Source organism: Curtobacterium sp. MCPF17_011, assembly GCF_003234145.1.
In the GTDB taxonomy this organism is placed as follows: Bacteria; Actinomycetota; Actinomycetes; order Actinomycetales; family Microbacteriaceae; genus Curtobacterium.
The window spans coordinates 447,762-558,670 of the sequence record NZ_QKSK01000001.1; the positions used below are offsets into that span (position 1 = coordinate 447,762).

Annotated in this window: 112 protein-coding genes and 3 tRNA genes (1 of these 115 only partly in view); 54 read left to right on the top strand and 61 right to left on the bottom strand. The window is 70.8% G+C overall.

Going from position 1 to position 110,909, the window contains the following annotated elements:
* From DEJ25_RS02170 to rpmH, 8 genes are all read right to left on the bottom strand, one after another.
* Positions 1 to 419, bottom strand: the 5' end (the start) of a protein-coding gene (locus DEJ25_RS02170) for a ParB/RepB/Spo0J family partition protein (RefSeq protein ID WP_111043626.1). Its footprint begins 571 nt before the window's first position; the window shows 419 of its 990 coding nt (coding positions 1-419); its start codon is at positions 417 to 419; its stop codon lies beyond the left edge, outside the window.
* Positions 419 to 1,351, bottom strand: a complete 933-nt coding sequence (locus DEJ25_RS02175) for a ParA family protein (protein ID WP_111043627.1) — start codon at positions 1,349 to 1,351, stop codon at positions 419 to 421. Before DEJ25_RS02175 ends, DEJ25_RS02170 begins: the two co-directional genes overlap by 1 nt.
* A gap of 96 nt (positions 1,352 to 1,447) precedes the next feature.
* A complete protein-coding gene (gene rsmG, locus DEJ25_RS02180; protein WP_111043628.1) occupies positions 1,448 to 2,110 on the bottom strand; it encodes a 16S rRNA (guanine(527)-N(7))-methyltransferase RsmG in 663 nt (220 codons plus the stop codon).
* Positions 2,107 to 2,583 (bottom strand): R3H domain-containing nucleic acid-binding protein, encoded by a 477-nt coding sequence (locus DEJ25_RS02185; RefSeq protein ID WP_110903006.1) that lies wholly within the window; start codon positions 2,581 to 2,583, stop codon positions 2,107 to 2,109. The genes rsmG and DEJ25_RS02185 overlap by 4 nt, the downstream gene beginning before the upstream one ends.
* Before the next feature lie 92 nt (positions 2,584 to 2,675).
* Complete coding sequence (gene yidC, locus DEJ25_RS02190; RefSeq protein ID WP_111043629.1) at positions 2,676 to 3,650, bottom strand: membrane protein insertase YidC; 975 nt, start codon at positions 3,648 to 3,650, stop codon at positions 2,676 to 2,678.
* 8 nt (positions 3,651 to 3,658) lie between these two features.
* A complete protein-coding gene (yidD, locus tag DEJ25_RS02195; protein WP_110902900.1) occupies positions 3,659 to 4,024 on the bottom strand; it encodes a membrane protein insertion efficiency factor YidD in 366 nt (121 codons plus the stop codon).
* A complete protein-coding gene (rnpA, locus tag DEJ25_RS02200; protein ID WP_110902901.1) occupies positions 4,021 to 4,371 on the bottom strand; it encodes a ribonuclease P protein component in 351 nt (116 codons plus the stop codon). The genes yidD and rnpA overlap by 4 nt, the downstream gene beginning before the upstream one ends.
* 18 nt (positions 4,372 to 4,389) lie before the next feature.
* The gene (rpmH, locus tag DEJ25_RS02205) at positions 4,390 to 4,527 is read right to left on the bottom strand and encodes a 50S ribosomal protein L34 (protein ID WP_043595303.1); all 138 of its coding nucleotides are present in this window, start codon (positions 4,525 to 4,527) and stop codon (positions 4,390 to 4,392) included.
* Positions 4,528 to 5,046: 519 nt separating this feature from the next.
* Here rpmH and dnaA point away from each other — a divergent pair.
* The 10 genes from dnaA to DEJ25_RS02255 all read left to right on the top strand — a co-directional run bounded on the left by dnaA (position 5,047) and on the right by DEJ25_RS02255 (position 16,466).
* Positions 5,047 to 6,504, top strand: a complete 1,458-nt coding sequence (dnaA, locus tag DEJ25_RS02210) for a chromosomal replication initiator protein DnaA (protein ID WP_110902902.1) — start codon at positions 5,047 to 5,049, stop codon at positions 6,502 to 6,504.
* Positions 6,505 to 6,959: 455 nt separating this feature from the next.
* Positions 6,960 to 8,120 (top strand): DNA polymerase III subunit beta, encoded by a 1,161-nt coding sequence (gene dnaN / locus DEJ25_RS02215; protein WP_110902903.1) that lies wholly within the window; start codon positions 6,960 to 6,962, stop codon positions 8,118 to 8,120.
* A 70-nt stretch (positions 8,121 to 8,190) separates the two neighbouring features.
* On the top strand, positions 8,191 to 9,075 hold the full coding sequence (gene gnd / locus DEJ25_RS02220) for a phosphogluconate dehydrogenase (NAD(+)-dependent, decarboxylating) (protein ID WP_110902904.1): 885 nt from the start codon (positions 8,191 to 8,193) through the stop codon (positions 9,073 to 9,075).
* Between the two features lie 37 nt (positions 9,076 to 9,112).
* A complete protein-coding gene (gene recF / locus DEJ25_RS02225) occupies positions 9,113 to 10,342 on the top strand; it encodes a DNA replication/repair protein RecF (protein ID WP_110902905.1) in 1,230 nt (409 codons plus the stop codon).
* Complete coding sequence (locus DEJ25_RS02230; RefSeq protein ID WP_110902906.1) at positions 10,342 to 10,842, top strand: DUF721 domain-containing protein; 501 nt, start codon at positions 10,342 to 10,344, stop codon at positions 10,840 to 10,842. The genes recF and DEJ25_RS02230 overlap by 1 nt, the downstream gene beginning before the upstream one ends.
* Positions 10,843 to 10,975: 133 nt before the next feature.
* Complete coding sequence (gyrB, locus tag DEJ25_RS02235) at positions 10,976 to 12,994, top strand: DNA topoisomerase (ATP-hydrolyzing) subunit B (protein ID WP_111043630.1); 2,019 nt, start codon at positions 10,976 to 10,978, stop codon at positions 12,992 to 12,994.
* Positions 12,995 to 13,106: 112 nt separating this feature from the next.
* The gene (gene gyrA / locus DEJ25_RS02240; RefSeq protein WP_181421500.1) at positions 13,107 to 15,791 is read left to right on the top strand and encodes a DNA gyrase subunit A; all 2,685 of its coding nucleotides are present in this window, start codon (positions 13,107 to 13,109) and stop codon (positions 15,789 to 15,791) included.
* Positions 15,784 to 16,191, top strand: coding sequence for a DUF3566 domain-containing protein (locus tag DEJ25_RS02245; RefSeq protein WP_110902908.1), 408 nt, complete (start codon positions 15,784 to 15,786; stop codon positions 16,189 to 16,191). The genes gyrA and DEJ25_RS02245 overlap by 8 nt, the downstream gene beginning before the upstream one ends.
* Before the next feature lie 72 nt (positions 16,192 to 16,263).
* Positions 16,264 to 16,340: transfer RNA gene (locus DEJ25_RS02250), tRNA-Ile, on the top strand.
* 53 nt (positions 16,341 to 16,393) lie between these two features.
* A tRNA-Ala gene (locus tag DEJ25_RS02255) sits at positions 16,394 to 16,466 on the top strand.
* 506 nt (positions 16,467 to 16,972) lie between these two features.
* Here DEJ25_RS02255 and DEJ25_RS02260 read toward each other — a convergent pair.
* Entirely contained in the window at positions 16,973 to 17,533 is a 561-nt protein-coding gene (locus DEJ25_RS02260) for a hypothetical protein (protein WP_110902910.1), read from the bottom strand.
* Positions 17,534 to 17,647: 114 nt separating this feature from the next.
* Between DEJ25_RS02260 and DEJ25_RS02265 the strand changes: the two genes are divergently transcribed.
* Positions 17,648 to 18,187 (top strand): peptidylprolyl isomerase, encoded by a 540-nt coding sequence (locus DEJ25_RS02265; RefSeq protein ID WP_111043631.1) that lies wholly within the window; start codon positions 17,648 to 17,650, stop codon positions 18,185 to 18,187.
* 5 nt (positions 18,188 to 18,192) lie between these two features.
* Positions 18,193 to 19,044, top strand: a complete 852-nt coding sequence (locus DEJ25_RS02270; protein ID WP_111043632.1) for a rhomboid family intramembrane serine protease — start codon at positions 18,193 to 18,195, stop codon at positions 19,042 to 19,044.
* Between the two features lie 384 nt (positions 19,045 to 19,428).
* On the opposite strand, the gene DEJ25_RS02275 is transcribed toward DEJ25_RS02270, so the two are convergent.
* A complete protein-coding gene (locus DEJ25_RS02275; protein WP_111043633.1) occupies positions 19,429 to 19,683 on the bottom strand; it encodes a cell division protein CrgA in 255 nt (84 codons plus the stop codon).
* Between the two features lie 83 nt (positions 19,684 to 19,766).
* Here DEJ25_RS02275 and DEJ25_RS02280 point away from each other — a divergent pair, with 83 nt between their 5' ends.
* Positions 19,767 to 20,405, top strand: coding sequence for an aminodeoxychorismate/anthranilate synthase component II (locus DEJ25_RS02280; RefSeq protein ID WP_110902914.1), 639 nt, complete (start codon positions 19,767 to 19,769; stop codon positions 20,403 to 20,405).
* Between the two features lie 71 nt (positions 20,406 to 20,476).
* Here the strand turns inward: DEJ25_RS02280 and pknB are convergent, their stop codons facing one another.
* The 7 genes from pknB to DEJ25_RS02315 all read right to left on the bottom strand — a co-directional run bounded on the left by pknB (position 20,477) and on the right by DEJ25_RS02315 (position 29,728).
* Positions 20,477 to 22,309: a Stk1 family PASTA domain-containing Ser/Thr kinase gene (gene pknB, locus DEJ25_RS02285; protein ID WP_258366390.1), complete on the bottom strand. Its 1,833-nt coding sequence runs from the start codon at positions 22,307 to 22,309 to the stop codon at positions 20,477 to 20,479.
* 186 nt (positions 22,310 to 22,495) lie between these two features.
* On the bottom strand, positions 22,496 to 24,223 hold the full coding sequence (locus DEJ25_RS02290) for a serine/threonine-protein kinase (RefSeq protein ID WP_110902916.1): 1,728 nt from the start codon (positions 24,221 to 24,223) through the stop codon (positions 22,496 to 22,498).
* A complete protein-coding gene (locus DEJ25_RS02295; protein WP_111043635.1) occupies positions 24,220 to 25,674 on the bottom strand; it encodes a penicillin-binding protein 2 in 1,455 nt (484 codons plus the stop codon). Before DEJ25_RS02295 ends, DEJ25_RS02290 begins: the two co-directional genes overlap by 4 nt.
* Entirely contained in the window at positions 25,671 to 27,110 is a 1,440-nt protein-coding gene (locus DEJ25_RS02300; protein WP_110902918.1) for an FtsW/RodA/SpoVE family cell cycle protein, read from the bottom strand. Before DEJ25_RS02300 ends, DEJ25_RS02295 begins: the two co-directional genes overlap by 4 nt.
* Positions 27,107 to 28,477, bottom strand: a complete 1,371-nt coding sequence (locus DEJ25_RS02305; RefSeq protein ID WP_110902919.1) for a Stp1/IreP family PP2C-type Ser/Thr phosphatase — start codon at positions 28,475 to 28,477, stop codon at positions 27,107 to 27,109. The genes DEJ25_RS02300 and DEJ25_RS02305 overlap by 4 nt, the downstream gene beginning before the upstream one ends.
* Before the next feature lie 7 nt (positions 28,478 to 28,484).
* Positions 28,485 to 29,051: an FHA domain-containing protein gene (locus DEJ25_RS02310; protein WP_110902920.1), complete on the bottom strand. Its 567-nt coding sequence runs from the start codon at positions 29,049 to 29,051 to the stop codon at positions 28,485 to 28,487.
* Positions 29,048 to 29,728, bottom strand: coding sequence for a DUF3662 and FHA domain-containing protein (locus tag DEJ25_RS02315; RefSeq protein ID WP_110902921.1), 681 nt, complete (start codon positions 29,726 to 29,728; stop codon positions 29,048 to 29,050). Before DEJ25_RS02315 ends, DEJ25_RS02310 begins: the two co-directional genes overlap by 4 nt.
* 85 nt (positions 29,729 to 29,813) lie before the next feature.
* On the opposite strand from DEJ25_RS02315, the gene DEJ25_RS02320 reads away from it, so the two are divergent.
* Positions 29,814 to 29,900: transfer RNA gene (locus tag DEJ25_RS02320), tRNA-Leu, on the top strand.
* A gap of 148 nt (positions 29,901 to 30,048) precedes the next feature.
* Here the strand turns inward: DEJ25_RS02320 and DEJ25_RS16935 are convergent.
* From DEJ25_RS16935 to DEJ25_RS02335, 4 genes are all read right to left on the bottom strand, one after another.
* The gene (locus tag DEJ25_RS16935) at positions 30,049 to 30,366 is read right to left on the bottom strand and encodes an alpha/beta fold hydrolase (protein WP_258366391.1); all 318 of its coding nucleotides are present in this window, start codon (positions 30,364 to 30,366) and stop codon (positions 30,049 to 30,051) included.
* A 36-nt stretch (positions 30,367 to 30,402) separates the two neighbouring features.
* Positions 30,403 to 30,834, bottom strand: coding sequence for an alpha/beta fold hydrolase (locus tag DEJ25_RS16940; protein ID WP_258366392.1), 432 nt, complete (start codon positions 30,832 to 30,834; stop codon positions 30,403 to 30,405).
* Between the two features lie 51 nt (positions 30,835 to 30,885).
* The gene (locus DEJ25_RS02330) at positions 30,886 to 31,569 is read right to left on the bottom strand and encodes an SDR family NAD(P)-dependent oxidoreductase (protein ID WP_111043636.1); all 684 of its coding nucleotides are present in this window, start codon (positions 31,567 to 31,569) and stop codon (positions 30,886 to 30,888) included.
* A gap of 91 nt (positions 31,570 to 31,660) precedes the next feature.
* A complete protein-coding gene (locus DEJ25_RS02335; protein WP_111043637.1) occupies positions 31,661 to 32,518 on the bottom strand; it encodes an NmrA family NAD(P)-binding protein in 858 nt (285 codons plus the stop codon).
* Positions 32,519 to 32,617: 99 nt separating this feature from the next.
* On the opposite strand from DEJ25_RS02335, the gene DEJ25_RS02340 reads away from it, so the two are divergent.
* The 6 genes from DEJ25_RS02340 to DEJ25_RS02365 all read left to right on the top strand — a co-directional run bounded on the left by DEJ25_RS02340 (position 32,618) and on the right by DEJ25_RS02365 (position 36,874).
* The gene (locus DEJ25_RS02340) at positions 32,618 to 33,340 is read left to right on the top strand and encodes a TetR/AcrR family transcriptional regulator (protein WP_111043638.1); all 723 of its coding nucleotides are present in this window, start codon (positions 32,618 to 32,620) and stop codon (positions 33,338 to 33,340) included.
* Between the two features lie 109 nt (positions 33,341 to 33,449).
* The gene (locus DEJ25_RS02345; RefSeq protein ID WP_111043639.1) at positions 33,450 to 34,286 is read left to right on the top strand and encodes an SDR family oxidoreductase; all 837 of its coding nucleotides are present in this window, start codon (positions 33,450 to 33,452) and stop codon (positions 34,284 to 34,286) included.
* Positions 34,287 to 34,323: 37 nt separating this feature from the next.
* On the top strand, positions 34,324 to 35,205 hold the full coding sequence (locus tag DEJ25_RS02350) for a manganese catalase family protein (RefSeq protein ID WP_110902927.1): 882 nt from the start codon (positions 34,324 to 34,326) through the stop codon (positions 35,203 to 35,205).
* 189 nt (positions 35,206 to 35,394) lie between these two features.
* Positions 35,395 to 35,577: a hypothetical protein gene (locus tag DEJ25_RS02355; protein ID WP_110902928.1), complete on the top strand. Its 183-nt coding sequence runs from the start codon at positions 35,395 to 35,397 to the stop codon at positions 35,575 to 35,577.
* A 3-nt stretch (positions 35,578 to 35,580) separates the two neighbouring features.
* The gene (locus DEJ25_RS02360; RefSeq protein WP_110902929.1) at positions 35,581 to 36,147 is read left to right on the top strand and encodes a MarR family winged helix-turn-helix transcriptional regulator; all 567 of its coding nucleotides are present in this window, start codon (positions 35,581 to 35,583) and stop codon (positions 36,145 to 36,147) included.
* Between the two features lie 91 nt (positions 36,148 to 36,238).
* Positions 36,239 to 36,874, top strand: coding sequence for a TetR/AcrR family transcriptional regulator (locus DEJ25_RS02365; RefSeq protein WP_258366227.1), 636 nt, complete (start codon positions 36,239 to 36,241; stop codon positions 36,872 to 36,874).
* A 12-nt stretch (positions 36,875 to 36,886) separates the two neighbouring features.
* Here the strand turns inward: DEJ25_RS02365 and ctaD are convergent, their stop codons facing one another.
* From ctaD to DEJ25_RS02385, 4 genes are all read right to left on the bottom strand, one after another.
* Entirely contained in the window at positions 36,887 to 38,650 is a 1,764-nt protein-coding gene (gene ctaD / locus DEJ25_RS02370; protein WP_110902931.1) for a cytochrome c oxidase subunit I, read from the bottom strand.
* Positions 38,647 to 39,813, bottom strand: a complete 1,167-nt coding sequence (locus DEJ25_RS02375; RefSeq protein ID WP_110902932.1) for a glutamate--cysteine ligase — start codon at positions 39,811 to 39,813, stop codon at positions 38,647 to 38,649. Before DEJ25_RS02375 ends, ctaD begins: the two co-directional genes overlap by 4 nt.
* Before the next feature lie 200 nt (positions 39,814 to 40,013).
* Positions 40,014 to 40,247: a hypothetical protein gene (locus tag DEJ25_RS16350; RefSeq protein ID WP_146240598.1), complete on the bottom strand. Its 234-nt coding sequence runs from the start codon at positions 40,245 to 40,247 to the stop codon at positions 40,014 to 40,016.
* Between the two features lie 425 nt (positions 40,248 to 40,672).
* A complete protein-coding gene (locus DEJ25_RS02385; protein WP_110902934.1) occupies positions 40,673 to 41,575 on the bottom strand; it encodes an alpha/beta hydrolase in 903 nt (300 codons plus the stop codon).
* 58 nt (positions 41,576 to 41,633) lie between these two features.
* Between DEJ25_RS02385 and DEJ25_RS02390 the strand changes: the two genes are divergently transcribed.
* Positions 41,634 to 42,104, top strand: coding sequence for a MarR family winged helix-turn-helix transcriptional regulator (locus DEJ25_RS02390; protein WP_110902935.1), 471 nt, complete (start codon positions 41,634 to 41,636; stop codon positions 42,102 to 42,104).
* Positions 42,105 to 42,279: 175 nt separating this feature from the next.
* Here the strand turns inward: DEJ25_RS02390 and DEJ25_RS02395 are convergent, their stop codons facing one another.
* The 5 genes from DEJ25_RS02395 to DEJ25_RS02415 all read right to left on the bottom strand — a co-directional run bounded on the left by DEJ25_RS02395 (position 42,280) and on the right by DEJ25_RS02415 (position 47,548).
* Complete coding sequence (locus DEJ25_RS02395; RefSeq protein WP_111043641.1) at positions 42,280 to 42,759, bottom strand: GNAT family N-acetyltransferase; 480 nt, start codon at positions 42,757 to 42,759, stop codon at positions 42,280 to 42,282.
* An 813-nt stretch (positions 42,760 to 43,572) separates the two neighbouring features.
* Complete coding sequence (locus DEJ25_RS02400) at positions 43,573 to 44,757, bottom strand: phosphotransferase (protein WP_111043642.1); 1,185 nt, start codon at positions 44,755 to 44,757, stop codon at positions 43,573 to 43,575.
* Between the two features lie 110 nt (positions 44,758 to 44,867).
* Complete coding sequence (locus DEJ25_RS02405) at positions 44,868 to 45,557, bottom strand: hypothetical protein (RefSeq protein WP_111043643.1); 690 nt, start codon at positions 45,555 to 45,557, stop codon at positions 44,868 to 44,870.
* Between the two features lie 84 nt (positions 45,558 to 45,641).
* Complete coding sequence (locus DEJ25_RS02410; RefSeq protein ID WP_111043644.1) at positions 45,642 to 46,751, bottom strand: Gfo/Idh/MocA family protein; 1,110 nt, start codon at positions 46,749 to 46,751, stop codon at positions 45,642 to 45,644.
* Positions 46,748 to 47,548 carry a sugar phosphate isomerase/epimerase gene (locus DEJ25_RS02415; RefSeq protein ID WP_181427324.1) on the bottom strand — a complete coding sequence of 267 codons (801 nt, stop codon included), beginning with the start codon at positions 47,546 to 47,548 and terminating at the stop codon, positions 46,748 to 46,750. The genes DEJ25_RS02410 and DEJ25_RS02415 overlap by 4 nt, the downstream gene beginning before the upstream one ends.
* Positions 47,549 to 47,703: 155 nt before the next feature.
* On the opposite strand from DEJ25_RS02415, the gene DEJ25_RS02420 reads away from it, so the two are divergent.
* The 4 genes from DEJ25_RS02420 (at position 47,704) to DEJ25_RS02435 (ending at position 51,051) form a co-directional block, all read left to right on the top strand.
* Positions 47,704 to 49,023 carry a carboxylesterase family protein gene (locus tag DEJ25_RS02420; RefSeq protein ID WP_111043645.1) on the top strand — a complete coding sequence of 440 codons (1,320 nt, stop codon included), beginning with the start codon at positions 47,704 to 47,706 and terminating at the stop codon, positions 49,021 to 49,023.
* A gap of 68 nt (positions 49,024 to 49,091) precedes the next feature.
* Positions 49,092 to 49,679 carry a TetR/AcrR family transcriptional regulator gene (locus tag DEJ25_RS02425; RefSeq protein ID WP_146240599.1) on the top strand — a complete coding sequence of 196 codons (588 nt, stop codon included), beginning with the start codon at positions 49,092 to 49,094 and terminating at the stop codon, positions 49,677 to 49,679.
* Between the two features lie 54 nt (positions 49,680 to 49,733).
* Positions 49,734 to 50,069: a hypothetical protein gene (locus DEJ25_RS16545; RefSeq protein ID WP_181427325.1), complete on the top strand. Its 336-nt coding sequence runs from the start codon at positions 49,734 to 49,736 to the stop codon at positions 50,067 to 50,069.
* A gap of 145 nt (positions 50,070 to 50,214) precedes the next feature.
* Positions 50,215 to 51,051 carry an alpha/beta fold hydrolase gene (locus DEJ25_RS02435; RefSeq protein ID WP_110902943.1) on the top strand — a complete coding sequence of 279 codons (837 nt, stop codon included), beginning with the start codon at positions 50,215 to 50,217 and terminating at the stop codon, positions 51,049 to 51,051.
* 102 nt (positions 51,052 to 51,153) lie between these two features.
* Here the strand turns inward: DEJ25_RS02435 and DEJ25_RS02440 are convergent, their stop codons facing one another.
* The 3 genes from DEJ25_RS02440 to DEJ25_RS02450 all read right to left on the bottom strand — a co-directional run bounded on the left by DEJ25_RS02440 (position 51,154) and on the right by DEJ25_RS02450 (position 54,727).
* Positions 51,154 to 51,996 carry an SDR family NAD(P)-dependent oxidoreductase gene (locus DEJ25_RS02440; RefSeq protein ID WP_111043647.1) on the bottom strand — a complete coding sequence of 281 codons (843 nt, stop codon included), beginning with the start codon at positions 51,994 to 51,996 and terminating at the stop codon, positions 51,154 to 51,156.
* A gap of 94 nt (positions 51,997 to 52,090) precedes the next feature.
* The gene (locus DEJ25_RS02445; protein WP_111043648.1) at positions 52,091 to 53,953 is read right to left on the bottom strand and encodes an FtsX-like permease family protein; all 1,863 of its coding nucleotides are present in this window, start codon (positions 53,951 to 53,953) and stop codon (positions 52,091 to 52,093) included.
* Between the two features lie 3 nt (positions 53,954 to 53,956).
* A complete protein-coding gene (locus tag DEJ25_RS02450) occupies positions 53,957 to 54,727 on the bottom strand; it encodes an ABC transporter ATP-binding protein (protein ID WP_258366226.1) in 771 nt (256 codons plus the stop codon).
* 234 nt (positions 54,728 to 54,961) lie between these two features.
* On the opposite strand from DEJ25_RS02450, the gene DEJ25_RS02455 reads away from it, so the two are divergent.
* Complete coding sequence (locus DEJ25_RS02455) at positions 54,962 to 55,402, top strand: NUDIX hydrolase (RefSeq protein WP_110902946.1); 441 nt, start codon at positions 54,962 to 54,964, stop codon at positions 55,400 to 55,402.
* 22 nt (positions 55,403 to 55,424) lie between these two features.
* On the opposite strand, the gene DEJ25_RS02460 is transcribed toward DEJ25_RS02455, so the two are convergent.
* Entirely contained in the window at positions 55,425 to 56,216 is a 792-nt protein-coding gene (locus DEJ25_RS02460; RefSeq protein ID WP_110902947.1) for an alpha/beta fold hydrolase, read from the bottom strand.
* A gap of 54 nt (positions 56,217 to 56,270) precedes the next feature.
* On the opposite strand from DEJ25_RS02460, the gene DEJ25_RS02465 reads away from it, so the two are divergent.
* A complete protein-coding gene (locus tag DEJ25_RS02465; RefSeq protein ID WP_110902948.1) occupies positions 56,271 to 56,684 on the top strand; it encodes a MarR family winged helix-turn-helix transcriptional regulator in 414 nt (137 codons plus the stop codon).
* On the opposite strand, the gene DEJ25_RS02470 is transcribed toward DEJ25_RS02465, so the two are convergent.
* Positions 56,668 to 57,996: a PP2C family protein-serine/threonine phosphatase gene (locus DEJ25_RS02470; protein WP_110902949.1), complete on the bottom strand. Its 1,329-nt coding sequence runs from the start codon at positions 57,994 to 57,996 to the stop codon at positions 56,668 to 56,670. The genes DEJ25_RS02465 and DEJ25_RS02470 overlap by 17 nt on opposite strands.
* A gap of 118 nt (positions 57,997 to 58,114) precedes the next feature.
* Here DEJ25_RS02470 and DEJ25_RS02475 point away from each other — a divergent pair, with 118 nt between their 5' ends.
* The gene (locus tag DEJ25_RS02475) at positions 58,115 to 58,789 is read left to right on the top strand and encodes a nucleoside/nucleotide kinase family protein (protein ID WP_258366393.1); all 675 of its coding nucleotides are present in this window, start codon (positions 58,115 to 58,117) and stop codon (positions 58,787 to 58,789) included.
* Positions 58,790 to 58,844: 55 nt separating this feature from the next.
* On the top strand, positions 58,845 to 59,684 hold the full coding sequence (locus DEJ25_RS02480) for an NmrA family NAD(P)-binding protein (protein ID WP_111043650.1): 840 nt from the start codon (positions 58,845 to 58,847) through the stop codon (positions 59,682 to 59,684).
* Between the two features lie 79 nt (positions 59,685 to 59,763).
* On the opposite strand, the gene DEJ25_RS02485 is transcribed toward DEJ25_RS02480, so the two are convergent.
* The 4 genes from DEJ25_RS02485 to DEJ25_RS02500 form a co-directional block, all read right to left on the bottom strand.
* Entirely contained in the window at positions 59,764 to 61,062 is a 1,299-nt protein-coding gene (locus tag DEJ25_RS02485) for a CynX/NimT family MFS transporter (RefSeq protein ID WP_111043651.1), read from the bottom strand.
* Positions 61,059 to 61,733 (bottom strand): HAD hydrolase-like protein, encoded by a 675-nt coding sequence (locus tag DEJ25_RS02490; RefSeq protein WP_111043652.1) that lies wholly within the window; start codon positions 61,731 to 61,733, stop codon positions 61,059 to 61,061. Before DEJ25_RS02490 ends, DEJ25_RS02485 begins: the two co-directional genes overlap by 4 nt.
* A 62-nt stretch (positions 61,734 to 61,795) precedes the next feature.
* The gene (gene nucS / locus DEJ25_RS02495; RefSeq protein WP_111043653.1) at positions 61,796 to 62,491 is read right to left on the bottom strand and encodes an endonuclease NucS; all 696 of its coding nucleotides are present in this window, start codon (positions 62,489 to 62,491) and stop codon (positions 61,796 to 61,798) included.
* A gap of 44 nt (positions 62,492 to 62,535) precedes the next feature.
* A complete protein-coding gene (locus tag DEJ25_RS02500) occupies positions 62,536 to 63,855 on the bottom strand; it encodes an MFS transporter (protein ID WP_111043654.1) in 1,320 nt (439 codons plus the stop codon).
* A 54-nt stretch (positions 63,856 to 63,909) separates the two neighbouring features.
* Here DEJ25_RS02500 and DEJ25_RS02505 point away from each other — a divergent pair, with 54 nt between their 5' ends.
* A complete protein-coding gene (locus DEJ25_RS02505; protein ID WP_111043655.1) occupies positions 63,910 to 65,085 on the top strand; it encodes a LacI family DNA-binding transcriptional regulator in 1,176 nt (391 codons plus the stop codon).
* 265 nt (positions 65,086 to 65,350) lie between these two features.
* Positions 65,351 to 65,992, top strand: a complete 642-nt coding sequence (locus DEJ25_RS02510) for a hypothetical protein (RefSeq protein WP_110902957.1) — start codon at positions 65,351 to 65,353, stop codon at positions 65,990 to 65,992.
* A gap of 17 nt (positions 65,993 to 66,009) precedes the next feature.
* Here DEJ25_RS02510 and DEJ25_RS02515 read toward each other — a convergent pair whose 3' ends face one another.
* Entirely contained in the window at positions 66,010 to 67,344 is a 1,335-nt protein-coding gene (locus DEJ25_RS02515; RefSeq protein ID WP_220033151.1) for an MATE family efflux transporter, read from the bottom strand.
* 32 nt (positions 67,345 to 67,376) lie between these two features.
* Between DEJ25_RS02515 and DEJ25_RS02520 the strand changes: the two genes are divergently transcribed.
* The gene (locus tag DEJ25_RS02520) at positions 67,377 to 68,042 is read left to right on the top strand and encodes a GAP family protein (protein WP_111043656.1); all 666 of its coding nucleotides are present in this window, start codon (positions 67,377 to 67,379) and stop codon (positions 68,040 to 68,042) included.
* Positions 68,043 to 68,100: 58 nt separating this feature from the next.
* Here DEJ25_RS02520 and DEJ25_RS02525 read toward each other — a convergent pair whose 3' ends face one another.
* Positions 68,101 to 69,453: a uracil-xanthine permease family protein gene (locus DEJ25_RS02525; RefSeq protein ID WP_111043657.1), complete on the bottom strand. Its 1,353-nt coding sequence runs from the start codon at positions 69,451 to 69,453 to the stop codon at positions 68,101 to 68,103.
* 114 nt (positions 69,454 to 69,567) lie between these two features.
* On the opposite strand from DEJ25_RS02525, the gene DEJ25_RS02530 reads away from it, so the two are divergent.
* The 3 genes from DEJ25_RS02530 (at position 69,568) to DEJ25_RS02540 (ending at position 74,081) form a co-directional block, all read left to right on the top strand.
* Complete coding sequence (locus DEJ25_RS02530; RefSeq protein ID WP_146240600.1) at positions 69,568 to 71,058, top strand: hypothetical protein; 1,491 nt, start codon at positions 69,568 to 69,570, stop codon at positions 71,056 to 71,058.
* 75 nt (positions 71,059 to 71,133) lie between these two features.
* Positions 71,134 to 73,098: a M13 family metallopeptidase gene (locus tag DEJ25_RS02535; protein ID WP_110903011.1), complete on the top strand. Its 1,965-nt coding sequence runs from the start codon at positions 71,134 to 71,136 to the stop codon at positions 73,096 to 73,098.
* Complete coding sequence (locus DEJ25_RS02540; protein ID WP_111043659.1) at positions 73,098 to 74,081, top strand: serine hydrolase; 984 nt, start codon at positions 73,098 to 73,100, stop codon at positions 74,079 to 74,081. The genes DEJ25_RS02535 and DEJ25_RS02540 overlap by 1 nt, the downstream gene beginning before the upstream one ends.
* Before the next feature lie 33 nt (positions 74,082 to 74,114).
* On the opposite strand, the gene DEJ25_RS02545 is transcribed toward DEJ25_RS02540, so the two are convergent.
* Positions 74,115 to 74,618 carry a hypothetical protein gene (locus DEJ25_RS02545; protein ID WP_110902962.1) on the bottom strand — a complete coding sequence of 168 codons (504 nt, stop codon included), beginning with the start codon at positions 74,616 to 74,618 and terminating at the stop codon, positions 74,115 to 74,117.
* Positions 74,619 to 74,645: 27 nt separating this feature from the next.
* The gene (locus DEJ25_RS02550; protein ID WP_146240601.1) at positions 74,646 to 75,389 is read right to left on the bottom strand and encodes a DUF4232 domain-containing protein; all 744 of its coding nucleotides are present in this window, start codon (positions 75,387 to 75,389) and stop codon (positions 74,646 to 74,648) included.
* Positions 75,390 to 75,523: 134 nt separating this feature from the next.
* Here DEJ25_RS02550 and DEJ25_RS02555 point away from each other — a divergent pair, with 134 nt between their 5' ends.
* Positions 75,524 to 75,799, top strand: coding sequence for a hypothetical protein (locus tag DEJ25_RS02555; RefSeq protein WP_146240602.1), 276 nt, complete (start codon positions 75,524 to 75,526; stop codon positions 75,797 to 75,799).
* 19 nt (positions 75,800 to 75,818) lie between these two features.
* On the opposite strand, the gene DEJ25_RS02560 is transcribed toward DEJ25_RS02555, so the two are convergent.
* The gene (locus DEJ25_RS02560; protein ID WP_258366394.1) at positions 75,819 to 76,226 is read right to left on the bottom strand and encodes an NUDIX domain-containing protein; all 408 of its coding nucleotides are present in this window, start codon (positions 76,224 to 76,226) and stop codon (positions 75,819 to 75,821) included.
* Between the two features lie 35 nt (positions 76,227 to 76,261).
* Positions 76,262 to 77,557, bottom strand: a complete 1,296-nt coding sequence (locus tag DEJ25_RS02565) for a glutamyl-tRNA reductase (protein ID WP_111043662.1) — start codon at positions 77,555 to 77,557, stop codon at positions 76,262 to 76,264.
* 74 nt (positions 77,558 to 77,631) lie between these two features.
* Here DEJ25_RS02565 and hemE point away from each other — a divergent pair, with 74 nt between their 5' ends.
* From hemE to hemL, 11 genes are all read left to right on the top strand, one after another.
* Complete coding sequence (gene hemE, locus DEJ25_RS02570; RefSeq protein ID WP_111043663.1) at positions 77,632 to 78,753, top strand: uroporphyrinogen decarboxylase; 1,122 nt, start codon at positions 77,632 to 77,634, stop codon at positions 78,751 to 78,753.
* The gene (locus DEJ25_RS02575) at positions 78,750 to 80,102 is read left to right on the top strand and encodes an NAD(P)/FAD-dependent oxidoreductase (RefSeq protein WP_111043664.1); all 1,353 of its coding nucleotides are present in this window, start codon (positions 78,750 to 78,752) and stop codon (positions 80,100 to 80,102) included. The genes hemE and DEJ25_RS02575 overlap by 4 nt, the downstream gene beginning before the upstream one ends.
* Positions 80,103 to 80,236: 134 nt before the next feature.
* On the top strand, positions 80,237 to 80,503 hold the full coding sequence (locus DEJ25_RS02580) for a hypothetical protein (protein ID WP_111043665.1): 267 nt from the start codon (positions 80,237 to 80,239) through the stop codon (positions 80,501 to 80,503).
* Entirely contained in the window at positions 80,500 to 80,958 is a 459-nt protein-coding gene (locus DEJ25_RS02585) for a phage holin family protein (protein WP_110902969.1), read from the top strand. Before DEJ25_RS02580 ends, DEJ25_RS02585 begins: the two co-directional genes overlap by 4 nt.
* A gap of 53 nt (positions 80,959 to 81,011) precedes the next feature.
* Positions 81,012 to 81,251 (top strand): DUF3618 domain-containing protein, encoded by a 240-nt coding sequence (locus DEJ25_RS02590; RefSeq protein WP_239539903.1) that lies wholly within the window; start codon positions 81,012 to 81,014, stop codon positions 81,249 to 81,251.
* Between the two features lie 141 nt (positions 81,252 to 81,392).
* On the top strand, positions 81,393 to 82,130 hold the full coding sequence (gene hemQ / locus DEJ25_RS02595; protein ID WP_110903014.1) for a hydrogen peroxide-dependent heme synthase: 738 nt from the start codon (positions 81,393 to 81,395) through the stop codon (positions 82,128 to 82,130).
* A complete protein-coding gene (locus tag DEJ25_RS02600) occupies positions 82,127 to 83,362 on the top strand; it encodes a ferrochelatase (protein ID WP_181421503.1) in 1,236 nt (411 codons plus the stop codon). The genes hemQ and DEJ25_RS02600 overlap by 4 nt, the downstream gene beginning before the upstream one ends.
* A gap of 29 nt (positions 83,363 to 83,391) precedes the next feature.
* Positions 83,392 to 84,474 (top strand): hydroxymethylbilane synthase, encoded by a 1,083-nt coding sequence (gene hemC / locus DEJ25_RS02605; RefSeq protein WP_110902970.1) that lies wholly within the window; start codon positions 83,392 to 83,394, stop codon positions 84,472 to 84,474.
* A 52-nt stretch (positions 84,475 to 84,526) separates the two neighbouring features.
* A complete protein-coding gene (locus DEJ25_RS02610; RefSeq protein ID WP_111043666.1) occupies positions 84,527 to 85,423 on the top strand; it encodes a uroporphyrinogen-III synthase in 897 nt (298 codons plus the stop codon).
* Entirely contained in the window at positions 85,420 to 86,475 is a 1,056-nt protein-coding gene (gene hemB / locus DEJ25_RS02615) for a porphobilinogen synthase (protein WP_111043667.1), read from the top strand. Before DEJ25_RS02610 ends, hemB begins: the two co-directional genes overlap by 4 nt.
* Complete coding sequence (gene hemL, locus DEJ25_RS02620; protein ID WP_111043668.1) at positions 86,472 to 87,815, top strand: glutamate-1-semialdehyde 2,1-aminomutase; 1,344 nt, start codon at positions 86,472 to 86,474, stop codon at positions 87,813 to 87,815. The genes hemB and hemL overlap by 4 nt, the downstream gene beginning before the upstream one ends.
* Positions 87,816 to 87,993: 178 nt before the next feature.
* Here hemL and DEJ25_RS02625 read toward each other — a convergent pair whose 3' ends face one another.
* From DEJ25_RS02625 to DEJ25_RS02640, 4 genes are all read right to left on the bottom strand, one after another.
* Positions 87,994 to 88,779: an ABC transporter ATP-binding protein gene (locus DEJ25_RS02625; protein WP_111043669.1), complete on the bottom strand. Its 786-nt coding sequence runs from the start codon at positions 88,777 to 88,779 to the stop codon at positions 87,994 to 87,996.
* Between the two features lie 38 nt (positions 88,780 to 88,817).
* Positions 88,818 to 89,486, bottom strand: coding sequence for a GntR family transcriptional regulator (locus DEJ25_RS02630; RefSeq protein WP_111043670.1), 669 nt, complete (start codon positions 89,484 to 89,486; stop codon positions 88,818 to 88,820).
* Between the two features lie 86 nt (positions 89,487 to 89,572).
* Positions 89,573 to 90,550, bottom strand: coding sequence for an MDR family oxidoreductase (locus DEJ25_RS02635; RefSeq protein WP_111043671.1), 978 nt, complete (start codon positions 90,548 to 90,550; stop codon positions 89,573 to 89,575).
* Between the two features lie 69 nt (positions 90,551 to 90,619).
* Positions 90,620 to 91,648 carry a 6-phosphofructokinase gene (locus DEJ25_RS02640; protein ID WP_111043672.1) on the bottom strand — a complete coding sequence of 343 codons (1,029 nt, stop codon included), beginning with the start codon at positions 91,646 to 91,648 and terminating at the stop codon, positions 90,620 to 90,622.
* 153 nt (positions 91,649 to 91,801) lie between these two features.
* On the opposite strand from DEJ25_RS02640, the gene DEJ25_RS02645 reads away from it, so the two are divergent.
* Positions 91,802 to 92,785, top strand: coding sequence for a DNA-3-methyladenine glycosylase (locus DEJ25_RS02645; protein WP_181427326.1), 984 nt, complete (start codon positions 91,802 to 91,804; stop codon positions 92,783 to 92,785).
* A 32-nt stretch (positions 92,786 to 92,817) separates the two neighbouring features.
* On the opposite strand, the gene DEJ25_RS02650 is transcribed toward DEJ25_RS02645, so the two are convergent.
* On the bottom strand, positions 92,818 to 93,681 hold the full coding sequence (locus DEJ25_RS02650; RefSeq protein WP_111043725.1) for an NAD-dependent epimerase/dehydratase family protein: 864 nt from the start codon (positions 93,679 to 93,681) through the stop codon (positions 92,818 to 92,820).
* 129 nt (positions 93,682 to 93,810) lie between these two features.
* Between DEJ25_RS02650 and DEJ25_RS02655 the strand changes: the two genes are divergently transcribed.
* Positions 93,811 to 94,026 (top strand): hypothetical protein, encoded by a 216-nt coding sequence (locus tag DEJ25_RS02655; RefSeq protein ID WP_146240603.1) that lies wholly within the window; start codon positions 93,811 to 93,813, stop codon positions 94,024 to 94,026.
* A gap of 1 nt (position 94,027) precedes the next feature.
* Here DEJ25_RS02655 and DEJ25_RS02660 read toward each other — a convergent pair whose 3' ends face one another.
* From DEJ25_RS02660 to DEJ25_RS02685, 6 genes are all read right to left on the bottom strand, one after another.
* Positions 94,028 to 94,810, bottom strand: coding sequence for a DeoR/GlpR family DNA-binding transcription regulator (locus DEJ25_RS02660; RefSeq protein WP_111121580.1), 783 nt, complete (start codon positions 94,808 to 94,810; stop codon positions 94,028 to 94,030).
* 1 nt (position 94,811) lies between these two features.
* The gene (pdxA, locus tag DEJ25_RS02665; RefSeq protein ID WP_110902983.1) at positions 94,812 to 95,807 is read right to left on the bottom strand and encodes a 4-hydroxythreonine-4-phosphate dehydrogenase PdxA; all 996 of its coding nucleotides are present in this window, start codon (positions 95,805 to 95,807) and stop codon (positions 94,812 to 94,814) included.
* Between the two features lie 9 nt (positions 95,808 to 95,816).
* Positions 95,817 to 97,001: a four-carbon acid sugar kinase family protein gene (locus DEJ25_RS16550; protein ID WP_181427327.1), complete on the bottom strand. Its 1,185-nt coding sequence runs from the start codon at positions 96,999 to 97,001 to the stop codon at positions 95,817 to 95,819.
* Positions 96,998 to 98,008, bottom strand: coding sequence for a 2-keto-3-deoxygluconate permease (locus DEJ25_RS02675; protein ID WP_110902985.1), 1,011 nt, complete (start codon positions 98,006 to 98,008; stop codon positions 96,998 to 97,000). The genes DEJ25_RS16550 and DEJ25_RS02675 overlap by 4 nt, the downstream gene beginning before the upstream one ends.
* Before the next feature lie 193 nt (positions 98,009 to 98,201).
* On the bottom strand, positions 98,202 to 98,615 hold the full coding sequence (locus DEJ25_RS02680) for a DUF2382 domain-containing protein (protein WP_111043674.1): 414 nt from the start codon (positions 98,613 to 98,615) through the stop codon (positions 98,202 to 98,204).
* Between the two features lie 143 nt (positions 98,616 to 98,758).
* Positions 98,759 to 99,580, bottom strand: coding sequence for a DUF2382 domain-containing protein (locus DEJ25_RS02685; protein ID WP_110902987.1), 822 nt, complete (start codon positions 99,578 to 99,580; stop codon positions 98,759 to 98,761).
* A 208-nt stretch (positions 99,581 to 99,788) separates the two neighbouring features.
* Here DEJ25_RS02685 and DEJ25_RS02690 point away from each other — a divergent pair, with 208 nt between their 5' ends.
* A complete protein-coding gene (locus DEJ25_RS02690) occupies positions 99,789 to 100,490 on the top strand; it encodes a TetR/AcrR family transcriptional regulator C-terminal domain-containing protein (protein ID WP_110902988.1) in 702 nt (233 codons plus the stop codon).
* A gap of 90 nt (positions 100,491 to 100,580) precedes the next feature.
* Entirely contained in the window at positions 100,581 to 100,844 is a 264-nt protein-coding gene (locus tag DEJ25_RS02695; protein WP_110902989.1) for a zinc-ribbon domain-containing protein, read from the top strand.
* A gap of 286 nt (positions 100,845 to 101,130) precedes the next feature.
* On the opposite strand, the gene DEJ25_RS02700 is transcribed toward DEJ25_RS02695, so the two are convergent.
* The 4 genes from DEJ25_RS02700 to DEJ25_RS02715 form a co-directional block, all read right to left on the bottom strand.
* Complete coding sequence (locus DEJ25_RS02700) at positions 101,131 to 102,288, bottom strand: protein kinase (RefSeq protein ID WP_111043675.1); 1,158 nt, start codon at positions 102,286 to 102,288, stop codon at positions 101,131 to 101,133.
* Positions 102,288 to 103,484 carry a PP2C family serine/threonine-protein phosphatase gene (locus DEJ25_RS02705; RefSeq protein WP_110902991.1) on the bottom strand — a complete coding sequence of 399 codons (1,197 nt, stop codon included), beginning with the start codon at positions 103,482 to 103,484 and terminating at the stop codon, positions 102,288 to 102,290. The genes DEJ25_RS02700 and DEJ25_RS02705 overlap by 1 nt, the downstream gene beginning before the upstream one ends.
* Complete coding sequence (locus DEJ25_RS02710) at positions 103,481 to 104,371, bottom strand: vWA domain-containing protein (protein WP_111043676.1); 891 nt, start codon at positions 104,369 to 104,371, stop codon at positions 103,481 to 103,483. The genes DEJ25_RS02705 and DEJ25_RS02710 overlap by 4 nt, the downstream gene beginning before the upstream one ends.
* A gap of 176 nt (positions 104,372 to 104,547) precedes the next feature.
* The gene (locus DEJ25_RS02715; protein ID WP_111043677.1) at positions 104,548 to 106,425 is read right to left on the bottom strand and encodes an adenylyl cyclase; all 1,878 of its coding nucleotides are present in this window, start codon (positions 106,423 to 106,425) and stop codon (positions 104,548 to 104,550) included.
* A 204-nt stretch (positions 106,426 to 106,629) separates the two neighbouring features.
* On the opposite strand from DEJ25_RS02715, the gene DEJ25_RS02720 reads away from it, so the two are divergent.
* The 3 genes from DEJ25_RS02720 to DEJ25_RS02730 all read left to right on the top strand — a co-directional run bounded on the left by DEJ25_RS02720 (position 106,630) and on the right by DEJ25_RS02730 (position 109,355).
* Positions 106,630 to 107,568 (top strand): helix-turn-helix domain-containing protein, encoded by a 939-nt coding sequence (locus tag DEJ25_RS02720; protein WP_181427328.1) that lies wholly within the window; start codon positions 106,630 to 106,632, stop codon positions 107,566 to 107,568.
* Between the two features lie 362 nt (positions 107,569 to 107,930).
* Entirely contained in the window at positions 107,931 to 108,413 is a 483-nt protein-coding gene (locus DEJ25_RS02725) for a hypothetical protein (RefSeq protein ID WP_111043679.1), read from the top strand.
* A gap of 327 nt (positions 108,414 to 108,740) precedes the next feature.
* A complete protein-coding gene (locus tag DEJ25_RS02730; protein ID WP_375334527.1) occupies positions 108,741 to 109,355 on the top strand; it encodes a lytic transglycosylase domain-containing protein in 615 nt (204 codons plus the stop codon).
* Between the two features lie 64 nt (positions 109,356 to 109,419).
* On the opposite strand, the gene DEJ25_RS02735 is transcribed toward DEJ25_RS02730, so the two are convergent.
* Complete coding sequence (locus tag DEJ25_RS02735) at positions 109,420 to 110,367, bottom strand: alpha/beta hydrolase (protein ID WP_181427329.1); 948 nt, start codon at positions 110,365 to 110,367, stop codon at positions 109,420 to 109,422.
* Between the last annotated feature and the right edge of the window lie 542 nt (positions 110,368 to 110,909).

Consider the following 110,909-nt stretch of genomic DNA (forward strand, 5'->3'; position numbering starts at 1 on the left):
ATGGCCGGGATCGTCGCGAGGCCGAGCTCCTTCGTTGCGCGGAGACGGCGCTCACCCATGATGAGCTCGTACTGCGGCGCGGTTCCGGTAGCACCCGGGATGGGTCGCACGACGATCGGCTGCAGCAACCCGATCTCGCGGATGGAGTGCACGAGCTCCTGGAGCTCTTCCTCGCGGAACTCCTTCCGCGGCTGCTGGGCGTTCGGCACGATGTCGAGCGGGTTGAGGTTTGCCAGGCGAGCCCCTGGGACAGCGAGGAGCTCCTCCGCGGTACCCGCGCCGGAACCACCGTTGGTCGTGTCCGCCGCCGAAGTACCGCCGGACGGGAAGAACACGTCGACGGGCCGCTCCTGCTGCTCGTTCGTCGTGGGGATGAGCGCGCCGATGCCGCGCCCGAGTCCGGTCCGCTTGGGTGCCATCAGGCCTTTGCTCCTCGTTCTGCGATCTCGGCTGCGGCCTCCAGGTAGGAGAGCGAGCCGGTGGAGTTGACGTCGTACGAAACCACGCTCTGCCCGTAGCTCGGCGCCTCGCTGACGCGGACTGAGCGGGGGATCATGGCCTGCAACACCTGGTCACCGAAGTGGGTCCGCACCTCGTTGGCGACCTGGTTCGCCAGGTTGGTCCGACCGTCGTACATGGTCAGCAGGATGGTCGACACGGCGAGGTGCGGGTTCAGGTGGCGTTCGATCAGTTCGATGTTCCGCAGCAGCTGGCTCAGACCCTCGAGCGCGTAGTACTCGCACTGGATCGGGATGAGCACTTCTTTGGCCGCGACGAAGGCGTTGATCGTCAGCAGGCCGAGCGACGGCGGGCAGTCGATGAAGACGTAATGGAACGGCTCGTCGACCGACGCCAGGTACTCGTCGAGCGCGGTCCGCAACCGCTGCTCGCGGGCGACGAGCGAGACGAGTTCGATCTCGGCACCCGCCAGGTGGATCGTTGCCGGCACGCACCACAGCGTCTCCGATTCGGGGGAGCGCTGGACCGTGTCCGCCATCGGAGCCTCGTCCACGATGACGTCGTAGATGCTCGCAACCTCCGCCTGGTGGTCGATCCCGAGCGCAGTCGACGCATTGCCCTGCGGGTCGAGGTCGATCACGAGGACGCGGGCTCCGCCGTGCGCCAACGCCGCCGCGAGGTTCACGGTGGTGGTCGTCTTGCCGACGCCACCCTTTTGGTTCGACACGGTGAAGACTCGCGTCTTCTCCGGCAGCGGGAACTGCTGGGTCGCGATGGCACGTCGGCGCCGGTTGAGATCAGCGATCTCGCGCGCGAGGGGCGTCGACGCGTCGTAGTCAGTGGACGAACTCAACGAGTGCCTCTTCCCCGGTCTGTGTTTCACGTGGAACATCGGGGCGCGTTGCGGTGCGGTCGCCCCTCGACGCATCAGCCCGCGCAGCGGCGGACCCGTGCAGCAGCTGAGCCCAGTCAGACCGGACCGGTGGCGTCAGTCAACTGTAGCCCGGAAGACACGCGTGGTCTCGTCGACCACACCCACCCCGAGCTCCAAGACCTCGACGTCTTCAAGTCGGCTGCGCAAGATCACCTTGCGAGCGGCCGTGACCTCGTCATCGACGCGCACGCCCTTCATGAGGATGAGTTGCCCGCCGGACCGGACGAGCGGGACCGTCAACGGGATGAGCTTCGAGAGCGCACTCACAGCGCGCGCAGTGACCTGGTCGAGCACGAGTTCATCGGCAACGTCTTCGGCGCGCGCCCGGACCACCGTGACGTTCTCGAGTCCCAGGCGGTCCGCTTCACCACGGAGCCAGTCCGTCCGCCGCTCCATCGGCTCGATGAGCGTCATCGACACGTCCGGACGAGCGATGGCCAGCACGAGCCCGGGCAGACCGGCGCCCGATCCGACGTCGCCGACGGATGCACCCTCATGGAGGAGCGGGGCCACCAGGGCAGAGTTGAGGATGTGTCGAGTCCAGAGTCGGGGGAGTTCGAGGGGACCGATCAAGCCCAGCTCTTCACCACGGCGGGCGAGCTCGTTCGCGAACGACCGTGCGCCGTCGATCTGTTCCCCGAAGAGGCTCGCGGCAACGGCCGGCTCGACCTCCAGGACAGGAGGCTCCGAACCGGCCGTGACGTCGACATCCGTCATCGCGTGATGACCGTGTGGCGGTCCCGGCCCTCGCCCTCGGACTCCGAGTGGAAGCCCTTCTCGGCGACCAGGTCGTGGACCAGCTTGCGCTCGTAGGACGACATCGGGGGGAGCGCCGCGGTGGTCGAACCGGCCTCGATGCGCTCGACAGCGGTGTCCACCAGACGCTGCAGCTCCGTGGCACGGGCGTCCCGCGATCCACCGATGTCCAGGATCAGGCGGCTGAACTCGCCCGTCTCGGCCTGCACGGCGATCCGGGTGAGCTCCTGCAGTGCCGTGACCGTGTCCGGCTTGGCGAGGACACGCAAGGCCGCCCCGTCGTCCGTGACGGACAGGTAGACGCGACCGCCACGCTCCTCGATCTCGATGTCGCCGTCGAGGTCGCAGATGTCGAGCAGCTCTTCGATGTAGTCGGCAGCGATGTCCGCTTCGTCGCGGGGCTCGTCGTCGCTCTCCACCTCATCGCTGTCCACGTCGTCGAGGTCCGCGTCGACCGTCGCGTCGGTGGGGTCGAGGTGCTGGTCGTCATCCGTGGTGTCGACGACCGCAGCAGTGTCCTGCTCGCTCACTTGGTCTTCCCGTTCTTCTTGGCGCGCGACTTGCCGACCGGCTGCTGGCGCTGGTTGTTCACGCGGGCTTCGACCTCGGCCAGGGACGCCCCGGCACCGGCTTCGGTGAGGACACCGGTGGCCGCGGAGGAACCACTGCGCTGGGCCTTCTTCGCGAGACGGGCCTCACGAGCGAGCGCGGCCTCGGAACCGGGCGTCGGCATGCTGCGGATGACGAAGTACTGCTGCGCCATCGTCCAGATGTTCGAGGCCAGCCAGTAGAACATGACACCGAGGGGGAACGACAGACCCGAGATCACGAAGACCAGCGGGAGCACGTACAGCATCATCTTCTGCTGGCGGTACATCGGAGACTCCTTGGTCTCCGGCGACATGTTCTTGGCGACGAGCTGCAGCTGCGTGATGAACTGCGAGGCCGTCATCACGACGATCATGAAGCCCGCGATCACCCGGACTTCCCAACCCGAGGCGTTCGTGAACGTCTCGTGCAGGGGTGCGCCGAAGAGCGAGGCGTTGCCGAACGACTTCGCGAGGTCGCTCGAGAGCAGGCCGATGCCCGTCTTGTTGATCTGGGCTTCGTGCAGCACGGAGTACAGCGAGAAGAAGATCGGCATCTGGATCAGGAGCGGCAGGCAGGAGCTCAGCGGGTTTGTCCCGGTCTCCTTGTACAGCGCCATCGTCTCGCGGGACATGGCCTCGCGCGAGAACTGGTCTTTCTTGCCCTTGTACTTGTCCTGGATCTTCTTCAGCTGCGGGGCGACCTCCAGCATCCGTCGCTGCGACTTGATCTGTCGAACGAAGATGGGGATCAGCGCGCCGCGCACCACGAAGGTCAGGAAGATGATCGACAGCACCCACGTGATGCCCGCGGAGGGGTCCATCCCGAGGTTCTCGAAGACCCAGTGGAAACCGACCAGGATCGCGGACACCACCCATTTGAGTGGCCAGAGGATCGTACCGATGAGGTCCATGGGGACGGTCACGCCTTTCGAGTGCGCTGGGGGAGCAGCACCGGACGGACCGTGCCGGCCGAGGTCTGCTGTTGCTGCGGGATCGGCGCGAGGACGAACCCGAACCGACTGACGGTGAAGGGGCGGCGACGTTCCCTGACGTCGTCGATCCCGCCGGCTGCCCACGGGTTGCACCGGGCGATGCGCCAAGCGCCCATCGCCGATCCGCGGACCACGCCGTACTGCTGGATCGCCTCGAGCGCGTACCGCGAGCACGAGGGGTGGTACCGACAGACGTTGCCGTAGAGCGGTGAGATCACCGCTCGGTAGGCCCGGAGCACCACGACGCACGCGTTGCGTGGGAGCAACGCGAGGACCCAGAGGAACCGGTTCATGCTGCCTTCTCCACACCGCGCGCGAAGGAGCGCGTGATGTCTTCGAGCAGGGTAGGCCATGGGGCCTGCGCGGCGGCTGGCAGTGCACGCACCACCACGTCGTACCCGAGCGGTGCGCTCGGGAGGACCCCGTGCGCGATCGCCTTCAGACGGCGTCGCACGAGGTTGCGGGTCACGGCGTTCCCGACGGTCTTCGCCACGATGAACCCGAACCTGGTGGGACCTCGATCGTCATCGAGGCGACGGACCACCGACACGACGGCGTGCGCCGTGGCGCTCCTGCGGCCACGGCGCACGACCATCCGGTAGTCGTCGCCTCGGACGATGCGGTTGGCTCGGGCCAACACGACGAGGACCCCCGCGGATCAGGCGGAGAGCTCGGTGCGCCCCTTGCCGCGACGTGCGGCGAGGATGGCGCGGCCCGCACGGGTGCGCATGCGGGCGCGGAAGCCGTGCTTCTTGGCGCGGCGGCGGTTGTTCGGCTGGAAGGTGCGCTTGCTCATGATGATCTCCACACGGCTGCTCGCGGCGAGCCGTCACGTATGCGTTGGTTGACGCGGAAGGCGCGACCGAACGGCCGCAGTCAACTGGACAACGGTACGTGACGAGGGCTGCGAGGTCAAATACCCGTGGGCCCGTGGCCACCCGCAGCATGGCGTCCTCCGGATTCTCCACACTGGGGACAACTTCCGTTGGGTACGACGCGCCCCGGTCCTTTACAGTTGTGTCACCGCACCGCCGGAAGCCCGGTAGTCCGGGGGAGTACCCCCTCGACCTCGGTCCGTGCGGCCGTGGAGCAGACTGTGGACAACCCTGTGGGAAGCTCGACGGGGAAACGGCGCCAGAAGACCGCGCCGATCGCCTCCGGCAGTCCAGGAGGCGCGGGCCGGCCCGGCGTGGCTCGCTCGCCGGTCGACGCCCGGCCTTGTGCCGGACGGACCGGATCCGGACGGGACGGACCCGGACCGACCACGCCCGCAGAGCGACGCACCCGAGCAGTGAGACCAGGAGACGAGCACGCCATGACGATGCCGGCCGACCCCGTCGAGGACCTCTGGTCGTCGGTCCTCGGGATCCTCTCCGACGACGACCGGATCACGCCGCAGCTGCACGGGTTCCTCAACCTCGTCGAACCGAAGGGCGTCCTCGCCGGGACCCTCTACCTCGAGGTCCCGAACGACCTGACCCGCGGCATGCTCGAGCAGCGCATCCGGGTGCCCATCACCGAGGCGGTCTCGCGGATCGGTGACGACTCGGTCGCCAACTTCGCGATCACCGTCAACCCGGACATGGCCTCCGAGCCGCGGGTCGACGCCGTCGCGGTGCCCTCCTACGCCGAGCCGGTGCAGGAACACGTCCCGCAGACCGCTGCACCGCGCCAGTACATCGAGGCGCCGTTCATCCCGAGCCCGGTGGACTCACCCGGGACCGGCGGCCGCCCGGAGTCCCGGCTCAACCCGAAGTACAACTTCGACAACTTCGTCATCGGTGCCTCGAACCGGTTCGCCCACGCCGCGGCGGTCGCGGTGGCCGAGGCGCCGGCGAAGGCCTACAACCCGCTGTTCATCTACGGCGACTCGGGTCTCGGCAAGACCCACCTACTGCACGCGATCGGGCACTACGCCGAGAGCCTCTACCCGGGCATCCGCGTCCGCTACGTGTCGAGCGAGGAGTTCACGAACGACTTCATCAACTCGATCGCCAACAACCGCTCGAACCAGTTCCAGCAGCGCTACCGCGACATCGACATCCTGTTGATCGACGACATCCAGTTCCTGCAGGGCAAGGACTCCACGCAGGAGGCTTTCTTCCACACCTTCAACACGCTGCACGACCACAACAAGCAGGTCGTCATCACGTCGGACGTCGCGCCGAAGCACCTGACCGGGTTCGAGGACCGGATGCGCAGCCGCTTCGAGTGGGGCCTGATCACGGACGTGCAGGCGCCCGACCTCGAGACGCGCATCGCGATCCTCCGCAAGAAGGCGCAGTCGGACCACCTGCAGGTGCCGGACGACATCATGGAGTTCATCGCCTCGAAGGTGTCGAGCAACATCCGTGAGCTCGAGGGCACCCTGATCCGGGTGACCGCGTTCGCGAGCCTCAACCGGACGGCCGTCGACATGGCGCTGGTGCAGACGGTCCTGAAGGACCTGATCACCCTGGACGAGGACAACGTCATCGCGCCGACGGACATCATCAACCACACCGCGGACTACTTCAAGCTCTCGGTCGACGACCTCTACGGCTCGTCCCGGTCGCAGGCGATCGCCACGGCACGCCAGATCGCGATGTACCTGTGCCGTGAGCTCACGAGCCTGTCGCTGCCGAAGATCGGCCAGCTGTTCGGCAACCGTGACCACACGACCGTCATGTACGCCAACAAGAAGATCGCCGAGCTCATGAAGGAGCGCCGCTCGATCTACAACCAGGTCACCGAACTGACCAGTCGGATCAAGCAGGACCGCCGGTACCGGTAACGCGCACCACCGCGCCACCCCCCGTCCAGGAGGCCCGTCCCAGACCCGGGATCGGCCTCCTTCTGCGTGCGTCCACCATCTGAGACGGTTCCATGCGGCGGATTCCCCACAGTGTGGAAAGCCTGTGGATAACTGTGGAGGACACGCCGCCCGCTTGTACACAGCCAGAGGGGCGCCTGTGGAAACTGGGGAGAGAAGTGGATAGATGACTTTTGCTCATCCAGAGGTCGCTCACACGCCACCAACAAGTCACACGGTTGTAGTTCCCAGTCGGGGAGCGGCATCCCCAGAGTTGTCCACAGTGTGCACAGGCGTTAAGACCATTACTCCTCTCTTCTCTCTCCATCTCCCTGGGCCAACCTCTGGGGACGGCGAATGACACGGATCGGCGGTCTGCCGACGCTGTGCCACAATGGGGCGGCCGGGCAGTCAACCGATCGACAGGGGTCCACGCCGTGAAGTTCGAGGTCAACCGGGACGTCTTCTCCGAAGCCGTCTCCTTCGCGGTGAAACTCCTCCCACAGCGCACGACCCTCCCGATCCTGTCCGGTGTGCTGATCCACGCCGACGGTGATCGTCTGACGCTGTCGTCGTTCGACTACGAGGTCTCGGCGCAGACGTCGATCGCCGCGCAGATCGACGACCCGGGCACGGTGCTCGTCTCCGGCCGACTGCTGAACGACATCGCGAGCCGACTGCCGAACGCCCCGGTCAGCTTCTCGACCGAGGACTCCCGGATCACGGTCACCTGCGGCTCGGCGCACTTCACGCTGCTGTCGATGCCCGTCGAGGAGTACCCGACGCTCCCCGAGATCGGTCCGCAGACCGGTGTCATCCCCGGCGACTCCTTCTCCGAAGCCGTCTCGCAGGTGGCCGTCGCCGCCAGCCGTGACGACGTCACCCCGGTCATCACCGGTGTCCAGCTCGAGGTCGGCGAACACGACGTCTCGCTCATCGCGACGGATCGCTACCGCGTCGCGGTCCGCACCATCCAGTGGGACTCGGGCCGCGCCGGCAACGACGGCGACCCAGCCACGACCCTCCACGCCCTCGTCCCGGCCCGGACGCTGCAGGAGGTCGGTCGCACCTTCGGTTCGGCCACGACGGTGTCGGTCTCCATCAGCGGTGGCTCCGACCGCGAACTCATCGCGTTCCACGCCGACGACAAGACGGTGACCTCCCTGCTCATCAAGGGCAACTACCCGCCGGTCCGCCGGCTGTTCCCCGAGACGGTCCAGGACCACGCGGTGATCAACACCGCGGAACTGGTCGAAGCCGTCCGACGGGTCTCCCTCGTCCTGGAGCGCGAAGCCGCGCTCCGGTTCTCCTTCACGGTCGACGGGCTCACGCTCGAGGCGATCGGTTCCGAACAAGCGCAGGCGTCAGAGTCGATCGATGCGTTGCTGACCGGTGAGGAAACGGTTGTCTCCCTGAAACCGGCCTTCCTCCTCGACGGGTTGAATGCAGTGCACTCCGAGTTCGTCCGGATCTCCTTCACCAAGACGGAGAACCCGAACAAGCCGGGACCGGTGTTGATCACCGGTCAGTCCTCGCGAGAGGAACCGGCCACGGACGGATACCGGTACCTGCTCCAGCCCAACCTCCTGCTGCGTTAGTCGCAACGGGGATCCTGCGCTGACGCGCCACCACCTGCATCAGCGCGACATCGACGAAGAAGAGGAAATCATGCAGATCGGTCTTGTCGGCCTCGGGAAGATGGGCAACAACATGCGTGCGCGTCTGCGCAACGCAGGGATCGACGTCGTCGGGTACGACGCGAACCCCGCCGTGTCGGACGTCGCCGACCTCGGCGCATTGGCAGCGGCACTCACCGGGCCGCGCCTGGTCTGGGTGATGGTCCCCCACGGGAAGATCACCGACGACGTCATCACCGACCTCGCCGAGGTCCTCGAGCCGGGTGACCTGGTCATCGACGGCGGCAACTCGAAGTGGCTCGACGACGAGGTGCACGCGAAGCAGCTCGACGCCAAGGGCATCCGCTACATGGACGTCGGCGTCTCGGGCGGCATCTGGGGCAAGGACAACGGGTACGGCATGATGGCCGGCGGTGACGTCGCCGACGTCGAGCGTGCCATGCCCGTCTTCGATGCGCTGCGCCCGGAGGGCCCGCGCGAAGAGGGCTTCTCGCACGCCGGCGGCATCGGCGCGGGGCACTACGCGAAGATGGTCCACAACGGCATCGAGTACGCGATCATGCAGGCGTACGGCGAGGGCTACGAGCTCCTCGAGGCGAAGGACATCATCACCGACGTCCCCGCCGTCTTCGCCGGTTGGCAGCGCGGCACCGTCGTGCGCTCCTGGCTGCTCGACCTCATGGTCCTCGCGATCAACGAGGACCCGAAGCTCGACGCCATCGAGGGCTACGTCGACGACTCCGGCGAGGGTCGTTGGACCCTGGAAGAGGGCATCGAGCTCGCGGTGCCGATGCCGGCGCTCTCCGCGGCCATGTTCGCCCGCTTCGTCTCGCGTCAGGGCAGTGCGTCCCCGACGATGAAGGCCGTCGCGGCCCTGCGCAACCAGTTCGGCGGCCACGCCGTCAAGAAGGCGTAGTCGGTCGGGGTAACCCCCTCGACCCGTCTCGGCCCGCGTGCACGTCGACCATCTCCAGCTCTCCGACTTCCGGAACTACCGGGAGGCGGACGTCGACTTCGCACGCGGGCCGAACCTGTTCGTCGGCCGCAACGGTCAGGGCAAGACCAACCTCGTCGAGTCGATCGGGTACCTCTCGACCCTCGGCTCGCACCGGGTCCCGACCGACGCCGCGCTCGTCCGGCAGGGCTGTGACTCCGCGATCGTGCGGGCGCGGCTCGCGCACGAGGACCGGAGCATCCTCGCCGAGGTGCAGATCAACCGCACCGGGTCGAACCGGGCGCAGGTGAACCGGTCGGCGATCAAGCCACGTGAACTGCCGCGGTACTGCACGAGCGTGCTCTTCGCGCCGGAGGACCTGGCGCTCGTCCGCGGCGAACCGTCCGGGCGCCGTCGGATGATCGACGAGCTCCTCGTCCAGATCGCCCCGCGCATGCAGGGCGTCCTCGCCGACTACGACCGGACGCTCCGCCAGCGGAACACCCTGCTGAAGTCGGCGCGGGCGACCGGGGCGAAGGCCACCGCGCTCTCGACGCTCGACGTCTGGGACGACCGACTCGTCGAGTTCGGCGCCGAGATCATCGCGGCGCGCGACCACCTCACGCGGCGGCTGGCCCCGTTCGTGACGGAGTCGTACGCGACGGTCGCCGGCGAGCGACACCAGGCGTCGATAGCCGGTGTGCTCAGTGTCCGCGGTGCCGACCCGGAGGACGCGGCTGCGACCGACCCGGTGCTCGGGACCCCGGAGGAGCCGGTCACCATCGCCTCCGCTGCCGAGGCCTTCCGAGCCGCCCTCGAGCGGCGGCGGCGGGACGAGCTGGACCGGGGGCTGACCCTCACCGGTCCGCACCGGGACGACGTGCTCTTCGAGCTGAACGGGTTACCGGCCCGCGGGTACGCCAGTCATGGGGAGTCCTGGTCGTTCGCACTCGCCGTGCAGCTCGCTTCGGCGACCATCCTCCGCGCCGAGTCCTCGCTCGGAGACCCGATCATCATCCTCGACGACGTGTTCGCCGAACTCGACGAATCGCGGCGTGAGCGGTTGGCCGGAGCGGTCGCCGACTACGAGCAGGTGCTCATCACTGCGGCTGTGCACGGCGACGTCCCCGGCCAGCTCACCGCCCACACAGTGCGGATCGAGGCTGGCGCCATCGTGACCGACGAGGCGGACGTGGACCGTGCCTCCCGGCCCGATGTCGCCCATGAACCGGACCCGGCGGCGTCCTGATGCCCACCCCCCGGAAGCCCGCCGAACCCTCCCGCGTCTACCAGCACTTCAAAGCCGTCTTCGGTGACCCGTCGAAGCGCGGCCTCGATGCCCGACGCCGCCGAGCCGCCGGACAGGACCCGGACTCCGTGCCGTACGGCAAGGGACGGGAGCCCGCGGGCCTCGGCGACGTGATGGGCGCCCTCACCGCTGAGCTCGGTTGGACGGAGCCGTTGGCGCGTTCCGAACTGTTCGTGGACTGGCCGAGCGTGGTCGGTGACGAACTCGCGAAGCACTCCACACCGGTGACGATCGAGGACGGCGCGCTGGTCATCCGGTGCGACTCGACGGCCTGGGCGACGCAGCTCCGACTGATGCGCGGGACGGTCACGACGACCATCGCGCAGCGGTACCCGGCGGCAGGGGTCGAGTCGATCCGGGTTTCGGGGCCGGACGCCCCCACGTGGAAACGCGGCCTCAGGTCGGTCCAGGGGCGCGGCCCTCGCGATACCTACGGTTGACCAGACGAAATCATCCATCGGTATGGGATTCGTCGCTCTGTGAGGCGTACGGCCCCCGGACGGAGCCCTCCCTGCGGTAGACTGGGAAGTGCAGTGTGCGGGCGTTCCGCGCGCAGGCAGGAGCACTCCCGACATGACATCTGAATCTGACGACCAGCGAGACCCGCAGAACGACGAGGCCCAGCCGCAGGAGCAGGCCCCGAAGAGCGAACCATCGTACGGCGCAGACCAGATCCAGGTGCTCGAGGGGCTCGAAGCCGTCCGGAAGCGCCCCGGCATGTACATCGGGTCCACCGGTCCCCGCGGTCTGCACCACCTGGTCCAGGAGATCGTCGACAACTCCGTCGACGAAGCCCTCGCCGGCTACTGCGACACCATCAACGTCACCATCCGTGAAGACGGTGGCGTCCGCGTGGTCGACAACGGTCGAGGCATCCCGGTCGACATCCACCCCAACGAGGGCATCTCGACGGTCGAGCTCGTGCTGACGGTGCTGCACGCCGGCGGCAAGTTCGGCGGCGGCGGGTACGCGGTCTCCGGTGGTCTGCACGGCGTCGGATCCTCCGTCGTGAACGCGCTCTCGAGCGAACTCGACGTCGAGGTCCGCCGGCAGGGACACGTCTGGCGGCAGAGCTACACCGACGGCGTCCCCGTGGCGCCGCTGTCGCAGGACGAACTGTCGGACGAGACGGGCACGACGATCACGTTCTGGCCGAACGCCGAGATCTTCGAATCGGTCGAGTTCGACTACGAGACCCTGCGCGGCCGGTTCCAGCAGATGGCGTTCCTCAACAAGGGACTGCGCATCACGCTGCACGACGAGCGCACCCCCGACGAGGGCGAAGAGTCCCGCCACGACTCGTTCCGCTACGAGCGCGGCCTGGCCGACTACGTCGAGTACCTCAACGGGCAGAAGAAGGCCGACCTGGTCCACCCCGACGTGATCGGCTTCGAGTCCGAGGACCCGGAGCGCAAGATCGCGCTCGAGGTCGCGATGCAGTGGAACACCTCCTACCAGGAGAGCGTCCACACCTTCGCGAACACGATCAACACGCACGAGGGCGGTACGCACGAAGAGGGCTTCCGCGCGGCGCTCACCACGCTCGTCAACCGTTACGCGCGCGAGGCGAAGATCATCAAGGAGAAGGACGACAACCTCACGGGTGACGACATCCGTGAAGGGCTCACCGCCGTCATCTCCATCAAGCTCGGCGAACCGCAGTTCGAGGGCCAGACGAAGACCAAGCTCGGCAACACCGAGGCGAAGTCGTTCGTGCAGCGCGTCGTCGGCACGGAGCTCACCCACTGGTTCGAGAGCAACCCGACGCAGGCGCGCGACGTCGTGCGGAAGGCGATCCAGGCGTCGCAGGCCCGGCTCGCCGCTCGCAAGGCCCGTGAGACCACCCGGCGCAAGGGACTCCTCGAGTCGGGCGGCATGCCCGGCAAGCTCAAGGACTGCCAGTCGAAGGACCCGACCCTGTCGGAGATCTTCATGGTCGAGGGTGACTCCGCCGGTGGCTCCGCCGTGCAGGGTCGCAACCCGATGACGCAGGCGATCCTGCCGCTGCGCGGCAAGATCCTCAACGTCGAGAAGGCCCGGCTCGACCGCGCCCTGGCCAACCAGGAGATCCAGTCGATGATCACGGCGTTCGGTGCCGGCATCGGTGAGGACTTCGACCCGGACAAGGCCCGGTACCACAAGATCGTGCTCATGGCCGATGCCGACGTCGACGGCCAGCACATCACCACGCTGCTGCTCACGCTGCTCTTCCGCTACATGCGTCCGCTCATCGAGCGCGGCTACGTGTACCTCGCGCAACCGCCGCTGTACCGCCTGAAGTGGTCGAACGCAGCCGACCAGTACGTGTTCAGCGACCGTGAACGCGACGCGATGCTGCAGTCCGGCATCGCCGCCGGCAAGCGCATCCCGAAGGACAACGGGATCCAGCGCTACAAGGGCCTCGGCGAGATGGACTACAAGGAGCTCTGGGACACCACGATGAACCCGGACACCCGCACGCTCCTGCAGGTCACGCTCGAGGACGCCGCCGCGGTGGACAGCGTCTTCGCGACGCTGATGGGCGAGGACGTCGAGTCCCGTCGCCAGTTCATCCAGCAGAACGCGAAGGACGTCCGCTTCTTGGACATCTAGGCCGGGAGGCGCGGCGCGAGCCGCGTCGACCCGTCCCGACCCCTCGTGGTCGCGCCCGGCGCGACCAACGGACGACGAGCCTCCAGGCTGTCAAGGAAGGCAACGCAAGCACATGGCTGACGACAACGAGAACGGTGCCGACGAGCCCGAGATCGTGCACGGCTCCAGCGGGGACATCGTCGTCTCCGGTGACCGCATCTCGCAGGTCGACCTGCAGCTCGAGATGCAGCGCTCGTACCTCGACTACGCGATGTCCGTCATCGTCGGACGCGCCCTGCCGGAGGTCCGCGACGGCCTGAAGCCCGTGCACCGCCGCGTGATCTACGCGATGTACGACGGCGGGTACCGACCGGACCGGGCCTTCTCGAAGTGCTCCCGCGTGGTCGGCGACGTGATGGGCCAGTTCCACCCGCACGGTGACAGCGCCATCTACGACGCACTCGTCCGCCTCGTGCAGCCGTGGTCGCTCCGGTACCCGCTCGCGCTCGGCCAGGGCAACTTCGGGTCCCCGGGCAACGACGGCGCCGCGGCCCCGCGGTACACCGAGACCAAGATGGCGCCGCTCGCGCTCGAGATGGTGCGGGACATCGAGGAAGAGACCGTCGACTTCCAGGACAACTACGACGGTCGTACGCAGGAGCCGTCGATCCTGCCGGCCCGGTTCCCGAACCTGCTCGTCAACGGCTCCGTCGGCATCGCGGTCGGCATGGCGACGAACATCCCGCCGCACAACCTGCGCGAGGTCGCTGCCGGCGCGGTCTGGGCGCTCGAGCACCCCGACGCGACGCGTGAAGAGCTCCTCGAGGCCCTGATGCAGCGGATCAAGGGCCCGGACTTCCCGACCGGGGCGCAGATCCTCGGTACCCGCGGGATCGTCGACGCCTACCGGACGGGCCGCGGATCGATCACGATGCGCGCCGTCGTCAGCGTCGAGGAGATCCAGGGTCGCACCTGCCTCGTCGTCACCGAGCTGCCGTACCAGGTCAACCCGGACAACCTGGCGATCAAGATCGCCGAGCTCGTGAAGGACGGTCGTCTCGCCGGCGTCGCCGACATCCGCGACGAGACCTCCGGGCGCACCGGTCAGCGGCTGGTCATCGTGCTGAAGCGCGACGCGGTCGCGAAGGTCGTGCTCAACAACCTGTACAAGCACACGCAGTTGCAGGAGAACTTCGGCGCCAACATGCTCGCGATCGTCGACGGTGTCCCGCGCACCCTGGCGCTCGACGGGTTCATCAGCGCGTGGGTCGACCACCAGGTCGAGGTCATCGTCCGCCGCACCCAGTTCCGCCTGCGCGAGGCCGAGAAGCGTGCGCACATCCTGCGCGGCTACCTGGCGGCGCTCGATGCGCTGGACGAGGTCATCGCCCTCATCCGTCGGTCGCCCGACGTGGAGGAGGCCCGCAACGGCCTCATGGAGCTGCTCTCGGTCGACGAGATCCAGGCCCGCGCCATCCTCGAACTCCAGCTGCGTCGTCTGGCCGCCCTCGAGCGCCAGAAGATCCACGAAGAGGCCGAGGCGCTCGAGCTGAAGATCGCGGACTTCGAGGACATCCTCGCCCGCCCGGAGCGGCAGCGCTCGATCATCATCGACGAGCTCACCGAGATCGTCGACCGCTTCGGGGACGACCGTCGCACCGAGATCATGCTCGGCTTCGACGGCGACATGAGCATGGAAGACCTCATCCCCGAGGAAGAGGTCGTCGTCACCATCACCCGTGGCGGCTACGTCAAGCGCACTCGCAGCGACCAGTACCGCTCGCAGCACCGCGGGGGCCGTGGGGTCCGCGGTGCCCAGCTCCGCGCGGACGACGTCGTCGAGCACTTCTTCGTGACCACGACGCACCACTGGCTGCTGTTCCTCACCGACCAGGGTCGTGTGTACCGGGCGAAGGCGTACGAGCTGCAGGAGGCCGGGCGCGACGCCAAGGGCCAGCACTCGGCGAACCTCCTGGCCCTGCAGCCGGACGAGAAGATCCAGCAGGTCCTCGACATCCGCGACTACGAGGCGGCTCAGTACCTCGTGCTCGCGACCGAGCAGGGCCTCGTGAAGAAGACGGCGCTCACCGACTACGACACGAACCGCACCGGCGGCATCATCGCCATCAACCTGCGCGAGGGCGACAAGCTCCGCTCTGCGTTGCTCGTCGACGAGCACGACGACCTGCTGCTCGTGTCCCGCCACGGGATGTCGCTGCGCTTCACCGCCACGAACGACACCCTGCGTCCGATGGGGCGCTCCACCTCCGGCGTGAAGGGCATGTCCTTCCGCGGGGACGACTCGCTGCTGTCGGCCTCGGTCGTCGCGGACGACGGGTTCGTCTGGGTCATGACGGAGGGTGGCTACGCCAAGCGCACCTCGGTCGACCAGTACCGGATCCAGGGTCGTGGTGGTCTCGGCATCAAGGTGGCGCGTCTGGCCGCCGATCGCGGTGACCTGGTCGGTGCCCTGATCGTCGGCGAGGACGACGAAGTGCTCGTCGTGCTGCAATCGGGCAAGGTGGTAAGGTCTGCCGTGGCCGAGGTCCCAGCCAAGGGCCGGGACACGATGGGGGTCGTCTTCGCGAGGTTCGCGGAGAACGACCGGATCATCGCTGTGGCCCGCAACAGTGAGCGGAACCTGGACGACCAGGAGGACGCCGAGATCGAGCCCGCGGGCCCGGTCGAGACCGTCAGCCCGGACGAAGCGGTCGCCGACGCCGCCGACGCAGAGCTCGTGGAGGAAGTCTCCACCGACGCACTGCCCACCGACGCCGCGCCTGTCGAGGCCGGAGAGGACGAGTCAAGCAATGAGTAGTGTCGCCGAGAAGCTCCAGCGGAAAGCGAAGCGGCCCGTCGGGACTCGTCAGGTCCGACTCCGCCTGGTCTACGTCGACTTCTGGTCGATGGTGAAGCTGTCCTTCCTCATCGCCCTGGCCGGCTCGATCGTGATCGTCGTGGCCACGGCGTTGGTGTGGGTCATCCTCAACCAGACCGGCGTCTTCGACCAGATCGACAGCCTGTTGAAGGACGTCACCGGCCAGAACAGTTACTCGATCATGGACCAGTTCTCGCTCGGCCAGGTCCTCGGGTTCTCGATCGTCGTCGGCATCCTGAACGTCGTCGTCGGGACCGTGCTCGGCGCGATCGTCAGCGTCCTGTACAACCTCAGCGTGCGGATCACGGGCGGCGTGCTCGTGGGCTTCACCAACAACTGACCCGGCCCGGGTGGGTCGACCCACTCGATTTCGCTCAGGCGCGATCGTGGGGTAGGCTTTCATCCGGTCTGAGGGGCTATAGCTCAGGCGGTTAGAGCGCTTCGCTGATAACGAAGAGGTCCAAGGTTCAAGTCCTTGTAGCCCCACCACAACTCAACTCCCGCGTCGGAACTCTCGACGTTGCGTCCGGTCCGGTCGCTCCGGGGCCTTAGCTCAGTTGGTAGAGCGCTGCCTTTGCAAGGCAGATGTCAGGAGTTCGAATCTCCTAGGCTCCACTCCCTCGGCGTGAGCTCTGCTCCGCTCGTTCCTCGTTCCGCCGCGGCCGGCAGTCGCGTCGATCCGCGCCGCCGCTCCTGCGACGCGACGTTCCGTGCGCTGTCCGTCGAGGTTCCAGAATGTGCTGCTCTCGGCGGTCGAGGTGCGCGGATTGTGGAACCTCAGCGATCGGTTCACGGCGTGTTGTGCGACCTCGAGCTTCGACACGACGCGCGTCCGGGGGCTCTGCTGGGGTGCCGTGCTCGCCGGGGCGTCGGTCCCCACGTGGTGTCACCCTCGTCGGTCGCGCCGTGGTCGCGCGACGTGCCGCGCGCTGTCCGTCGAGGTCCCGGAATGTGCTGCTCTCGGCGCTCGAGCTGCGCGGATTGTGGGACCTCGGCGTCGGGGCGGCGGCGAGTCGTGCGACCTCGGGCGGCTCGGGTCGGGGCCGGTGACCGGGCCCCGGGCCCCGGGAACGACGAAGGGCCCCGGCGCAGTGCCGGGGCCCTTCAAGCGAACCAGGAGGTCAGGCGGCGGGCTTGCCCGCGTTGTCCGCGTCGTCGGCGACCCAGAGGTCGTCGTCAGCGCGGAGCGTCTGGTACGCGGCGTACGCAGCACCGGCGACCGCCACGACACCGACGACGATGAGGGCGACCCCACCGAACCCGATGCCCTTCTTCTGCGGGACGGGAGCCTGCTTGAGGAACTTCCCGCCGCGCTTCTGTGCTTCCTTCACGATCTTCTGCACGCGCGGGTCCTTCGCCAGGTCTCCGACGCTGAGCACGGAGCCGGCGGTGGAGATGAGGCCGGGCACCACCTCGGACTGGAAACGGTGCGAAGCGCTCTGCGCTGCAGAGGTCGCGGCGTGCACGCCCGTTGCGACTGCGGGACGGAGCCCGTTGTCGATCGCGTTCTGCACGCGAGGGGCGAGGTCCTTCCGAGCGGCATCTGCTGCGTGCCCCCGGGCCTCGGCCAGGATGGCGTTCGCGTGCTCCAGGACCTTGCGCTGCTCACCGAGGAGCGTCGCGGTCTTGCCCTTGAGCTTCTTGATCTGCTTCCGACGCTTACGCGGGATGTCGATCGACATTCGGTACCTCCATGGGTCGACGTGACCCCATACTGCCACCCGAGCGCCTGACAGGTCACGGAACCCCGGCTGTGCGTCCCGTGCACATCCAGCGGCACATGCGAGAATCAGGTCATGTCTCTGCACACCGCTGTCGCAACGATCCACACCAACAAGGGCGACATCCGCGTCAACCTGTTCGGCAACCACGCACCGAAGACCGTCCAGAACTTCGTCGGTCTCGCGACCGGCACCCAGGAGTGGACGCACCCCGGCACCGGCAAGGTGTCGACCGACAAGCTCTACGACGGTGTCGTCTTCCACCGCATCATCAAGGACTTCATGATCCAGGGCGGCGACCCGCTCGGCCAGGGCATCGGCGGCCCGGGCTACCGCTTCGACGACGAGATCTCCCCGGAGCTCACCTTCCAGAACCCTTACATCTTCGCCATGGCGAACGCCGGCCTCCAGGGTGGCCGTGGCACCAACGGCTCGCAGTTCTTCATCACCACGGTGGCGACCCCATGGCTGCAGGGCAAGCACACCATCTTCGGTGAGGTCGCCGACGACGAGTCCCGTGCCGTCGTCGACGCGATCGAGGGCGTCCCGACCGACGGTCGTGACAAGCCCGTCGAGGACGTCGTCATCCAGAGCATCGACGTCGAGGACGTCTGAACCGAGTGACCGACTCCACCTCGGCTTCGCCCAACACCTGCTACCGGCAGCCGGACCGGCCGAGCTTCGTGCTCTGCCAACGCTGCGGGCGGACCATCTGCCCGGAGTGCCAGACGCCGGCAGCGGTCGGGGTGCACTGCCCCGAGTGCGTGCGTGAGCAGCGGGCGAAGTTCACCGAGAACCGTCGTGCGTCCGGTCCGAGCAGCCTGACCGTCGCTCGGCGCCGGTTCGCGATGCTCGACCAGAAGGCGACGGTCGTCCTGATCGCCGTGTCGGTGGTCGTGTGGCTGCTCGACCGGGTGTCCGGCGGGTTCCTGAGCCAGTGGCTCGCGTACAACTCGGCGCTGCTCCCGACGCAGCCGTGGCGAATCGTGACCGTGCTCTTCGTGCACTCGACGTTCCTGCACCTCGCCTTCAACATGTGGGCGCTGTTGATCTTCGGTCGGATGCTCGAGAACATGCTCGGGACGTGGCGGTTCCTGGCGCTGTTCTCCATCGCCGGGGTCGGCGGCTCGGTGCTCGTCACCTTCCTGGCACCCGGTACCTGGGTCGTCGGGGCGTCTGGCGCGATCTTCGGGTTGTTCGCGGCGTTCTTCGTCCTGCAGCGCAGCCTCGGCAACAACGCCGTGTCGCTCCTGGTCGTGATCGGCCTGAACCTGGTGATCGGTTTCCTGCCCGGCACGAACATCTCGTGGCAGGCGCACGTCGGTGGCATCATCGCCGGCTTCGTCACCGGGTTCGTGTTCGCCCGGACGCGCAACGTCCGGCAGCGTGGCCTGCAGGTGGCGCTGCTCGGACTGGAGGCCGTGGTCGCCATCGCGCTCTGCTTCGTCGGGTACGCGGTCACCACCGGCTGACGCCTCAGCACACTCCGGCCCCGACGGCTTCGCAGAACGCCCCACCGCTCGCTTCGGTGGGGCGTTCTGCATTGGCGACCGACCGGTGCGGTCGGACGCCGGAGCGAAGCGCACATCAGTTCTCCACACCTGCCGCCCGAGTTCTCCACACCTGGGGACAAGTCCGTGAGTTACACCGGTGTGATTATCCCCAATGTGGAGGAGCCTGTGGAAAACCAGGCATCGGGGGTGGGGACAGGTGTGTGGAGAACTGCACGATCTGTGGACAACGCGCCCTGAGCCTCCCGGCTGGCGATGCGCGGCACCCGCAGCTTGTGGAAAGACGACGACGCCCGCCGCACCAGGAGTGGTGCGACGGGCGTCGAGGGAGTGCGGAGCAGGCGGTCAGCGCCACCGCGTCGTCATCAGGAACCCGACGAACATGATGCCGAAGCCGATCAGGATGTTCCACGAGTTCAGCGACGGGACCGGCAGCGTGCCGCCGGAGACGTAGAAGACGATGACCCATGCGAGTCCGATCAGCATGAAACCGAACATGACGGGCTTGAACCAGACGGGGTTCGGCTGGTCCCCCGCGGTGTCGACCGAGTCGGCTCGGGTCGTCCGGGCGGGCTGGGTGCGGTCCTTGTCCATGGCCATGGCCGGTATCCTACCGTCACCATGCGTGCGTTCCCGCCCCGTCGGACGGGACTCACATCACACACGAGTACGGTGGACGGCCCATGACCAAGATCCTCGTCGTCGACAACTACGACAGCTTCGTGTACACGCTGAACGGCTACGTGCAGCAGCTCGGGGCGGACACCGACGTCGTCCGCAACGACGCGTTCCCGGTGGGCGAGATCGCCGATCGCATCGCCGAGTACGACGGTGTGCTGCTGTCTCCCGGCCCGGGTACCCCGGCCGACGCCGGCGTCTCGATCCCGACCGTGCGGGCAGCCATCGCGGCTGACAAGCCCCTGCTGGGCGTCTGCCTCGGGCACCAGGCGATCGCAGAGGCTCTCGGAGCCACCGTCACGCACGCCGACGAACTCATGCACGGCAAGACGTCGCAGGTCGACCACGACGACAGCGTGCTCTTCGCCGGCGTCCCGCACCCCTTCACGGCCACGCGGTACCACTCGCTGGCGATCGTCGACGGCACGGTGCCCGACGAACTGACGATCACGGCCCGGACCGCGGGTGGCGTCATCATGGGCGTCCAGCACCGCGGCGCACCGGTCTACGGCGTGCAGTTCCACCCAGAGTCCGTCCTGACCGAGGGCGGGTACCGGATGGTGGGCAACTGGCTCGAGACTGCCGGGCTCAGCGGCGCAGCCGAGCGCGCAGCCGGTCTCGGTCCGCTCATCTCCGGACGCTGACCCGATCCCTGGTTCCCGGGTCCCCGGACTCGCGGACTGACCACTCGGAGGCGCAGAGGCGCTCCCAGCCGTCAGCCGTCGTCGCCCTGGTTCAGGGTCGCGCCGCCGCCGCCGGTCGTGCCGCCGTTGTCGGCTCCTCCCTCGGAGGGGGCCGCTGGCTGTCGTGACGGCTGACGCTGGGGCTGTGCGGTGCCGGCGCAGTAGGTCAGGGTCACGCTGCTGCCCTGGGCGACGTCGCCCGCGGGGACGCTCTGCTGGGTCACCGTGGTGCCCGTGCAGGCGTAGGTCGGCGCCGGCTGTACCGTGAGCCCGAGGCCGGCGAGGGTCGAACGGGCGGTGTCGAACGGCTGCTGCGTGACGTCCGGCAGCTGGACCTTGCCGTTGGACACGACGAGGTTCACGACCGAGCCCTTCGCCTGGGTGCCGCCCGACGCCGGGTCGCTGCTCAGGACGGTCCCTTCCGGAACCGTCGGCGAGTAGTCCGAGCTGACCGCTCCGACCGAGAAGCCGGCGGACTCGAGGGCCTTGGTCGCAGCGTCCTGCGTCTGCGACTGGACGTCGGGGACCGCGATCTGCTCCGGCCCCGTCGAGACGATGATGCGGATGTCCTGGTCCCGCGCCACGGAGGTACCGGAACCCGGGATCGTCCGGATGACGTCGTCCTCGTCCACGTCGTCGGACGGTTCGTCGTCGCGGACTCCCTTCAGACCCCGTCGTTCGAGTGTCGCCTGGGCCTCGTCGAAGGTCTGGCCGGACACGCTCGGGACCTTGATCGAGGAGCTCACCGGCGGCTTGCCCGGCTCGAGGTTCGCGACGAAGTAGGCCACGGCGGCGATGACGGCGATGGTCAGGACGATGCCGAGCCAGATCCAGGCGACCGGTGGACGGTTCTGGGTCCGCTGGGGACGGCGCTCCTGCGTGTCGTCGAGCTCGCGGAACGTGACGTCGGCAGTGGCGGCGGCGCGGGGGTTGACCCCGAACAGCAGTGCGGCGTCGTCCGCGGCGGCGGCCGCGAGCTTCTTCTTCGAGATCGGGACGTGGCCGGCGGCCGCCTGCTGCAGGTCCCGGCGGAACTCGGCGGCGTTCTGGAACCGGCGGGTGCGGTCCTTCACGAGGGCGTGCAGCGTGACGGCATCGAGGGCCGGTGACACCGTCGACGTGAGGGTCGACGGAGGGACGGGCTGCTCGCTGACGTGCTGGTAAGCCACGGCCACGGGCGACGCGCCCCGGAAGGGCGGGTGCCCGGTGAGCAGCTCGAACAGCACGATGCCGGTCGAGTACAGGTCGGTGCGGGCGTCGACGACCTCGCCGCGGGCCTGCTCCGGCGAGAAGTACGACGCAGTGCCGAGGATCGACGTGGTCTGCGCCACCGTGGCCGAGGTGTCGGTGATGGCACGGGCGATACCGAAGTCCATCACCTTGACCTGGCCCGAGTGGGTGATCATGACGTTGGCGGGCTTGATGTCGCGGTGGACGACGCCTGCGCGGTGGGAGAACTCGAGCGCGGTGAGGATGCCCTCGACGATGCGCGCGGCCTCTTCCTGCACGACCGGACCCTCCGCGACGATCTCGCTCAGCGGGCGGCCTTCGACGTACTCCATCACGATGAAGGGGACCTGCACCTCGGCGCCGGAGTTCTCGCGCACGGTCTCTTCACCGGCGTCGTAGACCCGGACGATCGTCGGGTGCGCCATGCGGGCTGCGGCCTGGGCCTCCTGCCGGAAGCGCGTGCGGAACGCCGGGTCGTTGGCGAGGCTCGGCTTGAGCAGCTTCACGGCCACTCGCCGGCCCAGTCGGGTGTCGGTGCCGACGTGCACGGTGGCCATGCCGCCGCGTCCGATGACGTCACCGATCTCGTACCGGTTGGCGAGGAGCGTGATCCCCGCGGTCACACCTTCAGGCACGTACTCCTCCGAATGTCCGTCCGGGCAAGTCTACGGCAGGGGTCTCTGGAGGGACGCTGGCTGACGGCGCTCCGCGAGCAACCGTTACCGGAACGTGGCGGGGCCCCGACACGTTCCGTGTCGGGGCCCCGGGCGGTGGCGCGTGTGGCGCGTCAGTCCTGCGGCGTCGCCGTCGAGCTCGGCGCGTCAGTCCTGCGGCGTCGCCGTCGAGCTCGGCGCGTCCGTGGGCTCCACCGGTGCCACCCACGTGGCCGTGGCCGGGTCGGAGCTGCTCGACGCGGCGAGGTTCCCGCACGTGACGGTGTACGACAGGGTGACGTCGTCGCCGGCCTGGTCGGCCTGGATGTCGACCGAGGTCTCCGAGGTGTCGCCGCTCGTCGCGCCGCTGGAGTCCTTGCCGCCGGAGACCGTCCACGAGTACTTCGAGACGGTGTACCCGGTCGGGCAGGTGGCGGTCGACCAGCTGAACGTCACCGCTCCGGTGGCGGAGACCGCGCCGGCGCTCGGGGTGTTCGGCTTGTTGACCGACGGCGGAGCCGTGAACTCCCGGAGGGTGATCAGCGTGCCGTCCGACAGGCTGCCGGTCGGGCTGATCGACTGCACGGTGTTCGCCTGCTCGGCGGTCTCGGCGGGGTCGCCGTCCTGGACCCGGACCGAGAAGCCCATGCCCTGCAGTTCACCCTGGACCTGGTCCGTCGGGCGCCCCACGAAGTCGGCCGGGTTGATCGTCGTCCGGACCTCCGTCGGGGTCGCCGAGGGTTCCTGACTCGGTGTCTGCACCTGGGACGGGGTGGCGCTCCGGCTCGGCGTCGTCGGCTTCGGGTCGGGGTCGCCGTTCGCGAAGACGAGCACGCCGATCACGATCGCGGCGATCACCACGACCGCGCCGACGAGCCACCAGATCCACGCGCGGCTCTTCCGCTCGTCGGTGTCCTCTCCGGGGCCAGCCGGGCTGCCCGGAGCGCCACCACCGACGACCGGGGCGTTCGCCTGGGTGCCGATGAGCGCGGTCGCCGCGTCGTTGCCGGGCGGCGGGTTGAACGCCACGGTCCCGGCGCCGCCGATGGCCGGTACGGCGACGGTCGCTGCGGCGACGTCGCCACGACGGAGGGCCTGGGCGGCGCGGGCGAGGTTGGCCGCGGTCGCCGGGCGGTCGGCGGGCTTCTTCGCGATGCAGGACATCACGAGGGCCGCCACCGGCTCCGGGACGGTCCCCGGGAGCGCGGGCGGCTGGTCGTTGATGTGCGCCATCGCGATGGCGACCTGCGACTCACCCGTGAAGGGTCGACGACCTGCCAGGCACTCGTACGCGACGATGCCGAGCGAGTACACGTCCGTGGACGGGGACGCCGGGTGGCCGCTCGCCTGTTCGGGCGAGAGGTACTGGACGGTGCCCATGACCTGGCCGGTCGCGGTGAGCGGCACCTGGTCGGCGATGCGTGCGATCCCGAAGTCGGTGATCTTGACGCGGCCGTCCGGGGTGATGAGCAGGTTGCCCGGCTTGATGTCGCGGTGCACCAGGCCGACCGCGTGCGCTGCCTGCAGGGCGTTCGCGGTCTGGGCGACGATGTCGAGGACCTTGTCGACGGGCAGGGTGTGCTCGCGCTCGATCATCGTCGACAGTGCTTCGCCGGGGACGAGCTCCATCACGAGGTAGGCGCTGCCGTCTTCCTCGCCGTAGTCGAACACGTTGGCGATGCCCTCGTGGTTGACGAGTGCGGCGTGCCGGGCCTCGGCGCGGAAGCGCTCCAGGAACCCGGGGTCGCCGAGGTACTCGTCCTTGAGGATCTTCAGGGCGACGGTGCGCCCGATGACGAGGTCAGTCGCCTGCCACACCTCTCCCATGCCGCCGATGGCGACTCGGGAGGAGAGCTGGTACCGCCCACCGAAGGTGAGTCCGCTGGTGGGTCTCATTTGTTCAGCACCGCCTCCATGACCTTCTTCGCGACGGGAGCCGCGACCGTGTTGCCGACTCCGGACTGCCCGAGCCCGCCGCCGTTCCCGACGACCACGGCGACCGCGACCTCGGGGTCCTTGGCGGGGGCGAAGCCCGTGAACCAGAGTGTGTAGGGATCGCCCGTGCCGCCCTCGGCCGTCCCGGTCTTGCCGGCGACGTCGACCCCGTCGATCTTCGCATTCGTTCCGGTCCCCGCGTTGACGACGCTCTGCATCGCCTCGGTCAGGTCGGAAGCCGCGTCGGACGACAGCGGGGCGCTGTACTGCTTCGGCGAGAACGAGTCGACGGTCTTGAGGTCGCTCGTCTCGATCGAATCCACGAGCGACGGCTGCATGACGCGGCCGCCGTTCGCGATGCCGGCGGACACCATCGCCATCTGCAGCGGGGTGACGCGGTCGCTGGCCTGGCCGAACGAGCTGAGCATGAGCTCGGCCGTCGACTCGGGCTCCGGGTACTGGCTCGGGGTCGCCGAGGTCGGGACGTCGATGACGCTGCCGAAGCCGTACTCGTCCGCGGTCTTCTTGATGGCCTGGTACCCGAGCTTGCGACCGAGTTCGGCGAAGGGGATGTTGCACGAGTACTGGATCGCGACGCGGAGCTTCACCTCGTCGCCACCACCGCAGCTGCCGCCCTCGGCGTTGTTGATCCGTGAGCTGCTGCCCGGCAGGGTCAGGGTCGACGGGTTCGGGAGCGTCGAGTCGAGCGTGTAGTCCCCGCTCGCCAGTGCCGCGGAGGCGACCACGAGCTTGAACACCGACCCGGGCGTGTACAGGTCGCCCGCGATGGCACGGTTCGCCAGCGGCTTGGACGCGTCGGACTCGAGCGCCTCGTAGCGCGCGATGACGTCCTTCGTGTCGTGCGACGTGAGGGTGTTCGGGTCGTAGCCCGGCTTCGACACCATCGCCAGGATCTTGCCGGTCTTCGGCTGGATCGCGACGACCGCACCCGTGTTCGCACCGAGGGCGTCGTACGCGGCCTGCTGCACGTCGGGGTCGATCGTCAGGTTGACGTTGTCGCCCTGGACGTCCTGGCCGGTGAGGATCGCGTTGAGGTTCTGGAAGAACGAGTCGTCGCTGTTGCCGGACAGCACGGCGTTCTCTGCGCTCTCGATGCCGGAGTTGCCCTGGCCGATCGTGAAGTGGCCGGTGACTGCCGAGTAGAGCTCGCCGTTGTTGTACTTGCGCTGGTACTGGTACTGGTCGTCGACCGCGGTGGACTCGGCGATCGGCTTCCCGTCGACGAGGATCGCGCCGCGCTTGGTCGAGTAACTGTCCAGGATGGTTCGGGAGTTCCGGCTGTCGGCGCGGAGCGAGTCCGCCGCGAAGAACTGGATGGACGTCGTCGACACGAAGAGTGCGACGAACATGAGCACGACGACGGTCGAGACGCCGCGGAGTTGGCGGTTCACCGGCGCTCCTTCCTGGACCGGCCACGGCCGGTGTTGCCCCGCTCCGACAACGCACCCTGTTGGATGCGCTGTTCGGCGGGGATCGAGTCGGTCAGGCGCAGCAGCATCGCCGCGATGATCCAGTTCGCCACGAGGGACGAACCACCCGCCGCCATGAACGGCGTGGTGAGTCCGGTGACCGGGATGATCCGGGTGATGCCGCCGACGACGACGAAGACCTGCAGGGCGATCGTGAAGCCGAACCCGATGCCGAGCAGCTTCCCGAAGTCGTCCTGGGCCATGAACCCGACGCGGATGCCGCGGGAGACCAGGACGACGAACAGACCGAGGACCGCGAAGACGCCGATCAGACCGAGCTCTTCACCGATCGAGGCGATGATGTAGTCGGCGTTGGCGACCGGCGTGATGTACGGGCGGCCCTGCCCCAGTCCGGTGCCCGTGATGCCGCCGTTGGCGAAGCCGAACAGGCCCTGCACGAGCTGGTAGCTGCCCTGCGTCTGCCGCAGGAAGATCTGCTGGTCGAACGGGTCGAGCCACTGCTCGAACCGGCCCTGGACGTAGACCAGGACGCTCGCCGCGACGAGGGCGCCGCCGACGAAGAGGACGAGGCCGATCACGACCCAGCTGAGCCGGGCGGTCGCGACGTAGATCATCACGAGGAACAGGCCGAAGTACAGCAGCGCCGTGCCGAGGTCGCGCTGGAACACCAGCACGCTCATCGCCACACCCCAGATGATGAGGATCGGGCCGAGGTCACGGGCGCGCGGGAACGTCATGCCGAGGAACTTCCGGCCGACGATCGACAGGCTGTCCCGCGCGGTGACCAGGTAGCCGGCGAAGAACAGCGCCATCGTGATCTTCGCGAGCTCGCCCGGCTGGAACGAGAACGGTCCGATCCGGATCCAGACCCGGGCACCGCCGATGTTCGTGCCGATGCCGGGCAGCATCGGCAGCAGGAGCAGCACGATCGTGAGCAGCATGAAGATGTACCGGTAGCGCTGCAGGAACCGGTGGTTGCGCACGAGCAGGATCGTCGCGATCGCGAACACCATCGCGAGCAACGTCCAGGCGATCTGCTTCACGCCGATGGCCGCCCAGCCCTCGACGCCGTTGTGGATGTCGATCCGGTAGATCTCGGCGATGCCGATGCCGTTCAGCACGAGCGCGACCGGGAGGATGAACGGATCGGCGTTCTTCGCGACGATCCGCAGGATGACGTGCATCACCAGCGCGAGGCCGAGGATCGAGGCCGCGGTCCAGAGCACCGAGGTGTCGAAGACCCGGCCCTTGGTACCGAGTTGCACGAGCACCATCGCCCCCGCGCAGATGCCGCATGCGATGACGAGCAGCACGAGCTCGAGGTTCCGCGCGCGGGCCGGCTCCCGCAGCTTGATCGTGATCGCCTGGGTCAACGAGGGTGCGGTCGTGGCGCTCATCGTGCGCTCCTCGACGGAGAGGGTGACGGGGTACGGGGCGTCGCGGACCCGGAGGGGGAGGCGGACGGTGACGACGTCGGGGAGTCGGCCGAGCCTCCCGTCCCGCTCTGGTCCTGGCCGGTCGCGGCGGCGGTGCGCAGGCGCTCGACGATCGCTCGCGCGTCCTGCAGCGAGGTCGCGTTGATCGTCGACCGGACGTTCTCACGCGTGTAGTCGGGGAGCTCGGTCAGCGCGATGTCGGTGTCCTCGTAGACATCGGACAGCGCGATCGGGCCGATCGACTGCTGGACGCCCTTGTAGATCGCGACCGAACCGCGGTCCGTGCCCACGTAGTAGTGGTCCTGCACGATGCGGTAGCCGAGGAAGAGTGCGCCGACGAGGGCCAGGATCGCGACGACGAGCGCGATCGACCACGAGACGCGGCGTCGGACCCGGCGGCGGCGGTCCTCGGCGATGAGTTCGGCGAAGTACTGGTCCGACTCGGGCTCGAAGTGCGAGTCCTCCGGAGCGCTCGAGACCTTGAGTGGGTGGAGCAGGATGGTGGGGAGCCGGATCGGCTTGCGGCCGGTGGACGCCTCGAAGGTGAGGGGGGCTGCGGCCGAACCGACCGTCGTGGCCGCGTCGTCGTCGTCGCCCGGCTCGGAGTCGGTGACGTCGAGCACGACGACCGTGACGTTGTCGGGCGCACCGTGGTCGAGCGTCTCCTTGACCAGACGCTGCGTCACCTGGTTGGCGTCCATCGTCGACGCGAGCGCGTGCCGGATGCGCTCTTCCGCCAGGTAGGACGACAGTCCGTCGGAGCACAGCAGCCACCGGTCGCCCGGGCGGATGTCCATGATCGCGGTGTCGACCTCCGGCGCGGCGTCGACGTCGCCGAGCACGCGCATCAGGACCGAGCGGCGGGGGTGCACGGCGGCCTCTTCGGGCGTGATGCGGCCGCTGTCGACGAGACGCTGCACGAACGTGTGGTCAGCGGTGATCTGCTGCAGTTCGCCGTCACGCCAGCGGTAGATGCGTGAGTCGCCGATGTGGGCGATCGCCAGCTGGTCGCCGACCCGGATCATGGCGCTCACCGTGGTGCCCATGCCGGTGAGTTCCTGGTGTTCGAACACCGTCTCGGTGATGAGCTGGTTCGCGGCGATCAGTGCGGACTGCAGCGCGAACTCGGCGTCGTGCGCGGACGGGAACTCACGGTCGACCTCGCGGATCCGCCGGATCGCGATGGCTGAGGCGACGTCACCGCCGGCGTGCCCGCCCATGCCGTCGGCCACCGCGAACAGGTGCTGCCCGGCGTAGCCGGAGTCCTGGTTGTTCGCGCGGATGCGTCCGACGTGGGACACAGCGGCGCTCAGCGTGCGAGCCGTCATCCGGGGACTACCGCCGCAGCTCGAACGTCGTCGTCCCGATGGTGATCGGGGTGCGTTCCGCCACGGTGGTGGGAACGGTGACCTTCTGGCCGCCCACGAAGGTGCCGTTGGTCGACCCGAGGTCGGTCAGCACCCAGGCACCGCCCTGCAGGTCGAGCCGGGCGTGGTTGGTGGAGGTGTAGTCGTCGCGGATCACGACGTTGCTCTCGCTGGAGCGGCCGATCGTGATGGGGCCGCCGCCGAGGGGCATCTCCATGCCCTCACGAGCACCTTCGGTGATGACGAGACGGGTGGCGACCGCTCCGGAGGGGGAGGCCGTCGGGGTGTTGGGCTGGCCGATCAGCTCGGTGAAGGCGCTGGGCGACGCCCCGGAGGCTGCGGCGGCGGTCCCGGCACCGGCCGGCATCGGCGGCGTGGTCGGCGTCGACGGGCCGGCCTTGGGGTCGGTCGGGATCGCACGGACGCGTTGGCCGAAGAGGTCGCTGCGCAGCGCGAAGACGATCACGAAGACGAACAGCCACAGCACCGCGAGGAACGCGAAGCGCAGGACGAGCAGAGTCAGGCCCGTGGTCATCGCGCACCTCCGTCGTTCTCCGGGATCACCCGGAACACCATACGGGTCCGACCGATCTCAATGGTTGAGTCCGGCTCGAGGATCGCCTGACTGAAGCGCTCACCGTTGAGTTTCGACCCGTTCGTCGACCCGAGGTCGTTCACCTGCGCGTGCTTGCCGTCCCACAGGACCTCGACGTGCTTGCGGCTCGTGCCGGTGTCGGCGACCGTGATGTCGGCGTCCGTGCCGCGGCCGATGACCGTGCGGCCGCGCTGGAGACGGTGGCGCTGCGAGCCGATGTCGAGGACCGCGACCCAGGCGACGTCACGTTGCACCGTCGTCGAGTCGATCTCGAGGATGCCGGTGGAGAGGGTGCCGTCCTGCTGCAGACGGATGGTGACGGGGCCGGAGAACGAGTAGTTCTGCGCCACCGCGTGCTGCTGCACCCGCTGCGTGAGCTCGTCGATGAGCGGCCGCCCGACGTCGTTCATCCGGGTGTGGTCCGGCGGAGCGAGCCGCACCGTGAACTCGTTCGGCACGAGGATGCGCTCGCGGGAGACCACGGCAGCCTTGGTGTCGAGTTCACGCCGCAGTGCCGCGGTGATCTCGACCGGCTGCACACCGGAGCGGAAGGTCTTCGCGAACGCGCCGTTGACGGCGCGCTCCAGCCCTCGCTCGAAGTTGTCCAGTAAGCCCATGGTCCCCACGTTCTCGGTCGCTGACCTCTGCATGGTAGTGGTTGGCTCCGGGCACCGTCTGTGCATGGTAGTGTTCTCGTCGCTGGCGCGAGTGGCGGAATTGGTAGACGCGCACGGTTCAGGTCCGTGTGCTGGAAACGGCGTGGGGGTTCAAGTCCCCCCTCGCGCACCAGGGCTCTCCGATGGAGAGCAGCACGACGAAGGCCCCGATCGAGAGATCGGGGCCTTCGTCGTTCGCGGCGGCTCGTCGGTCGGTCGTCGTGGCGGTAGGTCGTCGTGCGCCGTGTGCGCCGCCATCACGCCCCGAGCGTGCGCCGCCATCACGCCCCGAGCGCTGCCGCGACCTCCCGCGCCGTACCCGCCGGGTGGAGTGCATGGTCCTCCGACTCGGGGACGACCACGAGCCTCCCGGTCGGCAGGAGTTCCGCGAGCCGGTCGGTCGCAGTCACCAGGAACGGCCAGGTCCGCCCACCCCGCAGGACGGTCACCGGCATCGACACGGCCGCCATCACGGGGGAGGGCACCGGCGTCTCGGCGGTGATCGTCCCGTCGTACACGGTCGACTGCGCGACGGCGACGAGGGCCGGCCACATCGGTGCGTGCCGGATCTGTTCGATGACCTCGTCGGGCAGGCCCACGGCCTCGCGCTGGAAGAGGACGACGGCGTCCTCGGGTCACCCGGCGTCGAGGTGTGCCTGCAGTCGGTCCACCAGGTCCGGGGCCTGCGGCGGGCGGGAGTCCTCGAACGCGAAGGGCGGCTCGGAGAGGAAGAGGTGGTCGACCTCGAGTCCACCGGCCGCCGCACGGAGGGCCAGGACGGCGCCCGAGGAGTGCCCGAGCGCGGCACGGATGCCACCGGCGGCCGCGGCGACGGCGATGAGGTCCTCGACCTCCCGTCCGGGCGCGTACGGCCACGTGTCTCCGGATCCGCCGCGGGCACGGCGGTCCAGGACCACACCCCGGAGGCCCGCCTCGGCGAGGGCGTGCGCGAGTGGTCGGGCGGCGTCGGCGGTGCTGAACGCCCCGCCGACCACGACGACTCCGGGGGCGTCGGACGGGCCGACGGCCTCCCAGGAGGTGCCATCGGCGGAGTGGACCTGCTGCATGGCGGCAGTCAACACCCGCCCGTCGCGCGGCGGAAGAGACGTGCCAGCCGGTCAGACGGTGACGCTCCCGAGGACACGATGGGCGATCGAGATCGACTCGCCGGACACCACCGACAGCGGGGAGGACAGGAACGCGACCAGGTCAGCGATCTGCTGCGGGCTGGACTGGCCGCCGGCACCCGGTCGGACCTCGGCGTCGGGCTGGTCGGTCACGGTGCCCGGGTTGACGACGTTGACGGTCACGCCGGTGCCCGCGGTCTCGTCGGCCAGGTTCTTCGCGATCACGTTCGTCGCCGCGTTGCGCAGGGAGGTCGTGATGTTCCCCGAGAGGTAGGCGTTCTGTCCACTGACGACGACGATGCGGCCGAAGCCGGCCCGGCGCTGCGCGGGCAGGACGGCGTTCGCCACGCGGAGGAACCCGAGGGCCTTGCCGTCGACGGCCGCGGCGACCTGGTCCGGGTCGGAGCGGCGCTCGGGGTCGAGGGTGTTCGCCGCCGGGGCCGCGGTGACCACGAGGACGTCGATGCGCGCATGGTCCTCGAGCACGCGGGCGACGGCGGTGTCGACCGATGCCCGGTCGGCGGTGTCCATCGCGACGCTTCCCGGGGCGTCGGCGGTGCGGGAGGCGACGACGACGGTGGCGCCCTCCTGGCGGAGGCGGTCGACGACGGCCGTGCCGATGTACCCCTTCCCGCCGACGACGAGTGCGACACGGTCCTGCAGCTGGAGATCCACGTCGTGGACGGTACGCCGGTGCCCGTTCAGGTGCCGGACGGGAGGCCCGTGCCGGGCCCGCCCCGCGCCTCCCGTCCGGCGCCGCGCGCGATCAGTGCGCCCGCAGTGCGTCGGCGAGGACGTCCTCGATGCTCCGCGGCTCGCGGCCGAGGAGGTCGGCGAGCATCGGGTCGACCGTGGCGAACTCGCCGTCACGTGCGGCTGCGAAGAACCCGGTCATCATCGGGGTGAACGCCTCGGGGAGTCCGCCGGCGACGAGTTCTGCGCGGTACTCGTCCTCGTCGACCACGGTCCGGGTGAGGGTCCGACCCGTGACCCGCGAGACGATCTCGGCGAGCTCGTCCATGTCGAGCGCCCGGGACGCGGTGAGCGGCGGGGTGGTGCCGTGCAGGCGGTCGGGGTCCGTCAGGGCGATCGCGGCGGCGACGGCCAGGTCCGCCTGCGCCGTCCAGGCGACGGGACCGTCGGCGGGCAGGCGGAGCTCGCCGGTCCGGAGGCCGGCGCCGAGCATGAAGGGTGCGCTGGAGGCGTGGAAACCGTTGCGGAGGGACGTGGTGGCGATGCCGGTGGTGGCCAGGTCCTGCTCCGTGGCGGCGTGCTGCCGGGCGGGACCGAAGTGGGAGTCCGGGGAGGTCGCCATGTGTGCGGTGTAGACGATGTGTCCGGCGCCGGAGGTGACCGCTGCCTCGACGGCGACGCGGTGCGGCTCGGGGTCGGCCGGCCCGGAGACGATGAGCACCCGGCTGGCGTCCGCGAACGCCGTGGGGAGCGTGGCGGGCTCGGTGAAGTCACCCCGTCGGACCTGCACGCCCCGGTCGGCGAGCCGGCGTGCGGCGTCCGACCGTGGGTCGCGGACGCTGACGGCGAGTTCCCGGGCGGGGACGTGTTCGAGGAGGTGGGCGACGACTGCCCCGCCGAGCTGTCCGGTGGCTCCGGTGACGATGATCATGGCTGCTCCGATCGTGTTTCCAGTGGTAACACGAGGAAAGTATCATTGGAAACGCCATGAGGGAAGCGGCGATACCACCGCCTCGGTAGCATCGGAACCATGAGCCCCGCACCGGATCCGCGCACCCGCATCGTCACCGCGGCCGCACGCCTGCTCGCCGAGGACGGTGTCGCCGCGGTCACCACCCGGAGCGTCGCGCTCGCCGCCGGTGTCCAGGCGCCGGCGATCTACCGGCTCTTCGGTGACAAGGACGGCCTGCTCGACGCGGTCGCCGAGCACGTCCTGGCGGAGTTCGTCGCCGCGAAGACCGAGCACGCCGCCGCCGAAATCGGCGGCGGCGGGGACCCGGTCGCGGACCTCCGCGACTCGTGGCGGGTGCAGGTGGCCTTCGGGCTCGCCAACCCCGCGCTGTTCCGTCTGCTCTACGCCTCGGACCGCGACGACGACTCCCCGGCGGTCGCTGCCGGACTGGAGGTGCTCCGTGCGCGGGTGCACCGGGTCGCCGCCGCCGGACGCCTCCGCGTGCCCGAGGAGCAGGCGGTCGCGATGATCCGCGCGGCCGGCGCCGGGTCGATGCTGACGATGCTCGCCGGCGGACACGGCGCCGGACCCTCGTTGCCCGAACTCATGCTCGACACGGTCCTGGCCGCCATCGTCACGGACCCGCCCGCATGGGCAGGCGGCGACCCTGACGAGGGAGCGTCGATGACCCTCGCTGCGCTGCAGGCCGTCCGTGCCGCCGCTCCGGCACTCCCCGGGCTCACCGACCCCGAGCGGGCGTTGCTGCAGGAGTGGCTCGGACGGGCGACCACCGCCTCCTGACCGGCGGGCACGCGGTGCCCGTCCGCGTGATCTGAACACTCCGGACGGCCGTCCAGCGACGCCCGCCGACCATGACCCCCTGCACGATGACCTTCGTCCAGGGAGTGACATGAGCGATCAACAGCAGCAACCCCCCGGTTCCGAGCAGGCGATGGGACCGAAGCCGGACCACGGCGAGACCAGCTACAAGGGATCCGGCAAGCTCGCCGGCAAGAAGGCCGTGATCACCGGCGGTGACAGCGGTATCGGCAAGGCGGTCGCGATCGCCTTCGCCCGCGAAGGTGCCGACGTCCTGATCTCCTACTTGCCCGAAGAGGAAGAGGACGCGCAGGAGACCAAGCACTGGATCGAGGACGCCGGTCGCAAGGCCGTGCTCTTCCCCGGTGACGTCAGTGACCCGGCCTACTGCCGCAGCATCATCGACACCGCGGTGTCCGAGCTCGGCGGCATCGACGTGCTGGTGAACAACGCCGCGTACCAGATGACCCACGAGACGCTCGAGGAGATCACCGACGAGGAGTGGGACCACACCCTCGCGACGAACCTCAGCGCCTACTTCCACCTCGTCAAGGCAGCACTGCCGCACCTGCAGTCGGGCGCCTCGATCATCGGCACGAGCTCGGTGAACTCCGACAACCCGGTGCCGACCCTGCTGCCGTACGACGTGACCAAGGCCGGGATCGCCAACTTCTCGGCCGCGCTCGCGCAGCTCGTCGGGGAGCGCGGCATCCGCGTGAACAGCGTCGCGCCCGGCCCCATCTGGACGCCGCTGATCCCCTCGACGATGCCCGCCGAGCAGGTCGAACAGTTCGGCACCCAGACACCCCTCGGTCGCGCCGGACAGCCGGCAGAGCTGGCCCCGGTGTACGTCCTGCTCGCGAGCGACGACGGCAGCTACGTCTCCGGTGCGCGCATCGCGGTCACCGGCGGCACGCCGATCCTCTGACCCGTCCACCCGAACCGAACAGAAACAGGAGAACGATTTGTACTTCCACAAGCAAGAGCTCCAGTTCAAGGCGACCCCCGACAAGCCCGACGCGATCTACGCGCGGAAGCTCCAGGAGGTGCTCGGTGGTCAGTACGGCGAGATCTCCGTCGCGCTGCAGTACCAGTTCCAGGCGTGGAACATGCACATCCCGGGCAAGTACCGCGACATGGTGTTCGGCATCGGCGCCGAGGAGATGGGCCACGTCGAGATGCTCGCGACGATGATCGCCCAGCTGCTCGAGAAGTCCCCGCTCGGCATCACCGAGGACGCGCTGCAGGACGACCCGACGGTCGCCGCGATCGTCGGTGGCACGGACGTCCAGCACGCCATCGTCGCCGGCGCCGGTGCGCGTCCGGTCGACAGCATGGGCAACCCGTGGCAGGGCTCCTACATCACGGCCAGCGGCAACCTGCTCGCCGACTTCACGGCGAACGAGAACGCCGAGATGCAGGGCCGCGTCCAGGCCGCGCGGCTCTACCACATGACCGACGACCACGGCGTCCGGGACCTGCTGAGCTTCCTCATCGCCCGCGACACCATGCACCAGAACATGTGGGCGACCGCCGCCGCCGAGCTGCGCGAGCAGGGCCTCGAGACGCTGCCGGTCCCGAGCAACTTCCCGCAGAGCAAGGAGAACCAGGAGGTGCACTACCAGTACCTCAACTTCTCCGACGGTGCCCAGGCGAAGGAAGGCTCGTGGGCGAGCGGCCCGTCGTTCGACGGCAAGGGCGAGTACTCGTACCACGACGGCCCCACCACCTCGGTGCCGATGCCGCCGCCCACGCACCCGGACGCGCGCCTCTACGGCACGACCGAGCTGCCGAACACGGTCGAGAAGATCGCCGGCACGGTGCAGGACAAGCTCAACAAGGAGTAGTCCGTCCCGCTCCACGCACGAGCCCTTCCTCCGCTGGAGGAGGGGCTCGTGTGCGTCCGCGGGGGACCGCAGTCGTTCGGTGCGCGAACTGTACAAGTGGCAAAACTGTTTGTTGCCCTCACAGTTCACGATGTGAAAGAGTTTGCTCGTCCGGACGGACAGCAGACCCTCGACGAGGAAGGCGCACCCATGCAGAGCACGTACCACAGCACGTCGCACGACACTCGGTTCGGCGGCTCCCACCCGCGAGTGGGACTCACCGATCCAGCCGTCATCGAGGCCTGGGTCGCCCAGCGGATCCAGGACCCGTCGCTGCTGTCCCGCCGCACCGAACTGTCCTACGCCGACTTCTTCGTCGCTCCGGCCGCCTGACGCATGCCGCTGACCGTCGTCCGCCGCGAGCACGTCCACCTCTACGCCCGCGAGCCCCGCACCCGGTCCGCCAAGACCGCGGTCGACGCCCTGCTGCGGCTGCAGCACGCCGAAGAGGACCAGCTCGAACGTGCCCGCGGTGAGAGCGGTCTGACGAAGAACGAGTTCCTCACCGTCCGCTACATGCTGCAGGCGCACCGCGACGGCCGGAGCATGGGCCCGAAGGACCTGGCCGTCATGCTGTCGGTCTCGAACGCCTCGGTCACCAAGATCGTCGACGGCCTGGTCGAGAAGGGCGACCTGCTCCGGGTCCCGCACCCCACCGACCGGCGGGCGCAGGTGCTCGAGCCCACGGTGCAGGCCGCCCGCAAGATCGACAAGTCGTACGAGATCTTCCACGAGGCCGTGGTCGAGGTCATCGACCACCTCTCGGCGGAGGACAACGAGGTCCTGGCGCGCTGCCTGGCGCAGATCACGGCCGCACTCGACGCGGGCCTGCCGACGCCGGTGGACGAGTACACGGTCCCGCAGGCCGGCGCTGACGCCGGCGAGTCGGCTGCCGGTTCCTGACACCCACCGGACGGGAGGCACGTCACCGGTGGTGATCCGGGCCTCCCGTCCGCCACTGGCCGCGAAAACCTTCCAGCGGTAAGTTGGCACGGTGAACGACCCCGCCGATGATGACGCAGCGACTTCGTCGCGCCGCGGCGGCTACCGCAAGGGCACCGAGCGACGGGCGCAGATCCTCGATGAGATGATCCGGATGGTCGCCGAGCAGGGTGTCGACGCGTCCTCGTTGCGGTCCGTCGCGGACGCCCTCGGCATCACGCACGCGGCTCTCCGGCACTACTTCCCGAGCCGCGACGAACTGCTGCTCGCCGTCTACCGCGAGCACGAGGTGCGCGAGCAGGGCGCACCGGAGCGGATGAAGTCCGCCATCGGCGACATGCGCGAGAGCGCCGCCCGCAACCGGGCCGTACCGGGGCTGGTGCAGCTCTACACGACCCTCTCCGCCGACGCCGTGCAGGAGGGGCACCCGGCCACCCGCGAGTTCATGCGCGACCGGTTCACCCGGCTGCGCGCCGACCTGGCCGACCTGATCCGGCGGGACCAGTCGGCAGGACGGATCCGTGACGACCTGGACCCGGAGGACCTGGCGAGCCTGAGCATCGCGGTGTCCGACGGTATGCAGGTGCAGTGGCTGCTCGACCCGGGCTCGGTCGACGGGGAGCGGGTGCTGCGACTGCTGGAACGGATCGTGCCCCCCGGCGGCACCGAGGGGCACGGACCGCACTGAGCGGTGCGGGGGTCACGCCTGTTGCCCGGGGCCCTCCGGCTTCCGGGTCTTGCCGCTCGCCTGGTCGTGCGTCGGCGCATCAGGGGCGTCCATCGCCCGACCCACACCGACGGGGACACCGGCCTCCGGGTGGTTCAGGTCGAAGGCCGGCGACTCGGATCGGATCCGCGGGATCGCGGTGAAGTTGTGGCGGGGCGGCGGGCAGCTCGTCGCCCACTCCAGCGATCGGCCGTAGCCCCACGGGTCGTTCACACGGACCCGTTGGCCGTGCCGCATCGTCTGCACGATGTTCAGGAAGAAGGGGAGCATCGACGCGGCGGTCACCATCGCCCCGACGGTCGACACCTGGTGCATCCAGGTGAACCCGTCCTCCGGCAGGTAGCTCGCGTAGCGGCGGGGCATGCCGACCACGCCGAGCCAGTGCTGGATGAGGAAGGTCGTGTGGAACCCGATGAAGAGCATCCAGAAGTGGACCTTGCCCAGGCGTTCGCCGAGCATCTTCCCTGTGAACTTCGGCCACCAGAAGTAGAAGCCGGAGAACATCGCGAACACGACCGTGCCGAACACGACGTAGTGGAAGTGTGCGACGACGAAGTAGGTGTCGTGCACGTGGAAGTCCAGCGGCGGGGACGCCAGGATCACCCCCGTCAGACCGCCGAACGTGAACGTCACGAGGAACCCGATCGCCCAGAGGATCGGCGTCTCGAACGTCACCGAGCCCTGCCACATCGTGCCGACCCAGTTGAAGATCTTCACGCCGGTCGGCACCGCGATGAGCATCGTCATCAAGGAGAACCAGGGGAGCAGGACCCCGCCCGTCGCGAACATGTGGTGCGCCCAGACCGAGATCGACAGGGCCGCGATCGAGATCGTCGCGTACACCAGCGTCTTGTAGCCGAAGATCGGCTTGCGGCTGAAGACCGGGAACACCTCGGAGACGATCCCGAAGAAGGGCAGCGCGATCACGTAGACCTCGGGGTGGCCGAAGAACCAGAACAGGTGCTGCCAGAGCAGAGCTCCGCCGTTGGCCGGGTTGTAGACCTGCGCGTCGAACGCCCGGTCCAGCAGCAGCCCGAACAAGGCCGCCGCGAGCACCGGGAACGCCATGAGCACGAGGATCGAGGTGATCAGCACGTTCCACGTGAAGATCGGCATCCGGAACATGGTCATCCCGGGGGCCCGCATCGTCACGATCGTCGTGATGAAGTTCACCGACCCGAGGATCGTGCTGAACCCGGTGATGCTCAGGCCCGCGACCCACAGGGTCCCACCGAGGCCGGGCTGGAACGTCGTGTCCGACAGTGGCGCGTAGGCGGTCCAGCCGAACGACGCCGACCCGGCCGGCGTGAGGAAGCCACCCATCGCGATGACGCTGCCGAAGACGTACAGCCAGTAGGACAGGGCGTTCAGTCGCGGGAAGGCGACGTCCGGGGCGCCGATCTGCAGGGGCATGATCGCGTTCGCGAACCCGGCGAACAGCGGGGTGGCGAAGAGCAGCAGCATCACGGTGCCGTGCATCGTCATGAGCTGGTTGTACTGCTCGCGGGTGTCCAGGACGTCGAGTCCGGGGGTGAAGAGTTCGGTCCGCATGACGACGGCCATCAGTCCCGCGAGGCAGAAGTAGCCGAACGAGGTCACCAGGTAGAGGTTGCCGATCGTCTTGTGGTCCGTGGAGGTGTGCCAGTGCACCGCCCGGACACCCGACCGGAGCGGCCGTCGTCCGAGGAGTTCACCGGGCTCTTCCCCGAGGGCGGGGGGCGTCGTCGTCTGGGTCATGGGGTACTCCGTCCGATCACGGTCCGCGGTCGTGCTGCATCGAGGTGGGTGCTTGCGGCCGGGACGGCCCGGGCCGCGGCGAGGGCGATGTGCCCGAGGTCGTCCGACCCCGGTTCCGTCATCGGCAGACGGGCTGCGCGCTGGCGGGCGGCACCGGTGCCGCGGGCGAAGAGGTCGGCGATGCCCCGTTCGACCAGCTGGTCGTCGCCGTTCGCCGTCAGGGCCGGCAGGACGTGCGCCAGGAGCAGCATCACGACGTCCCGGGCCGGAGCCGGGCGCTCGGTCGTCGGATCGACGAGGCACCCGTCGAGCCCCTCGAGCGCCGCTCGCCAGTTCGCCAGCCGGACCGCACAGGCGGGGGTGTTGGGAGCCTCCCGGCCGATCGCGGCGTCGTTCGCCGCCGTGTCCACCAGGGCGCGGACCAGGCCGGCGACCGTGACGGTCGTGCCGGGGTCGAGCGGCACGTCGGCGACCCGGACCTCGACCGTCGGGTGGTTCTGCGACAGCCGGGCATCGAGGTAGAGCATGCCTGAGTCGAGGAGCGCACCGGTGCTGAGCATCGCGTCCATCACCGCTCGGTAGCGCGCCAGCGAACCGAAGCGTTCCTGCGGACCCGACGACGGCCACTGGTTCCAGAGCATCGACCGCCAACTGGCGTGGCCGGTGTCGACGCCGTCGTGGAACGGGGAGTTCGCGCAGAGGGCGATGAGGATCGGGGTCCAGGTACGGATCTGGTCGAGGACGGCGACGCCCTCCTCCGGGGAGTCCACCGAGACGTGCACGTGCAGCCCGGACGTGAGCACCCGCCGGGGCAGCGAGCCGTACCGCTGCATCATCGTCGTGTACCGCTCCGACTCCGTCGGGTGTGGCTCGACCGGGCAGGGCGAGGTCGCGAGGGGGGCGGCATGTGCTCCGGCCTCGGACGCGAGCATCTCGGTGAACTCACGGTTGGCGAGCACCTGGCCACCGAGCGCTGCGAGCGACGAGTGCGGGCGGGTGAAGACCTCGATGGCCTCCCGGTGCATCTCGCCGACGACTTCGCCACCGTCGCCGGGGCCGCCGGCAGCGACGGCACGGGCGAGCACCTGTTCCGCGACCGGGACGGGGTGACCCGTCGTCCGGTCGATGAGCAGCAGCTCTTCTTCGACTCCCATGGTGCGCATGCATTGAGTGAATCCTCGGGCGGCTGCGCATGGGCACCGGGTGGCCGGAGCACGCGGCAGGACGATCCGTGGAGCGCGGGTTCGGTCGCGGGGGAGGGTGGTGGGGGAGTTGGTTGCTGATTCGTCTGCCGAGGAGCGTGCAGCGCAAGATCGTGCGCTGATGGCGGTCCACATCCGGGCGCCGCCTCGCGCGCGTGGCTTCAGTACTCGAGCCGGGGCCACTCCTGCAGTCGAGGGAAGCGCGGACGTGGAGGCATCGGCTCGTCGTCTTCCATGAAGCGGAGCTCGGTGATCACCGTGATCTGATCCACTCCGTACGAGCGGTGTGCGACTCCGTCGCGCTCGTCGATGACCAGCGTCGTGCGTTGCGCGGGGTCGAGGTCGTGCTCGAACGTGAACAGCAGCCAGTGCTCGTTGATCCGCTGGACGAGCATCGGTGAGTAGCTCGCAGGTGACCCCCACAGGAGGAGCAGCTCAGGAGTGAGCAGCCGAACGGGAGAGGCAACCGTGCCGCTGCGAGCGAAGCTGACTTCCGACGGCCCGTCAACGGTGTGGAGGACGCCCTCCTCGTAGCGGTCGCGGTGGGTGTGCCCCTCCCGGTCGAACGTCCAATTCTCATCGCGTTCGTCAACGACCGCTTGGAACTGCCACGGGCGTTCGCGCCCGTCGCGTTGCATGCTCACGCCTCGCGCCAGTCGACGCTCTGGGAGCCGGAGCGCAGCAACCTCGATACGGAGCGTGGGGACGTCAGCCTGGGTCAGGACGGTGTCGAAACGCACGTGACCAGTGCGGTTGGTCCTCGTCGGTTCGGGCGCTGGAGCAGTCTCGTCGGCCCGTCGGTTCCCCGGACGTGGCCTCGTCACCTGATCCGAAGGCGCTGTCCGATGAACAGGGCTGCCCGAGCGATTGCTTCATCGGCTTCGTCGATCAGCCCGACGAACGCGGGGAACACGTGGGGCACGCCGGCAACGACGTCGAGGATGACGTCCGTTTCGGCGGCGCGTGCCAGGTCGGCGAGTCGGACGGCGTCGTCGAGGAGGAGCTCGTTCGTCCCGACTTGCAGGAGCATCGGCGGGAACCCCCTGAGGTCGGCGTGCACCGCTGGAGCGAGCAGCGGCTGCTCCGGGTCTTGACCGTCGAGGTACAGGGTGCCCGTGTGCTCCATCCCGGCGCGGGTGAAGAGCGGGTCGATGCCCTCCTTCGACGTCATCGACGCACCGGTACGCGTGTGGTCCAGCCCGGGCGAGAACGCGACGATCCCTGCAGGGACGGGGAGCCCGGCATCCCGGGCGGCGAGGGTCGTCGTCACCGCGAGGCCCCCTCCTGCGGAATCGCCAGCGAACACGATGCTCGCTGGGTCGACGTCGTGATCGAGCAGGTCGCGGTAGGCGGAGAGGCAGTCGTTGATGGCTGCCGGGAACGGATGCTCCGGAGCGAGCCGGTAGTCGACCGAGACCGCTGGCACGCCTGTGCGTTCCACGAGGTGCGCGGTCAATGCCATCGCGGTCTCGGGGGAACCAAGCGAGAACGATCCACCGTGCAAGTACAGAATGATGCCCGGACGGGCGTCAGCGCTCGGTTCGACGCGGACAGCGCCTCGACCGCCGAGTTCGATCGGCGTTCGCGTGACGCCCGCGGGGACGGGGAACTGGCTCATGAAGCGAGCGAACCCCTGCCGCATCTGCTCGACTGGCACCGGCCCGCTGGCCTGCGGTGCTGCCCGAAGCATGTCGTCGAGTGCCTGTCGTTGTTCTCGGCTCATGGTGCTCCTCCCGCCGGGCGGTTTGGTTGCCGCGGCATGCAACGGTAGACTGTATGCCGTGGCAACCAAAACGGCAAGCAATGATCTCGTGCAGCTCTTCGACGACCTGGTTCGAGCCGAGACGCGTCTCTACAACGCAGTGAGTGACACCCTGCGTCGCGAGCACGGCATCGTGGCTACGCAGTACGAGTTCCTCTGCTACTTCCGGGACCACCCTGCGTCGCGGATCGCAGACGTCGCCACGAACTTCGCTGCCGGAGTCGGGGCGATCAGCAAGGGGGTGGATCGACTCGCCGCGCGCGGCTGGGTCGATCGCCGACCGAATCCCACAGATGGGCGATCGGTGCTCGTCTCCTTGACTGACACAGGTGCCGCAATCGTCGCTGCGGCAGAGGTGACGTTCCGTCGCCAGCTCGCCGAACTCGTCGCCCCGTCTCTCGACGACGACCAAGTGAAGATCGTCGGTGCTCTGCTCCACACGCTCCGAGCCAGGTTGGGGAATGACCGGCTCGGCATGCCCGTCGGATGATGCAAGCCACGCAGCGCAGTGCAGCGAGTCCCGCATCGGGTCCGACAGCGGAGCTCTACCCGCCACGTGGTGACTAGTTCTTCGCAGGAGGTGAGGACACTCCTCGCCTCTCGTGGAGCTTTTTGCGGTACGCCCGCTGACGACATCCCGTAGACGATCGGCTACGGACGTCTGGCTAGCAGGGGCGAAGGTCGAGCGTCGAGGTGACGAATGGCTTCCCGGTGACGCCTGCTCTGATCTGTTCGGTCGGTTGCCAGCCTCGGTGCGCGTAGAAGCGCTTTGCCCGGTCGTTCCCGTCCCAGACCTCGAGTTCAGCGGTACCCGATGAAACGACGTCGACGAAGCGCTGGTACAGCGCACTACCGACCCCTGAACCGAACCGATCAGGGTCGACGTAGAGACTTGACAGTTCGGCAGGCAGATCGTCCCGCTCGGGGAGGTGACCCGCGATGAAACCCACGAGGTCCTCATGCAGCACCGCGACGGCGCACCAGGTGTCAGCCCTGGTCAACGTGTCGACCCACATCGGGTACCGATCACGAGCCGCATCGACCGGGTCGAGGGCATCCCCGTAGTAGGCCTCGCGTGATCGTTTGTGCACCCGCGCGATCTGTAGAGCATCAACAGGAGTCGCGCCGCGGATCTCGAATGCCATCGCGTCAGTCAACCGGTGTGACGACGCTCGGCGAAGTTCCCACGGTGCGGGTCCGAAGGGCGGGTGAAGCAACCCGTCCCAGGAAGGGATCCCCTCCCGGAACGACCAAGAGCGACCGAGGTGGCGTTCGGTAGCCCACCGGGATCGAGACTCTTGCGGGCCGCGCGACCATCGAGCACGCTGCCGAGATGACTACAGGTACTCCACCCCTTGTCTACGTGGTCATTGCTGGGCCACAAGCGTCTGGGAAGAGTGCCCTCACTGTGGCTCTCAGCGATGAGCTTCGCGGGCAAGGAGAGCGGGTTGCGGCAGTTGAGCTGGACCAGATCGCCTCGATGGCGCTACCCACGCTCCCGGGCTGGGAAGTAGCGCATCAGATCACCGAGGCAGTCGCAGGGCTGTGGCTCCGCGCGGGGATGACCTGCGTCATCGTGGAGGGTGTCGGAACGGGCGAGAAGGTGCGCGGACTACTCCGGCAAGCACCTGACGAAGTCCCATCGTTGACGATCGCGACAACTGCACCTTTTGATGTCGCCTTCAAGCGCGCTTTGGCGGATCCAACCCGCGGAGTGTCGCGTCAGGAGGACTACCTACGCGCGGCCTACGACCATTGGCAGCGTGAGCTGCCACGGATCGGAGCTGACTTGACGCTGCACACGGACCGAGAGTCGCTGGGGCAGTGCGTCGAGGCTGTGCGGTCGCGGATCGCTCTCACTCGGCGGCAGCGGTACCGATGACGGATCCGCTACCGGACGGCAGCTGCCGGTACGCTGCCGCCATGTTGGTGTCACGGTGAGCAGGCCCGAGGGGCAGTCAGATCAGCGGTCCTGGCGCAGGATCCGCCGGTGGCTCATCGTCGCGATCGTCTTCGGGGCACTCGCGTTGCTCTTTGCGGTTCTGAATCTGGCAGGTACGCCGTCGGTCGGTCACCTGGTGCCAGTCGTCTGCTGGGCCATCTTCGTGGTCGCATTTTCGCTGGTGGCGAGGCGGGAAGACCACCGGCACCGTTGATCGGTAACTGCCGGCCGATGAGCCGTCAGCGGTCTCGAATTGCTCGATTGCCGCTCGACCCCACCCCGTGGGGTCGTCGCCAGGAGGCACGAGTGCCAGCGAGTACCAGAGCACCACTACCGGCCACCAGTGCAGTTCCTCATCCGTGAGGGCTCGGACCGTCTGGTAGCCGTCCAGGAACTGCTGCCGAACGGACACGGGAACAGGTCCCCAGTCCCGGAAGAGCGTGCCGAGCATGACCGCGGAGCGAGCGAGCTCGACGATTCGATGGTCGAGTCGCAGCTCCTCGAAGTCGAGGACGCCGACGACGGCGGTGCCGACGCACAGGATGTTGGCGGCGCGGTAGTCACCGTGCACGATCTGGAGAGGCGGGAGATCCGCAGGCGCTCGTTCGAGCATCCGCCAGAGTACGTCGCGGGCCGTCGGAGACAGCGACGGCGGCTCGGAAGCGAGCCAGCCCGCGATCTGGTCGGTGAGCGGTGCCGGCGCGGACAGCACCCCGGGGCGCGAGTCGTGCAAGGGACACGAGCGCAGCGCGTCGTGCAGTCGAGCGAGCGTCGCCCCCGCTGCACGGACCTGATCGGCGTCCTCGACATCGAGGTGTGCTCCGTCGATGAAGCGTTGCAGACCCAGCGAGATGCCGTCGTCCGTCACCTGAACCTCACCCGCGAGGGTCGGTACCGGCGTCGACACAGGCAGTCCCTGTGCTCCGAGCCAAGCAGTGAGATCGGCGCTGAACGCGAGTCGCTCGAACCGGTCGGGAGCGACCGACCACTTCACCAGGAGGCGTTCGTCCCCTCCGCGAACCCACGCGAGGGCGTTGCTGTCGCTCATCACCATCCGCTCCGGTGGCCCGACACGAACACCCCAGTGACGCTCGACCGTTGAGCTGACCCAGTCGCCCACCGCCTCGGCGTCCGCGAAGCCGAAACGGTTCCGGAGCACGTCGGTCGGGTCGTCCGGCTCCCACAACATCTCGATCGTCATCGATCCCCCTGCATCACGAGACGAGCGCCGAGCCCGACACCCCGCCCGATCTTGCCCCGCCTCACAGGCCCTGTCGACACGCTCCACACAGAGGTCCGTGGAGCGCGGGGTCAGTCACCAGGGAGACCGACCTTCGAACCGCGTGGGTCGACGTTCCGACGCGGCGGTGCCGCGACGACCGGGGCCGGCTCGAGCGCGAGGGCGCGGCGGCGTGCGGCGTCGGACCGCCCGATGCCCGTCACCGCCGCGATGGAGGTGGCGGACTGCAGCAGCATGAGCAAGGGCGGCATCAGCAACGGCGTTGGTTGGTCGACAGTGCCGAGCCCGGAAAACAGCGCCCCGGCCCAGAAGAGTGCCCAGGCGATCGGCAGCAGGACGAACCGCGCCGCGAGGGCTACGGAGGGTCCGAGGGAGCGCTCGGCCCGAGCGAGGACCTCGTCGCGGTCCTCCGGGAGCATCGCCGGGGGACGCGCGGCGAACTGCCGGTCGATGCGCTCGCCGCGGCGCCAGTCGCCCGCTCCGGTGCCGGTGCCCCGGAGGTCGAGATCCCGACGGTGGACCCGGAGGAACACCCCGACGAAGCAGCCGAGTGCGGCCGCGAAACAGACGATGGCCAGGAGGCGCAGGGGCCACGCTCCGTCGAGGGCGCCCCAGAGCAGGGACGCGATCACCATGATCGTGCCTGAGACGACGGCTACCGTGCCGGTCACGACGGTCCGTCGTCGGAGGCGCGCCAGGTCGAGGAACTCCGATCGGCGCGAACGGGCGATGCGCCAACCGGTCGAGAACGCGTTGCCCATGCCGTCATCCTGCTCCCTCGCCGGGGAACACGGAACGGCCGGCCCTCGCCGAGGGCCGGCCGTTCCGGTGGTGGAGCTGTCGGGCTACGCGCCGGCGGTCAGGACCGCGGCGGCCGGGTCGAAGTCCTCCGGCAGCGGCGGGACCGCGTCGACGGACGACGTGATCTCGACGGCGGAACCCGATTCGGCCGCGTCGCGGATGCCGAGCAGCACGTCCAGGACGTGCAGGGCCAGGGCACCGGAGGCGCGCTCCGGTCGGTCCTCGGCGATGGCGCGCGCGAGCTCCACGACCCCGGTGCCCCGGCCCCAGGTGGAGCCGACGGCGGGCAGGGTCTCGGGCTCGTCCTGGCCGAAGCGCCAGAGGGTCGACTCACCCTTGAACGTGTTCGGGTCCGGCAGCGAGATCGTGCCGAGCGTGCCGTTGATCTCCACGAAGCCCTGGCGTGGCAGCGCGTGCTGGAACGAGAACGTCGACTGGGCGGACTGCCCGCCGGCGAACTCGATGAGCGCGGCGTGGTGCGTCGGGACCTCGACCGGGAAGGTCTCCCCGGCACGGTCACCCGACGCGATGGTGCGACGGTCGAGCGACTTCGACGAGACGGCCTGCACACGGCTGGCGGTGCCGAAGGCGTGCACGAGCGTGGTGACGTAGTACGGGCCCATGTCGAACAGGGGACCGGCACCGGTGGCGAACAGGAAGTCCGGGTTCGGGTGCCACGCCTCGGGTCCGGGCACGTGGAACAGGGTCGTCGCGGTCAGCGGTTCGCCGATGTCCCCGCGGGCGATGGCCCGGAGCGCCGTCTGGATGCCCGCGCCGAGCACGGTGTCCGGAGCGGTCGCGACCCGGAGGCCCTTCGCCTGCGCCGACGCGAGCACGGCCGCGGCCGAGTCGTGATCGGTGGCGATCGGCTTCTCGCTCCACACGTGCTTGCCGGCGTCGATGATCTGCTGGTCGACCTCGGCGTGCACGGCCGGGATCGTCAGGTTGATCACGATCTGGACGTCGTCACGAGCCAGGAGCTCGTCGACGCTGCCGGAACCGGCGACGCCGTACCGCTGTGCCTGCGCGGCGGCCCGGTCGAGCAGCACGTCGGCGACGAAGCGGACCTCGACGTCGGCGAACTGCGTCAGGTTCTCGAGGTACTGCGTCGAGATGTTCCCCGCGCCGATGATGCCGATGCCGAAGCGGCTCACTTGTCGTTGTCCTCGAGCCAGGTGAGGGACTCGGTGATGCCCTCGAAGACGTCGCCCTTGTACGCGTCGAACTCGACGACGCGGATGGCCTGCGGCGCCGCGGCGAGGATGCCCGCGACGTCGACGTCGCCCTGGCCGGCCGGGGTCTGGTTCTCGAACGCGCGCTGGAGCGCCTCCGGCACGATGAGCGCGCTCTCGGACGAGGGCAGTGCGGTGCGGATGTCGCCGTCGACCTTGCCGTCCTTGACGTGGATCGCGACGACGCGCTCGCCGAGGCCGCGGAGCACGGCGGCGGCGTCGGCGCCACCGACGGTCGCCCAGAAGGTGTCGACCTCGAGGACGGTCTCCGGCGCGAGCTGCTCGACGAACAGGTCGTAGACGGTGCGGCCGTCGACCTTGTTCGTGAACTCCCACTGGTGGTTGTGGTAGCCGAACGCCAGGCCGCGGGCGGTGGCCTCGGCGGTGAGCACGTTGACGCGCTCGGCGATCTTCTTCACGTCGTCGGCGGTCTGCCAGCGGTCGGTCGGGATGAACGGGTCGATGACGGTGTGGATGCCGAGGCGCTCCGCCGCGTCCCAGATCGGGGCGGTGTCGTCGGCGTCGATCACGGCGACGTGGCCGGACGGGGCATTCAGGCCGGTGGCGGCGAAGGCGCGCTCGAGGTCGGCGGCACGTTCGACGAACGCGTAGGGCTCGACGTTCTCGTAGCCGATCTCCCGGACCCGGGCGATGGCCTGGTCGAGGTCTTCGGCGATCGCGTCGCGCAGTGAGTACAGCTGCACAGAGGTGGTGGACATTGCAGAGGCTCCTTCGATCCTGACGTGGTGTGCGGCCGACGGAGACACTGCTCCACGGCGAGACGATCCGACGCTACCGCAGAAACCACCCGCTGTGTGGTTTTCGTTTCCCGATGACGTGATCCGCGCCGGGCGGACCGTCGTACGGTTGCCTGATGACCGCCGCGCCGACCCGCACCTTCGCCACCCCCGTCGGCCGGATCGTCGGCCACCGCGACGGCGGGGTGGTCCGCGCGCTCGGCATCCCCTACGCCCGCGCCGAGCGGTTCGGTCGACCGCAGCCGGTCCCGCCGTTCACGTCGGACTTCGTCGCCGAAACCCCCGCGCCGGTGCCGCCGCAGCCGGCGACGCCCGTCCTCGAGGAGCTCATCCACCCGATCGAGGCCGAGGTCTCCGAGGACTGCCAGGCCCTCTCGGTGACCGTGCCCGCGGACCTCGGCGAGGACGAACAGCTGCCCGTGATGGTGTGGATCCACGGCGGGTCGTACGTCGTCGGCGGCGGGGACATCCCGATCCACGACCCCCGCGCGCTCGCCGAGGAGCAGCGGGTCGTCGTCGTGGCCGTCACCTACCGGCTCGGCGTCCTCGGGTTCCTCGGCGACGGGGTACGTGTCCCGGCGAACCTCGGACTGCTCGACCTGGTCGAGGCGCTGCGGTGGGTGCACGCGAACATCGCGGGGTTCGGCGGCGCCCCGGACCGCATCACCCTGTTCGGGCAGTCGGCCGGCGGTGACGCGATCGCACACCTCATGGTGGCCGAGGGCACGAACGGGTTGTTCCAGCGGGCCATCGTCCAGAGCGCACCGCTCGGGCTCTCGCGCCGTCGGGCCCGGATGAACCGGGCCATGCTCCGCGCGGTCGGCACCGTCGCACCGGACACCGCGTTGCCGGACGTGCTCACGCTGCAGGCGGCGGCCGAGAGGGCGGCGCTGCCGTACGGGCTGCGCGGCGGGATGCCGTTCGGCACGCAGTACGGGCACGCGCCGCTGCCCGCCGAACGCGACCTGCCGGACGCCTGGCGTGAGGCGGCCCCGCACGTCGAGGTGCTCATCGGGTCCGCGACCGATGAGGCCGCCCTCTACGTGCCGATGATCCCCGGGCTGCCGGCCGTCGCGCGCACCCGGGTCGGACGAGCCCTGCTCCGTTGGTGGCTCGTCCGCCCGCTCAGCGAGGTCATCTACGGCCACGATGCGCGGGCCTTCGCCGCCCGACACCGCGCCGCGGGCGGTCGGGCCGTGGTCTACCGACTGCACCGCGGGGTGACCGTCCGGCCGACCGGCGCGGTGCACATGAGCGACGTGCCGCTGCTGCTCGGCGACCGGGCGGCGTGGGCCGGCAGCCGGTTCGTGCCGGAACAGGACTGGGCGGCCGTCGAGCGCCGCGGGCCGGGGCACCGCGCGATCTGGGCGGAGTTCGCGCGCTCCGGCAGGATCACCGCACCCGACGACGAGACGCTGACGTTCGACCGCGGCTGAGCGCGGTCCGTCCGCGCCCCTCGAACTGGCGGTCGCGCGACCGCCGTCCGGACCGGATGATCGTCCTCATGCCCGCGCCCGATGCCGATCTCCGTCCCCGCATCGTCCAGGCCGCGATCGAGGCCTTCCGGCGCTCGGACTTCCACGCCGTCGGGCCCGACGAGGTCGCCGCGCTCGCCGACGTCACCGCCGATGACGTCACGGCTGCCTACCCGGTGTGGGAGCTGCTCGTCGTCGCCGTGATGAACCGCTGGGACAACGGCGACCGGGCAGCCCTGTGGCCCATCGCCGAGCAGCACGGCGCTGCCGCGTACCTCCGCGCCCGCCTGGAGTCCGGCCTGGCCGATCCCGGGCTCGTGCGCATCCGGATCGCCACGCTCAGCGCAGCCTCGGCGCCGACACACCCCGCCGCCGGGTGGTTCCGGACCCAGTACGTCCACGCGTTCGAGGACATCACCCTCGCCCTCGTGCGGGACGTCGTCGCCGGTCGCGAGCCGCGCGGGACGTCGCCCCGGCACGCGGCGGAGCAGCTGGTCGCGCTCTACGAGGGGTTGCAGGTGCAGTCGCTGATGCGGGACGACAACGACCTGCTCTCCGGGTGGGACCGGGCCGTCGCCCGGATGCGCGCCGGGTGGGGTGCGGTCACGCTCGTCTGAACGGCCGGCGCCGGCCTCCTGGGTTCGGCGGCCTGCGCCGCGCATGATGGCCCGATGACCACGACGACCGCCGGGACGGTGCGCAGCTGGAGTGCTGACGAGGGGTGGGGAGTCGTCGACCTGGACCCGGTCGTCGGAGGTGGTCCGGGCCTCCCGGCCGTGCGCGACGTCTGGGCGCACTTCAGCGCGGTCGTGGGGCGTGCCGTCGGGTACCTCGTTCCGGGCGAGCGGGTGACCGTGGACTGGGACGACGTCCCGCACCCCCCGTACGGCGGGCAGGCGAGCGCGGTGACCGTGGCGGACAGTGCGTCGACGGGATCGGGCACAGCCGCTCCGGGGGTGTCGGGCAGTTCCCTGACGATCGCGTGGGACGACGGCTCCAGGAGCTGACGTCGCGTCACCGCCGCGGACGGACACCGGGTCGGTCGTCGGACGCGTCGTCCTGGTTCCGTGATGGTGACGAGTGTGTGAACTCCTGTCCGGGAGGCCGTGGATCTGCGAGTATCCGACGAACAGCCACAGGAGGGCAACGCACATGGGATACATCACCACCGACGACGGGGCAGAGATCTACTTCAAGGACTGGGGGGACCCCGACGCGCAGCCGATCGTGTTCCACCACGGCTGGCCGCTGTCCTCGGACGACTGGGATGCGCAGATGCTCTACTTCCTGGCCGAGGGGTACCGCGTGGTCGCGAGCGACCGGAGGGGTCACGGCCGCTCGTCGCAGATCGGCACCGGCCACGACATGGACCACTACGCCAGCGACGTGTCCGCCGTTGTCGAGCACCTCGACCTGCACGACGCGATCCACATCGGCCACTCCACCGGCGGTGGCCAGGTCGCTCGCTACGTCGCCCGGTACGGCCAGCCGCAGGGGCGGGTCGCGAAGGCGGTCCTCGTCTCCGCCGTGCCGCCGCTGATGCTCAAGACTGAGTCGAACCCGGAGGGCACCGACATCTCGGTGTTCGACGGGTTCCGTGCGGCACTCGCCGCGAACCGTGCCGAGTTCTTCCAGGCGGTGGCCTCCGGCCCCTTCTACGGCTTCAACCGTCCCGGCGTCACCACGTCGGAGCCGGTGGTCGCCAACTGGTGGCGTCAGGGCATGACGGGCAGCGCACTCGCCCACCTCGAGGGCATCAAGGCGTTCTCGGAGACCGACCAGACCGAGGACCTGCGGGCGATCACCGTGCCGGTCCTGGTCCTGCAGGGCGACGACGACCAGGTCGTCCCGTACGAGGACGCAGCCCTGAAGCAGGCCGAGCTCCTCAGCGACGCGACGCTGAAGATCTACGAGGGGTACCCGCACGGCATGCTGACCACGCACGCGGACGTCATCAACCCCGACATCCTCGCGTTCATCCGGAGCTGACGCCGCGGGCGCTGCGTCCGCAGCCGACCGGACGGGAGGCGCGGTGCCGGTGGGCCGACGCGCTCACCTGCACCGCGCCTCCCGTCCGTCGGACGGTCCGGGTCAGTCCAGCTGATGGACCAGGGCCTCGCTCGCCGCCCATGAACGATCGGCGTTGGCGGTGCTGATCGTCGGCGGCAGGGCGACCGTCCGTCCGTGGTCGTCGACCATCCCTCCGGCCGGACCGAGGTCTGCGGTCCGTGACGCCAGGTGGTCCGCGACCGGGCAGGTGGAGCTGGCGAACCGGTTCGTGATGCTGCCGACGAGCCGCAACGGCAGCGCCTGTCGACCGAGCAGGTCGGACTTGATCAGACCGGGGTGGAAGACCGCGGCGCTGATGCTGGTCTCGGTCTCCGCGAGGTGCCGTGACAGGAGCAGCTTCCACGCGACCGCCTGCGTCAGGACCCGTACCCCGGAGGCGTTCGCGTCCACGCCGTCCACCGCGAACTCCTTGAGACGCCGGACGAGTGCCGGCGCCACACCGACCGTGAGGACGCGTGCGGCCGGAGCGTCGCGGAGCAGTGGCAACGCGGCCCGCGTCAGGAGGTGGTGGGTCAGGTAGTTGGTCGCGAAGCTCCGGGGGATCCCGGGCCGCAGGTCACCGCGTTCACCGACCGCTCCCGTGGCGTTCACGAGCACGTCGAGCGTGCCCGCAGTGTCACGGAGGTCGTCCACCAGGCGAGCCACCGAGGCGGGGGACGTGAGGTCGGCGACGCGCGAGTCGACGTCCGCACCGGGCGCTGCCTGCTGCACGGCCCGCACCGCGTTGCGTCCGCGGTCGCTGTCTCGCGAGAGCAGCACGGTGCGGGCACCCAGGCGGGCGAGCCCCTTCGCGACGGCGAGCCCCACACCGGACGAGCCACCCGAGACGAGGACGGTCTTGCCCTCCATGCGCTGTGTTTCCATGACGACCTCCGGTTGATGACACGACGTGTCGTCAACCTAGCACCGGGGTGGGGCTGGCTCCACCCCTCAGCGGCCCGCCCAGTGCGGCCCGTCGTCACCGCCCGCGCACGGTCCGCGCCACACCCGGCAGGACCCCGAGCACCGCGACCACGACTGCGGCCCCTGAGAACCCGGCCCACGCCCCGACGTCGAACCCCGAGGACGGCGCCCCGGCGAGTCCCTGTCCGACCCCGACCAGCGCCGGAACCACCGCCACCGTGCCGATCACCACGGCGGCGACCGCCGTGAACGCCGTCTCGACCCCTGCCATCCGCAGCAGTTGCGCGCGGGTCGCGCCGGTCCGTTGCAGCAGTCCGAACTCGCCGCGACGCCCCCGCATCGCGGTGAGCAGCGTGTTCCCCGCCGCGGCGGCCACGAAGGCGAGCAACGCGATGACGAGCACCAGGGACAGCCGCCGTTCGCCGTCTCCGGACCGCAGCACGCTCGCGGCGTACCCGTCGGCGGTGGTCACGCGCAGGTCCAGGGCGAGGAGGGCCTCCCGGACGGCCGCACGGTCACCCGGACGAGCGTCGACCAGCAGCGTGTCGACGGGTCCGGCCGACCGGTCGCGGACCAGCACGTCCCCGAACGCCAGCCCCCGGTCGTAGACCGCGACGACGCGTGCCGAGGTGGCCGGGCTGTCCCCGGACCGCAGCTGGACGGTGTCGCCGAGGCCGGTGGGCGTCAGCGCGACCAGGTCGTTGCTCACCGCGACGGTGCCGGGGGCGTCGAGCGCGGCGAGGGACCCGGACCGGACGTCGGGGTCGACCGAGCGGGTGTCCGCGGACAGGCCGCGGACGACGGTCGGTTCCCACTCCAGGCCGCCGAGGCCGCCGAGGTCCTCATCGGGCTGCTCGACCTGCACGGATCCGGCACGGTCGCGCATCGTCGTGGTCGCACGGACTCCCGGGACGGCGGCGATCCGCTCGAGCTGGTCCGCCGTCACACCTCCTGAGGAGGTCACCACCAGATCGGCCGGGAGGCCCGCCACCAGCTGGTCGGCAGTGGCCCGGTCGACCGCGGCGTCCGTCCCGGTCTGCACCGTGCCGAGCGCGACGAGGAGCGCGAGAGGCACCACGGCCGCGCTGAGCCGCCGGGAGGCTCCGCGTGCGTTGAGGAGGGCGAGCACGCTGGCCGCACCGCCGACTCCGCGACGGGCGACGGCGAGGCCACGACGAGCAGCCCACTGCACCAGGAGCGGTCCGGCGAGGGCCGCGGCGACGACGAGCACGATCGCCGAGGTGGCACCGGCGGCGCTGCCGACGAGGCCCGGGGTGAAGAAGGGGGTGGCGGCGATGCCGAGTCCGGCGAGGGCGGTCACCCCGGCGGCGATCCGGCGACCGGTGGACAGCGTCGGGACGTCGGTCGTGCTGGCGCGGACGGCGTCCGTCGGACTCGGACGGGTCGCGGCCCGGGCGGCCATCGCCGCTGCGAGGAGCCCCGTCGGGACGAGGACGACCAGTGTGGTGAGCAGCGGCACGACGCTCGCCGTCAGGGTGAAGCCCGCCGGGACGATGTCGCTCGCCCGCAGCAGCGGTGTGACCGAGGCGGCAGCGAACGTGCCGACCACCGCGCCGAGCGGAGCGACGAGCGCGAGCAACAGCAGCACCTCGGTCCGGACCGTTCCGCGGATCTGCGCGGCGGTGGCGCCGACCGCGCGGAGCAGCGCGAACTCGCGGCGGCGCTCGCGGAGGACCCCGGCGAAGACGTTGGCCACCATGAACACGGTGATGAGGAGCAGCGTGCCCGCGAACGAGCCGGCGACGCTGGACAGGAACGGCAGTTCGGGGTGGCGGACCCCGGCCTCGAGCCAGGCGGTGGTGATGCCGAGGAGCATGGCGGCCAGGGCCACGACGATCCCGGCACCGAGCACCGCGGCCCGGTTGACGACGAGCAGGGAGCGCAGGGCGACGCGCACGGCTCAGCGCCCCAGACCGAGGACGCGGGCGGTGACGGACTCGAGCGTCGGGGCGACCAGCTCGTCGCGCACCCGGCCGTCCGCCAGGAACACGACCCGGTCGGCGTAGGTGGCAGCGCGGGGGTCGTGGGTGACGAGCACCAGGGTCTGCCCGAGGGACCGCACCGCGTGCTGCAACAGCTGCAGGATCCGGTCCGCGGTCGCGGTGTCCAATGCCCCGGTGGGCTCGTCGGCGAACACCACGTCCGGCCCGGCGACGAGCGCACGGGCGATCGCGACGCGCTGTGCCTGGCCGCCGGAGAGCTCGCCCGGCAGCCGGTCGGCCATGCCCTCGAGCCCCACGGCGTGCAGCAGTCCGGCCACGCGGTGGTCGTCCTCGCGGACCCCGGCCAGGGTCAGGGGCAGCCGGACGTTCTCGCCGACGGTCAGGTGGGGCACCAGGTTGTAGCCCTGGAAGACGAAGCCGACGTGGTCGCGTCGGAACCGGGTCACCGCGTCCGGGGAGAGCGTGCCGAGGTCGACGCCGCCGATGACGACCCGGCCGCTGGTGGGGGTGTCGAGTCCGGCGGCGCAGTTGAGGAAGGTGGACTTGCCGGAGCCCGACGCTCCCATCACGGCGGTGAAGGTGCCGGCGGCGACGTCCAGGCTCACGCCGTCGAGCGCGCGGACCGTCGACGGGCCGTTGGGGTACGTCTTGGTGACGTGGTCGAGGTGCACGGCGGTACCGCTCGGGCGGGCGGCGGTTCCGGGCTCGGGGTGGAGGGCTGTGGACACGGGGGACTCCTCGCTGTGCGGTGCGCGGGTTCGCACGACACCGTCCACGCTAGGAATCCGGACCCGCCCGCCCCAGGGCCGAACGGTGGGACCGTCGGAGTTGCGTCCTTCGATGCAGGCCGCGCCGGATGCAGACCCGGCAGACCCGGCAGACCCGGCAGATCGGCAGACAGGCCGGACGGGAGGCGCGGCGCGGCGTTCCGGCATCGGCCCGGTCCCTGGGATGGTCGGCACATGGAGTACACGGACTACGACACCCGGCTGGCGTCCTACGCCGTCGTCACCGACGGGGACCGGGTGCTGCTCGCCCGGTTGAGCTGGCCGGACGCCGGGCTCTGGACGTTGCCGGGCGGCGGGGTGGAGCTCGACGAGACCGTCGAGGAGGGTGCGGTCCGCGAGGTGCTCGAGGAGACCGGGTACGACGTGGTCGTCGAGGAGCTGCTCGGGGTGCGTTCCCACGTCGTCCCGCCCGAGCGTCGGAAGACCCGGAACGGCCGACCGATGAAGGCCGTGCAGGTGGTGCACCGAGCCCGGGTCGTCGGGGGAACGCTGCGCCACGAGGCCGAGGGGACGACGGACCTGGCGGCGTGGGTGCCGATCGCCGAACTCGGGTCGCACCGCCACGGGCTGCTCGTGGCGCAGGCACTGCGGTGGGCGGGCGTCACGGCGGGGTGAGCCGCGCCTGCCGGCCGCCCCGTCAGTGCTGACCCGGTCGGTGCTGCGCGACGAACGGGTCGAGCACGGCCCAGGTGGCCTCGGGTGCTTCGAGGTGTGGCAGGTGTCCGGCCGCGGGGACCTCGGCGAACGCGGCACCGGGGACGGCTGCGGCGACGGCGCGTCCGTGGCCGACGGTGACGACGCGGTCGCTCGCGCCCGAGACGACGAGGGTCGGCACCTCCACGGACGCCAGGCGCTCCAGCAGGGTCGGGTCGCTCATCCCCCGACCGGCGAGGACCGCCATGGTCTGCCCGTTCGACCGCAGGACGGCGCGCTGCTCCTCGGTCACGAGTGCCGGGTCCTGGTACCCGCGCTCGGGGTCGTGCCAGGCGACCTCGGCGAGTCCGCGGGCGTCGAGCGCGAAGAAGTCCGCGATCGGTTCGCCCTCGACGACGACCCCGACGGTGTCGATGACGACCACGCTGCCGAGCACGCCGGCGGAGCGCTCGTCCGCCGCGGCCTGCACGGCCATCTCGAGAGCGATCCACCCGCCGATCGACGACCCGACGACGAGCACGTCGCGCTCGCCGTGGTCGCGGAGCCGGGTCAGGTACGCCGAGGCCAGGTCGGCGATCGTCGTGATCGACTCCGGTCGGTCGGTGCCGTCCCAGCCCGGGTGGGTCGGGGCGTGGACGGACCGGGAGGCAGCGAGGTGTCCGACGATCGGGGCGACCGTCCGGGGTCCACCGCCCCCGTGCAGCACGAGGGCGGTCGGTGCGGTGGGGTCGCCCGCGCGGAGGACGGGCAGGTCGTCGGGGAGGGTGTTCGGCATGGTCGTGGCTCCTGAATCAACATGTTGATGTAAACGTGTTGATACCGTAGCACCATGACGACGGACCTCGAACGGCTCGGGCAGGCCATCAAGCGGGCGCAGTACCGGAACCACCGCACGATGGACCTCGCCCTCCACGACGTCGGGGTGACCCTGGTGCAGTGGGACGCCCTGCGCGCCGTCGACCGGATGCCGGGTGCGTCCGGCCACGACCTGGCCGTCGCCACGTTCCAGAGCGACCAAGCGTTCGGCACCCTCGCGGCGCGACTGGTGGAGCGCGGACTCATCGAACGGTCGGCCGGTCGCGGGCGTCGGCTCGTGCACACCCTCACAGACACCGGTCGCGAGGCACTCGACGACGGACACCGTGTGGCCGCCCGGGTGCTCGACGAGCTGTTCGCTCCGCTCGACGAGCCGGGTCGTGCGGCGCTGATGGCCGCCCTGACGACCCTCACCGAGGGGGAGTGACCGCCGCTGTCGGCTCCGGGTCGTAGCGGACCGCCAGCACCGTGACGTCGTCCGCGTGGTGCCCGGCGCGCCCGAGCTCCTCCAGACGGGAGACCAGGCGTTCCGGGTCCGGCTCGGTCACGGCGAACGCCTCGAAGCGGTCGAGTGCGTCGAGTCCGTCGCCGAACAGGTCCAGGACGCCGTCGCTGACGACGAGGACCACGTCCCCACGGCCGAGCAGCGTCTCCTGCGTCGTCCAGCTCGTCCCGACGCCGATCGGGGTGTCCGTGCTCCGCAGCCATTCGTGGCCACCCTCGGCGCGGAGCACCAGGGCCAGTCCGTGCCCGGCGTCGACCCACCGGGCGACCCCGTCGACGTCCAGGTGCATGTGGAAGCACGTGGTGAACTGCTCGGTCGCCGGCGCGTCCAGGCCCACGTCCAGACCGGTCGCGGTCCGGCTCACCGCTTCGTCCGGTGCACCCACCCGCACCGACGACCGGAGGACCGACCGCACCACCGCGGCGATCATGCCCGCGCCGACGCCCTTGCCCATGACGTCCCCGAGGGTGAAGGCAGCGCCTCCGGCGGTGGGGAACCAGTCGTAGAAGTCGCCACCCACCGAGCGGGTCGGCAGGCACACGGCCCGCACCGTGAAGGCCGCTGGGAGGTCCGCCGTCGACACGGGCAGCAGGGAGCGCTGGACGAGCGCCGCCTGGGAGATCTCGGCCTCGGCCTGTCGCCGCAGCTCCTGGACGGTGTGCAGACGGACCGCACCCTGCCGGGCGAGTTCGTTGGTGACGCCCGCGACGGCGGTGAAGACGACCAACACGACGACGAGCCGGACGACCTCGCTCGCGACCAGGTCGGCGTGCCCGAGGAGCATCGGCACCAGGAAGGTCCCAGCCGTCCCGACCAGGGGGTAGAGGACGTTCTGCCGGCCCGGCCGTGCGGCGATCCAGATCACCGGCAGCAGGACCGCGGCGAGGAACGGGGACCGCGAGTCACCCGTGCCGTAGCGCAGCAGGCCGATGGCGACGAAGTCGAGCGCCGGCACCAGGAGTTCGAACCGCATCAGCGACGGTCGGGCCATGAGCAGTGCGGTGAACGCCAGCCCGAGGACCGCCAGCGCCGTCCCCGTCCACATGCTCGTCGCGTTCGTGACCGTCAGCCAGGGCAGCAGCACGCTGCACACCGCGGCGAGGAGCGACACCACGACGATCACTGCCTGGTTGGTCACCGGGGTCGTCCTCGCCCCGGTCCGCCCGGGGGCGGTACCCGCTCGGTCGGTCGCGGTGTCCGGGACGACGGTCCGACCGGCAGCCGTCTTCGTCATCAGGACCTGACGCTACCGGCAGCAGGGGCACGGGGGAACGCGCCCGTTCGTGGGTCAGAGACGGCCGGCTCGGCTGCCACGTGCGGTTGGCTGGAGGCCGATGCAGCAGGATGGGGGCGTGAGCACGCCGGAGACCCTGTCCGCCGACCAGGCCGTCGCGCGCGCGGTGGCGCTCGCCGCAGCCGGTGGCCGGAGCGTGCTCGGCATCGCGGGCGCTCCCGGTGCGGGCAAGTCGACGCTAGCCCGACGCGTGGTCACCGCGGTCACCGAGCAGCTGGGTCCGGGCATCGCCGTGCAGGTCCCGATGGACGGCTTCCACCTGGCGAACGCCGCGCTCGACGCCCTCGGCCGGCACGACCGGAAGGGCGCGATCGACACCTTCGACGCGGCCGGGTACGTCGCGCTGGTCCGACGGCTGACCGGGGGTGCGGGCACCGACAGCGCCGACAGCACCGACAGCACCGACACGATCTGGGCCCCGGACTTCGACCGCCGTGTCGACGAGCCCGTCGCCGGCAGCATCGCCGTCCCGCCGGAGACCGTGCTCGTCGTCTCCGAGGGCAACTACCTGCTCGACCAGAGCACGCCGTGGCGCGAGCTGCCGGGGCTCTTCACCGAGACCTGGGCCTGCGTGGTCGACGACGACGTCCGCGTCGACCGCCTCGTCGGTCGACACATGCGCCACGGCCGCGACCACGGGTCCGCCCGGGCCTGGGCCGTGGAGGTGGACGGTGTCAACGCCGCACGGGTCGCGGCGGACCTGCACCGGGCCGCCGTCCTGGTCCGGACGTAGCGCCAGACCACCCCCACCGCGCCACCCCCGCACCACCGACCGACAGGAGCACGACGTGACCATCGCCATCACCGGGGCGACCGGCAACATCGGCGGGTCCGTCGCCCGCGCGCTCGCCGCGGACGGCACGCCGTTCCGCATGGTCGTCCGCGACGCCTCCCGCGCCCCGGAGCTGCCCGGTGCCGACGTCGCGGTCGCCACCTACGCCGACGCTGATGCCGCCCGAGCTGCCTTCGCGGGCGTCGAGGTCCTGTTCCTGGTGTCCGGCGCGGAGGCCCGTGACCGGCTCGACCAGCACCGCACCGTCATCCGTGCCGCGGCCGACGCCGGGGTCCGGCACGTCGTCTACACGTCCTTCCAGGGCGCGGCCGCCGACGCGACGTTCACCCTCGGGCGTGACCACTTCTGGACCGAGCAGGCGATCCGCGACACCTCGATGGCGCACACGTTCCTGCGCGACTCGTTCTACCTGGACTTCGTCGAGGACCTGGTCGGCGAGGACGGCGTGATCCGCGGTCCGGCGGACGACGGCGCGATGGCCGCGGTCGCCCGGGCGGACGTGGCGCGGGTGGCGACGGCCGTCCTCCGCGAGCCGGCGCGACACCTCGACCGCACCTACGACCTGACGGGTCCGGCGGCGATCACGCTCGAACAGGCGGCCGCGGTGGTCAGCGACGTGCGTGGCCGTCCGGTGTCGTACCACCGGGAGTCCCTGGAGGAGGCGTACGCCTCCCGCCAGCGCTGGCAGCCCGAGCCGTGGCAGGCGGACGCCTGGGTGAGCACCTACACGGCGATCGCGGACGGGTCGCTCGCGAAGGTGTCGGGTGACGTCGAGCGCGTCACGGGCCGTCCGCCGATGACGCTCCGCCAGGTCCTGGAGGCCCGGGGCGCCTGAGGCAGGCCGACTGCGGGCGCTGCGGCGGGCCGACTGCGGGCGCTGCGGCAGGCCGGCAATGGGCGCTGACCGGCTCGGTTCAGCGCACCTTCCGCGCCGACACCGACCCGACCACGCCGAGCAGCAGCACGGCGACCAGGACGGTCAGCAGCGGAGCCGTCCAACCACCGGTCGCCCCGTGCAACGCACCCGCGACGAGGGGGCCGGCGGAACCGAGCAGGTACCCGCCGCCCTGCACGAACGCGGACATCCGGCGGGCGTCGTCGTCGTTCGACACCAGCCGCACGATGACGATGAAGATGATCGTGATGCCGCCACCCTGGGCCGCACCGCCCAGGACGGACCAGAGCAGCCAGAGCTGCGGGGCCACGAGGAGCCCGAGCGGCATCGCCAGCCAGAAGAACGCGACGAGGACGATGATGACCCGCGGCCGGAACCGGCTGGCGAGCACGGGGACCCCGAGCGCACCGACGACGGCCAGGATCTGGAACACCGACGAGCTCGCGCCCGAGGACGCCGTGTCGAAGCCGATCTCGTCGTGCAGCAGCGTCGGGATCCATGCCGTCAGCGCGTAGTACGAGAACGCCTGCCCACCGAACGCGAGCATGAGTCCCCATGTCACCCAGCGCTTGGCGGGGTGCGGCAGGGTCTCGATCACGGCAGCCCGTTGCTCGGCGACGGGCCGCAGCGACCCGGTGTCGAGCACCTGGTCGATCGGTCCGGTGACGGGCAACGGCTCCGAGTCGTGGTCGGTCCCGCGCCAGGCCGCACCGGCACCGACCGTGTAGGTCCACGCCGCCGCCGCGACGAGCGCCAGGACGCCCCACACCGCGATCGCGACCGGCCAGCCCCACGCGGCCGCGATGGGCGCGGTGCCGAGCGAGGTGATCATCGACCCGATGTTGAGCGCCGACGTGTAGACACCCGTGACCAGACCGACCCGTTCCGACGAGGTGTCGCGACGGATCACGACCGGGATCACCACGTTGCCGATCGTGATGCCGATGCCGATCACCGCGGTGCCGATGAGCAGGGCGGCCTCGTGCGGGACCGACCGGACGACGGTCCCGACCAGCACGATGAGCAGCGACAGTGACACCGCGCGCTCGGCGGTGAAGCGGGCGATCACCCAGCTGGCGAACGGTGTCGCGAGGGCGAAGCAGAGCACCGGGATCGTGGTGAGCAGGCCGGCGACCGTCGCGGTCATGCCGAGGTCGGCGCGGACGTCCCCGATCACCGGCGCCGGTGCCACGATCGGGCCGCGGAAGTTCAGCGCGACCAGGACGATCGCGGCCGGCAGCAGCCAGGCGGCGCCGCGCAGGCCCGTCTGCACGGTGCCGGACCTCCCCGTGCCGGACTTCCCCGTGCCAGACGTCATGCGCTCGGCAGCAGGATCGGCAGCAGGTCGAGCGGGGTCGCCGCCTGCGCGATGGTGCCCACGGCCTCGGCGGGCGAGCCGTAGCCCCACTCGGCGAAGACGGTCGGGACGCCGTGCGCCGCCGCGCCCTCGACGTCGTGCAGGCGGTCCCCGACGAGCACCGGGCGGGACACGTCGAAGCCGTGGGCACGCAGGCGGCGCAGCGCTTCCTCGACGACGTCAGCCTTGGCGGAGCGGACCTCGTCGTCGCTCGCGCCGGTGATGATGTCGATGTCCCCGGTCAGTCCGTAGTGCTCGAGGATGTACGTCGCCGGCGTCTCGGGCTTGCTCGTCGCGGTCGAGATCGGCACGCCGGCCTCGTGCAGGGTGTGCAGGACGACGTCGATGTCCGGGTACATCCGGCTGTCGAGGGCCCCGTGCGAGAAGTAGTGCTCGCGGTACACGGCGAGGGTGCGTTCGACCAGGGGTTCGTCCATGCCCATCGCGTCGCGGAACGTGTCGAGGATCGGGGGACCGACGAACGACAGCAGCGTCTCGTGGTCCGGCACCGGGACGCCGACCTGCTCGAACGTGTACGTCAGGCTCTCGAGGATGCCCGGTGCCGAGTCGCTGATGGTGCCGTCGAGGTCGAACAGGACGGCGGTGAACGGACGCTCGGGGCTGTTTGTCATGACCTGCCAAGCCTAGCCGCGCCGGACGGGACGACCGAGGAGGCGGTGGTCCGCGCCTCCGGTCAGAACAGGCGGGCGTGCCCGCCGTCGATGCCGCGCATCTCGTCGTAGTCCAGGACCAGGCAGCGGATCCCGCGGTCCTCGGCCAGGGTGCGCGCCTGCGGGGCGAACGACTGCGCTGCGAGGACACCCTGCACCGGACGCAGGTGCGGGTCGCGGTTCATCAGCTCGAGGTAGCGGGTGAGCTGCTCGACCGCGTCGATGTTGGCGTTCCGCTTCATCTCGACCGCGACGCTCGCACCGGCGTCGTCCCGCGCCAGGATGTCGACCGGTCCGATGGCCGTCATGTACTCGCGGCGGACCAGCGTGTGGCCGTCGCCCAGGAGCTCGATCTGCTCGGCGAGGAGCTGCTGCAGATGTGCCTCGACCCCGTCCTTCACCAGACCGGGGTCGACCCCCAGGTCGTGGGACTCGTCGGCGAACACCTGGTGGATGCTGACGATCAGACGGTCCTGCGTCTTCTTCTGCGTCACCGTCCACACCTGGGTGATGCCGGCGGCGGCCTGGTCCTCGTCGGGCTCCGCGATGGCGATCGAGCACGGCGGGCTCATCCAGTTGAGCGGCTTGTAGCTGCCGCCGTCGGAGTGGACGAGCAGCGAACCGTCGGCCTTCAGCATGAGCAGGCGGTTCGCGAGGGGCAGGTGTGCCGACAGGCGACCGGCGTAGTCGACGGAGCAGCGGGCGATGACGAGACGCACCCGGAGAGCCTAACCGGGATCGCGTGCCCCCCGGCGGGTCGCGGTCAGCTGCGGTCGGTGTCGGCGGTCGCGGTGGCGTCGCGCTCCGCGTCTGCTCCGGACTGGAGGCGCGGCTCGCCACCCTTGTGCGCGTCACCCGACGGGGTGGTCGCCGCGGCACCGGCACCGGTCCGCTCGCGCGCTGCACCGGAGGCGAGGCCCGCCGCGATGATGAACACGAACACGATGAGCAGCCCGTTGAGGAGACCCACGTGCTCGCCCGCGAACCCGATGATCGGCGGCCCGGCGAGGAACGCCACGTACCCGATGGTCGCGACCGCGCTGACCTTGGCAGCCGCGGTGCGGGGATCGTCGGCGGCGGCGGACATGCCCATCGGGAACCCGAGCGACGCCCCGAGCCCCCAGAGCACGACGCCGACGATCGCGATCGGGACGCTCGGTACGAAGATGAGCATGCCGAGGCCGACCACGGCGACGACGGCGCTGGCGCGGAGCACCGGCACCCGGCCGAACCGGTCGATGAGCGGGCTGCCGGCGATCCGACCGGCGGTCATGGCGGCGAGGAACACCGCGAGGACCGCGGAACCGCCGTCGTTCGCCAGGCCGTGCCCGTCGATCATGGCGAGGGGCAGCCAGTCGTTCGCGGAACCCTCGGCCAGGGCCATGCCGAGGACGATGACCCCGATGAGCAGGGTCGACGGCTGCCGCCAGACGGCCCAGCGGGAGACCGGCAGGGCGACGGGACTGGTGTCGGTGGCCTCGGGCTCGACGTGGCGGTCGTCGCCGAACCAGCGGATGGCGACGATCATCGCCAGGCTGGTGAGCACGCCGACGACGATGAAGTGCACCGCGACGGGGACCTCGAACCGTTCGGCGAGCGAGCCGATGCCCGCGCCGGCGAGCGTGCCGACGCTGAACGCGGCGTGGAACAGCGGCATGATCGTCCGGCCGCCCAGGCGCTCGGCCGTCGCGCCGGCCACGTTCATCGACACGTCGCACAGCCCGTTGCCGAAGCCGAACGCGATGAGGCAGACCCAGATCGCGGCGAAGCCCCAGCCGAGCGTCACGGCGACGCCCGCGGTGACCATGCCGAGCGCCAGGCACGCCGACGCGACGAGCACCCCGCGGCGGGCGCCCAGGCGGGCGACGATGTGGCCGGCGAAGGTGAGCCCGCCGATCGAGCCGACGGACATGCCGAGGACCAGGAGGCCCATCGTGAAGGTGGAGGCGTCGAGGGAGTCCCGGACGCTCGGTACACGGCCGAGCCAGGTGGCGATGTCGAGCCCGGAGAGCGTGAACACCACGAACACCGCGTTGCGCCAGGCGCGCGTCGTCGGTGCGCTGCGGGTGGTGGCCGTCGTCATGGTCCTGTCCGATCGAATCGATTCGAGCTGGTGTTCCCGTTACGCTAGCCAGCGATGGACGAGACGGCAAGCGAACCGGGCGAGTCGGATGACCGCGCCCCGGTGTCCCGCGCGTCCCGACCGGGCGGGGCCGGACCGGCGGCCGGTGCTGCCCGCACGGGGCGTGCCTCCCGGCCGACGCTGGCAGCCGTCGCCCGCGCTGCCGGTGTCGCCCCGTCGACCGCGTCCCTCGCGTTCAGCGGCAGCGGACCCGTGTCCGAGGACACCCGACAGCGGATCCTCGCCGTGGCCGCCGAACTCGGGTACGACGGTCCGGACCCCCGAGCCCGCTCGCTGCGCCGTGGGCGTTCCGGCGTCATCGGCGTCGTCCTCGACGACCGCCTGAGCGACGCCTTCCGCGACCCCGCCAACATCCTCACGCTCGACGGCATCGCCGAGGTCGCCGGCGCCGCCGGGGTGTCGCTGCTGCTCGTGCGGAGCCCGCTCGACGACGAACGCGGGATGGCCCCGCTCGTCGACGCACCGATGGACGCCGTCATCCTGATCGGCTGCAACGTGCGGATCGACCCCGCCGTAGCCGTCCTCCGACGTCGGGCGATCCCCGTCGTCGCGATCGAGGCGGACGCGATCGAGGGGGCCGTCCCGGTGCACCTCGACAACCGCGAGGGCTCACGCCGTGCCGCCGAGTACCTCCGGGAACTCGGCCACCGCGCGGTCACCGTCGTCACCCTGCCCCTCGACAGCGCGCGCGAACGCGGCCCGGTCGACGAGGCCCGCGAATGCTCGTCCTCGGCGTTCACCACCATGGAGCGACTCCGCGGGGTCCGCGACGTCTACCCGGAGGCACCGGCCATCGCGGCCGGCGGGAGTTCGGTGGAGGAGGGCCGCATCGCCGGCGCAGCGCTCTTCACCTCGGGGGCCGAGGCACCGACGGCGGTCGTCGCGCAGAGCGACCTGCTCGCCGTCGGGGTGATCTCGGCGGCGCTCGAGGCCGGACTCCGCGTGCCCGAGGACGTCAGCGTCGTGGGGTTCGACGGCATCCAGGTGGACGACAGCCTGCTGCACCGCTCCCCGATCCGGCAGCTGACCACGCTCGTGCAGCCGTTCGTGCCCAAGGGCGAGGCCGCCGCACGGGCCGCGCTCGCCATGCTCGAGGGGGAGTCGCCGGAGCCGGCCTCGTTCCGGTCCGAGCTGCGGATCGGGGACACCACGGCGGTGCCGCGGGCGTAGGGCCGGCCGGCTGCGTCGTCTTCGTCGTCGCGGTCGTCGCGCCTGCGGGTTCCGTCCGGCTGCGCCCAACAGGAGCCGGTCTGAACCACGGGAAGCAGTGGTTCGGACGGGATCGGGCCGCGCGGGTCCAGCCCGAACCACCGGCACGGTCCGGTCCAGGAGCGTCGGCCGGGAGGCGCGGCGCCGGCTGGCCAGGCGCCTCCGGTCCGGCTGTGGCCGGTCGGGCACCGCACCGGTGTCGCTGAGGCTGTGGTTGGTTGGGGTCGTGACCACCATCCCGGCCGCCGGTGCGGCGTCGAAACCGAACGGTGCCCTCGACGAGGCCACCCGCCGGGCCGAGCGGCTCGCGGAGCACGGGCCGACCGTCCGCGGGCCGTCGGTGACCGCCTCGCTGGCGGTTATCTCCGTGTTCATGACCGTCGTCGTGCCCGTCCTGGTGTTCGGCGGGCCCTGGTGGTCCGGTCCGGTCGTCGTCGCGGTGGTCGGCATGGTGCTCGCCATCCGCGCCTGGGTCGTCGGACGTCGACACCACACCCTGCAGCCGTTCCGCATCGCGACCGAGGAGCGTCCGTTCTCGGTCCTCGATCGAACGCAGCGACGACTGCTCTGGCGTCACATCACCGGTCGGGCATCGGCGACGGCGGACACCGCGCCGCTCGTGCGCGCCTTCCTGGGTTGGCAGCGGCGGTCTTCACGGGGAGCCGTGCCGAGTCTCATCGCACTCGGGGTCGTCATGCTCGGATCCGCCTGGGCGATCGCGCTGTCGTCGGGCGAGGTGCTCCTCCTGGTGCTCCTGCTCGTCGTGGCGGTCTTCATCGGCGTCATGACCACGCTCGAGTCGCGCCGTCGGGAACGGGTGCTCCGGTCGTTGCCCGATCCGCAGGCGGCGCCGCGCAACCAGGACTGACGAACGGTACGCCCGGGTCAGCGGGCGAGCGCCGCCGCGATCCACCTCGGCCGGTGCGCCCGTACCCCGAGCGTCACCGCCCGCAGCCCGATGTAGCCGAACGAGAAGACAGCCCAGAGTCCCGCAAGTCCGTCCCCGAGCCACCAGAGCAGCGGCAGGTACACGACCAGGTTCACCACACCGACCAGGGCCAGGTACCGGGCGTCACCGGCACCGATGAGCACCCCGTCGAGGACGAACACGTACCCGGCGATCGGCAGCCCAGCCGCGATGAGGACCAGGACCAGGGGCAACGCGGACCGAACCTGCTCCGAGTCGGAGAACACCGGCCCGAGCAGGCCGCTCGCGGCCAGTGTCAGCGCACCGAGCAGGACGCCACCGGCGATGCCGAGGACCACGAGCCTCCCGGTCACCAGGCGCACCCGATCGGCGTCCCGTGCACCGAGCGCGTGGCCGACGAGGGCCTGCCCGGCGATCGCCAGCGCGTCGAGCGCGAAGGCGAGCGTGCTGAAGACCGTCAGGCCGATCTGCGTCGTCGCCAACCCGATGGTGCCGAGACCGGTCGCGGCGGCGATCGTGGCGAGCATCGCGACGCGCAGTGACGCGGTGCGCAGGAACAGCCACGCCCCGGACCGCAGCGCCCGGACCACGCCGGACGCTCCCGGCCGCAACGGAGCGCCGGACGCCCGCGCGGCCCGGACCGCGATGACGACGTACACGGCTGCCATCGCCCACTGCACGACGACGGTCCCGGACGCCGACCCCGCGACCCCCCAGCCGAGGCCGTAGATGAGCAGCGCATTGAGCAGCCCGTTGGCGATGAAGCCGACGGTCGCGACGACGAGGGGTGTCCGGGTGTCCTGCAGCCCCCTGAGCAGGCCCGTCGAGGCGGTGACGACCAGGATGCCGGGCAGCCCGATCAGGGAGACGAGCAGGTACGCGGTCGCTGCGTCCGACACCTCGGGGGCGGCGCCGAACACGTCGATGAGCGGGCCAGCGACCGGCCAGCCGACCAGTGCCAGGACGACACCGAGGCCGAGCGCGAGCCACATCCCGTCGATGCCCGCATGGACCGCACCGCGGCGGTCGCCGGAACCGAGGGCGCGGGCGACGGCCGGGGTGGTGGCGTAGGCCAGGAAGACCAGGAGGCCCGTGACCGTCTGCAGGACCGCGCTCGCCACGCCGACTGCGGCGAGTGACGACGCACCGAGGTGCCCGACGAGGGCGGTGTCGGTGAGCAGGAAGAGCGGCTCGACGACGAGCGCCCCGAGCGCGGGCAGCGCGAGCCGGACGATGTCGCGGTCGACGGCACGGCGGAGCCGACGGGGCTCGGTCTCGGACGCGGTGGGCACCAGGACATCCTGCCAATGGCTACGGTCGAGGGGTGGACGTCGTCGCACTGGTCCCCGCCGTGGTGGGGATCGCACTGAGTCCGCTCGTGATCGCCTCGGTCGTGTTCCTGCTCGGCCATCGCGGTGGGTATGTTTCCGCGGCGGCGTGTGCCACCGGATGGGTCCTCAGTGTCGCGGTGGCGCTCGTCGTGGCTGTCCTGCTCGGTGAGCGGCTGCCGGCTCCCTCGGACGGTGGGACCGACGTCCGAGCGGTGGTCGAGGTGGTCGCCGGCGTGCTGCTCCTCGGCCTCGCGGTGTGGCAGTGGACCGTCCGTCGGCTGCCCGACGGTCGACCGAGGAGCGCCGGTTGGTCGGACCTGATGGCGTCGATCGGGCCCGCCCGCGCCTTCGCCGTCGGCGTGGCCTGGTTCGCGACGAACCCGAAGGCGGTGGTGCTGTCGCTGACGGCCGGTCTGGTGGTGGGCGACTCGGATCCGTCGGTCGCGGCCATGGTCGGAACGGGCACCGCCTACGTGGTGTTCGCGGGGTCCACCGCCGTGCTGCCGATCGCGGTCACGGCCGCACTCGGGCACCGAGCTGAGCCGATCCTCGCGGTGACGAGGCGGTTCATCGCACAGCGTGGCTCGGTCGCCCTCGTCGTCGTCCTCGTGGTGCTCGGACTGGTCCAGTTCGTGACGGGCGTCGTCGCGCTGCTCTGAACCGTCTTGCTGTTCTGGTCCGTTGTCGGCGGACCGGGTCCTCGTCGACGGTTGCGGGTCAGTCGCGTTCCGCCGCGCCGACCCGCGGCTCGACGGGGACCCCGCCGGTTGCCGCGCGCTCGTCGTCGGTCGCCGGGGGCGTCACCGGGTCGGTGCCGCGCGCACGACCGATCAAGTCCATCAGGTGGTACACCACGATCGCCGCGATGGTGCCGATGATGATGCCGCCGAACGTGGCGCCACCGAGCGTGAACGTGAAGTCCGCGATGCCCATGATGAGCGCGACGCCCGCCGTCAGCTGGTTCTTCGGCTTGGCGAAGTCGACGCGGTTCTCCACCCAGATCCGGATGCCGATCACGCCGATGAGACCGTAGAGCGCCGTGGTCGCACCACCGAGGACGCCGGCGGGGACGGTCGAGATGACCGCACCGATCTTCGGCGAGAGCCCGAGCAGGACCGCGACGATCGCCGCGACCCAGTACGCCGCCGTCGAGAACACCCGGGTCGCCGCCATCACACCGATGTTCTCGCCGTACGTGGTGGTCGCCGAACCGCCGCCGACCCCCGCCAGCACGGTCGAGATGCCGTCCGCGAAGAGGGCACGCCCGGTCAGGGGCGTCAGGTCGCGGCCGGTGAGCTGCCCGACGCCCTTGACGTGCCCGACGTTCTCGGCGACGAGGGCCAGGACCACGGGCAGGAACCCGAGGTAGACGGCCATCTGCGACGGGTCGAAGGCTGGCGCGGTGAAGGTCGGTAGGCCCACCCAGTCCGCCTTCTCGATCGCGCTGAGGTCGACCTGACCGGCGACGAGGGCGGCCGCGTAGCCGACGACCACCCCGACGACGATCGACAGGCGTCCGACCAGGCCCTTGAAGAGCACGGTGCACAGGACGATCGCGGCGAGGGTGATGACCGCCACGACCGGGGCCTTCGTGAAGTTGTCGCGCGCGGCCGGAGCCAGGTTGAACCCGATCAGGGCGACGATCGCACCCGAGACCACCGGTGGCATGAGCCGGTCGATCCACCCGGCGCCGGCCAGGTGCACGACGAGGCCCACGACGGCGAGCAGCGCGCCGACGACGATGATGCCGGACAGTGCGAGCGGGATCCCGCCGATCTCCGTCGCGGCCCCGATCGGCGCGAGGAAGGCGAACGACGACCCGAGGTAGCTCGGCAGGCGGTTGCCGGTGACGAGCAGGAACAGGATGGTGCCGATGCCGCTGAACAGCAGCGTGGTCGACGGCGGGAACCCGGTGATCAGCGGCACGAGGAACGTGGCGCCGAACATCGCGACGACGTGCTGCACCCCGAGCCCGATGGTGCGGGGCCAGGTGAGGCGCTCGTCCGGCGCCACGATCGTCGATGCGGAGACGGTGCGGCCGTCCCCGTGCAGCTTCCACGGAAGTCCCATGCGATGACCGTAGCGGGCACGCGGGACCATGTGACGACGGATGGGCTCCCTGTGGAGAACCCTGCCGTCGCCCTGCGACCTGGATATGGTGTGTGGAACATCACGAGGAGCACCATGTCGAACCATCTGCACCACCACGTCCTTGTCCCCCCGGTCGTCGCCGCGCTCGCCATCGGTGCCGTCATCGGCCTCCCGGTGCTCGCCGCGGACCCCGCCCTCGCTGCGGCCACCGACCGCCCCACGACCCGGGTCAGTGCTCCCAGGCCGGGATCGCCGTCGGACGGGACGCGCGCCGCCACGGGCGTCGACTTCACCGCCGGGGTCCGGTCGATCGCACACGGTGCCGGCATCGTGACCCTGACCAACTCCGTCCCCACCGGCACGAGCGTCGAGGTCAGCGGTGACGTCGTCGAGCCCGTGTGGGCCGAGGGCGACGCTGCGGGCCACTGGGAGGCGCAGGTCCGGGTCCGACCCGGTCAGCACGTCATCCGCGTCACGTCCCAGGTCTCCGGCCAGGCGGTCGACATCCCCGTCGAGCTGCTCATCCTGCTGCCACCGGACATGCTCGCGACCGTCGACGGCATCGCCCGGACGATCGACCTCGCCGGTTCCGGCCACCCCGGGGCGCACCTCGTGGTGCGGGCCGACGGGACGACCCGGGCCGAGACCGACGTCGCCGAGGACGGCACGTGGCACGTCCTGCTCCGTGACCTCGCCTTCGGCAGCCATCACGTCGAGGTCTCCCAGTACTTCGACGGCACGCGGAACGGGGGTGTCGACGACGTCTACGAGATCTCCGGTGCCCCGACGGTCGAGCGGGCACAGGCGTCCCGCCAGACCGAGCGCATCACACTCGCAGGCCGCGCACCGGCAGGCAGCACCCTGACGTTCGAGGACGCCCGTGGTCCGGTCACGGGCCCGGACGGCCAGCCGGTCGAGATCCGGGTCGGGGACGACACCTCGTGGCAGGTCACGCTCCCCATCCCGGACGACGTCCGGTTCGACGTCGTGACGGTCATCGCGCACGACGGCGGGCACGAACTCGGGCGGACGGACGCGCACGTCACGATCCCCCTCGCACTCACCGGCAGCGTGGAGGAGCTGGACGACGGCCGGATCCGCCTGAGCGGGACCGGTGAAGTCGGCGGCACGGTCACGCTCGAGGACGAGTCGGGAGCAGAACTCCGCGCTGCCGACGGGAAGCCGCTCCGCACCGGCATCGGCCGGAGCTGGGAACTGGTCGTCCCCCGCCACGACCTGCCCGCCGGGTCCGTGGTCGCCCGACAGCGGGTGCAGGACGTCGAGCAGGGCGCGCTCCGACTGGTGCTGCCCGGGCTGCCGGATCGGCCCGGAGCGGGCCACGGCAGCGGTACCGGAACGGGGGCGTCGGCCGGCGGTGGCATCGTCACGGGGACGGACACCCGGCACCCGACGGCTGCGCGGGTCCGGTCCGATGCTGCTCGACCCGGTACCGACGGTCGGCTCGCCTACACCGGTGCGGACATCGGGCGGCCGACCGCGGCAGCCGTCGCATCGCTCCTCAGCGGTGCGGCCGGACTGCCACTCGCCGCCTTCCTGCGCCGCCGGGCAGCCTCCCGCCGATGAGCGTCCCCGAGTGAGGTCAGGTCAGTGAACGAGTACCGGGTGGCGGACGAGGAGCCGGTGGCTATCGTGGGGAGCATGACCGACGTCGCAGGCACCACCGGAATCCGTACCGACGAACTCGACGAGTCGGTGCGACCGCAGGACGACCTCTACCGGCACGTCAACGGCAGGTGGATCGACCAGACGCCGATCCCGGACGACAAGGCCCGCTACGGCTCGTTCACCGTCCTGGCCGAGGAAGCCGAAGCCGCTGTGCGCACGATCATCGAGCGCGCACAGACCGCGGCGCCGGGCAGTGAGCAGCGCAAGGTCGGCGACCTCTTCACGTCCTTCACCGACGAGACGGCGCTCGAAGCACTCGGGTCCGCCCCGATCGAACCGCTCCTCGCCGACATCGCCGCGATCGAGGACAAGAACGACGTCCTCCGCATGGTCGGCCGCTTCGAACGACTCGGGCTGCCGAGCTTCATCCAGCTCTTCGTCGACAACGACCCGGGCGACCCGGACTCCTACATCGTGTTCCTCGAACAGTCCGGTCTCGGCCTGCCCGACGAGTCGTACTACCGCGAAGAGCGCTTCGCTGACATCCGCGAGAAGTACCGCGAGTTCGTGGGCTCGATGTTCCCGCTCGCCGGGTACGACGAGAGCGGCGACCGGACCGAGCACGTGATCGCACTCGAGACGGCGATCGCGTCGGCGCACTGGGACAACGTCGCGACCCGTGACAGCCAGAAGACGTACAACAAGCTGCCGTGGGACGAGGTCTCGGCGCTCGCCGAGGGCGTCGACCTGCGCCTCTGGTGGGACGCCATCGCGGCTCCCGCCGGCGCCTTCGACACGGTGGTGGTCCGCCAGCCGTCCTTCCTGACCGGCCTCGCCCAGCTGTTCCGCGAGCAGCCGCTGCCCGTCTGGAAGGACTGGCTCTGCTGGCAGGTGATCCGGGCCTCCGCCCCGTACCTGACGAGCGCGTTCTCGGCGACCAGCTTCTCGTTCTACGGCACCGCACTGACCGGTGCGCCGAAGCAGCGCGACCGTTGGAAGCGCGGGGTCTCCCTGGTCGAGGGTGCGATGGGCGAGGCGGTCGGACGCATCTACGTCGAGGAGCACTTCGACGAGACCTCGAAGGCGACGATGGACGACCTCGTCGCGAACCTGGTCGAGGCGTACCGCCGGAGCATCACGGGGCTCGAGTGGATGACCGACGAGACCCGGGCTCGCGCGCTCGACAAGCTCGAGAAGTTCACCCCGAAAATCGGCTACCCGGTGAAGTGGCGCGACTACAGCGCCCTGCCGGTCACCGCCGACGACCTGCTCGGCAACGTCCGCGCGATCGCGTCGTTCCAGGTCGACCGTGAACTCGGCAAGATCGGCAAGCCGATCGACCGCGACGAGTGGTTCATGACCCCGCAGACGATCAACGCGTACTACAACCCGGGTTTCAACGAGATCGTCTTCCCGGCCGCGATCCTGCAGTTCCCGTTCTTCGAGGCCACCCGTGACGCCGCCGCCAACTACGGTGCGATCGGTGCCGTCATCGGGCACGAGATCGGGCACGGCTTCGACGACCAGGGTTCGCAGTACGACGGCGACGGTCGCCTGCAGAACTGGTGGACCGAGGCCGACCGGCAGGCGTTCGAAGAGCGGACGAAGGCCCTCATCGCCCAGTACGACGCCCTGGTGCCGACCGAGGTGCCGGACGGCCACGTCAACGGTGCCCTCACCATCGGTGAGAACATCGGTGACCTCGGTGGCCTGTCGATCGCGTGGAAGGCCTACCTGATCTCCCTCGACGGTGCCGAGCCGCCGGTGATCGACGGCCTGACCGGAGCCGAGCGCTTCTTCCTCAGCTGGGCGCAGGCGTGGCGGATGGCGATCCGTCCGGAAGAAGCCGCTCGTCTGCTGAGCATCGACCCGCACTCGCCGAACGAGTTCCGCTGCAACCAGATCGTCCGCAACATCGACGTCTACTACGACACCTTCGACGTCTCGGACCGTGACGCGATGTACCTGGCCCCGGCCGAGCGCGTCGCCATCTGGTGATGACGGAGCCGGACGCGCCGCACTCGTCGCGCCGGCGCCGCCCCGGACGCCCCGCTGACGACGGCTCAACGGGGAACGGTCCCGTCGGCGGTGGTCGTGCCGGCGGTGGTGGTCGGAGCCGTGGGAAGCACCGTGGTGGGGCGGACGAGCGCTTCACGGCCACGACACAGGCACTGGGCACCATCGCGCAGGACGGCGCAGGGGTCAGCGCCTCCATCATCGACACCTCCACCGGTCGTGCACTGCTGGCGATCGACGACCGGTTGGTGCAACCGGTGTCCGGCCTGGGGCGCGTGCTGCTCCTCATCGAGGTCGCGGCGCAGCTCGAGGACGGTCGGCTGCACGGCGACCGGCTCCAGCGCATGGCCCGGGACACCGCGACGGGTGCCGGGCTGTGGCAGTTCCTGCAGGAGCCGACCATGCAGGTGTCGGACCTCGCCACCTTGGTCGGTGCGACCGCGGACGCCTGGGCGACGAACGCCCTGCTCACCACGGTCGGGATCGACGCAGTGCGTGCCCGTGCCGAGTCCCTCGGGGTCGAACGGTCCGCGCTGATCGACCGGGTGCGGGACCGCCGGGGCCCGGACGACGCCCCGGACGTCTCGGTTGCTGCGTCGGGAGAGCTCAGCTGGCTCTTCCGCGGGCTGGCGCTCGGTGAGGTCGTGGACCAGACGGTGTCGAACCGGGTCCTCGGGTGGTTGTCCCTGGCCGCGGACCTGTCGCTCGTCGCCGGGTCGTTCGGTCTCGATCCGTTGGCGCACCGGGCGCTCGACCACGGCCTCCAGTCCGTCGCCGTCACGGGATCCGGGCCGGGCATCCGGGCCGAGGCGGGCGTGCTCCGGGGGCCGGCGTCGTCGGTCTGCTACGCCGTCACGGTCCGGTTCGAGGACGACTCGCTGCAGCGGCGACTCGCGGTCGTCGAGGCGCTCCGCACGATGGGCACCGAGGTCCTCGAGGTCGTGCACACCCCGGCCGAGCGCTGAGCACTGCGCGCCGAGCGCTGAGCGCGGAGGCGTTCAGGACACCGAGTCCCGCCGTTGCCGGTCGTAGTCGCCGCGCATCCGCCATCCGGCCAGCACCCGGGTGACCGTCCCGTGGGGCGAGCGGGTGAGCACGGACCAGAGCCCGAGGACGACCAGGACGACGGGGACGGTCGCGACGGCGAGCACGATGCGCCGACGGACCTCGCCACCGTCGTCGAGCCAGCCGAGTCGCACGAGGTGCAGGACCCAGAAGGTGAGCGGCGAGACCACGACGATGATGCTGGTGCGCCAGTAGCGCCGGACGGCGTCGCGGAACCCGATGTCCAGGACCGCGCCCTCGGCGAGCTCGACCGTGTCCCCGACGGTGAAGGTGTGGGCTCCCGCGCGGATCACCGTGCGCTCGGCATCCGGGACGGCCCGCTGTCCGCGGCGCGGAGGCTGCCACCCGACGTCCTCCAGGTGCTCGACCTCGTCGTCGATGACGAACCACCCGCCCTCGAGGTCCTCGGGTCCGGTGACGATGCGGTGGCTGCTCACCCGCCCATCATCGCGGAACGGGGCCCCTCACTGCTGCTGCTGTCCCTCCGGCACGAACGCCCGCACCGACAGCAGTTGCGCCGACCGCTGCTGGCACGCGGTGTAGGCGGTGGAGGCGATGAACAGCGACTGCTTCGACCCCGGCGGGTAGACGCGGAACCCGTCGGGCTGCTGGGCGGTGCAGTCACCCGGCTGCAGGTTCTCGGCGCGGACGATCCGGAGCGGCGCGTACGCCGTCTGCCCGGCGGCCAGGGTGACGGTCGGACGTGCATCACTGCGGTCGAGCGTCGCCGATGCCCCGACCTGCGTGCCGTTCCCGTCGCCGACGAAGGACAGCCCCGGCCAGCCCTGCAGCGTGCACGACGCGCTGCCGGTGTTCCGCAGCGCCAGGTCCAGGTACACGCTGCCGGCCCCGCCGCCACCGCCGTCGACGATCGACCCGGTCAACGACGCCGCCGCGCAGGTCCGCGCTCCGGAGGCCGTGCCGCCGTCCGCCGGACCGGCCGCAGCGGCACCCGACGCACTCGACGCCGGGGTGGACGACGGCGCAGACGACGTCTTCGGCGCAGCGGACACCGGTGCAACGGACGACGAGGACGAGGACGAGGTGGAGGTCGTCGGTGCCGAGGACGCCCCACCGCCGTTCGACCCACCCGTGCACCCGGTCAACGCGAGGACGACCGCCCCGAGCACGCCCACCGTCCCCACCGTTCCCCGCAGCGACCGCCGTGCCGTCACCTGCGCGCTGGACCCTCGACTGCTCTGCCCCATGCCCGCCACACAACCACTTCCACCGTGGAACGGTCTCGCACGTCCTCCCACATCCGCACCGCCGTCCAGCGTCTTCGGGCAGGATCGGCATCGTGCACGTCGACGACGACGTGCGGACACGGAAGGACAGACCGATGGCAGCAGGCAAGCACGAAGCAGCACGCGGCGACGACGACCGGGCGGACGGCGTGGACGCACGCGCCGGCGAATTCGTGGACAGTGACATCCCCGGGGAGCACCGCGTCGCCGGGGACGAACCGGTCGGCGAGTTCGTGTCGAGTGACATCCCCGGCGAGGCCCGCCCGCAGCCGGACGACGAGACCGGCGAGTACGTCGAGTCGGACATCCCCGGTGAGCGGCAGCCGGCCGGTCCCGAGGAGACCGGGCACTACACCGACCGCGACCAGTAACGGTCACCCGACCGGTCGGTCAGTCGACCAGTCCCGCCCGCGTCAGCAGGCGGAGCGTCTCGACCCCGGCCGGCGGGCAGCGTCCGGCGTCGTCGGAGGTGACCCACTCCACCTCGTCGACCTCTGCAGAGGCGACGGGCGTGGCGGAGTCGAGCGCGCCTCCCGGCCGTGCCAGGAACAGGGTCATCGCGACGATCGTGCCGGGTGCCTGCCCGTGCGCCGGTTCGGTGACGACCGCGAACTCGTCGACGTCGTCCGCGGTGAGGCGCAGGCCGGTCTCCTCGTACGCCTCGCGCACGGCGGCGTCGACGGCGGTCTCGCCGGGCTCGACCTTGCCACCCGGCAAGTACAGGACGTCACGTCCGCGGGCGCGCACCATGAGCACCCGTCGGTCGCGGACCAGCAGGAGCGCACTGACGTCCAACACGGGTACGGCCGGGAGGCCCGCACCCCCCGAGCCGGTCAGCTCGCGTCCGCCTCGTCGTCGCGCACACGCGCGGCCAGCGGCACGACCGGGGACGGCACGTCCGCCACGGGTTCCGGGCGCACCCCGAAGAGCGCGTCGAGCGCCCCGGTGAAGTCGTCGCCACGACCGGCTCGGCCGAGTTCGCGTGCCCGGACGGAGGGGCGGTGCAGCAGCACGCCGACCAGGTGCCGGAGCGCCCGCTCGGTCTGTTCCGCGGACTCGGGCGTGGTGTCACCGCGACGCTTCACGCGGTCGATCTCGTCGTCGAGGATGTCGAACACGTGCTTGCGCAGCGCGACGAGCGCCGGGGTGGTCGACTGCTCGAGCGCCTGCGCGCGGAACCGCGAGACCGCGTCGTCGACGATCGCGCGCGCCTCGGTCTCGGCGTTGAGTTCGGCGATGGGGGCATGGATGCTGATCGTCTCGAGGTCGAGCAGCTCGACGCCCTCGACGTCGGCGGCGTCGGGGTGCACGTTGCGGGGGAGCCCGAGGTCGATGACGATCCGTCGGGCGCCGTCGTCCAGGTCGCAGGCCTCGACGACCGGGACCTCGCTCGACGTGCAGGTGATGACGACGTCGCTCGTGCCGATCGCGGTGCGCAGGTCGGTGGCGGCGACCAGGTCGTGCTTCGCGGCGAACCAGGGGGCACGGCCGGACGGCGAGAAGACCTGGATCTGCTGGGCACCACGGTCGCGGAGGGCGGCGATGGTGGTCGCGGCGTAGCTGCCGGTGCCGACGAGGAGCACGCGGGTGGTGGCCCAGTCGGTGAGGCGCGAGGAGGCGAGCTCGAGTCCGAGTCGGACGAGCGACCGGCCGGCGGCGCCGATGCGGGTGCGGGTCTTGACCCCGCGGGAGGTGTGGGCGGCCTCCTGGAAGAGGCGCTCGAGCTCCGAGGTGGTGGTGCCGTTCCGGCGGGCGTCCTCGAGGGCCCGTCGGACCTGACCGGAGATCTCGGTCTCGCCGACGACGACGGACTCGAGTCCGCTCGACACGGCGAAGAGGTGCTGTACGACGTCGCCGCCGCCGAGGACCTGCACGGAGTCGAGGACCTCGTCCGCCTGCAGGTCGCTCGCTGCCGAGACGGCCTCCACCGTGGCGCGGACCGCTGCGTCGTCGTCGCCGGCGATGTCGAGGTAGGCCTCGAACCGGTTGCACGTGGCGAGGACCACGGCGCCGTCGAGCACGTCCGAGTCCGTGACGAGGCGGCTGGCGGCCGCGGGTGCTCTGATGCTCAGACGCTCCAGGAGGTCGAAGCTGGCGTTGCGATGCGACGCCGTGAGACAGATGAGCACGTGTTCAATGGTAACCCCGCCGTCCCGAGCGCCAGATCGGAGAACGGCCCTGTTCGCGGTGCGAGAATCGTCCGGTGACCGACGCGCTCCCTGCCACCCATCCGCTCGCCGACGGACGCACCGCGGGCTCCCGGCTCGTCCGGGCACTCCGGGGCGACCGACCGGAGACGCTGCCGGTCTGGTTCATGCGCCAGGCGGGCCGGTCGCTGCCCGAGTACCGGGAGCTCCGGGTCGGGACGGCGATGCTCGACGCGTGCCTGGACCCGGCCCTGGCGTCCGAGATCACCCTGCAGCCGGTGCGTCGGCACGGGGTCGACGCCGGCATCTTCTTCAGCGACATCGTCGTGCCGATCAAGCTCGCCGGCGTGGACGTCGAGATCGTCCCGGGCCGCGGCCCCGTCCTCGGTTCCCCGGTCCGGACCGCGGCGGACGTCGACGCCCTGGGTCGGCTCGAGCCGGAGGCCCTGGCGCCGATCTCCGAGGCCGTCGCCCGCACCGTCGCCGAGCTGGGCAGCACGCCGCTCATCGGGTTCGCCGGCGCACCCTTCACCCTCGCCGCCTACCTGGTCGAGGGTGGGCCGTCGAAGGACCACCTCCGTGCCCGGACGATGATGCACGCCGACCCGGAGACCTGGTCGCGGCTGCTGGACTGGGCGGCCGACGTGTCGGGGGCGTTCCTCCGCGCACAGGTCCTCGCCGGTGCCTCGGCCGCGCAGCTGTTCGACTCGTGGGTCGGCTCGCTGTCTCGGGCGGACTACGTCGAGCGGGTCGCACCGCACTCGGCGACGGCGCTGTCCCACGTCGCGGACCTCGGCGTCCCGCGCATCCACTTCGGCGTCGGCAGCGGCGAGGTCCTGGCGGACATGGCGACGGTCGGCGGCCACGCGGACGCCGTCGACGCGGTGGGGGTGGACTGGCGCCTGCCCCTCGACGAGGCCGTGCAGCGCGTCGGCACCGGCGTCACCGTGCAGGGCAACATCGACCCGGCGATGCTCGCGGCCCCGTGGGAGGTCCTCGAAGCACACGTCCGTGCGGTCGTCCGCCGAGGCGGGGTCGCTCGGGCGCACGTCGTGAACCTCGGGCACGGGGTGCCGCCGGAGACCGACCCGGCGGTGCTCACCCGCGTCGTCGAACTCGTGCACTCGCTGGGCGACGGGACCGACGGGACCGACGGGGCCGGGAGCGCCGGGGCATGACCGACGTCGTCGTGGTCGGCGGCGGGGTCGCCGGGCTCGTCGCGGCGCGCGACCTGACGAAGGGCGGCGCGCACGTGGTGCTGCTCGAGGCCTCCGGCGCGCTCGGCGGCATGATCCGCCGGCACACCGTCGCCGGGCTCGACCTCGACATGGCGGCGGACTCGTTCGCGACCCGGACGGACGCCGTGTCCTCGCTGGCGATCGAACTGGGCCTCGGCAACGACATCGTCTCGCCGGACCCCCGGGGTGCGTGGCTGATGACCCGCGACGGCCGCACCGCCCCCATCCCCTCGACCGGGCTGCTCGGGATCCCGGGCACCCCGATGGCCGCCGACGTCATCGCGGTCGTCGGCGGCGCCGGGGCCCTCCGTGCGCAGATGGACGCCCTGCTGCCCTCGCCCGTCGGCGCGCGGGCGACGTCGCTCGGCGCGATGGTCCGACGCCGGATGGGCGCGAAGGTGCTCGACGACCTCGTGGTGCCGGTCGTCGCGGGCGTGCACTCCACGCACCCGGACGACCTGGACCCCGACCGTGTGGCGCCCGGACTGCGCGCGGCACTGCAGCGGGAGGGGTCGCTCGCCCGAGCCGTGCTCGCACTCCGGAAGCGGGCCGTCGCGGGCTCGGCGGTGCAGGGCCTCCGTGGCGGCATCGCCCGACTGGTCGACGAGCTCGTCGCAGACCTCGACACGTACCGGGTCGACGTCCGGCTGCACACCCGGGTGACGCGCGTCGAGCGGGCGGCGGTCGAGGCCACCTCCGCCGACGGCCGGATCGAACGACTGGCCGCCGACCACGTGTTCGCGACCGTGGCCGACCCCGCCCGTGTCGCCGCGCCGCGACGGTCCGGCATCGAGCTCGTCACACTCGTGGTCGACCGGCCCGAGTTGGACGCCGCCCCGCGCGGCACCGGCATGCTCGTGCACCCGGCGGCGGTCGGCGTCGCCGCGAAGGCGCTGACGCACGCGACGGTGAAGTGGCCGTGGCTGGCGGAGCAGGCGGCCGGGAGGCACGTGCTGCGTCTCAGCTACGCCCTGCCCCCGGCAGGTGCCGCCCAGGCGACCGGCGCTGCCGACGCGACGGACGCTGACCAGGTCGCCACGAGCCTCCCGGTCGACCCGGCCGGACCGGTCAGCGTCCGCGCGACCACCGATGCGTCCGCCCTGCTCGGCCTGGAGGTCGGGCCGGAGCACGTCGTCGGTGCCGCTCGCGTGCTGTGGCACGGGCCGGACGCCGAGGCCGCCGGACTGGCCGAGGGGGTCGTCGGCATCGGCGAGGCGTCGTCCGGGCGGGGCCTCTCGGGCATCGTGACGGCGGCCCGTGCCGCGGCTGAGCGCATCCTGGATTCCTGAGCGGACCGCTGATGCCCCGAGGGCTACTGTTGGGGGAACCGTCGGACACATGCCGATCGGTGCATGACCCCGCAACGGTGCATCACGAAGCACAGTGCTCACGACAGCACACTGACCCAACGGAGGAACCGCTCATGCGAGGAAAGCTCCTTTTCATTGCCGGCGCAGCGCTCGGGTACGTCCTGGGATCGCGAGCCGGACGGGCTCGGTACGAGCAGATCAAGACCGTCAGCGGCAAGGTCTGGAACAGCAACGGCGTCCAGAAGAGCGTCCACGACGTCGAGGGCTTCGTGCAGGACCGCACGCCCGACGTCGCCGACTTCCTCGGTGAGCAGACCAAGAAGGTCGTCCGCAAGGTCAGCTCCAAGGCGTCTTCCAACAAGGGCTCGCAGATCTCATGACCGACACACGCGACCGGAAGTCGCGGTCGCTGTTCGGCCTCGTCAAGGAGCTCCCGGACCTCGTCAAGGACCTGGTGAAGGGCGAGATCTCGCTCCTCAAGGCCGAGATGATCGGCAAGGCGAAGGTCTTCGGCGTCGCCGCGGGCATCCTGATCGCCGCGCTCGTCATCGTGCTGTACGCGATCGGCGTGCTCCTCACCGCAGCGGTGATGGGCCTCGCGACCGTGATGCCGGCATGGCTGGCTGCGCTGCTGCTCGCCGTGCTGATGCTCATCGTCGCCGGGATCCTCGGACTCGTCGGCTGGAAGCGCCTGAAGAAGGGCCTGCCGATCGCGCCGAAGCGCACGATCGCCAGCGTCAAGAACGACGTCAACGCCGTCAAGGGCCTCGGCTGGAAGCCGACCCCGGAGACGCAGCGTGGTGCCCGCAAGCCCGACGTCGACGGCCGGTTCTGACCGCCAGTGGTCCCGCTGACCCCCGTCATCCCCACGAACCCATCGGAGGACCAGTGACCGACCCGAAGGACGAGCACGGCGACATCGCCGACCGCGTCGCCGCCACCCGCGCCCAGCTGTTCGACACCCTCGACGCGATCGAGGACAAGCTCAACGTGCCGAAGCAGCTCGGCATCGCGGCGTCGAAGGTGAAGCGCGGTGTCGACGAGAACCCCGTGCCCTACCTGGCCGGTCTCGCAGCGGGAGTGGCAGTGGTCGGGGGTATCGTCGTAGCGGCGCTCCGACGACGGTGATCCACAGGCGGCGAGCCACCGCGAGCCACTGTGGAACGTCGGTCCGGACGCCTGCTCGGCGACGGGGACGGGCAGCCCACACCCCTGGCAACCGTGCCGCTGGCGATCGTGCTCGCGGCCACCGTGGAGGACGACCGATCCATGAGCACTGACGTGCCCACACCAGCACCGAACGCACCGCACGAGACCGATCCCGCGTCCGGCATCGACCCGAACCTGCTCACCGCCTACGCCCTGTGGGCGGTCTTCCGTCGTCCGGTCGGTGCGGTCGCCCGCGGCGGTGACGAATCGGTAGCCGAACTCGACGCCGTCGTCGCGGCCGGAGCCGAGCGAGGCGTCACCATCCGCGGCTTCTACGACGTCTCCGGCTTCCGTGCCGACGCCGACGTCATGATCTGGCTGCACGGCGACGACGCGCAGACCATCCAGGCGGTCCTCCGGGACGTGCGTCGAACGGCGCTCTTCCGCGATGCCGAGCCCGTCTGGCACGCGATGGCCATGCACCGCGAAGCCGAGTTCAACAAGCGGCACACGCCTGCCTTCCTCCGCGGCAAGGACCCCGAGGCCTGGATCACGGTCTACCCGTTCGTCCGGTCCTACGAGTGGTACCTGCTGCCGGAAGCGGAGCGCTCGGGGATGCTCCGTGACCACGGCATCGCCGGCGCCAAGTACCGCCGTGTCCTCACGAACACCATCGCCGCCTTCGCCCTCGGCGACTACGAGTGGATCCTGCCGCTCGAGAGCCCCGACCTGGTCGACCTCGTCGACCTGATGCGCGACCTCCGCTACACCGAGGCCCGCATGCACGTCCGCGAAGAAGTGCCCTTCTACACGGGTCGCCGCGTGACGACCGCCGAACTCCCGGAGGTGCTGTCATGACCGACACCAGCATGATCACGAACGGACAGCCCGTACTGGCCGCCACCGCTGCGGCCGCCTCCGGCCCGGAGCACGTCGAGGTCCCGACCGCCTACGACGCGATCCTGCTCGCCGGCTTCGGCGGTCCGGAGGGCCAGGACGACGTCATCCCGTTCCTCCGCAACGTCACCCGTGGCCGGGGGATCCCGGACGAGCGCCTCGAAGAGGTCGCGCACCACTACCGTCACTTCGGCGGAGTCAGCCCGATCAACGCCCAGAACCGCGCGCTCAAGGCCGCGCTCGAGGCCGAGCTCGCATCGCGCGGCATCGACATGCCCGTGCTCTGGGGCAACCGCAACTGGGAGCCCTACCTCGAAGGCGCGTTCACCGAGGCCGCCGACAAGGGCTACAACAAGCTCATCGCGATCGCCACGAGCGCGTACTCGTCGTTCTCCAGCTGCCGCCAGTACCGCGAGGACTACGCCCGCGTGCTCGACGAGACCGGCCTGATCGACACCATCCAGATCGACAAGGTCCGCCAGTTCTTCGACCACCCGGGCTTCGTCCGACCGTTCGTCGACGGCGTCCGGGACGGCCTGGCCCGCGCGATCGCCGAGAACGACGGGCTCGACGTCGCGACCGAGCTGCAGGTGCTGTTCTCCACGCACTCCATCCCGTCGACCGACGCCGCCCGGTCCGGTCCCGACTACCGCGGCTTCGACGAGCACGGGGCGTACGAGGCGCAGCACCTGGCCGTCGGCGAGGTCGTCCTCGACCAGGCGTGGGCGGAGCTGCTCGAGCAGCCCGAGCACGCCCACCTGCAGGGAACGTCGAAGCCCGCCTGGAAGCTCGTCTACCAGTCCCGCTCCGGCCCCCCGACGCAGCCGTGGCTCGAGCCGGACATCAACGACTACATGAACGAGGAGCTCAAGGGCGGCCCGACCCGCGCCGTGCTCATCGTGCCGCTCGGCTTCGTCAGCGACCACATGGAGGTCATGTGGGACCTCGACGAGGAAGCCACCGAGACCGCCGGGGAGCTCGGCTACTGGTCGCTCCGAACGCAGACCCCCGGCGTCGACCCCGCCTACGTGTCCGGTCTCGTCGACCTCGTGCTCGAGCGGGTCAACGGGACACCGAAGGCCGAGCGACCGCACATGACCGACATCGGGCCCTGGTACGACGTGTGCCGTCCGGGGTGCTGCGAGAACGTGCGAGCGGGGTTCAAGCCCGCCGTCGCCGGCGTCGCCCCGTGACCGGCGGACCCACTCCGGAGCATCCGGCAGTGCAGGACCCCGCATCCTCGAAGTCGTCGGGCGACAAGCCCGCCATCCGGCTGGGCACCCGCGCCAGCCGGCTCGCGGTCGCCCAGTCACAGGACATCGCGGACCGGCTCGCCAAGGTGTCCGGGCGGCCGGTGGAACTCGTCACCGTGACCAGCGAGGGCGACACGAACCGCGCCTCCCTGGCGTCGCTCGGCGGCACCGGCGTGTTCGCGTCGGCGCTCCGTGAGGCCCTGGTGGCGCACGAGGTCGACGTCCTCGTGCACTCCCTCAAGGACCTGCCGACGGCGCCGTACCCGGGCCTGACGATCGGCGCGGTACCGAAGCGCGCTGACGCTCGCGACGTCCTGGTCGCCCGCAACGGCGCGACGGTGGAGACCCTGCCCGAGGGTGCGACCGTCGGGACGGGATCACCCCGCCGTGCCGCGCAGCTCAAGGCCGACCGACCCGACCTCGACGTCGTCGACATCCGCGGCAACATCGACACCCGGCTCGCCCGTGTCGAGGACGACCTCGACGCCGTCGTGCTCGCCGCCGCCGGACTCGGTCGCATCGGTCGACTCGACGCGGCCACCGAGCTGCTCGACCTCGGCTTCTGGCCGAGCGCTCCCGGCCAGGGCGCCCTGGCCGTCGAGATCCGTGCGGACGAGGACGACCGGAACCTGCTCGCCGCCCTGCGGAAGATCGAGCACGCCCCCACCCGGCTCACCGTCACCGCAGAACGTGAGGTCCTGGCGAAGCTCGAGGCCGGCTGCTCCGCGCCGATCGGTGCGACGGCGGTCGTCGACGCCGAGATGCTCCTGGTGTCCGCGACGGTGTACAGCCCGGACGGGTCCGAGTACCGGACGGCCTCGCACGCGGCCGTGCTCGACGGGTCGGCGCAGGACCGCCTCGACGAGGCCCTGTCCGTCGCCGACCGGGTCGCCGCCGAGCTGCTCGAGAACGGCGCCGCCGAACTGGCCGACCTGTCGAGCTCCGCCGGGTCGGACTCGGCCGAGCACGACGCCGAGCACACCGTCGGCCCCGGCCTCGACACCCCCGGTACCGAGGGTCCGTCCGACACGTCCGCCACCGCGACCGAGTAGGGCGACGATCACCACGGACACCACGCGGCACGACACGACCGGGCACCGGCCCGTGGTCGTCGTCCCGCGCGGTGGCTCCTGGGGTGAACGGGTCGCCGCCGCGGCCACGGCGCGCGGGCTCGACCCGCGCATCGTGCCGCTCGTCACCGACGCTCCGCCACTCGACGCCAGCCCCCTCGACCGGATGGTCGCCCGGCTCGAGGCCGGGAGGCCCGGAGCGGCTCCCGACCCCGGCCAGCCCTCCCAGGTTCCACAATTCCGCGGCCTCGAGGCGTCGGGTTCCGACATCGTGGAACCTCGACGACCCGCACGCGGCGAGTCGTCGGACCTCGACGGCGCGGGCGCCGACGCCGAGCCGGCAAACGCCAGTGGCGCCGGCGACGACTGGCTCGTGGTGACCAGTGCGACCACCGTGCGGGTGCTCGCGGAACGCTTGCCGGGCCTCCCGGCCGGGGTCCGCGTCGCCGCCGTCGGCGAGGCGACCGCCCACGTAGCCCGCTCCGCCGGGTGGACCGTCGACCTCGTTCCGGAAGACCACTCGGCTGCCGGACTCGTGCGGGCGCTCCCGGCGGACGCCCGACTCGTCCTGCACCCGCGCTCCGACCTGGTGGCACCCACCCTCGTCGACGGCCTGCGCGCCCGGGGCATCGACGTGTCGGAGGTGGTCGCGTACCGTACCGTCGGGACCGGAGACGCGCCGATCCCGGGCGACCCCGCGCCGGACGTCGTCCTCGTGACGAGCGGCAGCATCGCCCGCGAAGTCGCTCGTCGTCTCACCCCACTCGACCCGCGCACCCGGATCGCGTGCATCGGCCCGGGCACCGCCGCCGAGACCCGCGACGCCGGACTGCCCGTGCACGTCGTCGCAGCCGAGCGGTCCGCCGAAGCCCTCCTCGACGCCGTCGTCGAGTCCCTCGCCCCACACCCCGAACAGGAAGGTCACTCGTGACTGGACGCTTCCCCCAGGTCCGCCCCCGACGACTCCGCGCCACCCCCGCGATGCGTCGACTCGTCGCCGAGACCCGGCTCCACCCCGCCGAGCTCGTGCTGCCGATGTTCATCCGCGAAGGTGCCACCGACGCGATCGACATCACGAGCATGCCCGGGGTCCAGCAGCACTCCCTCGACTCGTTCCGCCGTGCGCTCAACGAAGCAGCGTCGGTGGGGATCGGCGGCGTGAACCTGTTCGGCGTGCCCGAGCGCAAGGACGCCGTCGGCTCCGGCGCGACGGACCCGGACGGCATCCTCAACGTCGCGATCCGGGTGGCGAAGGAGGAGGTCGGTGACGCGCTCGTCGTGCAGTCCGACCTGTGCCTCGACGAGTTCACCGACCACGGTCACTGCGGGGTGCTCGCGACGGACGGTTCGGTCGACAACGACGCAACGCTCCTGCGGTACCGGGACATGGCGGTCGCGCAGGCTGAAGCCGGCGCCGAGCTGGTCTGCCTGAGCGGGATGATGGACGGCCAGATCGCCGCCGCCCGCGACGCCCTCGACGTCTCCGGCCACTCCAGCACGGCGCTCCTCGCCTACGCCGCGAAGTACGCCTCCGCGTTCTACGGCCCGTTCCGGGAGGCCGTCGCCTCGACCCTGCAGGGTGACCGGCGCACGTACCAGCTCGACTCCGGCAACGGGCGCGAGGGGCTGCGCGAGGTCGAGCAGGACATCGAGGAGGGCGCCGACATCGTCATGGTGAAGCCCGCCATGAGCTACCTCGACGTCCTCGCCCGCACCGCGGACACCTCGCCCGTCCCGGTCTGGGCGTACCAGATCTCGGGCGAGTACGCGATGATCACCGCAGCCGCCCAGAACGGCTGGATCGACCGTGACGCCGCCGCCATGGAGGCCCTCATCGGCATCAAGCGCGCCGGTGCCGACGCGATCCTCACGTACTTCGCGGTCGACATCGCCCGCAAGCTCAACGACGAAGCGGGTCTGCGCACCTCGGGCAGCACTGCGGACGTCGCCGGCATCGCCACGACCGGGAAGGCCCCCGAATGACCTCGACGACGACCACGAACGACCAGCTGTTCGGCCGTGCGAAGAACAGCATCCCCGGGGGTGTGAACTCGCCGGTCCGTGCGTACGGCTCGGTCGGCGGCACACCCCGGTTCCTCGTCGACGCGAAGGGCGCGTACGTCACCGACGCCGAGGGTCGCGAGTACGTCGACCTCGTGGCGTCCTGGGGTCCGGCGATCCTCGGGCACGCCCACCCCGGCACGGTCGAGGCCGTCCAGCAGGCGGCGGCCCGCGGGCTGTCGTTCGGCGCGTCCACCCCGGGCGAGACCGAGCTGGCCGAACTCGTGAAGCAGCGGGTGCAGGTCGACGGCGACGGTCCGATCGAGAAGATCCGCATGGTGTCGACCGGCACCGAGGCCACCATGACCGCGATCCGTCTGGCGCGGGGCTACACCGGCCGTGACCTGCTGGTGAAGTTCGCCGGCCACTACCACGGCCATTCCGACTCGCTGCTGGCCGAGGCCGGCTCCGGCGTCGCGACGCTCGCCCTCCCGGGCAGCGCCGGCATCACGGCCGAGACCGCCGCGCAGACCCTGGTGCTGCCGTACAACGACCTGGAGGCCGTCCGCCGCGCCTTCGACGAGCACTCCGAACGCATCGCCGCCGTGATCGTCGAGGCCGCAGCCGCGAACATGGGCGTCCTGGCACCCGAGCGTGGGTTCAACCGGGCGCTCGCGCAGATCACCCGGTCGCACGGCGCGCTGCTCATCGTCGACGAGGTCCTCACCGGCTTCCGCGTCGGAGCCGCCGGCTGGTGGGGCCTCGAAGCATCGAACACCGTCCCCGACGGTGCCGGGTGGAAGCCCGACCTGGTCACCTACGGCAAGGTCATCGGTGGCGGCATGCCCCTCGCCGCGCTCGGCGGTCGGCGCGAGGTGATGGACTTCCTCGCGCCGCTCGGCCCCGTGTACCAGGCCGGCACGCTCTCCGGGAACCCGCTGGCGGTCGCCGCTGGCATCGCCACGCTCCGCGCTGCGACGGCCGACGTCTACGCGCACCTCGACCGGACGGCCGAGGTCGTGTCGCGGGCCACGAGCGAGGCGCTGTCGGCCGAGGGCGTGGCGCACACCGTGCAGCACGCCGGGAACCTGTTCTCGTTCGCCTTCACGGACACGCCGCCACGGAACTACGACGACGTCCGAGCGCAGGACGTCTTCCGGTACGCGCCGTTCTTCCACAGCATGCTCGACTCCGGCGTCGCCCTGCCGCCGAGTGTGTTCGAGGCGTGGTTCCTCACCGCGGCGCACGACGAGCGTGCGGTCTCGCAGATCCTCGACGCCCTGCCCGCTGCGGCGAAGGCCGCGGGCGCCGCCACGGCCTGACGGGGGTGCCTGCGCGAGACGAGTGCGCCCGCGCGAGACGCCTCGGAGTACGCGAGACGCCTCGAAATGCCCGAGACGCCCCTGAACTCCAGGGCGTCTCGGTGCTTCCGGGGCGTCGTGCGGTGACGGGCCCGTCTCGTGGCGGCGGGACGCGGCCCGGCCGGGAGGCGCGGCTCGTCTAGTCCGCGCGGCGCGCGTGCCAGCGTCCACCGCTGCGCTCGACCGCCAGCGGGAAGTCGAACGCCGCCGACACCCGCGCCGAGGTGATGACCTCGTCTGCGTGCCCCACGGCCACGACCGCCCCGTCCCGCAGCAGCATCGCGTGCGAGGTCGACGCCGGCAGGTCCTCCAGGTGGTGCGTCACCATCACGCTGCCGAGCTCCGGCTGCCGGACCCGCAGCGCGTCGACGGTCTCGAGCAGGTGTTCCCGCGCCGCGACGTCCAGCCCGGTGGCGGGTTCGTCGAGCAGCAGCAGCCGTGGCTCGGACATCAACGCCCGGGCGATCAGCGCTCGTCCCCGTTCGCCCTGGGACAGCACCGGCCAGCGGGCGTCACGACGGGCGGCCAACCCGACGTCGGCGACGTGCTGCTCGGCGCGCGCGATGTCGGAAGCGGTCGGCTCCCACCGCACCATGAGGTCGGTCGTGCCGGTGAGCCCGGTGAGCACGGTCTCCAGGACCGTGAGCGGCGAGAGCATGCGGTGCCGCGGGTCGACGTGGCCGATGTGTTCGCGGAGCTCCCGGACGTCGACACGACCCAGGCGGTGCCCGAGCAGCTCGACCGTGCCCGCGGAGGGGTGCCCGGTCGCCCCGAGGACGGCGAGCAGCGTGGACTTGCCCGCACCGTTCGGACCGAGCAGTGCCCAGTGCTCGCCGGCGCGGACGGTCAGGTCGACGTCGTGCAGCAGGTCCCGGCCGCTGCGGGTGACACGGAGTCCTGAGGTGCGGAGGAGGACGTCGTTCATCCCGCCATCCTCGCGCACCTCGGCGGACGCGGCCGCTGTCAGGCCGCTGCGGCCCGGGCGGTGGCCAGGTGCTCGGCCATCGCACGTCCGAGTCCGCGGACGAGGGCTCCGCCGGCTTCGCCGTCGCGGCCCTTCGCCGCGGCGCGGAACCCGTCGAGGGCCTGTTCCACGTCCCAGAAGACGAACTCGGGCTCGCCGATCCGCACGAACTTCGCCCGGTTCAGCAGGGACTCGCTCGTCTTGATCAGCAGCTCGTTGCCGGACTTCTGCACCATGAACGCGATCGCCCGGTCGATGTCGTCGTTCAGCGCGCGGTCCTCGGCCTTCGCGTGGGCACGCATGTCGTCGAGGATCGCGCCGAACGCCTTCACGTCGGCGTCCTCGAAGCGGGGGAAGGACCAGCGGGCGGCGAGCTCGCCGAAGCCGAAGAGCATCTGGAACGCGTCGTCGTAGGCCTCACGGGTCGGCGAGGCGACGCGGGTGTACCGGTTCGCCTCCATCTCGACCAGGCCGTAGTCGACGAGCTTCGCGATCGCCTCGCGGATCGGCGTGCGACTCACACCCAGCCAGGCGACGAGTTCGTCGTCGTTCAGGCGTTCGCCGGCCTGCAGCGTGCCGTCCTGGATGGCGGCGAGCATCTTCTCGAGGACGACGTCCCGGAGGAGCTTCCGGGGCGAGTTCTCGACGGTCGACTTGGGTACCGGCATCCGGGTCTCCTCAGTGAAGGTGTTCGGAACTCAAATCCTAACGTGACATTGTGCAAACGCTTGGCAAAGATGTCGCTGGTCGCGGTTCACGCCCGGACGTCGACCACTGTCCGCCCGTGCACCCGGCCCGCGACCACCTCGGCGCCGACCTCGATCGCCGCCGCCAGGTCCACCGTCCGCGTGACACCGGCGAGCAGCGCCGGGTCGAGGTCCGACACGAGCCGGTCCCACGCCCGCTTCCGCAGCGGCAGCGGTGCGTCCACCGAGTTCACCCCGAGCAACGACACCCCGCGCAGGATGAACGGGAGGACCGTGGTCGGCAGGGCACTGTCCTGGGCGAGACCGCAGGCGGTCACCGCGCCGCCCCACTTCGTCGAGGCCAGGACGTTCGCCAGGGTCGCACCCCCGACGCTGTCGACCGCACCGGCCCAGATGGCACGCTGCATCGGCTTCCCGAGTTCCGCGATGGCGGCCCGGTCGATCACCTCGGTCGCCCCCAGCGCGCGCAGCGAGGCGTCGTTCTCCGGCCGCCCGGTCGAGGCCGTCACGGTGTAGCCGCGCGCTGCCAGGAGGGCGATCGCCACCGTGCCCACGCCCCCGGAGGCCCCCGTCACCAGGATCGGCCCGTCCTCCGGCACGACCACGTGCTCGAGGGCCAGCACGCTGAGCATCGCCGTGAACCCCGCCGTCCCGATCGCCGCGGCGCGCTCGTCGGGCATGTCGTCCGGCAGTCGCACCAGGGACTCGGCGGGGGCCAGCGCCCGCTCCGCCCAGCCGCCGTGTCGCGTCTCACCGAGTCCGGCGCCGTTGAGCACCACGCGGTCCCCGACAGCGACGTCGGTCACCCCGCTGCCCACTGCTGCGACCGTGCCGACGGCGTCGATCCCGGGCACGAGCGGATCCACCCGGGCGACGCCGGGGTTGCCGGCCAGCGCCAGGCCGTCCTTGTAGTTGACGCTGGACAGGGTGACGTCGAGGAGCGCCTCGCCGGGGCCCGGGTCGCCGATCTCGACATCGGTGACGGCGGGGGTTGCGGAACGTGAGGCGAGGACGGCGCGGGTCATGCGCGCGACGCTACCCCGGGCCTCCCGGCCGGAACCGGGCGGACCGGGCGGACCTCGGGTGGGACGGCGTCAGCCGAACATGATGGCGGCCTCGTCGTACCGGTCCTGCGGCACGGTCTTCAGCTCGCCGAGCGCGTCCGCGAACGAGACGTGCACGATGTCGGTGCCCTTCAGCGCGACCATCCGACCCCAGCGCTCCTCGACCACCGCGTCGATCGCGGCGAGCCCGAGGCGCGTCGACAGCACCCGGTCGTACGCCGTCGGCGTGCCGCCGCGTTGGATGTGGCCCAGGGTCGTGGCGCGCGTCTCGATGCCCGTCATCTCCTCGATGAGCGGGGCGAGGCGCTCGCCGATGCCGCCCAGGCGCGGTCGGCCGAAGGCATCCAGGCCGCGCTCGGTGTGGGCGGTGTCCTCGTGGTCCGGGACGAAGCCCTCGGCGACCACGACGAGCGGTGCGCGTCCGCGGTCGTAGGCGGCCTGCACCCACTCCGCGATCTGCGCCAGGGACGTCTTCTGCTCGGGGATGAGGATCGCGTGCGCGCCCGCTGCCATGCCCGAGTGCAGGGCGATCCAACCGACGTGCCGGCCCATGACCTCGGCGACCATGCAGCGTGAGTGGGACTCGCCGGTGGTGCGCAGGCGGTCCATCGCCTCGGTCGCGATCGCCACCGCGGTGTCGAAGCCGAACGTGTAGTCCGTGGCACCGAGGTCGTTGTCGACCGTCTTCGGGACGCCGACGATCTGCAGACCGGCGTCGGTCAGGCGCTTCGCGGCGGCCAGCGTGCCCTCGCCACCGATCGCGACGATGGCGTCGATGCCGTGCCGCTCCAGGGTCTTCGTGATGTTCTCGACGCCGCCGTTCGGGCCCTCGAAGGGGTTCGTGCGGCTCGTGCCGAGGATCGTCCCGCCCTGCTTCGCGATGCCCTGGATGTCCTTGCGGCCGAGCGGCACGATGTCGCCCTCGACCACCCCCCGCCAGCCGTCGCGGAAGCCGACGAACTCGTGGCCGTGGATCGCGATGCCCTTGAGCACGATGGCGCGGATGACCGCGTTGAGGCCGGGGCAGTCGCCGCCGGAGGTGAGGATGCCGATGCGCATGGAGGGGACTTCCGATGTCGGGTTCGGTGGACCCCCTCATCATGGCCGACGCGGCTCCGGGATCGCCATGCTGTGACCTGCGGTTGTGGACAACCGCCGGTGGGGCCGTCGGCTGCGGTCGGCGGTGTCCGTGCCGGCGCTTACGATCCCTGCATGGCTTCCGTCCGATCCGCTGCGGCGTCGACCGGCGACGCGGAGCAGGAGCGCGACCCGCTCGTCGACGTGCGTCGCGTCGACACCGTCTACCGGCCGGGAGGCCCGGTCGACGTGATCGCGACGCTGCGACCCCTCTCGCGCGGCTCCGGCGACCCGGCCCACCGGGTGGTCGGGTCCGACGTCTGGCTTGCGTTGCAGACACCCGAGGGGCCCGCCTCCGTCCTCGTGCGGGCCGTCGCTGGCACCGTCGCCATCAGCGCGTGGGGTGCCGGAGCCGACTGGGCCGTGTCGCACGGACCGGACCTCGTCGGCCGCGGCGACGACTGGTCCGAACTCGACGTGTCTGCGCATGCGTTCCTGGAGCAGGCGCGACACCGCCAGCCGGGGTTACGGCTCCTCCGGACGAACACCGTCGTCGCGATGCTCGTGCCCGCGATCATGGAGCAGAAGGTGACCTCGCGGCAGGCCTGGCGTGCGTGGCGGTACCTCGTCCGACGCTTCGGAACGCCAGCACCCGGCCCGGCTCCGGAGGGCATGGTCGTCCCGCCGGACGCCGACACCTGGGCCCGGATCCCGAGTTGGGAGTGGCACAAGGCCGGCATCGAACCCGGGCGCTCCGCGACGGTGATGCGAGTCGTGAAGGTCGCGCCCGCACTCGAGCGGACGCTGACGCTCGGCCGCGGCGGGGAGCTCGTCGCGAGTCGGCTGCAGTCGATCCCCGGCGTCGGGCCGTGGACCGCCGCCGAGACGGCGCAGCGGGCACACGGCGACCCGGACTCGCCGAGCGTCGGGGACTACCACGTGCCAGCACTCGTCGGGTGGGCGCTCACCGGCGGTCCGGTCGACGATGACGGGATGCTCGAACTGCTCGAACCGTGGCGGGGGCACCGGGAGCGGGTCGTGCGGTTGATCGCGGGCTCGGGCTTCCGGAAGCCGGCGTTCGGGCCGCGGATGACGATCCAGGACCACCGGGGGCATTGAGTCCGCTCGGCCCGGATCCCACTGACCGGTGCTCAGGCGTGACGGTTGCCTGCGCCAGCGAGCACCGCGCGGTAGCCCTCGCGGTAGGTCGGGTAGCGGAACGCGAAGCCGGCCGACCGGAGGAGCGCGTTCGACAGCCGCTTGTCACCGCCCGCCTGTCGGTCTGACGCCGGGCCGGGCTGCGGTGCCGGCACCTGCAGTTCGTCGGCGAGGAACCGGAGCACGTCGTCCAGCCGGACGGGCTCGTCGTCGGTGCCCAGGTAGGTCGGTGCCGGGTCGTCCAGCGTCGCGAGGTGCACGATCGCGGCGGCGGCGTCGTCACGGTGGATGCGGTTCGTGTGGGGAGACGCTGCCGGGGTCGGCGCGAGTCGGGCAGTGCCAGAGCGCACCTGGTTGAGGAGTCGCTCGCGCCCGGGCCCGTAGATGCCGGAGAGTCGGAGGAGCACCGCGCCCGGAGCTCGCTCGCGGAGGAGCGCTTCGGCCTCCACGAGGACCTCCGCCGTGGGCGTCCCGCCGGTCGCCGGCGTCTCCTCGGTGACCTCGCTCCCGTCCGACACGTCGTAGACCGCGGTGGAGGACACGACGACGATCCGCGGCCTCGCTCCCGACCGGTCGATGCCGTCCAAGACGTTCCGGAGGCCGTCGACGTAGGTCGCGCGGTACTCGTCCGGGTCGCGGCTGCCGGCAGCCAGCGCCACGACGACGATCGCGGTGTCGGCGTCGATCTCGGGGACGTCCTGCCGCAGGTCCGTGTTCCGACCCTCGATCGGTGCGGGCAGGAGTTCGGCGCGACGCCGGAGTCCGACGACGCGGTACCCGAGGTCGGCGAAACGGAGGGCGGCTTCGGTGCCGAGGTCGCCGCAGCCGGCGATGACGACGGTCTGGGAGGTGCTCATCCCCCGAGCGTCCCACGAGGAGTCGCGGAAGACCGGTGAGCGGCACATGTCGGGTCACACATGTCGGCGGCCTATCGTCGGGTAGGTCGTCGGTCCCCGTGAGCGGCGCAACACAGGAAGTCGGCGTTCGTGGACCGTATGCAGGCCATCACATGGCGACACGATTCCGGTGCGCACTGGACCGCCCGCCGCGACGGGATCGTCGTCGGCACGATCGACCAGGGCCAGGGGTACGAATTGCACTCCACGGACGGCACGATCCGCGGATCGCACAACTCGCTCGGCAACGCGCAGGCGCAGCTCGACGCCTGGGCAGCGTGGACGATCGGACCCGACCGCTCCTAGGTCAGCGGTCCGACCCGGGCTGCCCGGTCCCGGCGACGTGCACCGTCACGAACGCCGATGCCCGGAACGGTGCCAACTGCTCCTCCGTCACCCCGTCGTCGGTGACGAGCGACCACGACCGTTCGATCCGCGTCCACCAGTGGGACGACGCGACACCGAGCTTCGTCGAGTCCGCCAGCACGTACAGCTCCCGTGCCCGCTCGACCATCACGCGTTTGAGTGATGCCTGCTCCGGGGTCTCCTCGCAGAGCCCGTGCTCCGCCGAGACCCCGTCGGCACTGAGGAACGCCACGTCGGCGGAGACGTCCGCCATGACCCGCTCGGCGAAGGGGCCGACGAACCCGGAGCTGATGTGCCGCAGCCGTCCGCCGACGACGATGAGCTCGACGCCCGTGCTGTGCTCGAGCGCGTTGGTGGTCGTCAGCCCGGTGGTCACGACGGTGATGCCCTCGCGGTGGACGAGGTTCCGCGCGAGGGCCCCGACCGTGGTTCCGGCGTCGAGCACCGCGACCGCTCCGGCTGGGATGAACGTGCTCGCGAGCCGTCCGATGGCGGCCTTCTGCTCCACCGCGATCGCCTCGCGCTCCCGCAGGCTCCGCTCCGCTCCGCCGATGGTCTGGGCGCCACCGTAGGTCCGGACGATGGCGCCGTCCCGCGTCATCGTGTCGAGGTCCCGCCGGATCGTCGACGCGGAGACCGAGTACACCGCTGCGAGCTCGTCGACGGTGACGGGCTTCTCCTGCAGCAGGCGGCTGATCTCGCGCCGACGGTCGCGGGCGTTCACGTCAGCCTTCGCGCTCCGGGGAGAGGTCGGCGGCCTGGCGGAGCGCTTCGAGCAGCGGTTCGTGGTCCACGATGTCCTTCCCGGCGATGTCGAACGCCGTTCCGTGGTCGACCGAGGTCCGGACGAACGGCAGGCCGACGGTGACGTTCACACCGTTCTTCAGCCCGAGCACCTTCACCGGGATGTGGCCCTGGTCATGGTACTGGGCGACGACCAGGTCGTAGTCGCCACGGCTGGCGAGCATGAAGAGGGTGTCGGCGGGCAGCGGGCCGATGACGTCGAGGCCTTCGGCGCGCGCACGGTCGACGCCGGGCTGGATCTTCTGGGCCTCCTCGTCGTTGCCGAACAGACCGTTCTCGCCGCCGTGCGGGTTGATGGCCGCGACGGCGATGCGCGGACGCTCGTTGCCGGAGCGGACGAGCAGGTCGTTGCCGCGCGTGATGGTGCGGTAGACCCGGTCGCCGTCGATCGCGGCGACGGCGTCGACGAGGCCCAGGTGGGTGGTGACGTGGATGACGCGCATGTTCGGCGCGGTCAGCATCATCGAGACCTCCTCGACCCCTGCGAGGGAAGCGAGCATCTCGGTGTGCCCGGGGAACTGGTGCCCGCCCATGTGCAGGGCCGCCTTGTTGAGCGGACCGGTGCAGATGGCGTCGATCTTGCCGGCCATGGCGAGCTCGACGGCCTTCTCGATGAACAGGAAGGCGCCGTGTCCGGCCTCGGCCGAGAGCTCGCCCCAGGCCAGGTCCTCGGGGATGCACGGGATGTCGAGGACGTCGATGGTGGTCGGGTCCTCGGTCACCTCGGACGGGTCGCTGATGCGGTTGAGGGTCAGTGTGCTCGACACGACGTCCATGGCGAGCTGCAGGCGGCGCAGGTCGCCGATGACGAACATCGTCGCCAGGGACCGGGTCGCCTGGTCGGCCATCGCCTTGGCGATGATCTCGGGTCCGACGCCGGCGGCGTCACCCATCGTGATCGCGATGATCGGCTTCATTGTTCTTCCTTACTGCTCTGTGTTCTGCTGTCGGAGGGCCCGGACGGTGCGGGCGAGGGTGCCGGCGTCGCCGAACGCCCCCGCCTTCGTCACGAGGACCGGCCGGTGGTCGGGGTGGCTGCTGAGGACGACGCCGGGTTCGACGGTGCCGTGCACGCGGACGGTGTCGATGCCGAGCGCGTCCAGGACGGCTCGGGCGGTCTCCCCGCCGGTCAGGACGAGAGCCCCGAAGCAGCCGGCGCTGCGGGTGACGGTCGCCGCGAGGGCTGCGGCGACGTCGAGGGCGTTGTCCTTGTCGACCGGCACGCCCAGGTCGGGGGTGAGGACGACGTCCGAGACGGAACGGGCGATCTGGTCCGTCGCCGCTTGTTCACCGTCGTCGCGGTGCCGCAACTCGACGTGCTCGGCACCGCGCCGGACGAGTTCGTCGATCTGCGATCGAGCGGGTCCGGAGTAGCTCCCGACGACGACGAGGACGCGGTCGACCGGCGCCAGCGGTGCCGTCGGTGTCGCGCCACTGTCTGCGAGCGACAGCATGTGCGCGGCGAGTCCGCCGGAGCCGGTCACGAGGACGGGGCCGGTGACCAGCCGGGAGGCCCGGGCGATCGTCTCGAGGTCGGCGTCGGTGACCGCGTCGAGGACGACCGCGTCGACGCCGTCGGCGTGCAGGCGGTCCAGCTGGGCCGCGATGTCCGCAGGGCTGTCCGTCGGAGCGGGGCTGAGCCTCCCGGCCTGGAGGCCCGCTGCGGTGAGCGATGCGGCCACGTCACCGGCGTGGTCGCCGTCGATGTTGGGCGCGCCACCGACGTGGACGACGCCTCCGACGGTGGTGCGGCCGGTGCCGGGGAAGGCCGGTGCGACGACCGCCAGGGCGCGCTCCGGTCCGGAGACGGCGTCGAGTGCTGCCGCGACCTCGGCGCCGACGTTGCCGCGGAGCAGGGAGTCGATCTTCTTGAAGACCGGCCGACCGAGGTCCACCGAGCGGCGGACGACGGAGCCGACGAGCGAGGCGGCCTCTTGGCCGGACAGGTACCGGCTCTCGGTGTCGACCGCGAGCACGTCAGCGGCAGGCCAGGGGACCTCCGGGCCGAGGACGACCGCGCTGGTGCGGATCGCGCCGTACCCGGCCGCGGCGTCAGCGGCACCGGTCAGGTCGTCGGCGACGATCGTCAGGGTGGCTGCGGCGTCGCTCACGAGGCGGCCCGATCGACGGCGACGGCCGCGACGCCGGACGTGTCCCCACCGGTCTTCTTCGCGGCGAGGCGACGGGCGTACCAGGCGACGATGAGCGGGGTGCCGATCGACGTCACCACGATGGCGGCGGAGACGAGGACGGTCGCGGGACCCGCGGCCTCCTTGTACGCCGGGTTGGCGGCGGCCACGAGCATCGGTACCGCCGCCGCGTTGCCGGCGGTCGACGACGCGGCGAGTCCGCCGAGGCCGGTGCCGCCGGTGAAGCGGTCGGCGAGGAACAGCACAGCGCCGCTGAGGAACAGCACGACCAGGCCGAGCAGGACGCCGACGAGGCCGGCGCTGAGGACGGTCTGCAGGCTGATGCCGAAGCCGAGCGCCAGGCCGAAGAAGAAGATGAGCACCGGCGACGCCGACGACAGGAACTTCCGCATCGCCGGGTCGAGTGAGCCGAGGACCATGCCGAGCACCAGGGGGATCAGCGCGCCGACGAGTGCCTGCCACGGGAACGCGGAGAGGCCGGCGACGCCGAGGATGAGCATGGTGAGGAACGGGCCGGACTCGATCGTCATGATCGAGTACGCCGCGACGTCCTTCGGCTTGCCGTACTGGCCCATCAGTGCCATGTAGAGGCCGCCGTTCGTGTCGCTGAACGCGGCGACGAGGGCCAGGACGGACAGGCCGGCGAGGAAGCCGCCCTGGACGGGGAGCTCGGACATGAACTGCCCGGCGACCACACCGATGACGACGGCGAGCAGCACCTTCGAGCCGAAGAGCGCCCCGCCCTTCTTGAGGATGTAGGGCGTTGCGCGGAGGTCGATGCTCGCGCCCATGCAGACGTAGAAGACGGCCAGGATCGGCGTGCTCCCGGTGAGGAGGCCTCCGGTGAAGGAGCCGAAGAAGTCCGCGGTGCCCGGGGCGACCGTCGCGAGGACGGCGCCCACGAGGAGCGGGACGAGCATCATGCCGCCAGGGACCTTCTCGATGGCGGCCTTGATCGGAACGGACATACGTAACTCCATCGTTTCGTTCCGGGTCGTTCCGGCCCGGTACGACAAGAGTTGCACACAACGCGCAGACACGTGCGCGTTGTGTGCAGAATGCGAAGCGACCCCTGCACACGCGCGGTCCTGCCCGGAACGAGACGAGCCTCCCGTCCGTCACGATGACGGCCAGGAGGCTCGGTGTGCTCGGGTGGGCTGCTCAGGCTGTCGGCCCGGTCACCTCGTCGACGTGCACGACCTCGTGCCGGAGGGTCTCGTCGACGACCACGTCGTGCGTGACGGTGTGCGTGGTGAGCGTGACGCGCTCGACCGGCACGACGACCTTCGAGACGACGAGTTGTTCCTCGTGCAGGACGACCACGATGGGTTCGCGGACGGTGTCGCCGGTGGCGACGGGCAGGCGCGTGTCGCCGGTGATCGGCTCACGGGTCAGGCGGACCTCCTCGCGGCTGACGTCGACGGTGACGGTGCGCTGCTCGGTGACGATGTACCGCTCGAGTCGGACGCGTTCGGTGGCGTGACGCTCGGTGGTGACGGCGAGGCGCTCCTCGCTGCGGACCACCTCGACGTGGTCGTCAGCGTCGGACGCGTGCGGCTGGTCTCGATGGGTCATGGTCTGCTCCGTTGGGCCGTGGGGTGCTCCGGTGAGGGAACGGGAGGGGGCGGGAACGCCTGTCGGCCCCGCTCGTCATGATCGGGGCCGACAGGTGTGAGTGGGCTCAGTCCGGGCGACGGGTGGGCCGTCGCCGGTGGTGCCTAGGAGCGGAGGTCGCGGTCCGTGACGGTCCCGTCGGTGGTGCCGCGCACCTCGCTGTCGTCGAGCTCGATCTCCTCGTGGGCGACCTCCTCGTTGACGGTCTGCTGCTCGGTGACGGTCTCCGTGCCGAGGCGCACACGCTCGACGGGGACGGTCTCCTTGGCGGTCACGACGCGCTCTTCGGAGAGGACGACCTCGTGCTCCTCCTCGCTGAGCTCCGGGCCGGCGAGGGCGTCAGCGGCGTTCGCGTCGGTGACCGGCTCGCGGGAGAGGGTGACCTCCTCGTGGCTGACCGGGACGGTCTTGGTGACCTGTTCGGTGACGACGTGCTTGCGCAGACGGGCACGGCCGGCCTGGACCTGCTCGGTACCGACGCGCAGACGCTCCTCGGAGCGGGTCATGGCGTCGTCAGTCGTCGGGCCGGACGTGTCGTGGCCCTGGGTGCCGTGGGTGTTCGCACCACGGTCGGCGTCCTGGTCGTACAGGGGCTGCTCGTCCGCCACGGAGGTGTCGGTCATGCCGTAGTACGAGTAGAGCGCCTGCTCCTCCTCGTCGCTGAGAGCGCCGTCGGCCTCGACACGCGGTGCGTCCTTGACGAACGCCTTGTCGTACGCGACCCGGACGATGCCGGCGTCGAAGTTCGCGTCCGTCAGCGGGGCGAACGTCTCGGCCGAGCCGAAGAGACCCGTGCGGATCGTCACCCAGGTCGGCGCCTGCGTGTCGTTGTCGACGTAGACCTGTCCGACCGTGCCGATCTTCGCCTCGCCGCTGCCGTAGACGTCGGCGCCGATGAGGTCGTTGATGCTGTTGCTGTCGATCATGGTGGTGCTCCTGTTCCCCGGCGTGGTCACCGGATCCGATGAGGAGTGCGTCCGAGATGGAGGTGGAGGTCACCCCGGCGGACTTACGGCGTAAGCCCGCGTCGGAGCTTACGGCGTAAGCGCGCGTACGGTCTCAGGTACGGACAGCGACGCGTCCCGAGGACGCCGTCGGGGCCGGAAGCCCCATCCACAGCGAGGGAGATCCGCCATGGCGGCACGCGACAGGACGACCGCACCCGGGTTGAGTCGGGACCTCATCGTCGCGACGGCGCTCGGGCAGATCGACCGGTCGGGCATGCAGGGGCTGTCGATGCGCTCCCTCGCGCAGGAGCTCGGTGTCGAGGCCATGTCCCTCTACCGGTACGTGCACGGGAAGGAGGACCTGCTCGAGGGCATCGTCGCCTCCCTGATGAGCGACCTCGTCTCCCACCTGGAGGAGGCCGAGGGCACGCACTGGCAGGCGTTCCTCCAGACGGTCGCGCACGCGGTCCGCCGGATCGCGACGGACCACCCCAAGGCGTTCCCCCTCGTCGCCACCCGCCACCCAGCCGCACCCTGGCTGCGTCCGCCCCTCCGGAGCATCGAGGTCGTCGACACGTTCCTCCGGGCCCTCACCGGGAACGGGTTCTCCGACGCGCAGGCCGTCAACGCCTACCGCGCGTTCAGCAGCTTCCTGCTGGGTCAGCTCCTCCTGCAGTCCGTGGTCAGGGGAGCCGAGGCCGGACCCGCCGAGGAGCCGCTCGACGAGGGCGGCGCCGCCGTCCCGGAGGGCGACGGGAACCTGTCCCTCGACATCGCCCCGGAGGTGCAGCGGCTGCGTGCCCTGCTCAGCGAGGACCGCAGCGACGAGGAGTTCGAGGTCTCGCTCGAGGCGCTCCTCGACCGGCTGGACCGCGAGCTCTCGCAGTAGGTCGGAGTCGCGGCGCTCACCACGCTCACCATCGAGGAACGGCTCCCGCACCCGTCCGGATGGACATGTTTCGGGTGGTTCACTCGAAGGATGTTCCTGCTCTTCGGCACCCGCGCGGTCGCGGCGCTCCTGTTCGTCGTGACCTTCGTGTGCGGGCACTGCGGGGTCGCGGCACCACAGCAGATCGTCCGCGAGCGGCAGAAGGTGACGCTGTTCTTCATCCCGCTGTTCTCGCTCGGGACGTCCTACCTGATCGAGTGCAGCAACTGCGGCATGGTCACGGGGTTGTCGCGCCAGCAGGCGGAGCACTCGATGCAGTGGGCGGACGCGCAGGGCATCCCGGTCGCCCCCTGACCGTCGAGCGCTGACCGACGGGCCGGAGTCGACGGCCCGCCGGATGGCTCAGCGGAAGGGGTTGCTCCCGAAGATCTCCTCCGGGCTCGGGAACCGCGGCGCTCGCCGTGGCGGTGGTGCGACGGTCCGCGGTGCCGCGGACGACGGACGTGGACGGGCCTCCGGAGGCCGGGGTGCCGCGTCCGCGGGCACGAAGCCGGGGGGGAGCTGCTCACCACAGGTGCTGCAGGTGCGGCCACCACGGTTGACGCCCTCGCACACCGGGCAGCGCCAGACCGCCGGCATCTCAGCCACGGTCGGACCTCCGGTCGCGCGGAGTCCGCCCGAGCAGCTTGCCCTTGAGTCCACTCGACGGAGCAGGCGGCGGGGTCACGCCGGACGGGTCGGCCGCCGGTTCGCTCGTCCTGACGGGAGGCCCGGCGTCGGCCGGCGTGGAGGCTGGCCTGACGAGCTTCCCGCGGAGGCCGCCGGAAGCGACCGGCGCTGCGGCCGGCGTCGTCGACGGGGCCGGCGTCGCTGCCGGTGCGGCTGGCATCGCGGCCGGCGCGACCGCCTCACCGGATCCGCGGAGGCTCATGAGGCCGGCGTGCACCTGCCCGACCGTGGGCCGTGACGCCGCGTCGGCCAGCAACATCCGGTCGACGAGGTCGGTCAGGGCAGGATCGAGCGTCGAACGGTCGACCCGGAGGACGACCCCGCTCCGCACGGCCACGGCTGGTTCGCCGTACGCACGGTCGTAGGCGGGCAACTCCCCCGTCAGGAACTCACTGAAGATCAGTCCGAGCGCGAAGATGTCCGCTGCGGTCCCCAAGTCCGCGGCGGTGACTCCGTCCTCCTGGATGTACCCGAGGAGCTCCGGCGAGTAGTAGTTGATCGTGCCGACGATCTCGGCCGGCGGTGGCGGGTCACCCGCGACGTAGGCGTTGTCGAAGTCGATGAGCTTGCTCGTGTACCCGAGGTCGGTCCGCTTGACCAGCACGTTGTCCGGCTTCAGGTCACCGTGCACGATGTGCAGGTCGTGCAGGATCTTCAGGCTGTGCGCGGCCGACTTCAGCAGGACGAGCCGTTGGCGGAACGGCAGGGCGGCGATGCCGGCGACGCCGAGGTCCTCGGACTCCACGCGCTCCGTCGTCTTGTAGTACTTCGCGCCCGCGCGGAAGAAGTCGAGCGTGACGATGAGGTTGCCGCCGTACGTCGACAGCGGTGCGAGCGCCGTCTGCATCGCGGCGTGCCGTGCCTCGAAGGCTGCACACCGCTCACGCTTCCGCGCCTTGACGCGGTCACTGCCCGGGGAGCTGTCCTCCGGGTACGTGGGGCTGAGGAACTCCTTGACGAAGTACTCGCGCCCGCCCTTCGTGGCGAAGGTCCAGCGGCTGAGGCCCGCTCCCACCACGCTGAAGTCGGCGAGCAGCGTGTACCCGTTCAACACGTCTCCGGCCTGCATCAGGAGGCCTCCCCTTCACGTGTCGGGACACCGTCGGACAGCGGTGTCTCGCCGGTGTCCGGCGCGCTGTCGGTGTCCGCAGCTGTGGCCACGTGCCCGGTGGCGATCCGCTTCGCGGGCTTCCAGATCTGGCGCGACGGGGTCTCCTCGGCGGAGTCGACCGACGCGTCCGGGTCGTCCTGCAGCAGCTGCTCGTACCCGGCACGGTAGCGCTGCCACTGCTCGGCCTGCGCGGCGACGTACCGTGCCTGCAGGTCGGTCAGGTCCTGCTGCGCGCGGTGGATCTCGTCGGCCATCGCGTCGAGGGGCGCGACCACCACGTCGGCGATCTCGGCACGTCGCGGAGCCAGGGCTGCCTGGAAGTCGACGAGGTCGGCACCGACGACGATCGTGGCCATCGACGCATCGTCACCGGTCACGGCGCTGATCGTCCGCTGGACGGCGAGGGACCAGTCCTCGTCGGTCTCGGCCTCGGCCAGTCCGTCGAGCACCAGCTTCTCGAAGTGCATCGGGGACGGCACGTACCCGAAGCACCCGTCGGTGGCGCAGAGGAGGGCGAACGGCGCCTCGAGCGTCACTCGCCGGTGGTTCACCTGGAAGTCGGTGTCGGCGGAGATCGCGTTGCTGATGACCGAGTCACGCTGGAGGTTCGTCATCGCGTCGCTCGGGTCACGGAGGTCGTCGATGCTCAGTTGGTGCAGCCCGGAGGCGTCGAGCGCGTAGACGCGGGAGTCCCCGGCCCAGAGCACCTCGCAGACCCAGCGGGACCCGTCCGGCTCGCTGCGCTGCAGCGCACCGAGCGCCATCGTCGTGGGGAGCGCGCGCAGCAGCCGGGACCGCAGCCGGCTCACCGGGGCGTTGAGCCCGGTCAACGCGTCCTGCAGCACGGTCTCGATCGCGTCGTGCAGCTCGACGGCCGTGGCCGGCAGCGGCAGCGGCCGGTCCGGGGTGAGCGTGCGGAGGAGGTGCTCCTCCACCACGTCACGGACGAGCCGGGAGGCCAGGTAGGCACCCGAACGCGCGCCGTCAGGCGTGTCGTAGACGGTGCCGCCCGCGCCTCCCATGCCGTCGAAGACCGCTGCGAGCCCGAGGTCGGGACCTTCGCGGAGGATCGGGTCGGAGTCCTCGCCGTGGTCCGGCACCTTGGCCAGGTTGAACCCGAAGGACGCGGTCGGGCCCGCAGCGGTCTCGCTCACACCGAGTTCCCGATGGAGTCGATGATCGTGCCGTAGTCGACGTCGGACAGTCCACCACCGGCGGTCGAGGGGTTGTGCACGACGTTCTCCCACTCGGCGGAGATGTCGCTCCAGCCGGGACCGTCCGGGGCGAAGAGGATGAGGCGCTTCGTGCTGGACCCCATCACGCCCTGCTCGTCCTCCCACGCGTCGGTGAGCGCGCTGAAGTCGGCGGGGATGCGGGAGCGGAGGTCCGCGGGGACAGCTGCGGGGTCGAGCGGGTGTGCGGGCTGGTCGCTCCACACCACGATCACCTGACGGCGGCGGTCACCGTTGCGGGTCCACGGCGACGCGATGGCCAGGGCCACGGCCTCCAGACCGGACTCCGGTGCGTCTCCGCCGCCCTCGGCGACGAGGCCGCCGACGAACTCGGAGAAACGGGCGCGGTCGTCGGGGAGGCCGTAGAACGGCGACTCCTCGATCGCCGCAGCACCGTCGGCAACGAGGTCACGGAACGCGATCACGCGGACGCGGAGCTCGGCGACGTTCTTGCCCTTCGCGGTGAGGTTGGTCTGCACGTCGTCGTAGAACCCGAGCGCGTTCGCCTTCACGGCGTCGAGGATCGGGTCCATGCTCCCGGTCACGTCGATGCAGAAGACGATGTCCACGGCGTAGTTCACACCGCGTGACGCGAGGCTCGTCTGCGGCGGCACGACCGGGGCGACCGGCACGGCAGCGGCAGGGGTCGGCGTCGGAGCGGCCGTCGCCGGAGCGGGAGCCTCGGCGGGGACGGCTTCGGCGGCCGGTGCATCGGTCGCAGTGGACTCGGGCGTGGCCTCGACGGGCGGGACGGACGCAGCGTTCGTGTCGACGGGCTCACTCGGAGCGGCCGGGGTGGTGTCGGACATGACACTCCTTCGATCGGGGACGGCGGTGTGCCGACGGCGGGGTCGCCTCTCCCGGACCGTACCCGGGTGCTGATGCTGGGCCGTCGAGGAACGGGGCCCGGCTGCCACCGAGCCTCCCGCCCGTCATCGTGACGGACGGGAGGCTCGGCTCACCCAGTCGGGTCAGCGCGCGTCCGCTACTGCACCGTCTTGTTCGAGTACCGCGTCACGGTCTGCGGCTGCCCGGACACCGAGCCCGTCGCAGCCGATCCCTGCCCGTTGACGACGTGGTCGATGGTCCCCGCGTTCGTGTTGAGCGCCACGGTGGTCATGTCGTGCATGACCACGCCCGGACGGTCCGGGACCTCGAACGACTGCGTGGCGTGGAGCGTCGGGTTCACGTTGGTGAAGATGTAGCTGCCGAGACCCCAGGCTTCGTGCGTCTTGACCTTGTCCGAGACCTTGTACGCCGCCCAGCCGTTGACCTTCTGGTGCCGCCACGATGCCTGGTCCGGTGCGTCGTAGGGCAACTCGTTCTGGAAGAACACGGTCCGTCCGCGCTCGCCGTTCCAGATCACGTTGTACTTCTGGTAGTGCTCGACGAACAGGCCGGTGGCGGTGACGTCGTCACCGTTCACGACGACACCGGTGTCGGCCGTGTTGACGGTCCAGCCGACGGATCCGGCGACGCCGTGGTCGGCGCGCCAGGCCCAGATGTCGTCGAGGATCGTGTGGCTGCTGTTGACCTCGAGGCTCGTCGTGGCCTTGCCGACGTGCGGACCGCCGATGCGGAAGAACACGTCCTGCAGGGCGGTCGGGTCGGTGGCGCTGCCGACGGTGGCCGGGTTCCGGTCGACCTTGTGGTGTCCGCTGCCGATCTTCAGCAGCGTCGGCGAGTTGACGGTGCCGGCGTCGAAGGTCAGGCCGGCGATGTCGACACCGCGCACGTCGCCGACGACCATCGGGACGGCGCCGTTCTGGGCGGTGAGCGTGGCCAGGCCGAGCCCCAGCACGACGGTGTCGGCGCGCTTCACGGAGATGCTCTTCGCGACGTCGTAGACGCCCGGCGTGACGAGCAGGTTCTTGCCCTTCGCGAGGGCGGCGTTGATCGTCGTCACCGAGTCCGTGGGGTGCGCGACGAAGAAGTCACTGAGGGGCAGCGACCGGCCGGGCGTGTGTCCGTCCGCCCAGCTCGGGCCGACCGAGTTCGTCGCGGCGCTCGGCACGAACACGCGGTACGCCCCGTGGTCATCGACGTAGAGGTACGGCTTCTCGCGGGAGACCGGCGTCGTCGTCAGCGTCGTGTACGGCGGCACCGGGAAGGACTGGGCCGGGGCGTTCAGGTCGCCGGAGAACACCTGGTTCCAGACGCCGTTCGACCATCCGGCGCCGAGGTCGGTGTTGCGGACGTAGAACTGCTGCTGCGACCCGTTCAGTGCGCCGCCCTCGAGCTTCGAGTCGGCGACGAAGCCACCACTGGCGTAGTTCGGGTCCTCGCAGTACGGCATGAAGGACGTGTAGTCCCTCACGTCCACGCGCCGCATCGGCGCGGCCTGCGAGACAGCCCACATCTCGTTGCCGGTGTGGCAGGCGTCGGCGGTCGGGACCACGTGGACGGTCAGGTTCGACACCGACCGCCAGAAGGTGTCGAGGGACCCGCTGCCGTTGCGTCCGGTGGCCGTGACGCCGCCGTTGATGGTCACGCCGCTCGGGTCCTGGCCGAGGCCGTCGACCTCCGTGTAGTACCCGACCCGGATGTCGAGCGGGTTCGTCGCCGAACCGTATGTGCCCGGCTTGAACAGCAGCGCGTACCGAGCCGTGCCCATCTCGTTGTCGACCTGCTGCTCGTAGACGGCGTCGACCTTCGCCTGGATGTCGGCTTGCAGCATGTCCGGCGAGAAGACGAGCACGTTCGGGCCGAGGTCGGTCGTGGGCGCCGGGACGGGCGGTGCCGCGACCGCGGTCTGGGTCGTGGCGAGGACGCCGAGTGCGGCCGCGCTCACCGCGACGGTCGCGCCGATGACGCGCCTGCGGGTTCGTGCCCGTCCGAGGGGCGCTGGGGAGAGGGGGATCACCGTGACCTGCTTCCTTGCAGACGTGCGGTCCGCGTCGGGCCGGGTGACGTCGCTGTCACCGGGCGGACGACGACGGCCGCGCTGGTTGGGGTGGCGGCAGCGTAACGCCGTCCAGGCGGTTCGCAGGGGACGGATCCGTCGGGACTCGTTGCGCGGATGATCCGTGCCCGTCGTCCGGCGGGGACGTGTGGTAGACCCCTCCCCATGAGCAGTCCTTCGTTCCTCGACGTGGAGACGACGAATGCCGACGAACTCACCGCAGCGATCAGCACGGGGTTCGGGTACCGCATCGCGCCCGCCACGCGGGCACTGTCGCACAGGCAGCACGTGATCGTCGGCGACCCGGTCACCGTCGCCGACATCGAGTGGGACACGGAGGTGCGCGTCGCCGTCGACTCCACCGACGAGGTCATGTTCGTCCAGGTGCACTCCGGCGCCTACGCGTTCAACCCCTGGGGAGCCGAGCACGTGATCGGCGAAGGGGAGGCGTTCGTGATGCCCCCGGACCAGGAGCTCGACTTCGTCATCGACCACGCCCACGCATCGACCTGCTCGTTCTCCGCCCAGGTGCTCCGCCGGGTCGCCGGCGAGATCTGGGACGACGAGGACCTGTGTCTGGCGGAAGGTGCCGTGCGTCCGGTCGACGCCGCCCGGCACTGGCTGTGGCGGCACACCGTGCAGGAGTACCGGCAGCAGGTGCTCGAGACCCCGGAGGTCTACGGCAACGAGCTGTTGCGTGCGCAGGCGACGCGGTTCGTGGTCGTGAGCGCCATCTCCGCCTTCGGACTCGTCACCGAACCCCGGGGTGGTGCGGACGAGAGTGCCGCCGTCCGACGTGCGACCGCGTGGGTCGACGAACACCGCCGCGAGCCCATCACGGTGCAGGACATCGCCGCCGCTGCGCGCCTCTCGGCCCGTGGGCTGTCCCTGGCCTTCCGCCGGGAGCGCGGGCAGACGCCGATGGAGTACGTCCGGCTGGCGCGGGTCGACGGTGCCCGAGCGGACCTGATCGCCGGCGACCCGACGCGGGGCGACACCGTCACGAGCATCTCGGCCGACTGGGGCTTCAGCAACGCCGGACGGTTCACGGCGCTCTACCGGCAGACCTACGGAGAGACGCCGCGCCGGACGCTGATGCGCTGAGGGTGCTGCCACCGTCGCCGCGCGGAAGGTGCAGAGGGCGGAGGTCGGTGAGGCCCCCGCCCTCTCTTCCCAGGACCCTGATCCGGCCCCGGGGCATCCCCATTGTGCCAGGAGGACGCCGTCGACGCAGGCAGTTCGTTCTGCGGCGACACCGATCCCGAGGAGTGTGCCGATGGCGTCTGAGTGCTACCGTCAGCGTCAAGCCTGGTCCCTGGCCGGGCGTCCGCGGGACGGGGTGGCTCCTGATCCGCCACCCCGTCCCGCCCCACTTCCGCGCCGCGGTCCCGCTCGCTACCGTTCTCGACGGGGACGTCGCGCAGGCGTGGACGGGTCTCCCGCCGCCGCAGACGAGGGGACGCACCATGGGCTGGACCACCGCGATCGCCGCCATCGCACCCCTCGGCGCTGTGCTGCTGCTCGGCGGCTGCACGCAGGAGCCGGTCGACCCCGCGGCGGTCGGACGCTGGAGTGCCTCGAGCGAGGCTGCCGTGCAGAGTGACGACGACGTGCTCGTCGTGCTCAGCGCCGAGATCAGCGCGGGGCAGACCGAGGAGCACGAGCACGGCTCCGTCGCGTCGACCTTCGCGGGGCCGGCGGAGATCGACGCGCTGGAGTTCTCGTGCTTCGGTGACGGCACGATGTCGACCGAGGTCGAGCTCGAGTCCCACGGCACGACGGTGACGTACAGCGCGGAGCCGATGCAGTGCGGCGGACAGCCGCAGCACCTCCGGGTCCCGGCGAAGTGGCGGCACGACGTCGACCGCGTCGGGTTCGGTGGCGGCGACAGCACGGCGGACAGCGCCTGGCAGCTGACCGTCCGCGGCTCCGGCGGCCAGGCGGACTGACACGCGCCGCGCCGGAGCAGCCGTGCTCCCACGACGACACGGCGAGGGGCTACGCTCGCCGGCATGGGCCGACACGCCGCAGTGCCATCGACCGAGTCGGCGATCGTGGCCGCGCCGGCACCCCTCGAGCGTCCGGTCGCAGGACCACGGTCGGTCTCGGTGTCGACCGCGCGCGCCCGTCGAGGCCCCGGCCCGTTGCCCCGTCCGCCGCTGCCGTCCCGATCATCGGCACCCTCGTCGGCAGCGCCGGATCACCGCACGCCCCGTCGCCCCACCGCCCATCACACCGCCGCGCATCGTTCGGCGGCCCGTCGCGTCGCCGCGGCCGTGGCGTTCGCGACGCCCGTCGCCCTCCTCGCGACGCAGCTGACCCTCCCGGCCTTCGCCGACCCCGCGACGGCGGTCGTGCCGGCAGCGGCGACGGCCCCCACCGTGCAGACGTTCTCCACGCAGGGCGCGGTCGAGCTCGCCGTCGACCGCGACGGCTTCACGGTGCAGGCCCCGAAGCCGAAGCCGAAGCCGAAACCGCAGACTCCGGCTGCCCCGACCACTGCCCCGGCGGTGCAGTCCGTGGCCGCCAGCGCGGTCGCCCCGAAGCCCGCCGCCACACCGGCCCCCGTCCCGGTCGTCCCGACACCGACCCCCGGGAGCGCCCAGGCGATCGCCGCTGACATGGTCGCGGCTCGCGGCTGGAGCAGCGACGACTTCGGCTGTCTCGTGTCGCTCTGGGACCGCGAGTCCGGCTGGCGCACCACTGCCGCCAACCCGAACGGCGCGTACGGCATCCCGCAGGCGTACCCGGGGTCGAAGATGGCGTCAGCCGGAGCCGACTGGCAGACGAACCCCGCGACGCAGATCACGTGGGGGCTCGACTACATCGCCGGTCGGTACGGCACCCCGTGTGGTGCGTGGGCGCACAGCGAGGCCGTCGGCTCGTACTGAGCCGTCGGCGCCTGACGGCCGCTCGTGGTGTGCACCCGTCACCGGATGGACAGCCGGTCTCGGATCAGGACACGGCGAGTGCCCGGCGGAGCTCCTGGCACAGTTCGCCGAGCGCCTGCGGCACAGCACGACTGATGCGCGGGAAGGCCATGAAGCCGTGCGGCATGCCGAAGTACGTCGTGGTCCGGACGGCGACCCCTGCGTCCTGCAGTGCTGCGGCGAACCGGAGTCCGTCGTCCCGGAGCGGGTCGTGCTCGGCGACCTGCACCAGGGCGGGCGGGAGCCCGGCCAGTTCCGCGAACAGCGGTGACGCGTACGGCTGGCGCGGGTCCGCGCCGCCGAGGTAGTGGCGGCGGAACGCGAGCATGTCGGCCTTCGTCAGGATCGGGGCGGTGGCGTTCTCGTCGATCGACGGGCTCGCCATCGTCAGGTCGGTCGCCGGGTAGAGCAGTGCCTGGAACGCGATCGCCGGGCCAGAGCGGTCGCGTGCCATCAGGGCGACGACGGCGGCCAGGTTCCCGCCGGCACTGTCGCCGACGACCGCGACCCGGGTCGTGTCGGCACCGAGTTCCGATGCGCGACCGACGAGGTCCACCGTGGCGGCGTACGAGTCCTCGGCGGCCGCGGGCCAGCGGTGCCCCGGCGCGAGGCGGTAGTCCAGGGACGCGACGACCACCCGGGCGTCCCGCGCGATGTTCGACGCCAGCCAGTCGTAGGTGTCGAGGGTGCCCGAGGTCCAGCCGCCGCCGTGCACGAGGACCACGAGCGGTGGGGTCCCGGTGAACGTCGTCGGACGGTACACGCGCACCCCGATCGGTCCGTCCTGCCCCGCGGCGGTCGTGTCGCGGACGCTGACCCCGGGAGCGAGTCCACCGAGCAGCAGGTCCGTGACGGCGTTGTGGCCGACCACCCGCTGCTGGTCGGCGACGATCTGCGCCTCGGACCGGCGGGTCACTGATGCCAGCCCGATCAACCGTCCCAGGACCTTGGTCCGTCGATCGAGTTCCGTCACGGTTCCTCCTCCGTCGCCGTCCTGGTAGCTGTCAGCAGTCTCCGCTCCGGATGGGAGCGCACGGTCAGGGAGCGGCACGCGGAACACCGCCGACAGCGGAGGATCCCGGATCCGGAGGCGGGTCGGTTCCGCAAGGTCGTTCGCGGGTACTCACCGAACGCTTGGTAGGCGCCGGAGAACCGGCCCATGTGTGCAGAGCCCCACCGTCGGGTGATGTCTCGCACGGAAGCAGTCGCTGCGTCCAGCTCCCGGAGTTTCTCGGCGGGCTACGTGGAGACGAACGGTCTGCATAGCGACCCGGCGGCTTGCCGCTCAGACCTTCCTCGTCGACGCTCGTTCGCCCGTTCATCCCTTTCGCGCGGGCATCCTCGGGGAAATCACGAGTGAGTCGTAGCGTGCAAGGAGCACGAGACCTCGTTGATCGCGTGCACCGTTCTGCACACGATTCGCCCCCTTTGAGCTGGTCGCGGGTGCCCACCCACATGACCAGCCGCACCGTCACCAGGTGCACCTTCCTCGGCACCAGCCGAAAGGAGCAGGTC

What these genes read in the sequence shown, in the direction of transcription:
- DEJ25_RS02175 (WP_111043627.1), bottom strand. Translation starts at nt 1,351, where the DNA reads ATGTTCCACGTGAAACACAGACCGGGGAAGAGGCACTCGTTGAGTTCG.
- rsmG (WP_111043628.1), bottom strand. Translation starts at nt 2,110, where the DNA reads ATGACGGATGTCGACGTCACGGCCGGTTCGGAGCCTCCTGTCCTGGAG.
- yidC (WP_111043629.1), bottom strand. Translation starts at nt 3,650, where the DNA reads ATGGACCTCATCGGTACGATCCTCTGGCCACTCAAATGGGTGGTGTCC.
- yidD (WP_110902900.1), bottom strand. Translation starts at nt 4,024, where the DNA reads ATGAACCGGTTCCTCTGGGTCCTCGCGTTGCTCCCACGCAACGCGTGC.
- rpmH (WP_043595303.1), bottom strand. Translation starts at nt 4,527, where the DNA reads ATGAGCAAGCGCACCTTCCAGCCGAACAACCGCCGCCGCGCCAAGAAG.
- dnaA (WP_110902902.1), top strand. Translation starts at nt 5,047, where the DNA reads ATGACGATGCCGGCCGACCCCGTCGAGGACCTCTGGTCGTCGGTCCTC.
- gnd (WP_110902904.1), top strand. Translation starts at nt 8,191, where the DNA reads ATGCAGATCGGTCTTGTCGGCCTCGGGAAGATGGGCAACAACATGCGT.
- DEJ25_RS02230 (WP_110902906.1), top strand. Translation starts at nt 10,342, where the DNA reads ATGCCCACCCCCCGGAAGCCCGCCGAACCCTCCCGCGTCTACCAGCAC.
- gyrB (WP_111043630.1), top strand. Translation starts at nt 10,976, where the DNA reads ATGACATCTGAATCTGACGACCAGCGAGACCCGCAGAACGACGAGGCC.
- gyrA (WP_181421500.1), top strand. Translation starts at nt 13,107, where the DNA reads ATGGCTGACGACAACGAGAACGGTGCCGACGAGCCCGAGATCGTGCAC.
- DEJ25_RS02245 (WP_110902908.1), top strand. Translation starts at nt 15,784, where the DNA reads ATGAGTAGTGTCGCCGAGAAGCTCCAGCGGAAAGCGAAGCGGCCCGTC.
- DEJ25_RS02260 (WP_110902910.1), bottom strand. Translation starts at nt 17,533, where the DNA reads ATGTCGATCGACATCCCGCGTAAGCGTCGGAAGCAGATCAAGAAGCTC.
- DEJ25_RS02265 (WP_111043631.1), top strand. Translation starts at nt 17,648, where the DNA reads ATGTCTCTGCACACCGCTGTCGCAACGATCCACACCAACAAGGGCGAC.
- DEJ25_RS02275 (WP_111043633.1), bottom strand. Translation starts at nt 19,683, where the DNA reads ATGGCCATGGACAAGGACCGCACCCAGCCCGCCCGGACGACCCGAGCC.
- DEJ25_RS02280 (WP_110902914.1), top strand. Translation starts at nt 19,767, where the DNA reads ATGACCAAGATCCTCGTCGTCGACAACTACGACAGCTTCGTGTACACG.
- DEJ25_RS02290 (WP_110902916.1), bottom strand. Translation starts at nt 24,223, where the DNA reads ATGAGACCCACCAGCGGACTCACCTTCGGTGGGCGGTACCAGCTCTCC.
- DEJ25_RS02300 (WP_110902918.1), bottom strand. Translation starts at nt 27,110, where the DNA reads ATGAGCGCCACGACCGCACCCTCGTTGACCCAGGCGATCACGATCAAG.
- DEJ25_RS02305 (WP_110902919.1), bottom strand. Translation starts at nt 28,477, where the DNA reads ATGACGGCTCGCACGCTGAGCGCCGCTGTGTCCCACGTCGGACGCATC.
- DEJ25_RS02310 (WP_110902920.1), bottom strand. Translation starts at nt 29,051, where the DNA reads ATGACCACGGGCCTGACTCTGCTCGTCCTGCGCTTCGCGTTCCTCGCG.
- DEJ25_RS02315 (WP_110902921.1), bottom strand. Translation starts at nt 29,728, where the DNA reads ATGGGCTTACTGGACAACTTCGAGCGAGGGCTGGAGCGCGCCGTCAAC.
- DEJ25_RS16940 (WP_258366392.1), bottom strand. Translation starts at nt 30,834, where the DNA reads ATGCAGCAGGTCCACTCCGCCGATGGCACCTCCTGGGAGGCCGTCGGC.
- DEJ25_RS02335 (WP_111043637.1), bottom strand. Translation starts at nt 32,518, where the DNA reads ATGATCATCGTCACCGGAGCCACCGGACAGCTCGGCGGGGCAGTCGTC.
- DEJ25_RS02340 (WP_111043638.1), top strand. Translation starts at nt 32,618, where the DNA reads ATGAGCCCCGCACCGGATCCGCGCACCCGCATCGTCACCGCGGCCGCA.
- DEJ25_RS02345 (WP_111043639.1), top strand. Translation starts at nt 33,450, where the DNA reads ATGAGCGATCAACAGCAGCAACCCCCCGGTTCCGAGCAGGCGATGGGA.
- DEJ25_RS02355 (WP_110902928.1), top strand. Translation starts at nt 35,395, where the DNA reads ATGCAGAGCACGTACCACAGCACGTCGCACGACACTCGGTTCGGCGGC.
- DEJ25_RS02360 (WP_110902929.1), top strand. Translation starts at nt 35,581, where the DNA reads ATGCCGCTGACCGTCGTCCGCCGCGAGCACGTCCACCTCTACGCCCGC.
- ctaD (WP_110902931.1), bottom strand. Translation starts at nt 38,650, where the DNA reads ATGACCCAGACGACGACGCCCCCCGCCCTCGGGGAAGAGCCCGGTGAA.
- DEJ25_RS02375 (WP_110902932.1), bottom strand. Translation starts at nt 39,813, where the DNA reads ATGCGCACCATGGGAGTCGAAGAAGAGCTGCTGCTCATCGACCGGACG.
- DEJ25_RS16350 (WP_146240598.1), bottom strand. Translation starts at nt 40,247, where the DNA reads ATGCTCGTCCAGCGGATCAACGAGCACTGGCTGCTGTTCACGTTCGAG.
- DEJ25_RS02385 (WP_110902934.1), bottom strand. Translation starts at nt 41,575, where the DNA reads ATGAGCCGAGAACAACGACAGGCACTCGACGACATGCTTCGGGCAGCA.
- DEJ25_RS02395 (WP_111043641.1), bottom strand. Translation starts at nt 42,759, where the DNA reads ATGGCATTCGAGATCCGCGGCGCGACTCCTGTTGATGCTCTACAGATC.
- DEJ25_RS02400 (WP_111043642.1), bottom strand. Translation starts at nt 44,757, where the DNA reads ATGACGATCGAGATGTTGTGGGAGCCGGACGACCCGACCGACGTGCTC.
- DEJ25_RS02405 (WP_111043643.1), bottom strand. Translation starts at nt 45,557, where the DNA reads ATGGGCAACGCGTTCTCGACCGGTTGGCGCATCGCCCGTTCGCGCCGA.
- DEJ25_RS02415 (WP_181427324.1), bottom strand. Translation starts at nt 47,548, where the DNA reads ATGTCCACCACCTCTGTGCAGCTGTACTCACTGCGCGACGCGATCGCC.
- DEJ25_RS02420 (WP_111043645.1), top strand. Translation starts at nt 47,704, where the DNA reads ATGACCGCCGCGCCGACCCGCACCTTCGCCACCCCCGTCGGCCGGATC.
- DEJ25_RS02425 (WP_146240599.1), top strand. Translation starts at nt 49,092, where the DNA reads ATGCCCGCGCCCGATGCCGATCTCCGTCCCCGCATCGTCCAGGCCGCG.
- DEJ25_RS16545 (WP_181427325.1), top strand. Translation starts at nt 49,734, where the DNA reads ATGACCACGACGACCGCCGGGACGGTGCGCAGCTGGAGTGCTGACGAG.
- DEJ25_RS02435 (WP_110902943.1), top strand. Translation starts at nt 50,215, where the DNA reads ATGGGATACATCACCACCGACGACGGGGCAGAGATCTACTTCAAGGAC.
- DEJ25_RS02440 (WP_111043647.1), bottom strand. Translation starts at nt 51,996, where the DNA reads ATGGAAACACAGCGCATGGAGGGCAAGACCGTCCTCGTCTCGGGTGGC.
- DEJ25_RS02455 (WP_110902946.1), top strand. Translation starts at nt 54,962, where the DNA reads ATGGAGTACACGGACTACGACACCCGGCTGGCGTCCTACGCCGTCGTC.
- DEJ25_RS02460 (WP_110902947.1), bottom strand. Translation starts at nt 56,216, where the DNA reads ATGCCGAACACCCTCCCCGACGACCTGCCCGTCCTCCGCGCGGGCGAC.
- DEJ25_RS02465 (WP_110902948.1), top strand. Translation starts at nt 56,271, where the DNA reads ATGACGACGGACCTCGAACGGCTCGGGCAGGCCATCAAGCGGGCGCAG.
- DEJ25_RS02470 (WP_110902949.1), bottom strand. Translation starts at nt 57,996, where the DNA reads ATGACGAAGACGGCTGCCGGTCGGACCGTCGTCCCGGACACCGCGACC.
- DEJ25_RS02485 (WP_111043651.1), bottom strand. Translation starts at nt 61,062, where the DNA reads ATGACGTCTGGCACGGGGAAGTCCGGCACGGGGAGGTCCGGCACCGTG.
- DEJ25_RS02490 (WP_111043652.1), bottom strand. Translation starts at nt 61,733, where the DNA reads ATGACAAACAGCCCCGAGCGTCCGTTCACCGCCGTCCTGTTCGACCTC.
- DEJ25_RS02500 (WP_111043654.1), bottom strand. Translation starts at nt 63,855, where the DNA reads ATGACGACGGCCACCACCCGCAGCGCACCGACGACGCGCGCCTGGCGC.
- DEJ25_RS02505 (WP_111043655.1), top strand. Translation starts at nt 63,910, where the DNA reads ATGGACGAGACGGCAAGCGAACCGGGCGAGTCGGATGACCGCGCCCCG.
- DEJ25_RS02525 (WP_111043657.1), bottom strand. Translation starts at nt 69,453, where the DNA reads ATGGGACTTCCGTGGAAGCTGCACGGGGACGGCCGCACCGTCTCCGCA.
- DEJ25_RS02530 (WP_146240600.1), top strand. Translation starts at nt 69,568, where the DNA reads ATGTCGAACCATCTGCACCACCACGTCCTTGTCCCCCCGGTCGTCGCC.
- DEJ25_RS02535 (WP_110903011.1), top strand. Translation starts at nt 71,134, where the DNA reads ATGACCGACGTCGCAGGCACCACCGGAATCCGTACCGACGAACTCGAC.
- DEJ25_RS02540 (WP_111043659.1), top strand. Translation starts at nt 73,098, where the DNA reads ATGACGGAGCCGGACGCGCCGCACTCGTCGCGCCGGCGCCGCCCCGGA.
- DEJ25_RS02550 (WP_146240601.1), bottom strand. Translation starts at nt 75,389, where the DNA reads ATGGGGCAGAGCAGTCGAGGGTCCAGCGCGCAGGTGACGGCACGGCGG.
- DEJ25_RS02555 (WP_146240602.1), top strand. Translation starts at nt 75,524, where the DNA reads ATGGCAGCAGGCAAGCACGAAGCAGCACGCGGCGACGACGACCGGGCG.
- DEJ25_RS02575 (WP_111043664.1), top strand. Translation starts at nt 78,750, where the DNA reads ATGACCGACGTCGTCGTGGTCGGCGGCGGGGTCGCCGGGCTCGTCGCG.
- DEJ25_RS02580 (WP_111043665.1), top strand. Translation starts at nt 80,237, where the DNA reads ATGCGAGGAAAGCTCCTTTTCATTGCCGGCGCAGCGCTCGGGTACGTC.
- DEJ25_RS02585 (WP_110902969.1), top strand. Translation starts at nt 80,500, where the DNA reads ATGACCGACACACGCGACCGGAAGTCGCGGTCGCTGTTCGGCCTCGTC.
- hemQ (WP_110903014.1), top strand. Translation starts at nt 81,393, where the DNA reads ATGAGCACTGACGTGCCCACACCAGCACCGAACGCACCGCACGAGACC.
- DEJ25_RS02600 (WP_181421503.1), top strand. Translation starts at nt 82,127, where the DNA reads ATGACCGACACCAGCATGATCACGAACGGACAGCCCGTACTGGCCGCC.
- hemL (WP_111043668.1), top strand. Translation starts at nt 86,472, where the DNA reads ATGACCTCGACGACGACCACGAACGACCAGCTGTTCGGCCGTGCGAAG.
- DEJ25_RS02625 (WP_111043669.1), bottom strand. Translation starts at nt 88,779, where the DNA reads ATGAACGACGTCCTCCTCCGCACCTCAGGACTCCGTGTCACCCGCAGC.
- DEJ25_RS02630 (WP_111043670.1), bottom strand. Translation starts at nt 89,486, where the DNA reads ATGCCGGTACCCAAGTCGACCGTCGAGAACTCGCCCCGGAAGCTCCTC.
- DEJ25_RS02635 (WP_111043671.1), bottom strand. Translation starts at nt 90,550, where the DNA reads ATGACCCGCGCCGTCCTCGCCTCACGTTCCGCAACCCCCGCCGTCACC.
- DEJ25_RS02640 (WP_111043672.1), bottom strand. Translation starts at nt 91,648, where the DNA reads ATGCGCATCGGCATCCTCACCTCCGGCGGCGACTGCCCCGGCCTCAAC.
- DEJ25_RS02645 (WP_181427326.1), top strand. Translation starts at nt 91,802, where the DNA reads ATGGCTTCCGTCCGATCCGCTGCGGCGTCGACCGGCGACGCGGAGCAG.
- DEJ25_RS02650 (WP_111043725.1), bottom strand. Translation starts at nt 93,681, where the DNA reads ATGAGCACCTCCCAGACCGTCGTCATCGCCGGCTGCGGCGACCTCGGC.
- pdxA (WP_110902983.1), bottom strand. Translation starts at nt 95,807, where the DNA reads ATGAAGCCGATCATCGCGATCACGATGGGTGACGCCGCCGGCGTCGGA.
- DEJ25_RS02675 (WP_110902985.1), bottom strand. Translation starts at nt 98,008, where the DNA reads ATGTCCGTTCCGATCAAGGCCGCCATCGAGAAGGTCCCTGGCGGCATG.
- DEJ25_RS02680 (WP_111043674.1), bottom strand. Translation starts at nt 98,615, where the DNA reads ATGACCCATCGAGACCAGCCGCACGCGTCCGACGCTGACGACCACGTC.
- DEJ25_RS02685 (WP_110902987.1), bottom strand. Translation starts at nt 99,580, where the DNA reads ATGATCGACAGCAACAGCATCAACGACCTCATCGGCGCCGACGTCTAC.
- DEJ25_RS02690 (WP_110902988.1), top strand. Translation starts at nt 99,789, where the DNA reads ATGGCGGCACGCGACAGGACGACCGCACCCGGGTTGAGTCGGGACCTC.
- DEJ25_RS02695 (WP_110902989.1), top strand. Translation starts at nt 100,581, where the DNA reads ATGTTCCTGCTCTTCGGCACCCGCGCGGTCGCGGCGCTCCTGTTCGTC.
- DEJ25_RS02700 (WP_111043675.1), bottom strand. Translation starts at nt 102,288, where the DNA reads ATGCAGGCCGGAGACGTGTTGAACGGGTACACGCTGCTCGCCGACTTC.
- DEJ25_RS02710 (WP_111043676.1), bottom strand. Translation starts at nt 104,371, where the DNA reads ATGTCCGACACCACCCCGGCCGCTCCGAGTGAGCCCGTCGACACGAAC.
- DEJ25_RS02720 (WP_181427328.1), top strand. Translation starts at nt 106,630, where the DNA reads ATGAGCAGTCCTTCGTTCCTCGACGTGGAGACGACGAATGCCGACGAA.
- DEJ25_RS02725 (WP_111043679.1), top strand. Translation starts at nt 107,931, where the DNA reads ATGGGCTGGACCACCGCGATCGCCGCCATCGCACCCCTCGGCGCTGTG.